Source organism: Parabacteroides hominis, assembly GCF_014287585.1.
In the GTDB taxonomy this organism is placed as follows: domain Bacteria; phylum Bacteroidota; class Bacteroidia; order Bacteroidales; family Tannerellaceae; genus Parabacteroides; species Parabacteroides hominis.
This window is the reverse complement of the sequence record NZ_JACOOJ010000001.1, coordinates 230,686-346,028: the sequence shown is the minus strand read 5'-3', so window position 1 is coordinate 346,028 and position 115,343 is coordinate 230,686. Positions and strand designations below refer to the sequence as shown.

The 115,343-nt window shown below is 47.1% G+C and carries 87 protein-coding genes (1 of these 87 running past the window's edge); 48 read left to right on the top strand and 39 right to left on the bottom strand.

Features of this window, described 5'->3' with window-relative positions:
• Window positions 1-117 precede the first annotated feature (117 nt).
• The 6 genes from H8S65_RS01405 to H8S65_RS01380 all read left to right on the top strand — a co-directional run bounded on the left by H8S65_RS01405 (window position 118) and on the right by H8S65_RS01380 (window position 7,102).
• Window positions 118-1,287: a site-specific integrase gene (locus H8S65_RS01405; protein WP_186928171.1), complete on the top strand. Its 1,170-nt coding sequence runs from the start codon at window positions 118-120 to the stop codon at window positions 1,285-1,287.
• A 257-nt stretch (window positions 1,288-1,544) separates the two neighbouring features.
• Window positions 1,545-2,819, top strand: coding sequence for a replication-associated recombination protein A (locus tag H8S65_RS01400; RefSeq protein WP_186928170.1), 1,275 nt, complete (start codon window positions 1,545-1,547; stop codon window positions 2,817-2,819).
• Between the two features lie 185 nt (window positions 2,820-3,004).
• Window positions 3,005-4,072 carry a 3-phosphoserine/phosphohydroxythreonine transaminase gene (gene serC, locus H8S65_RS01395; protein WP_186928169.1) on the top strand — a complete coding sequence of 356 codons (1,068 nt, stop codon included), beginning with the start codon at window positions 3,005-3,007 and terminating at the stop codon, window positions 4,070-4,072.
• A 2-nt stretch (window positions 4,073-4,074) separates the two neighbouring features.
• A complete protein-coding gene (locus H8S65_RS01390) occupies window positions 4,075-4,998 on the top strand; it encodes an NAD(P)-dependent oxidoreductase (protein WP_186928168.1) in 924 nt (307 codons plus the stop codon).
• Window positions 4,999-5,064: 66 nt separating this feature from the next.
• Window positions 5,065-6,312, top strand: a complete 1,248-nt coding sequence (locus H8S65_RS01385; RefSeq protein ID WP_186928167.1) for a DUF1015 domain-containing protein — start codon at window positions 5,065-5,067, stop codon at window positions 6,310-6,312.
• A 163-nt stretch (window positions 6,313-6,475) separates the two neighbouring features.
• Complete coding sequence (locus H8S65_RS01380) at window positions 6,476-7,102, top strand: HAD family hydrolase (RefSeq protein ID WP_186928166.1); 627 nt, start codon at window positions 6,476-6,478, stop codon at window positions 7,100-7,102.
• A 354-nt stretch (window positions 7,103-7,456) separates the two neighbouring features.
• Here the strand turns inward: H8S65_RS01380 and galE are convergent, their stop codons facing one another.
• The 9 genes from galE to H8S65_RS01335 form a co-directional block, all read right to left on the bottom strand.
• Window positions 7,457-8,497: a UDP-glucose 4-epimerase GalE gene (gene galE / locus H8S65_RS01375; RefSeq protein WP_186928165.1), complete on the bottom strand. Its 1,041-nt coding sequence runs from the start codon at window positions 8,495-8,497 to the stop codon at window positions 7,457-7,459.
• 24 nt (window positions 8,498-8,521) lie between these two features.
• Window positions 8,522-9,094 carry an electron transport complex subunit RsxA gene (gene rsxA, locus H8S65_RS01370; protein WP_186928164.1) on the bottom strand — a complete coding sequence of 191 codons (573 nt, stop codon included), beginning with the start codon at window positions 9,092-9,094 and terminating at the stop codon, window positions 8,522-8,524.
• Between the two features lie 11 nt (window positions 9,095-9,105).
• The gene (locus H8S65_RS01365; RefSeq protein WP_186928163.1) at window positions 9,106-9,690 is read right to left on the bottom strand and encodes an RnfABCDGE type electron transport complex subunit E; all 585 of its coding nucleotides are present in this window, start codon (window positions 9,688-9,690) and stop codon (window positions 9,106-9,108) included.
• On the bottom strand, window positions 9,683-10,327 hold the full coding sequence (locus H8S65_RS01360; RefSeq protein WP_186928162.1) for an RnfABCDGE type electron transport complex subunit G: 645 nt from the start codon (window positions 10,325-10,327) through the stop codon (window positions 9,683-9,685). Before H8S65_RS01360 ends, H8S65_RS01365 begins: the two co-directional genes overlap by 8 nt.
• A gap of 2 nt (window positions 10,328-10,329) precedes the next feature.
• Window positions 10,330-11,289, bottom strand: a complete 960-nt coding sequence (locus H8S65_RS01355; protein WP_186928161.1) for an RnfABCDGE type electron transport complex subunit D — start codon at window positions 11,287-11,289, stop codon at window positions 10,330-10,332.
• 12 nt (window positions 11,290-11,301) lie between these two features.
• Complete coding sequence (gene rsxC / locus H8S65_RS01350) at window positions 11,302-12,633, bottom strand: electron transport complex subunit RsxC (RefSeq protein ID WP_186928160.1); 1,332 nt, start codon at window positions 12,631-12,633, stop codon at window positions 11,302-11,304.
• Between the two features lie 11 nt (window positions 12,634-12,644).
• The gene (locus H8S65_RS01345) at window positions 12,645-13,640 is read right to left on the bottom strand and encodes a Fe-S cluster domain-containing protein (protein WP_186928159.1); all 996 of its coding nucleotides are present in this window, start codon (window positions 13,638-13,640) and stop codon (window positions 12,645-12,647) included.
• Window positions 13,641-13,650: 10 nt separating this feature from the next.
• Window positions 13,651-14,067 (bottom strand): SoxR reducing system RseC family protein, encoded by a 417-nt coding sequence (locus H8S65_RS01340; RefSeq protein WP_186928158.1) that lies wholly within the window; start codon window positions 14,065-14,067, stop codon window positions 13,651-13,653.
• A gap of 100 nt (window positions 14,068-14,167) precedes the next feature.
• Window positions 14,168-15,715, bottom strand: coding sequence for a DUF3078 domain-containing protein (locus tag H8S65_RS01335; protein ID WP_186928157.1), 1,548 nt, complete (start codon window positions 15,713-15,715; stop codon window positions 14,168-14,170).
• Between the two features lie 230 nt (window positions 15,716-15,945).
• On the opposite strand from H8S65_RS01335, the gene H8S65_RS01330 reads away from it, so the two are divergent.
• The 14 genes from H8S65_RS01330 to rny all read left to right on the top strand — a co-directional run bounded on the left by H8S65_RS01330 (window position 15,946) and on the right by rny (window position 29,930).
• Window positions 15,946-18,354: an ABC transporter permease gene (locus tag H8S65_RS01330; RefSeq protein ID WP_186928156.1), complete on the top strand. Its 2,409-nt coding sequence runs from the start codon at window positions 15,946-15,948 to the stop codon at window positions 18,352-18,354.
• 17 nt (window positions 18,355-18,371) lie between these two features.
• Window positions 18,372-20,771, top strand: coding sequence for an ABC transporter permease (locus H8S65_RS01325; RefSeq protein WP_186928155.1), 2,400 nt, complete (start codon window positions 18,372-18,374; stop codon window positions 20,769-20,771).
• A gap of 36 nt (window positions 20,772-20,807) precedes the next feature.
• Entirely contained in the window at window positions 20,808-21,482 is a 675-nt protein-coding gene (locus H8S65_RS01320) for an ABC transporter ATP-binding protein (RefSeq protein ID WP_186928154.1), read from the top strand.
• Between the two features lie 25 nt (window positions 21,483-21,507).
• Window positions 21,508-22,707, top strand: a complete 1,200-nt coding sequence (locus H8S65_RS01315; protein ID WP_186928153.1) for a DUF4934 domain-containing protein — start codon at window positions 21,508-21,510, stop codon at window positions 22,705-22,707.
• Window positions 22,708-22,773: 66 nt separating this feature from the next.
• Entirely contained in the window at window positions 22,774-23,313 is a 540-nt protein-coding gene (gene hpt, locus H8S65_RS01310) for a hypoxanthine phosphoribosyltransferase (RefSeq protein ID WP_186928152.1), read from the top strand.
• 124 nt (window positions 23,314-23,437) lie between these two features.
• Window positions 23,438-24,007, top strand: coding sequence for an adenylate kinase (locus H8S65_RS01305; RefSeq protein WP_186928151.1), 570 nt, complete (start codon window positions 23,438-23,440; stop codon window positions 24,005-24,007).
• Between the two features lie 72 nt (window positions 24,008-24,079).
• Entirely contained in the window at window positions 24,080-25,243 is a 1,164-nt protein-coding gene (gene obgE / locus H8S65_RS01300) for a GTPase ObgE (protein ID WP_186928150.1), read from the top strand.
• Window positions 25,191-26,039, top strand: a complete 849-nt coding sequence (pgeF, locus tag H8S65_RS01295) for a peptidoglycan editing factor PgeF (protein WP_186928149.1) — start codon at window positions 25,191-25,193, stop codon at window positions 26,037-26,039. The genes obgE and pgeF overlap by 53 nt, the downstream gene beginning before the upstream one ends.
• A gap of 139 nt (window positions 26,040-26,178) precedes the next feature.
• Window positions 26,179-26,493, top strand: coding sequence for a nucleotidyltransferase family protein (locus tag H8S65_RS01290; RefSeq protein ID WP_186928148.1), 315 nt, complete (start codon window positions 26,179-26,181; stop codon window positions 26,491-26,493).
• A 16-nt stretch (window positions 26,494-26,509) separates the two neighbouring features.
• Window positions 26,510-27,202: a B3/B4 domain-containing protein gene (locus tag H8S65_RS01285; protein ID WP_186928147.1), complete on the top strand. Its 693-nt coding sequence runs from the start codon at window positions 26,510-26,512 to the stop codon at window positions 27,200-27,202.
• 141 nt (window positions 27,203-27,343) lie between these two features.
• Window positions 27,344-27,544 (top strand): winged helix-turn-helix domain-containing protein, encoded by a 201-nt coding sequence (locus H8S65_RS01280; protein ID WP_186928146.1) that lies wholly within the window; start codon window positions 27,344-27,346, stop codon window positions 27,542-27,544.
• 152 nt (window positions 27,545-27,696) lie between these two features.
• Window positions 27,697-27,990, top strand: coding sequence for a coiled-coil domain-containing protein (locus H8S65_RS01275; protein ID WP_186928145.1), 294 nt, complete (start codon window positions 27,697-27,699; stop codon window positions 27,988-27,990).
• A gap of 5 nt (window positions 27,991-27,995) precedes the next feature.
• Window positions 27,996-28,286: a cell division protein ZapA gene (locus H8S65_RS01270; RefSeq protein ID WP_186928144.1), complete on the top strand. Its 291-nt coding sequence runs from the start codon at window positions 27,996-27,998 to the stop codon at window positions 28,284-28,286.
• A gap of 108 nt (window positions 28,287-28,394) precedes the next feature.
• On the top strand, window positions 28,395-29,930 hold the full coding sequence (rny, locus tag H8S65_RS01265; RefSeq protein ID WP_186928143.1) for a ribonuclease Y: 1,536 nt from the start codon (window positions 28,395-28,397) through the stop codon (window positions 29,928-29,930).
• 1,725 nt (window positions 29,931-31,655) lie between these two features.
• On the opposite strand, the gene H8S65_RS01260 is transcribed toward rny, so the two are convergent.
• The 6 genes from H8S65_RS01260 to H8S65_RS01235 form a co-directional block, all read right to left on the bottom strand.
• Window positions 31,656-35,033 (bottom strand): glycoside hydrolase family 2 TIM barrel-domain containing protein, encoded by a 3,378-nt coding sequence (locus H8S65_RS01260; protein ID WP_186928142.1) that lies wholly within the window; start codon window positions 35,031-35,033, stop codon window positions 31,656-31,658.
• 114 nt (window positions 35,034-35,147) lie between these two features.
• A complete protein-coding gene (locus H8S65_RS01255; protein WP_186928141.1) occupies window positions 35,148-35,702 on the bottom strand; it encodes a DUF3332 domain-containing protein in 555 nt (184 codons plus the stop codon).
• A 19-nt stretch (window positions 35,703-35,721) separates the two neighbouring features.
• Window positions 35,722-37,176, bottom strand: a complete 1,455-nt coding sequence (locus tag H8S65_RS01250; protein ID WP_186928140.1) for a TolB family protein — start codon at window positions 37,174-37,176, stop codon at window positions 35,722-35,724.
• A 6-nt stretch (window positions 37,177-37,182) separates the two neighbouring features.
• Window positions 37,183-38,562 carry a DUF6057 family protein gene (locus H8S65_RS01245; RefSeq protein WP_186928139.1) on the bottom strand — a complete coding sequence of 460 codons (1,380 nt, stop codon included), beginning with the start codon at window positions 38,560-38,562 and terminating at the stop codon, window positions 37,183-37,185.
• A gap of 61 nt (window positions 38,563-38,623) precedes the next feature.
• Window positions 38,624-40,279 carry a RagB/SusD family nutrient uptake outer membrane protein gene (locus H8S65_RS01240; protein ID WP_186928138.1) on the bottom strand — a complete coding sequence of 552 codons (1,656 nt, stop codon included), beginning with the start codon at window positions 40,277-40,279 and terminating at the stop codon, window positions 38,624-38,626.
• Between the two features lie 23 nt (window positions 40,280-40,302).
• On the bottom strand, window positions 40,303-43,365 hold the full coding sequence (locus H8S65_RS01235; RefSeq protein ID WP_186928137.1) for a SusC/RagA family TonB-linked outer membrane protein: 3,063 nt from the start codon (window positions 43,363-43,365) through the stop codon (window positions 40,303-40,305).
• Between the two features lie 997 nt (window positions 43,366-44,362).
• Here H8S65_RS01235 and H8S65_RS01230 point away from each other — a divergent pair.
• The 8 genes from H8S65_RS01230 (at window position 44,363) to H8S65_RS01195 (ending at window position 60,699) form a co-directional block, all read left to right on the top strand.
• Complete coding sequence (locus H8S65_RS01230) at window positions 44,363-47,482, top strand: SusC/RagA family TonB-linked outer membrane protein (protein WP_186928136.1); 3,120 nt, start codon at window positions 44,363-44,365, stop codon at window positions 47,480-47,482.
• Between the two features lie 39 nt (window positions 47,483-47,521).
• Window positions 47,522-49,141 carry a RagB/SusD family nutrient uptake outer membrane protein gene (locus tag H8S65_RS01225; RefSeq protein ID WP_186928135.1) on the top strand — a complete coding sequence of 540 codons (1,620 nt, stop codon included), beginning with the start codon at window positions 47,522-47,524 and terminating at the stop codon, window positions 49,139-49,141.
• Between the two features lie 94 nt (window positions 49,142-49,235).
• The gene (locus tag H8S65_RS01220; RefSeq protein ID WP_186928134.1) at window positions 49,236-52,148 is read left to right on the top strand and encodes a glycoside hydrolase family 2 TIM barrel-domain containing protein; all 2,913 of its coding nucleotides are present in this window, start codon (window positions 49,236-49,238) and stop codon (window positions 52,146-52,148) included.
• A 34-nt stretch (window positions 52,149-52,182) separates the two neighbouring features.
• The gene (locus H8S65_RS01215) at window positions 52,183-53,223 is read left to right on the top strand and encodes a glycoside hydrolase family protein (protein ID WP_186928133.1); all 1,041 of its coding nucleotides are present in this window, start codon (window positions 52,183-52,185) and stop codon (window positions 53,221-53,223) included.
• 41 nt (window positions 53,224-53,264) lie between these two features.
• Window positions 53,265-55,211, top strand: coding sequence for an ABC-F family ATP-binding cassette domain-containing protein (locus H8S65_RS01210; RefSeq protein ID WP_186928132.1), 1,947 nt, complete (start codon window positions 53,265-53,267; stop codon window positions 55,209-55,211).
• A 169-nt stretch (window positions 55,212-55,380) separates the two neighbouring features.
• The gene (gene nagA / locus H8S65_RS01205; RefSeq protein ID WP_186928131.1) at window positions 55,381-56,547 is read left to right on the top strand and encodes an N-acetylglucosamine-6-phosphate deacetylase; all 1,167 of its coding nucleotides are present in this window, start codon (window positions 55,381-55,383) and stop codon (window positions 56,545-56,547) included.
• Window positions 56,548-56,550: 3 nt separating this feature from the next.
• On the top strand, window positions 56,551-57,711 hold the full coding sequence (gene nagA / locus H8S65_RS01200) for an N-acetylglucosamine-6-phosphate deacetylase (protein WP_186928130.1): 1,161 nt from the start codon (window positions 56,551-56,553) through the stop codon (window positions 57,709-57,711).
• A gap of 1,002 nt (window positions 57,712-58,713) precedes the next feature.
• Window positions 58,714-60,699 (top strand): glucosamine-6-phosphate deaminase, encoded by a 1,986-nt coding sequence (locus tag H8S65_RS01195; protein WP_186928129.1) that lies wholly within the window; start codon window positions 58,714-58,716, stop codon window positions 60,697-60,699.
• A gap of 75 nt (window positions 60,700-60,774) precedes the next feature.
• Here H8S65_RS01195 and H8S65_RS01190 read toward each other — a convergent pair whose 3' ends face one another.
• Window positions 60,775-61,368, bottom strand: coding sequence for a DUF4251 domain-containing protein (locus H8S65_RS01190; protein ID WP_186928128.1), 594 nt, complete (start codon window positions 61,366-61,368; stop codon window positions 60,775-60,777).
• A gap of 105 nt (window positions 61,369-61,473) precedes the next feature.
• On the opposite strand from H8S65_RS01190, the gene H8S65_RS01185 reads away from it, so the two are divergent.
• Entirely contained in the window at window positions 61,474-62,187 is a 714-nt protein-coding gene (locus tag H8S65_RS01185; protein WP_186928127.1) for a 2-phosphosulfolactate phosphatase, read from the top strand.
• A gap of 15 nt (window positions 62,188-62,202) precedes the next feature.
• Entirely contained in the window at window positions 62,203-63,234 is a 1,032-nt protein-coding gene (locus tag H8S65_RS01180) for a Gfo/Idh/MocA family protein (protein ID WP_186928126.1), read from the top strand.
• A 59-nt stretch (window positions 63,235-63,293) separates the two neighbouring features.
• Here the strand turns inward: H8S65_RS01180 and H8S65_RS01175 are convergent, their stop codons facing one another.
• Both H8S65_RS01175 and H8S65_RS01170 read right to left on the bottom strand, forming a co-directional pair.
• Window positions 63,294-64,541: a DUF3843 family protein gene (locus tag H8S65_RS01175; RefSeq protein ID WP_186928125.1), complete on the bottom strand. Its 1,248-nt coding sequence runs from the start codon at window positions 64,539-64,541 to the stop codon at window positions 63,294-63,296.
• 57 nt (window positions 64,542-64,598) lie between these two features.
• On the bottom strand, window positions 64,599-66,650 hold the full coding sequence (locus H8S65_RS01170) for a tetratricopeptide repeat-containing sensor histidine kinase (RefSeq protein WP_186928124.1): 2,052 nt from the start codon (window positions 66,648-66,650) through the stop codon (window positions 64,599-64,601).
• Between the two features lie 248 nt (window positions 66,651-66,898).
• On the opposite strand from H8S65_RS01170, the gene H8S65_RS01165 reads away from it, so the two are divergent.
• The gene (locus H8S65_RS01165; RefSeq protein ID WP_186928123.1) at window positions 66,899-68,635 is read left to right on the top strand and encodes a DUF4114 domain-containing protein; all 1,737 of its coding nucleotides are present in this window, start codon (window positions 66,899-66,901) and stop codon (window positions 68,633-68,635) included.
• Between the two features lie 85 nt (window positions 68,636-68,720).
• On the opposite strand, the gene H8S65_RS01160 is transcribed toward H8S65_RS01165, so the two are convergent.
• Window positions 68,721-68,975: a hypothetical protein gene (locus tag H8S65_RS01160; RefSeq protein WP_186928183.1), complete on the bottom strand. Its 255-nt coding sequence runs from the start codon at window positions 68,973-68,975 to the stop codon at window positions 68,721-68,723.
• Between the two features lie 25 nt (window positions 68,976-69,000).
• Entirely contained in the window at window positions 69,001-70,560 is a 1,560-nt protein-coding gene (locus tag H8S65_RS01155) for an ATP-binding protein (RefSeq protein WP_186928182.1), read from the bottom strand.
• A 209-nt stretch (window positions 70,561-70,769) separates the two neighbouring features.
• Between H8S65_RS01155 and H8S65_RS01150 the strand changes: the two genes are divergently transcribed.
• From H8S65_RS01150 to H8S65_RS01140, 3 genes are read left to right on the top strand one after another with little or no spacing between them, the layout of a single operon-like run.
• Entirely contained in the window at window positions 70,770-73,568 is a 2,799-nt protein-coding gene (locus tag H8S65_RS01150) for a TonB-dependent receptor (RefSeq protein WP_186928122.1), read from the top strand.
• A 44-nt stretch (window positions 73,569-73,612) separates the two neighbouring features.
• Complete coding sequence (locus tag H8S65_RS01145; protein WP_186928121.1) at window positions 73,613-75,253, top strand: beta-helix domain-containing protein; 1,641 nt, start codon at window positions 73,613-73,615, stop codon at window positions 75,251-75,253.
• A 5-nt stretch (window positions 75,254-75,258) separates the two neighbouring features.
• Window positions 75,259-75,738 carry a toxin-antitoxin system YwqK family antitoxin gene (locus tag H8S65_RS01140; protein WP_186928120.1) on the top strand — a complete coding sequence of 160 codons (480 nt, stop codon included), beginning with the start codon at window positions 75,259-75,261 and terminating at the stop codon, window positions 75,736-75,738.
• A 61-nt stretch (window positions 75,739-75,799) separates the two neighbouring features.
• Here the strand turns inward: H8S65_RS01140 and H8S65_RS01135 are convergent, their stop codons facing one another.
• From H8S65_RS01135 to H8S65_RS01125, 3 genes are all read right to left on the bottom strand, one after another.
• Window positions 75,800-77,659, bottom strand: coding sequence for an LTA synthase family protein (locus H8S65_RS01135; RefSeq protein ID WP_186928119.1), 1,860 nt, complete (start codon window positions 77,657-77,659; stop codon window positions 75,800-75,802).
• Between the two features lie 83 nt (window positions 77,660-77,742).
• Window positions 77,743-79,356 (bottom strand): ABC-F family ATP-binding cassette domain-containing protein, encoded by a 1,614-nt coding sequence (locus H8S65_RS01130; protein ID WP_186928118.1) that lies wholly within the window; start codon window positions 79,354-79,356, stop codon window positions 77,743-77,745.
• A gap of 82 nt (window positions 79,357-79,438) precedes the next feature.
• Window positions 79,439-80,983, bottom strand: coding sequence for a M28 family metallopeptidase (locus H8S65_RS01125; protein WP_186928117.1), 1,545 nt, complete (start codon window positions 80,981-80,983; stop codon window positions 79,439-79,441).
• A gap of 146 nt (window positions 80,984-81,129) precedes the next feature.
• Between H8S65_RS01125 and H8S65_RS01120 the strand changes: the two genes are divergently transcribed.
• From H8S65_RS01120 to H8S65_RS01090, 7 genes are all read left to right on the top strand, one after another.
• Complete coding sequence (locus H8S65_RS01120; RefSeq protein ID WP_186928116.1) at window positions 81,130-81,480, top strand: DUF8478 family putative metalloprotein; 351 nt, start codon at window positions 81,130-81,132, stop codon at window positions 81,478-81,480.
• 265 nt (window positions 81,481-81,745) lie between these two features.
• Entirely contained in the window at window positions 81,746-82,855 is a 1,110-nt protein-coding gene (locus H8S65_RS01115) for an efflux RND transporter periplasmic adaptor subunit (RefSeq protein WP_186928115.1), read from the top strand.
• Between the two features lie 5 nt (window positions 82,856-82,860).
• Window positions 82,861-85,986 (top strand): efflux RND transporter permease subunit, encoded by a 3,126-nt coding sequence (locus H8S65_RS01110; protein ID WP_186928114.1) that lies wholly within the window; start codon window positions 82,861-82,863, stop codon window positions 85,984-85,986.
• A gap of 29 nt (window positions 85,987-86,015) precedes the next feature.
• Window positions 86,016-87,272 (top strand): TolC family protein, encoded by a 1,257-nt coding sequence (locus tag H8S65_RS01105; RefSeq protein WP_186928113.1) that lies wholly within the window; start codon window positions 86,016-86,018, stop codon window positions 87,270-87,272.
• A 93-nt stretch (window positions 87,273-87,365) separates the two neighbouring features.
• Entirely contained in the window at window positions 87,366-88,139 is a 774-nt protein-coding gene (locus H8S65_RS01100; RefSeq protein ID WP_186928112.1) for an EFR1 family ferrodoxin, read from the top strand.
• 16 nt (window positions 88,140-88,155) lie between these two features.
• Entirely contained in the window at window positions 88,156-89,139 is a 984-nt protein-coding gene (locus H8S65_RS01095) for a TlpA disulfide reductase family protein (RefSeq protein WP_186928111.1), read from the top strand.
• 3 nt (window positions 89,140-89,142) lie between these two features.
• Window positions 89,143-89,757, top strand: coding sequence for a hypothetical protein (locus H8S65_RS01090; RefSeq protein WP_186928110.1), 615 nt, complete (start codon window positions 89,143-89,145; stop codon window positions 89,755-89,757).
• 350 nt (window positions 89,758-90,107) lie between these two features.
• On the opposite strand, the gene H8S65_RS01085 is transcribed toward H8S65_RS01090, so the two are convergent.
• From H8S65_RS01085 to H8S65_RS01030, 12 genes are all read right to left on the bottom strand, one after another.
• The gene (locus tag H8S65_RS01085; RefSeq protein ID WP_186928109.1) at window positions 90,108-90,542 is read right to left on the bottom strand and encodes an RNA-binding S4 domain-containing protein; all 435 of its coding nucleotides are present in this window, start codon (window positions 90,540-90,542) and stop codon (window positions 90,108-90,110) included.
• 19 nt (window positions 90,543-90,561) lie between these two features.
• Window positions 90,562-91,125: an aminoacyl-tRNA hydrolase gene (gene pth / locus H8S65_RS01080; protein ID WP_186928108.1), complete on the bottom strand. Its 564-nt coding sequence runs from the start codon at window positions 91,123-91,125 to the stop codon at window positions 90,562-90,564.
• Window positions 91,126-91,210: 85 nt separating this feature from the next.
• Window positions 91,211-91,795: a 50S ribosomal protein L25/general stress protein Ctc gene (locus tag H8S65_RS01075; RefSeq protein ID WP_186928107.1), complete on the bottom strand. Its 585-nt coding sequence runs from the start codon at window positions 91,793-91,795 to the stop codon at window positions 91,211-91,213.
• Between the two features lie 173 nt (window positions 91,796-91,968).
• Complete coding sequence (locus H8S65_RS01070) at window positions 91,969-92,820, bottom strand: SDR family oxidoreductase (RefSeq protein WP_186928106.1); 852 nt, start codon at window positions 92,818-92,820, stop codon at window positions 91,969-91,971.
• A complete protein-coding gene (locus H8S65_RS01065; protein ID WP_186928105.1) occupies window positions 92,820-94,046 on the bottom strand; it encodes an NADH:flavin oxidoreductase in 1,227 nt (408 codons plus the stop codon). The genes H8S65_RS01070 and H8S65_RS01065 overlap by 1 nt, the downstream gene beginning before the upstream one ends.
• A gap of 20 nt (window positions 94,047-94,066) precedes the next feature.
• The gene (locus tag H8S65_RS01060; RefSeq protein ID WP_186928104.1) at window positions 94,067-94,828 is read right to left on the bottom strand and encodes a DUF1295 domain-containing protein; all 762 of its coding nucleotides are present in this window, start codon (window positions 94,826-94,828) and stop codon (window positions 94,067-94,069) included.
• A complete protein-coding gene (locus tag H8S65_RS01055; RefSeq protein WP_186928103.1) occupies window positions 94,818-95,519 on the bottom strand; it encodes a response regulator transcription factor in 702 nt (233 codons plus the stop codon). Before H8S65_RS01055 ends, H8S65_RS01060 begins: the two co-directional genes overlap by 11 nt.
• A 7-nt stretch (window positions 95,520-95,526) precedes the next feature.
• The gene (locus tag H8S65_RS01050) at window positions 95,527-95,820 is read right to left on the bottom strand and encodes a PG0541 family transporter-associated protein (RefSeq protein ID WP_186928102.1); all 294 of its coding nucleotides are present in this window, start codon (window positions 95,818-95,820) and stop codon (window positions 95,527-95,529) included.
• Window positions 95,821-95,920: 100 nt separating this feature from the next.
• Window positions 95,921-99,034: an efflux RND transporter permease subunit gene (locus H8S65_RS01045; protein WP_186928101.1), complete on the bottom strand. Its 3,114-nt coding sequence runs from the start codon at window positions 99,032-99,034 to the stop codon at window positions 95,921-95,923.
• Window positions 99,035-99,046: 12 nt separating this feature from the next.
• Entirely contained in the window at window positions 99,047-100,072 is a 1,026-nt protein-coding gene (locus tag H8S65_RS01040) for an efflux RND transporter periplasmic adaptor subunit (RefSeq protein WP_186928100.1), read from the bottom strand.
• A 38-nt stretch (window positions 100,073-100,110) separates the two neighbouring features.
• A complete protein-coding gene (locus H8S65_RS01035; RefSeq protein WP_186928099.1) occupies window positions 100,111-101,493 on the bottom strand; it encodes a TolC family protein in 1,383 nt (460 codons plus the stop codon).
• A 40-nt stretch (window positions 101,494-101,533) separates the two neighbouring features.
• The gene (locus tag H8S65_RS01030) at window positions 101,534-102,145 is read right to left on the bottom strand and encodes a TetR/AcrR family transcriptional regulator (RefSeq protein ID WP_186928098.1); all 612 of its coding nucleotides are present in this window, start codon (window positions 102,143-102,145) and stop codon (window positions 101,534-101,536) included.
• A 220-nt stretch (window positions 102,146-102,365) separates the two neighbouring features.
• Here H8S65_RS01030 and H8S65_RS01025 point away from each other — a divergent pair, with 220 nt between their 5' ends.
• A complete protein-coding gene (locus H8S65_RS01025) occupies window positions 102,366-103,274 on the top strand; it encodes a helix-turn-helix domain-containing protein (protein WP_186928097.1) in 909 nt (302 codons plus the stop codon).
• Between the two features lie 23 nt (window positions 103,275-103,297).
• Here H8S65_RS01025 and H8S65_RS01020 read toward each other — a convergent pair whose 3' ends face one another.
• The gene (locus tag H8S65_RS01020) at window positions 103,298-103,816 is read right to left on the bottom strand and encodes an HdeD family acid-resistance protein (protein ID WP_186928096.1); all 519 of its coding nucleotides are present in this window, start codon (window positions 103,814-103,816) and stop codon (window positions 103,298-103,300) included.
• Between the two features lie 393 nt (window positions 103,817-104,209).
• Between H8S65_RS01020 and pyrG the strand changes: the two genes are divergently transcribed.
• The 3 genes from pyrG (at window position 104,210) to H8S65_RS01005 (ending at window position 108,836) form a co-directional block, all read left to right on the top strand.
• The gene (pyrG, locus tag H8S65_RS01015) at window positions 104,210-105,817 is read left to right on the top strand and encodes a CTP synthase (RefSeq protein ID WP_186928095.1); all 1,608 of its coding nucleotides are present in this window, start codon (window positions 104,210-104,212) and stop codon (window positions 105,815-105,817) included.
• A 9-nt stretch (window positions 105,818-105,826) separates the two neighbouring features.
• Entirely contained in the window at window positions 105,827-107,734 is a 1,908-nt protein-coding gene (gene yidC / locus H8S65_RS01010) for a membrane protein insertase YidC (protein WP_186928094.1), read from the top strand.
• Window positions 107,735-108,008: 274 nt separating this feature from the next.
• The gene (locus tag H8S65_RS01005; protein WP_186928093.1) at window positions 108,009-108,836 is read left to right on the top strand and encodes a DUF6057 family protein; all 828 of its coding nucleotides are present in this window, start codon (window positions 108,009-108,011) and stop codon (window positions 108,834-108,836) included.
• Here H8S65_RS01005 and kdsB read toward each other — a convergent pair.
• Together kdsB and H8S65_RS00995 are read right to left on the bottom strand one after the other, a co-directional pair.
• A complete protein-coding gene (kdsB, locus tag H8S65_RS01000) occupies window positions 108,811-109,575 on the bottom strand; it encodes a 3-deoxy-manno-octulosonate cytidylyltransferase (RefSeq protein WP_186928092.1) in 765 nt (254 codons plus the stop codon). The genes H8S65_RS01005 and kdsB overlap by 26 nt on opposite strands.
• 33 nt (window positions 109,576-109,608) lie before the next feature.
• Window positions 109,609-111,876, bottom strand: coding sequence for a monovalent cation:proton antiporter family protein (locus tag H8S65_RS00995; protein WP_186928091.1), 2,268 nt, complete (start codon window positions 111,874-111,876; stop codon window positions 109,609-109,611).
• A 70-nt stretch (window positions 111,877-111,946) separates the two neighbouring features.
• Between H8S65_RS00995 and H8S65_RS00990 the strand changes: the two genes are divergently transcribed.
• Window positions 111,947-112,585: an AlbA family DNA-binding domain-containing protein gene (locus H8S65_RS00990; RefSeq protein ID WP_186928090.1), complete on the top strand. Its 639-nt coding sequence runs from the start codon at window positions 111,947-111,949 to the stop codon at window positions 112,583-112,585.
• 7 nt (window positions 112,586-112,592) lie between these two features.
• Here H8S65_RS00990 and H8S65_RS00985 read toward each other — a convergent pair whose 3' ends face one another.
• Window positions 112,593-113,975 (bottom strand): NfeD family protein, encoded by a 1,383-nt coding sequence (locus H8S65_RS00985; RefSeq protein WP_186928089.1) that lies wholly within the window; start codon window positions 113,973-113,975, stop codon window positions 112,593-112,595.
• A gap of 262 nt (window positions 113,976-114,237) precedes the next feature.
• Here H8S65_RS00985 and H8S65_RS00980 point away from each other — a divergent pair, with 262 nt between their 5' ends.
• Together H8S65_RS00980 and H8S65_RS00975 are read left to right on the top strand one after the other, a co-directional pair.
• Complete coding sequence (locus H8S65_RS00980; RefSeq protein ID WP_186928088.1) at window positions 114,238-114,747, top strand: RNA polymerase sigma factor; 510 nt, start codon at window positions 114,238-114,240, stop codon at window positions 114,745-114,747.
• A 98-nt stretch (window positions 114,748-114,845) separates the two neighbouring features.
• Window positions 114,846-115,343: the 5' portion of a threonine aldolase family protein gene (locus H8S65_RS00975; RefSeq protein WP_186928087.1), read on the top strand. Its footprint extends 525 nt past the window's final position; 498 of the gene's 1,023 nt are visible here — the first part of the coding sequence; its start codon is at window positions 114,846-114,848; the stop codon falls past the right edge of the window.

The window sequence follows — 115,343 nt, the reverse complement described above, 5'->3', positions numbered from 1 at the left end:
TGATAGAAGAAAAAATAGAAGGAATAAGATGTAATAACAAACTTTTAGTTTGTCTCATACGAAACAAAGAACTTATTATTGTTCCTTCGTGTTCTCATTCAGAAAATAATGTATATCATGGAAAAAGTTATTTACAACCTGGTGTTCAATCGAAAAAAGCGGTTGAATGCAGAAGGAAAAGCTTTGATTCAGGTGGAGGCCTACCTGAATAGGCAAAAGAAGTATTTCTCGACGAAAATCTATGTTAAGCCCACGCAGTGGGATAGCAAGAAAAGGGCTGTGAGGAATCATCCCAACATGGATGAACTCAATCGGTACATGGAGGATTATATTTCCTACTTGGAGCGGATCGAGTTGGACATGGTTCAGAGCGGACGTCCGTTTTCCTTGGAATATCTGAGGGAGAGGGGAGATTTTGAGTCTGCCTCTTCATCTTTTGTCTCTTTTATGAAAAGTGAGATCGAACATAGTAATTTGAGGTTGTCCACACTGAAAAACCACATGTCTACTTTGCTGGTTTTATGCCAGTATCAGTCGGAAGTGTCTTTTGAAGATCTTACTTTTAATTTCCTTTGTGATTTTGAACGTTTTCTTCTTGAGCATAAGTATCACCGTAATACGATTGCCAAGCATATGAAGCATCTGAAAAGATATGTCAACTTGGCTATAAATAAAGATCTGTTCGAATTGCAGAAATATCCTTTTCGCAAGTATAAGATTAAATATATGGAGAGTAAGCGTGGTCATCTGACGCCGGAAGAATTGGAGAAGTTGGAGAATGTCGCTCCTAAATTGCAACGTGCACTTAGACGAACGCTCGATATGTTTCTTTTCAGTTGTTACACTGGGCTTCGTTTTTCGGATATAGTGAATATAAGGCCGGATAACTTCCACATGATCGACGATAAATTATGGTTGATCTATTCATCGGTAAAGACAGATGTGAATGTCCGCTTGCCATTGTTTTTGTTGTTTGATGGAAAAGCGCTTTCAATTTACGAACGTTATCGTAGGCGTTATTCCAAGACGCTTTTTGGCGTCTCCGTTTCGGCTAATTCGAATGTGAACAAACAGTTGAAGAGGATTTGCCGGTTGGCGGAAATAGGTAAAAGGTTGTCTTTCCACATGGCACGTCATACAAATGCTACCTTATTATTATATAATGGAGCGAATATCACGACCGTGCAGAAGCTCTTAGGGCATAAAAGTGTGCGGACAACCGAGATCTATAGCGATATTATGGATATGACTGTTATACGTGATCTGAAAAATATCACGCTGAAATAAAAGAAGCTATTGATATGGAAGGACGGGGATGTGTCAAGTTCTTTTTTTGACACGTCCCCGATTTTTTTATGATTTTACGTCAGTCATAGAGAGAACAGGATTGACAAAATGTTATTGTTTTGAGGCTTGTACTGGTGTGTGCGCTTATGTGTGCTTTCTTTTTATTATATTTTCCTGTTGTCAAACATTAAAATGACCTTGAATTTTTGCAGGGATTATGCTTTGAAAAGTAAATAAAATATCCGACTTTTGTCAGCATGATGAGTCAACCGTTAGCAGAGAGATTACGTCCGAAGACGTTGGATGATTATATAGGGCAGAAGCACCTGGTCGGCCAGGGAGCTGTCCTTAGAAAGATGATTGATGCTGGTCGTGTCCCTTCATTTATATTGTGGGGGCCTCCGGGAGTGGGAAAGACGACGTTGGCGCAGATTATTTCAAATAAACTGGAAGCTCCGTTCTATACGTTGAGCGCAATCAGTTCAGGAGTGAAAGATGTGCGGGAGGTAATAGAAAAGGCAAAAAGCAACCGCTTTTTCAATACCGTTTCACCGATCCTGTTTATTGACGAAATACATCGCTTCAGCAAGTCGCAGCAGGATTCCCTGCTCAATGCAGTAGAGACAGGTGTGGTAACCTTGATCGGAGCCACGACGGAGAACCCCTCGTTCGAGGTCATCCGTCCATTGCTTTCACGCTGCCAGGTATATGTTTTGAAGTCGTTGGAGAAAGCTGATCTGTTGACTTTGTTGAATAAGGCGGTTACGGAAGATATCGTATTGAAGGATATGAATATCGTGTTGACCGAGACAGACGCCATGTTGCGTTATTCCGGTGGCGATGCACGGAAGTTGCTGAATATCCTGGAGCTCGTAGTAGCTGCTGAAGAAGGAAATGAAAAGATTGAAATAACAGATGAAAAGGTGGTGGAGCGCTTGCAGGAAAATCCGGCGGCGTACGATAAAGGAGGAGAGATGCATTATGACATTATATCCGCTTTCATCAAATCCATCCGCGGAAGTGATCCGGACGCCGCTATTTACTGGCTGGCACGTATGGTTGCCGGTGGCGAAGACCCGGAATTTATTGCCCGCCGTCTGGTTATTTCAGCTTCGGAAGATATCGGATTAGCGAATCCGAATGCTCTATTGTTGGCAAATGCTTGTTTTGATGCCTTGAAGAAAATCGGCTGGCCTGAAGGACGGATCATTTTGGCGGAAACGACCGTTTATCTGGCATGCAGTCCTAAAAGTAATTCGGCTTATATGGCGATTAATGATGCGTTAGAGCTGGTGAACCGTACAGGTAACTTGCCTGTTCCCCTTCATTTGCGAAATGCACCGACAAAATTGATGGCGGAGTTGAATTACGGAAAAGACTACAAATATGCGCACGATTATGAAAATCATTTTGTCAAGCAAGAGTTTCTTCCAAAGGAGATTTTGAACGAACGGCTGTGGAAAGGACAGGAAAATCCGTCCGAGCACAAACTAATCGAACAAATGAGACGTTTGTGGGGTGACAGATATTAGAAATTGAAAATTGATAATTGAAGATTGAAAATTAAAGAGAAATGTAACGAAAAGAGCGCAAAGGTCGACTATTTGTTAATATTTTCCGGTTTTTCATTTTCGCTTCTCAATTAAATTCGTACATTAGCCGCCTGTTTTGAGAAATTAGTTACTTAAATTATATTTAACATTAAAAAGACATTGGTATGAAGAAGCACAATTTTTATGCAGGTCCCTCTATCTTGAGCGAGTATACAATTAAAAATACGGCTGCTGCGGTAGAGAATTTTGCGGGTATGGGTTTATCTCTTCTTGAAATCTCCCACAGAAGTAAAGAATTCATTGCCGTGAATGATGAAGCGCGTGCGCTGATCAAAGAATTGCTGGATGTTCCTGCTGGTTATGAGGTTGTTTTCATGGGTGGAGGTGCAAGTATGCAGTTCTGTATGGTCCCTTACAACCTTTTGAATAAGAAAGCTTCTTATTTGGATACCGGTACATGGTCGTCCAAAGCCATCAAGGAAGCTAAACTGTTCGGGGAAGTCGAAGTCGTGGCATCTTCCAAAGATAAGAACTATACATATATTCCGAAAGATTATACGATTGCCGACGATGCTGATTATTTCCACATTACGACCAATAATACGATTTACGGAACGGAAACTCGCAAAGATCCGGATGTGAAACAACGTTTGGTTGCCGATATGTCGTCCGATATTTTCTCCCGTCCTGTCGATGTGTCCAAATATGACATTATCTATGCCGGAGCACAGAAGAATTTGGCTCCTGCCGGTGTGACATTGGCCATCGTACGTGTGGATGCTTTGGGACATGTGGACCGTCCGATCCCGACAATGTTGAACTACAAGACTCATATCGACAAGGATTCCATGTTTAACACTCCTCCCGTGCTGCCTATCTACGCTGCTTTGCAGACATTGAAATGGTATAAGGAACAAGGCGGTGTTGCCGCAATGGAAAAGAAGGATATGGAAAATGCCGCTATCCTCTATGATGAAATCGATCGCAACAAGTTGTTTAAAGGAACTGTCGTAGCTGAAGACCGTTCTATCATGAATGTATGTTTCGTGATGAATGACGAATATAAGGAACTGGAAGACGCGTTCGGCAAATTTGCTGCGGCTGCCGGTATGGTCGGTATCAAAGGACACCGTTCTGTCGGTGGTTTCCGTGCCTCTCTGTACAACGCAATGCCTAAGAGCAGTGTTGAAGCTTTGGTTGCATGTATGAAAGATTTTGAAAAACAGCATTGATTATGGCAAAGATATTAGTAGCAACAGATAAACCTTTCGCAGCGATAGCTGTGAAAGGTATCCGCGAAGTAGTGGAAAGTGCAGGCGACGAATTGGTCCTGTTGGAGAAATATGGTGAAAAGGCTAAACTGCTGGATGCTGTCAAGGATGTGGATGCCATCATTATCCGCAGTGACATTATCGATGCAGAAGTGTTGGATGCGGCCAAGCAATTGAAAATAGTCGTACGCGCCGGAGCCGGTTACGATAACGTCGACCTGGCTACTGCGACAGCCCACAATGTATGTGTGATGAACACGCCGGGACAGAACTCCAATGCCGTTGCCGAATTGGCTTTCGGTATGATGGTGATGGCTGTCCGCAACTTCTATAACGGTACTTCCGGCACGGAATTGAAAGGCAAGAAGCTGGGTATCCATGCTTACGGCAATGTAGGCCGTAATGTAGCCCGCATTGCTAAAGGCTTCGGAATGGAAATCTATGCTTTCGACGCTTTCTGTCCGGCCTCTGCCATTGAAGCGGATGGCGTGAAACCGGTCGCTTCACAGGAAGAACTTTATGCTACCTGCGATGTCGTTTCTTTGCATATCCCGGCAACTGCCGAAACAAAGAATTCTATCGATTATGAATTGGTGGGAAAGATGCCGAAAGGCGGCCTCTTGGTTAATACGGCCCGTAAGGAAGTTATTAATGAAGCCGGACTGATCAAGCTGATGGAAGAGCGTGCAGACCTGAAATATGTAACCGACATTATGCCTGCTGCCAACGAAGAGTTTGCTGCCAAGTTTGCCGGCCGCTATTTCTCTACTCCCAAAAAGATGGGCGCACAGACTGCCGAAGCCAATATCAATGCCGGTATTGCCGCCGCTAAGCAGATCGAAGGCTTCCTGAAAGAAGGATGCGAAAAGTTCCGCGTAAATAAGTAATTACTCATAGATTTCGCCCTTGCTTTTGCGAGGGCGTATCTTCTAATATTTAAAACACACCTTATTATGGCTATTATTAAACCTTTCAAAGGCATTCGTCCTCCACAGGCGTTAGTCGAACAAGTCGCTTCCCGTCCGTACGATGTGTTAGACTCCAAAGAAGCGCGTGAAGAAGCAAAAGGCAACGATAAATCCCTTTACCATATTATTAAGCCGGAGATCGACTTTCCGGTCGGGACGGACGAACACGATCCCGCTGTTTATCTGAAAGCTGCCGCTAATTTCCAGATGTTCCAGGAAAAAGGCTGGCTGGTCCAGGATAAGGAAGAATGCTACTATGTGTATGCCCAGACCATGAATGGCAAGACACAGTACGGCCTGGTTGTCGGTGCATACGTGCCCGATTACATGAATGGCGTTATCAAGAAACATGAACTGACGCGCCGTGACAAGGAAGAAGACCGTATGAAACATGTCCGGGTGAACAATGCCAACATCGAACCGGTGTTCTTTGCTTATCCCGATAATGCGGAGTTGGACAGGATAGTTGCCAAATATACATCCCGCGCTCCGGAATATGACTTCGTTGCGAAAGATGATGGTTTCGGCCATACTTTCTGGATTATCGATGAGGCAGCCGATATTGCCCGTATCACGGAGTTGTTCGGTGAAATGCCTTCCTTATATATTGCCGACGGCCATCACCGCTCTGCTGCGGCTGCGCTGGTTGGAGCGGAAAAGGCAAAACAGAACGCCGATCATAAAGGTGACGAAGAATATAACTATTTTATGGCAGTCTGTTTCCCGGCAAACCAGTTGACCATTATCGACTATAACCGTGTGGTGAAAGACCTGAACGGCCTGTCGGAAGAAGAATTTCTGGCTAAGCTGGGGAAGGACTTTATAGTAGAAGAAAAAGGTACTGATATTTATAAACCGGCAGCTTTGCATAACTTCTCCCTCTATCTGGGCGGAAAATGGTATTCGCTGACTGCCAAGCCGGGGACATACGACGATAACGACCCGATCGGTGTCCTGGATGTGACGATCTCTTCCAACCTCATTCTGGATGAAATATTGGGGATAAAAGACCTCCGTTCGGACAAGCGTATCGATTTCGTAGGCGGTATCCGTGGACTGGGGGAATTGAAACGTCGTGTGGACAGTGGCGAGATGAAGGTGGCTCTGGCGCTTTATCCTGTCACCATGAAGCAATTGATGGATATTGCCGATACCGGTAATATTATGCCTCCCAAGACAACCTGGTTCGAACCGAAACTGCGTTCCGGCCTGGTTATCCACAAGCTCGAATAGAATGATTTCACATTCACAAGCCTGCTTGGGGCCTGTATAATAACGATTTACTGTGAAGGCTGTATGTAAAGGTAGTTTCACCTGCCGCATACGGCCTTCACTTTTTTTATTTGGTTGTTCGGACACTTTTATGTAAGTTTGTGAGTATAACATAAAGAAGAATATGGAAAGAATCAGAAATATAGTATTTGACTTGGGAGGTGTGTTGATCGACCTGGATCATCACCAGGCTATAAGCCGTTTTGAAGAGATAGGAGTGAAGGACGCGAAACAATTGCTCGATCCATACGAGCAGAAAGGTTTTTTCCTGGAAGTGGAAAATGGAAAGATCGATGTCGATACCTTCTGCCGGAAATTACGTGAGCATACCGGTAAACAGCTTTCTTATGATGAAATCAAATATGCCTGGATGGGCTTTATAGCCGATGTCCCTCAATATAAGTTGGATTTCCTGTTAGAGCTTCGGAAGAAGTATAAGGTTTATTTGTTGAGCAATACGAACCCGATTGTCCAGTCGTGGGCAAGGAGTGAGGCGTTTACTCCTGCCGGTCGTCCGATATCCGCCTATTTCGATAAAATGTACACTTCTTATGAGGCAGGAGCAACGAAACCTGATGCTGCCATCTTCGATCGGATGATAGAAGACGCCCCTCTTATTCCCGCTGAAACGCTGTTTGTCGACGATGCCAAATCGAATATAGAGGTCGGGCAGGGACTCGGTTTCCATACATACCAGCCCGGAAATGGGGAAGATTGGCGGGAAGCTGTCCTGGATATACTGGAAAAGTAATCTTCCGGCCTGCTCTTTTTAGTTGCCGAGTGCATTCTTATTTATCGGCCCACAGCTGTGAGCCGTACTTTCCACGTTTGTGAGCCGTACATTCCACCCGTGTGAGCCGATCGGCTCACACGGGTGGAACGATTAGTTTCTCTTTGATGGTTACTTACTTTGTGCTTGGTTTCGGAAAAGTTTTTGTTATTCTCTTTCCTTCTTTATTTGATTTCATTCTTGGTCATAGGGAGTGATGAGGGTTCACAAGAAGATTTTGATTGATAGGGGTTTAGGAGGTGTGTGAATGTGAAATGTAAAAAGGGAAACATCGGCTGATGCTTCCCTTTTTATCAATAATGAGGATGTTTCCGATTACATGATACCGCGTTCGCGTAGCTTTTCCTGCCATTTCCAGGCGGAAGCCAATGTGTCGGCGAGCGTTTCTGTTGCTTTCCAGCCTAAGACTTTATTGGCACGTTCGGGATTGGCCCAAACCTTTTCGATATCGCCTTCACGACGGCCTACAATCTTGTGCGGGACTTTAACGCCTGTAGCTGCTTCGAATGTGTTGATCAGTTCGAGTACCGATACACCGTTTCCGGTTCCGAGGTTGAAGATTTCCACATTTTCCAGAGACTTGCCGCCCAACATACGGTCCATAGCGATCACGTGAGCCTTGGCCAGATCGACTACGTTGATATAGTCGCGGATGCAAGAACCGTCAACCGTGTCGTAGTCGTCACCAAACACGCTCAACTCCTTGCGTATGCCCATAGCCGTCTGAGTCAGGTAAGGGATCAGGTTCTGAGGAACGCCGTTAGGCAATTCGCCGATCTCTGCTGTCGGATGTGCTCCGATCGGGTTGAAGTATCGCAGGATGATGCTCTTGAAAGGAGCGCCGGCGTGGATCGTGTCGCGGATGATCTCTTCGTTGATCTGTTTTGTGTTTCCGTAAGGAGAGGTTGCCGGTTTGATCGGTGCGTCCTCGGTTACAGGCAAGTTTTCAGGATCTGGCTGTCCGTAAACGGTACAGGAAGATGAGAATACGATACCTTCGATACCGGCTTCCGGCATCAGTTCCAACAGGTTTACCAGTGTCACAACGTTGTTACGGTAGTATTTCAATGGCTGCTGTACGGATTCGCCAACTGCTTTGCTGGCGGCAAACAGGATGATCCCTTTGATTCCCGGATGAGCTTTCAGTGCTTCGCGGGTTGCTTCCTTATCTTTCAAGTCCAGTTGGATGAATTCAGGACGGATGCCTGTGATGCGTTCGATGCCGTCCAATACTTCTATATTGGAGTTAGACAGGTCGTCGATGATGACTACTTCATAACCTGCGTTCTGCAGTTCTACTGTGGTGTGTGATCCGATGTAACCAGTTCCACCTGCTACTAAAATCTTTTGTTTCATCTTAGTGTTTATTTAGATTAGTAATTACACAATCCCTGAAAAACCCATGAAAGCCATAGCCAACAGACCAGCTGTGATAAGGGCGATCGGGGTTCCTTTCATGCCATCGGGAACTTTCGTCATTGCTAATTGTTCTCTGACACCTGCAAAGATAATCAAAGCTAACGCAAATCCAATAGCAGTTGAGATTGCATATACAACGGATTCCAATAAATTATACTCTTTTTGTATTACGAGGATGGCCACACCCAAGATACAACAGTTTGTCGTGATCAGAGGAAGGAACACGCCAAGCGCCTGATAAAGGGCCGGAGAGACTTTCTTCAGGATGATTTCCACCATCTGTACCAATGCGGCAATGATCAGGATGAAGCTGATGGTCTGCATAAAGCCCAAGCCAAAAGCATCCAGAATATATTTTTGTACGAGGAACGTTACGACTGTAGCGATCGTCAATACGAAAGTCACGGCGGCGCCCATGCCGGCTGCCGTTTCCACCTTCTTGGATACGCCCAGGAACGGACAGATACCTAAGAACTGTGCCAGTACAACGTTGTTTACGAATACGGCGGCAATAAAGATCAGTATATATTCCATATCGTTCGTTTTTAAGCTTTACGCAGTTTGTTTACAATAGCGACCAGATATCCTAATGCGATGAAAGCACCCGGAGCCAGTACGAAAATCAGTGAACCGTATTGTTCGGGCATCAATGTCAGGTTGAACAACTTGCCGGTTCCCAGCAACTCGCGGACAGCCCCCAGCAACGTCAATGCCATCGTGAAGCCCAGTCCCATACCCAGTCCGTCGATGGCGGAAGGGATGATGCCGTTCTTGGCTGCGAACGCTTCGGCACGTCCCAGCACGATACAGTTTACAACGATCAACGGGATGAACAACCCTAAGCTGGCATACAAAGCCGGCACGAAAGCCTCCATGCACATCTGGACAACCGTCACGAAGGTTGCGATCACGACGATGAAAGCCGGAATACGCACCATGTCGGGGATCAGGTTCTTCAAGGCGGAAATCACGATGTTGGAACAGATCAGCACGAACATCGTGGCAAGTCCCATACTCATGCCATTCAGAGCGGAAGAGGTCGTACCCAATGTCGGGCACATACCTAACAGCAATACGAATGTCGGGTTCTCTTTGATGATACCATTCATCAATATTTTCAGATTACTCATTGTCGTTTCCTCCCTCTTTAGTTGTGTTATCGGATGATGCGGTTGCGCCGGTCAATCCGTCAGTGCCTGCGAATGCGCTGTAAGCACGGTTCACCGCGTTCAGGAATGCGCGGCTGGTGATGGTTGCCGCTGTGATTGCGTCTACATCGCCGCCGTCTTTAGATACTTTCAGTTCGCCGTCGGCCAGGTTGCGTCCCAGCACGCTCTGTTTGTTCTTGTCCGCGCGGAACCATTCCTGCATCTTGGCGCCCAGGCCCGGAGTCTCGGCATGTTGCAGCACGGAGTAGTTCAGGAGTTTGCCTTCGGCGTCGAAGCCTACGATTACTTTGATTTCGCCGCTGAAACCTTTCTTCGTGTTACTTTCTACGGCTGCGCCAACGAACTTGCCGTCTTTGGTAGCCGGATAGATCTTCAGCGAATCGCCGTCTGCCGTAACAGCCATATAAGCCTGCTCGGTCGGCTTGTTATCGAAATCCGGCGTCACCGCTTTGATCGCTGCTTCCAGTGCAGCGGCTTTGGTGGCGGCAATCGGGCCGGTGGTGTACATGTTCACACCTGCTAATATCGCTCCTGCCACTACACAGATGATCGTGAGTGAAAGGAACATATTGGGTAATGTTGATTTTAGTTTTGCCATGCTTATTTTCCTCCGAAATGTTTAGGTTTCATATAACTGTTGATTAGCGGAGTAACTCCATTCATGATGAAGATGGCAAATGACATACCTTCGGGATAAGAACCGAACAGACGGATCACCGTTGTCAGGATACCAATGCCGACACCGTAGACAATCATGCCGCTCTTGCTCATCGGCGAAGTCACATAGTCGGTCGCCATGAAGATGGCTCCGAGCATCAGGCCTCCGGACAGCAGATGAACGAACGGGCTTGCATATTGGACCGGATTTACTAAGTGCATGATACCGGTAAATATAAATACGGTAACGAAGATGGACACCGGAACATGCCAGGTGATGATCTTCTTCCATAACATATAGAACATACCTAACAGCAGTGCCAACGCACTGACTTCACCAAGGCTACCTCCCATATTACCGACCAGCATGTCGCTGAGCGTCGGCATCTTGTCGAGTGCGCCCTCGTTCATCAGGGACAGAACGGTTGCTCCTGTCGTCGCATCTGCATAAGATGTCATCTGTCCGACAACGGGCCAGGTGGTCATCTGTGCCGGGAAAGAGATCAGCAGGAAGATACGGCCCGTCAGTGCCGGGTTGAAGATATTGTTACCCAGGCCGCCGAACGACATCTTGCCGATGCCGATAGCTGCCAGCGCACCGATGGCAATGATCCAGACCGGCAGGTTCGACGGCAGGTTGAACGCCAGCAAAACACCGGTCAGGATGGCCGAACCGTCGTAAATGGTCGTTTCCTTTTTCATCAGGAACTTCTGAATCAGATATTCGAACAGGACGCAGAAGAAAACCGAAGCTACGGTTACGATCAGCGCACCTAATCCAAAAAAGTAGAGTGATACCAGGAAAGCCGGAACAAGGGCAATCAGTACACCGTACATATTTTTGCTTATGCTGTCGCCGCCATGAATGTGGGGCGAGGGAGACACGTATAATTTGTTTTCCATATTGCTCTTGTTTTATGACTTTCTTGCACGAATAATACCCATTACTTTGCCTTTGCCCAACCGGATCTGATCCAATAGCGGGCGGTTGGCAGGACAAGTGTAGCTACAGGAACCGCATTCGATGCAATCCTGAATGTAGTTGGCCTCAGCTTTTTCCCAGTCTTTATAGACAGTGAACTTCATCAGGAAGGCGGGGTTCAGACCCATCGGGCAGACGTTCACGCACTTGGCGCAACGGATACAGTCCTGCATAGGCTTGCGGACGGATTCTTCCTTAGTCAGGAGCAATACGCCTGAACTGCCTTTGGTCACCGGGATTTCGGCGCTTACCAACGCTTTACCCATCATCGGGCCGCCACCGATAATCTTACCTGTGTTTTCGGGAATGCCGCCGGCTGCTTCGATCAGCGTGCTGATAGACGTACCCATGCGAACCAGGAAGTTCGACGGATTGGCTACAGCCTTTCCGGTTACGGTCACGACCCGTTCGAACAGCGGTTTGTTCTTCTGGACAGCTTCGTAGACGGCGTATGCGGTTCCCACGTTCTGCACGACGGCTCCGGCAGAGATAGGCAGGGCGCCGCTCTTTACCTGGCGACGGATCACGGCGTCGATCAGCTGCTTTTCACCTCCCTGCGGATATTGCACTTTCAGCGGCATGATCTCGATTCCGGGATAACCGGCCGCCAGCTTCGTCAGGTGGGCGATTGCGTCGGGTTTATTGTTTTCAATGCCGATAACAGCTTTGTTTACGTTTACGGCTTTCATCAGCAACGTGACGCCAACTAAGATCTGTTCGCCTTTTTCCATCATCAGGGAATGGTCGGAGGTCAGATAGGGTTCACATTCGACAGCATTGATAATGATGATCTCGGCCTTGTTTCCGGGAGGCGGCATCAGCTTCACCTGTGTCGGGAAAGTCGCGCCACCCAGACCAACGATGCCGGCTGCTGCAATCTTGTCGACGATCTCTTTGGATGACAGCGCGCAGTCTTTTACCAGTGCATCGCTGCGGTCGATCGTTTCTTCCCATTCGTCTCCTTCCACGTCGATGTAGATGGCAGGACGTTTGTAGCCGCTCGAGTCGAGAGCGTTATCTATTTTGTTTACTTTACCGGATACCGACGAGTGGATGTTGGCGGAAACGAAACCGCCAGCCTTGGCGACAAGTGTTCCTACTTTAACCAGATCACCCTTCTTGACCACTGCCTGGGCGGGAGCCCCGATGTGCTGACTGAGCGGTATGATTACCTGCTTAGGAGCAGCTAACGCGGTAATCTTCTTACCGGCAGACAATTTATTTTCGGGCGGATGTATACCTCCGATTCGAAATGTCCTTAGCATACTATTAGATTTTATTTTTGATTTGTTTCTTCTTTTGTTTCAACTTTAGGAGTTTCTGCTTTTGGCGTAGCGTTTGTTACCGGAACTTCTACCTTCGGAGCCTCTGTCTTCGAGGCTTCAGCCTTCGGTGCAGCGGGTTTCGGAGCTGTTGCCGGTTTTACTTTGTCGGCGTCCACAGTTGGAGCCGCCTCTTTACGTGGCGGGAAGTTCAATTCGTGGATGGCGCCGGTCGGACATACGGCTACACATTTGCGGCATAAGCGGCATTTCGTGTAATCGATGTAGGCCACGTTGTTTTCCACCGTGATTGCTTCGAACGGGCATTCCTTTGCACATTTGCCGCAACCGATACAAGCATTGGCACATGCTTTCTTGGCTACTCCGCCTTTGTCTTTGTTTACACAGCTGACGAAGATACGGCGTGATTTGGGGCCTTTCTTACGCAGTTCGATGATGTTTTTCGGGCAAGCTTTTACACAAGCTCCGCATGAAGTACATTTGTCTTCGTCTACTTCCGGAAGCCCTGTCTCGATGTTGATGTGGATGGCGTCGAAGTTACATGCAGCCACACAGTCGCCATAGCCCAGGCAACCGAACGAACAGCCGGTTTCTCCGCCATAGAGGGTGGAAGCAATCGCACAACTCTTTACCCCGTCGTATTGGTTGATACGCGGACGGGCGGCGCAGGTTCCGTTGCAGCGAACAACGGCTACCATCGGTTCTGCACTGGCTGCTTCCTTTCCGAGGATCGTGGCGACTTGTCCCATTACCGGCGCTCCGCCTACGGGACATAACAGCCCGTCCAGCGTGTCGGCCTTTACACAGGCCGCAGCAAAACCACCGCATCCGGGATATCCACAACCACCGCAATTGGCTCCGGGCAATACCTCCTGGACTTGTGCGATACGAGGATCTTCGTATACTTCAAACTTCTTGGAGGCGGCGTATAGAAAAACTGCGCCGATGGCTCCAATCGCTCCTAATGAAATAACGGCAATTAAAATCATGATATGTTTGTCAATTAAGTTTTTTCAAAGTAAAAATGAATCGCCTTTTTAGTTTGTCGCGTAAAAAGTATAATATGCAATAATAAGGAACTAAGAGCAGTAATCCGGTTAACCCGCTTGTGGTTTCTTCCCATTGCATACTTGTACCTGTTACAATAGCCGCAAGAACTATTATAAGCGGAAATATAAATGCAAGAAGCACGGCCTGCAGGCCCAGTGAACTCTGTCCGCATAACTGGACTTCTTCATTTACATGGAAATTTCCAGAGTTGTCCGGAACCTCGATAATCTTTACTTTACTCTCGGATGCCGCGCACATGCTTCGCGCATGGCATCCGGAACAAGCCGATTGCTGGATGATCCGGACGTAGACCGTACCGCCGTCGATCTTCTCTATAATCCCATTGTGATTGATACTTTCGCTCATATTTGTAATCTCGACATTGCAAAACCGAGGCAAAAGTACGTATTATTTGGAAATTATGTCACGATTAACAAAGTTTATTATGGAAATAATAGACTTTGTCTTACCATTTGTAATTAAACCCGAAGCTCAACAGCTCGTTGATCTGAAGATAACTGTCGAAATCTTCTTTCTTGGTGACTGCGTCATCGTAACGTAAGTTCAACGATATGGTGGTCGAGAAGAAACGGCTGATAGCCATTGTCAGGCGGTTTTCGAATTCACCCAACATGCGGTCGTAACTGGTAAAATAGTAGAAACGCGAATACCAACTTACATTCCGGTTGAACTGGAATGTCATGGTCGCGTTTATCGTGGAACCGAATTGGCTTAATTTGCGTTCGTATTTGCCTGTGGCTTCATCCTTTTTGAAACCGTGACGTCCCAAATCGATGTCCTTGTTCGTGCTATACATAAATGTATAAGAGATCGGAGCCAGGTTGGCAGATAATGTCAATTTCTTATGCCGGCTGTTGGGAAATGTCTTGTTCAGGTCATATTTCATACCGACACCGAGGTTGATGTTGAACGGCGAAAGGAAGCCGGCCAGTTTGTTGTCGGTATTTTCGGCATAGTTGCTGAAAAGCTGCGTCTGGAAAGTGGCATCGAATGTATAGAACCACTTATTGAAGGCTTTATAACCGATGTTACTGTGGAGCCGCAACACATCGTCACCGATCTTGTAATCGCGCAACGTGTCTTTTGGAGCCGTATAGACATTCGTTTTCCATTCCAGTTCGTTTGTGAACTGCACTTTGTCCTTATTATAATTGTACACGAAATATTGGCGGTTGGTCAGGTTCAAAGTGCTCACGCCTCCCTTATGCCAGTTCGGGGAAATATAATTCTGTGCAAACTGGACAGCGCTTTCGAAGTGTGAAGTCCAGTAGCGGCGTTCCGGAATGAACTTGACCGGGGCATCCACGTCGCTGAAAGCATTCGGGTCGCTTTCTATCTTGATAAGTTCCGGTTCGTATGTCGCTTTCTTGATAACATGTGTTTTAACGACATCTGTCGGCAGGTCGCGTTCCGAATAGCGGAAATATTCCGGGTAGTTTACACGTACATAATTATATGCTGTATTCTGTAATTTGTTCTTCAGTGTTTCATCTTGGAACAAAGTTGTATCCGGTTTGAACAATGGAAAACTGGGACGCTGTTTTGCAATAAAGTCCTTATCGTACAATTGAAGGTCTTCCGGGATAAGCCCTCCTTTGAACAGAATCGGAGTAAACAGCGGATTGACGATTGTCGTATCCCGTAAGGTTGCCCACGGGCTGATAATGGTAGACGGGTCGCGTACCCAATTTACCCAGTATTGTGCTTCCGGTGATAACTCTATCTCGTCTTTCTTTAAAAAGCGGAGCAAGTTTTCACTCGGTGCAGCGGGAGCGGAGTAGCTGCTATTGAGTTTTTCGAACTGTGTCCTGAGATCAGGGATTTTATCCAGTTCCGTCTCTTCCAAGTCTAATAAGGGGAATGTATCGGGAACAGCAGTCTGAACAGGTCTGTTCAACTGATTCCCGCTAATTATATCAACATCCTGTGCTCCTATCCGATTACTACTGAATAACAATACAATAAATAACGCTAAAACAGACCTCTTTACCATCGTCGTATCTTTTTTACATTCATTTAAAATATTGGTGCGAAATTAATGAAAAGTTCTGAGATAGGCTAATTTTATGTGTAATGTTTGACTTCCGTGCGTTTTTGCACGTGCGGCGTACGGAAACGGACAATGCACTTAAACAGTTCTATTTGTATAAGGTTGTAAATAAGGAAATTCCGGGAATGGCATGATCTTTGTCTTGTATTGGGTAATTCGTAAAATAAAGATATATGTTTAAACACTATGTAAAAGTCGCACTCCGGCTGATTAAGCGGAGCTTTCTGTTTTCGTCCATCAATATGCTGGGTTTCGTGTTGGGGATGATGGCTGCTTTCCTGATTTATCTCTGGATTGTGGATGAGTTGACGTTTGAGGATTTTCAGAAGAACCGGGATTTTGTTTACCGGGTGGTTGCCGTAGATCGGGATGCAGGTGGAGAAGTGAAGGAGTCTGCCTATACGGTCGCGCCGTTGAGTGAGGCTTTCCGGAATGAGTTTCCGCAGGTAGAGAATGCTACTTTTGCGCTGAACTTCGGTGTTTTGAACCTTCATTCAGGGGAAAACCTGATTGAAGCCAAGTATACATATGTAGATACTACCTTTTTCGATGTTTTCAGTTTTCCGGTTATTGCCGGCGATCCCAATCTGATAAAGAAAGATCCGCAACAAATCGTGCTGGCGGAGTCGGCAGCAAAGAAACTGTTTGGTGGGGTTTCGGCTATCGGGAGAGAAGTTACCTGTCAGTTTTTCGGACAGACTTTTCGTTATAAAGTGGCGGCAGTCCTGAAAGTCCCGCGTAAAAGCCATATAAAGTTTGAGGTCCTGTTGAGCGAACAGGCCTATTACGAGCCGATGAATTGGGATTTTGTCGAGGGGACAAGCGTCTATATCCAGTTAAGAAAAGGTACGGTTTTATCAGAAGCAGACTGGCTGAACATGAGCCGTGTCTGGTTAAACCATAAGGAAAAGGGAATGCTTTTGGAATTCCAGCCGCTAAAAGATATTCATCTGCATACGCCATTTAAAGATCCGGAAGTCGGCAATCACGGGAATATGTCGCAGATTTATCTGTTTACGGCTTTGGCCATCCTGATCGTTTTTATGGGGGCATTCAATTTCACAACCTTGTCTACGGCACGCGCCTCCCAACGTTTTAAGGAAATCGGTGTCCGGAAAGTGACAGGAGCCAAGCGGAAGGTCCTGGTGATGCAATTTCTGTCGGAGAGTCTGGTACAGGCGTTCCTGTCGCTGATACTGGCATTGGCGCTGACGGAATTGCTGTTACCGCTTTTCAATCGGTTTGTGGAAAAGGATATTGTGCTGACGGCCAGTTGGCAGACCGTATTGTTTGTCCTGTTTGGAATTATCGGAGTCGGCTGCCTGGCAGGAGCATTTCCCGCTTTTTATATGTCACGGTTTAATCCGCTGCAATCTTTTAGAGGAGGACGTTCCACCGGGAAAAAAGGCACGTTGGTCAAAGGGCTGGTGTGTGTGCAGTTTGTCATCGCTATCGTAATGGTCTTTTGTACTTCTGTTGTATTCAAACAGCTTCATTATCTGCAAAATGCGGATTTAGGTCTGGATAAGGAAGACATGGTGGTTGCCGATTGCGGCCTTTTCGACTTTATGTCCTACATGGGCGGTTATGGAATTGATGATTATAAGCAGGAAGTGTTGAAGAACCCGAATGTCAGGTCTGTGACCGGAGGTGTGGAGCTTTCGAATTATCTTCAGGGACATCGAACGGAGGAGAACTCGTTCAGCTGGATGAACGAGGCCGGACAGGTCGATTCGCTGAAAATGGTCGGAGTGGCCGGTGATAGTGATTTTATGGAGACGTTGGGCTTGACCCTGTTGAAAGGAATGCCGTTTGGAGCGGATAAAAAGGCTTATATGGATGGCGCTTATGAGAAAGAGTTGCCGATTGTAATTAATGAAACCGCCTGGAAACTGATGAATGTGGAAGATCCGGTCGGTATGCTTTTACAGAATAAAGGGTGGTACGGAGAGGCATCGCGGATCGTTGGTATCGTGAAGGATTTTAACTTCCAACCGTTGCGTGAGAAAGTTAAGCCGGCTTATCTGTATTATTCCCGCCGGCTGTTGAATACGTTATATATAAAGATATCTCCTGAGAATAAGGCTGAGACATTGAAGTTCCTGAAAGATGAGTATGAAAAGATGCGTCCGGATAACGTCTTTACATATCGTTTTTTCTCGGACGCCTTGAATCTGAATTATGCTCATGAGCAGCAACTCGGCCGGATGTTCCTGGTCTTTACGGTGCTGGCTATCATTGTCGCCATGATGGGAGTGTTCGGCCTGGTCGCTTTGTCGACGGTGCAACGTACGAAAGAGATCGGCGTCAGGAAGGTGAACGGAGCACATTCCCGCCGGATTGTGTGGATGTTCTGCCGGGAATATATGGTTTGGGTCGGGATTGCGTTTTTAATCGCCTGCCCGTTGAGCTATCTGTTAATGCTTCGCTGGATAAGCAACTTTGCTTATCAGACGGCAATCAGTTGGTGGCTGTTTCCGCTGGCCGGCTGTATCATCTTGCTGATAACGATGTTGACGGTTGTTGTCCAAACTTGGCGTGCCGCCTCCCGTAATCCGGTGACATCTTTACGTTACGAATAAAATAATAGAGAAAAGATATGCTGAAACATTATGTAAAAGTCGCACTCCGGCTAATCAAGCGGAGTTTCCTGTTTTCGTCCATCAACATGCTGGGCTTTGTGGTCGGGATGACGGCCGCATTCTTGATCTATCTTTGGATTGTAGATGAGTTGACGTTTGAGGATTTTAATAAGAACCGGAATGAGATTTACCGGGTGATCCGGGAAATCGAGCATGCTGACGGGCAAGTCCCGTCTACGGTTACACAGTTAAGCGGGATATTCAGAAAAGATTTTCCGAAAGTAGAGAATGCTACATTTGTTAAATATAGTAGTACCGATGATTTTCATTATGGGGATGATTTTATTGTAGCAAAACTGGCGTATGTGGACACGACGTTCTTTGATGTATTCGATTTCCCGGTCATAGCCGGTGATCCCAAGTTGATGAAGAAAGACCCGCAACAGATTGTAATTTCGGAGGAGACGGCAAAGAGAATGTTTGGTAATGCTTCGGCTGTAGGGAAAGAAATTATCCATAATTTCTGGAGAGAACAACGACCTTATAAAATTGCCGCCGTATTGAAAGTCCCTCGTAAAAGTCATATTCAGTTTGACGTATTGATCGGTTGGAACTCTTTTCTATCCTATAATAAAGAGGATGAGAATAATTGGGGGTGGTCGGAGCGGATGCACGTTTATGTCCAGCTGAAGAAAGGTCTGAAGTTGACCGATACGGATAGGCAGATGATGCGTAATCTGTGGGTCGACCGCTCGCAATGGGGAAAGCCGTTGGATCTTCAACCTTTGGCAGACATTCATTTGCATACGACTTTTAAAGAGCCGGATGATGTCTGCAATCATGGCAATATGCAGCAAGTTTATTTATTTGCAGTATTGGCTTCTTTGATAATCTTTATGGGAGCATTCAATTTTACTACATTGTCGACAGCGCGTGCTTCCCAACGATTCAAGGAGATCGGCATACGGAAGGTGACGGGTGCAAAGCGGAAGATGCTGATTAGTCAATTCCTCTCGGAAAGTCTCGTGCAGGCTTTCCTGGCATTGTTGTTGGCACTTGCCTTGACGGAATTGCTGTTGCCTCTTTTCAATCGGTTTGTCGGGAAGGATATCGGGTTGATGTTCAGTTGGGAAACTTTGTTGTTTGTCCTGTTCGGCATTTTGGGTGTCGGTTGTTTGGCAGGAGCTTTTCCGGCCTTTTATATGTCCTCGGTTAATCCACTATTGGCATTAAAAGGGGGTAAAACGACAGGAAAGAAAGGAGCGTTGATCAAAGGGTTGGTCTGTGTTCAATTTGTGATTGCGATCACGATGATTATCGGTACGATGATAACATTCAAACAATTACATTATTTACAAAATGCAGATGTAGGGGTGAACACTGAAAATCTGGTTGTCGTGGACGTTGATGACTGGCGTGAAGAATCAATTCCGTATAAACAGGAAGTGTTGAAAAATCCGTATGTGGAAAGTATAGCTATAGGAGTCGACCTTTCTGATTTTTTACAGGGATATCGTTGGGAAACTTCAAAATTCAGTTGGCAGGATGGAGCCGGGAAGGTCGATTCGTTGGAGATGGTCGGATTGGTGGGAGATAAGGATTTCTTCCAAACATTGGGACTGGAGTTGTTGAAAGGAGAAGTGCTTGAAGCTGATCCTGATAAATTCTGGAGCGGAGCATATGGTGTGACGCCGATTGTCATTAATGAAACAGCCTGGAGAATGTTGAAGGTGGAAAATCCTGTAGGCATGATCTTGAATGGAGGTCCTTTTTTATCCGGTCGCGGAACCTCACGTATCATCGGTATCGTAAAAGATTTTAATTACCAACCGTTACGGGAAAAGATCCGGCCTGTATTCATGTACTATACCAATCAGTTGCTTGATAAGATGTACGTCAAAATCTCTCCGGGAAAACAGGCGGAAACGCTGAAGTTCTTGAAAGAAAAATATGAAGAGATGCGTCCAAATCATCTCTTTGTTCCTCAATTATTCAAGAATGTCCTTAAAAACAATTATGCCCGTGAACAGCAACTGAGCCAAATGTTTCTGATATTTACCGTTTTGGCTATTATCGTCGCCATGATGGGCGTTTTTGGGCTGGTAGCCCTTTCGACGGCACAGCGGACGAAGGAAATCGGAATTCGTAAGGTGAATGGTGCACATTCGGACCGGATTGTCAGGATGTTCTGCCTCGAATATATGCGTTGGGTCGGGATTGCGTTTGTGATCGCCTGTCCGGTCGGATATCTTTTTATGGATCGCTGGTTGAGCAACTTCGCTTACCGGGTGGCAATCGGCTGGTGGCTGTTCCCGTTGGCAGGGCTGATTATATTGTCGGTTACGATCCTGACGGTTGTTGTCCAGGTTTGGCGTGCCGCCTCCCGTAATCCGGTTACATCACTACGTTATGAGTAAATGAAATGATAAGTATGAAATAAAAAACAGATAATTATGATACGAGCAATTAACCTGACGAAAGTATTCCGCACGGAAAGTGTGGAGACGACAGCCTTGAATGGCATTAATCTGGAAATAAACGAAGGAGAATTCCTGGCAATCATGGGACCTTCCGGTTGTGGCAAATCGACATTGCTGAATCTCTTGGGGCTGTTGGATAACCCGACGGACGGCGAACTGTGGTTTCTCGGCCAGGAAGTTTCCAAACATACGGAAAATAGCCGTACGGACCTGCGGAACGGAAATATCGGTTTTGTCTTTCAGAGTTTTAACCTGATAGACGAATTGACGGTCTTTGAGAATGTGGAACTTCCCTTGCTGTATGCAGGTGTTTCAATGAAGGAACGGGTTGAAAGGGTGAATGCAGCCCTCGACCGGATGCAGATCGCCCACCGTTCGGAACATTTCCCGCAACAATTGTCCGGTGGTCAGCAACAGCGCGTGGCGATTGCCCGTGCCATCGTTACGAATCCGCACATCGTCTTGGCGGACGAGCCGACCGGAAACCTGGATTCCGTCAACGGCAATGAAGTGATGAACCTGTTGACGGAACTGAATCGTGAAGGAACGACCGTCGTGATGGTTACCCACTCCGAGGAAAATGCCCGGATGGCCGGTCGGCTGATCCGTATGATAGATGGTAATATTTTGACAGAGAGTAGAAAATGAATGGAAATATTAATAAAATAAGATAATGAAGAAACAAAGTTTAAGTTGGGTACTTTTTTTGCTGATAGCTTGTAGTTCACCGAAATCCGATCCTTCGAATTGTCCGGTGGCGGACATAAGGGCAGGGATCGAAAGTCCGAAGAGTTTGAAATTGAGTGATGAAATAGAAAGCGTTGATTATGTCCCGTTAGAAGTTACTTCCGATGATGCCTCTTTAATAGATGGGGTTGCAAATTACGCCGTTACGGATAAATACATTTATGTCCTTCCGGTAAAAGAGCAACGGATTGTATTGTTCGACAGACAGGGGCATTTTGTAAAGACCTTGATTCCGTTCGGGCAAGGGCCGGGAGAGTTCAGCGGTTTCGTTGCCAGTATGCAGGCGGATGAAAAGAACAACCGTCTCTATTTGTTCAGTACGGATCGCGTCGAAGTCTATACGCTGGAAGGGGAACCTGTCGAACATTTTATTCATGATTATCAGGTTGTCTTTCAGTATCAGCTCGGTCAGGGACGTTTGGCTGCCATATCCATGCCTTACGTACCTTTCAGGGACGGAAGTTTCGGTATCGGCCTTTTTACGGAAAAGGGAGATACGATTACGATGAAGAATGATTTTTCTTCTCCTTTGGTTTCAAGTGAAAAGTCTGGTTTGACGATCCGGATCGCGGCAGGCTATTCCGGCCGACAGCAGTCCGTGCTGTTCAAAACCGGTAGCAACGATACTGTGTTCAGGCTGTCGGACGATAAGATATCACCCGCTTGTGTCCTGAGTTTGCGTAACTCGGATGAGGAAATGATCAATTCGCTTGATGTGACGAATTTTAATAGCCTGAAAAACTTGGGAGATGGCAAAGATTACTTTGTTTCCGATCTCTATGAAACACCCCGGCGATATTATTTTCGCCTGAGAAATAACGACGGACACTATGTTGCTTCGGTAGATAAAAAAAACGGTGAAACATTGGTGGAAAAATGCGAACAGCCCGCTCCGCTCAGGGAATTGGCAGCTACGACTTTGCAACACGGTCTTTTGGGAACAAGAAGTTATCAGGGATTCCCGGTCTGGGGGAACATGGCTGGAAATGATCTGGTACAGGTCATAACATCGGCAGAGCTTGATTATTATAAAAATATGCATTCAATTTCAATTCCTGAACAATTGGAAAACTTAGGAGAAGAAAGTAATCCTGTCTTTATATTTTACAAATTAAAGAATTCCTGATAGACTACATTGTTTGTGCTTACCCGAAAAAGTTGTACATTTGTCCCCTCGAAAATCGAACGGAATATGGATAGAATCCGATTAAAAGACAAAGAATTTGAACTCTTTATCCCGGAAGAGGAGATAAAAGAAGCGATTGCAAAAGTGGCGGAACGTATTCGCGCCGATGTGAAAGGCACGCATCCGTTGTTCGTGGGAATTCTGAACGGGGCTTTTATGTTTACGGCGGAGCTGATGCGCCAGTTGAACGAACCGTATGAAATCACTTTTGCTCGCTATTCATCCTATAAGGGGACCAGTACGACCGGTGTAGTTCGTGAGATTATGCCGGTACAGGCCGACGTGAAAGGGAGGACTTTGATTTTGATCGAGGATATTATCGATACCGGCTTTACGATGCAGTATGTTATGGATAAGCTTCGCAAGGACGGGGCAGCCGATGTTAAACTGGCGACTATGTTGTTCAAGCCCGATTCGTTGAAGTGCGATCTGAAACCTGACTATATCGGCATCCGGATTCCGGGTGACTTTATTGTCGGTTACGGATTGGATTATGATGAGATGGGACGGGCTTACAGAAACATCTATAAAATAGTCGAGAGCTGATAAATGGTCGCAGGCCGGTTAAAGAGGGGGAATTTATTAGATTAATGTATAATAAGCGATGATCGGTGATTGGGCGTTGATGTGATTGTCTATTGCCAATTGTCAATTAAAAGGTAAACTTTTTATGTTGAACATTGTTATTTTTGGTGCTCCCGGTTCAGGAAAGGGAACACAGAGCGAATTGATTATTAAAGAATATGGTTTGGACCATATCTCTACAGGTGATGTTTTGCGTTCTGAAATGAAGAACGAGACGGAGCTGGGCAAGATTGCTAAAGATTACATCGAAAAAGGGCAGTTGGTCCCGGATGAACTGATCGTCGACATGCTGGCTAAGGTTTTAGACAGCAAGGTGAACTCCAAAGGTGTCATCTTCGACGGTTTCCCCCGTACGATCCCGCAGGCAAAAGCGCTGAAAGAAATGTTGAACAAACGTGGAACCGATGTTTCCGTTATGCTGAACCTCCAGGTAGAAGAAGAAGAACTGATCAACCGCCTGCTGGAACGTGGCAAGGTTTCAGGCCGTTCGGATGACAATCTGGAAACGATCAAGTCAAGACTGGATGTTTATCACAAACAGACTGCTCCTTTGGCTGATTACTATATCGGTGAAAGCAAACATGTTGCTATCAAAGGTATGGGCACGATCGAAGAAATTTTCGGTCGTATCAAGGATGCGGTAAATAATTTGTAAATTAATCAATATGCCAATGATGAAACTTGGATTGGCACATTGGCATATTATCACATTAAATAAATATTCTTTATGGCTGAATCAAACTTTGTAGATTATGTAAAGATCTATTGCCGCTCTGGTAAGGGCGGGAGAGGGTCTTCTCACTTTCGCCGCGAGAAATATATTCCGAAAGGAGGTCCCGACGGAGGCGATGGAGGGCGAGGAGGCCATGTGTATCTTCGTGGAAACCGGAATTACTGGACGCTTCTCCACCTGAAGTATGAACGTCATATCATGGCGACGAACGGTGAAGGCGGCGGTGCTAAACGTAGTTTCGGAAAAGACGGCGAAGATCGTGTGATAGAGGTTCCTTGCGGGACAGTCGTGTACGATGCCGATACGGGCGAGTTTATCTGTGACGTGACCGAAGACGGCCAGCAGGTAATGCTGTTGAAAGGCGGACGCGGAGGATTGGGCAACTGCCACTTCAAGACGTCGACCAATCAGGCTCCCCGTTATGCGCAACCCGGCGAACCGGCACAGGAACGAATGGTGATCCTGCAATTGAAACTGTTGGCCGATGTAGGTCTGGTCGGTTTCCCGAATGCCGGAAAGTCGACGTTGCTGTCGGTTGTTTCGGCTGCCAAACCGAAGATCGCCAATTATCCGTTTACGACGCTCGAACCGAACTTAGGTATTGTGAGCTATCGTGACAACCGTTCGTTCGTTATGGCCGATATCCCCGGTATTATCGAGGGCGCCAGCGAAGGTAAAGGTTTGGGATTGCGGTTCTTGCGCCATATCGAACGCAATTCGTTGCTTCTGTTTATGGTTCCTGCCGATGCGGATGATATCAAGAAAGAATACGAAATCCTTTTGGGCGAACTGGTCAAGTATAACCCGGATTTGCAGGATAAAAGCCGTGTCCTGGCTATCACCAAGAGCGATATGCTGGATGAAGAATTGATCGAGGCGTTGTCCGAAGACCTGCCCGAAGGCGTTCCGCATGTCTTTATCTCTTCCGTTACCGGAATGGGGATCACCGAACTGAAAGACCTGTTGTGGAAGGAACTGAATAAGGAAACGTTCCACGAGGTAGAGCGTATTGTACATAAGAACATCGACGTGAGCACACTTTCGCTTGACGATGACGATTTTGTCATTCCTCTTGAGGAAGATGATCCCGACGACGATGAAGAGTATGAAGAATATGAAGATTGGGACGACGAAGAAGATGAAGATACTTCCAAATGATAAAGTAAAGATGTTGCAATTTCCCGTATTAAGCGAGGATTGCAACATCTCTCATTTTGTGACGACCCGTCAGGGAGGTGTGAGCAAAGGTGCGTATGCCTCCTTTAATCCCGGTGAATACAGCGGAGATGATCCGGAAGCCGTCCGGGCGAACCGGAAACTTCTTTCGGATGCAATCGGAATTCCTACCGAACGTATCTTTACGCCTTTCCAGGTCCACGGGGCGGAGATCCGTTCGATCGAATCTTTTTTCCTATCCCTTCCTTTGGATGAACAGCGGGTTTATCTGCACGGTGTAGATGCGTTGGTGACGAATGTGCCGGGCGTTTGCATCGCAGTCTCGACAGCCGATTGTGTTCCTGTCCTGCTGTATGCTCCCGATGTAAAGGCGGTAGCCGCCGTTCATGCCGGTTGGCGGGGAACCGTACAGCGGATCGCCGCGAAAACCGTTCGTTTCCTTATTGATGAATATGGAGCCGATCCCTGTCTCATAAAAGCCGGTATCGCTCCTTCCATCGGCCCCGATGCCTTCGAGGTCGGAGAAGAAGTTGTCGACGCCTTTCGGGAGGCTGGTTTTGAAATGCAGCCTATCCTGAAGCGTAATGCCGATACCGGAAAAGCCCATATAGATTTATGGGAGGCTAACCGCCTGCAACTATTAACCGAAGGCCTTTCTGCCGGAAATATCGAACTTGCCGGAATCTGCACCTACACCCATCCCGACGAGTTCTTCTCCGCTCGCCGCTTAGGAATCAAGAGCGGGCGTATCTTGTCCGGTATCTTCTTGTGTGTTTGATACAAACATTGATGTTTCGGGGAAATAAACAAATGGAAATGTTGTTTCTGTGGAATTTTATGTTATCTTTGTGATAGTTTGTGAGATGGTATTTGTGTGATGGTTGTTATAGTCCTTTTGCTTATTAAATAAAAAAGTTATGAGACGAACAGATGTTGTGGAACAAATCAGGAAGGTCGTGCAAGAGGTTGCTCCTACGGCTAAAGCTATTCTGTTTGGTTCGGAAGCACGTGGTGATGCTCGTCAGGATAGTGATATTGACTTGTTAATTTTAATGGATGGAGATAAGCTCTCGTTGGAATGTGAAGAGGTCGTTACATTGCCTCTTTATGAATTGGAGTTGAAAACAGGAGTGACTATCAATCCGATTGTTATGCTAAAAAAGCTGTGGGATAATCGCCCGTTCAAAACACCTTTTTATATTAATATTGTAAATGAAGGAGTTGTGTTATGAAAGAAAGTGAAATTCTATGATAAGCGTTTCAATTTCAGAAGAAGTAGCTACTGCCTGTCCGGACTTGCATGTTTTGGTCATATCTTGTGATGTTTGCAATTCGGAACCGGACGGACGGCTTTGGCAGGAGATAGCGGACGAAGAAAAGGCGGTCCGGGAAACAGTTAAACTGGAACAAATCAATAAATGGCTACCTATCAAGGCCACCCGCCAGGCTTATAAGCGTTTGGGAAAAGATCCGAATCGCTATCGTCCTTCTTCTGAAGCGCTGCGGAGGCGTATTCTTCGTGAATTGCCCCTTTATAAGGTCGATACGCTGGTCGATCTCATCAATTTGGTTTCTATCCGTAGCGGATATTCCATCGGCGGCTTCGATGCGGATAAGATTGCCGGTGGCAGCCTGGTGCTGGGAGTCGGCAGGGAAGGTGAAATTTATCATGGAATCGGGCGTGGCGAACTGAATATTGCAGGTTTGCCTGTCTACCGGGATGCGGTCGGTGGAGTCGGAACTCCGACCAGCGACGAGGAACGGACAAAAATAGGACCGGATACCACCCGCCTGTTAATGATTATAAATGCTTATTCCGGATTGGACGGTTTGGAGTCGGCGGGAAAGTATGCGGCAGGCTTATTAAGCAAATATGTTTCAGCTACAAACATCAAGGCGGAACTTGTCACGGCTAAGGATCGGGCGGAAATAGTGCTATAATTGTGTTATAATAGTGTTAATTATGCTTAGAAACCATAAAAAGCGCCCGTTTTTATGCTAAAAAACATCTATTTCCTTTTGTTTTAATCGATTAATCTATAAATTTGCCCTCGTTAACGAATTAACAAAACAAAAAGAAACATGATCGAATTGATTGGAACAAACGCCGGCCTTGTTTGGAACGTATTGAATGAAGGCGGTAAAATGAGTGTTAAGGCAGTAAAGAAAGCAACTAAAATTAAAGCAGAAAAAGATATGTATGCTGCTTTTGGTTGGTTAGCGAAAGAAGGCAAATTGGCTTTCGAAGACGTTGAGGGTGAATTGTACGTTGCGTTAGTATAAATATAGCGTAGCTGAATCTATTAGAAGGAGGGCTGTTCGGATTTTAGTTTGAACGGCCTTTTGTGTATCCGGACGTTTTCTGTCAAAAAAACAAACCGATTCGTTGTTTTATTCAATTCTATAGTTTACTTTTGTGTAGAATTTGGTGTGAAATGACCGAAGATCATAAAAGATTGTTGGCTGTATTTGATGTTAGGGTTCGTGATTTGATGGAGCTTTGCGATAGGCAAAAGCAGAAAATCAACGAGCTTGAAGGTTTTTTGGTACAGAAAGAAGGAGAACTTCAACAAGCGGTAAAGACGATCGAAGAGTTGAATGCCAAATGTGATAACATGCTGACTGCACGGGTTGTTTCTGTCAACGAGGGAGAAATGAAAAGTGCCAGGATGAGGTTATCAAAGTTAGTGCGGGAAGTAGACAAGTGCATTGCACTATTAAACGAATAGAGGCGATGGACGATAAATTTCTTATACATGTGGAGATAGCCGGTAAAAGTTATGGTATCAGGATCGACCGGAGCGAGGAGCAGGTAGCCCGTGAGGCTGTCCGGCAAATCAGGAAGAAAATGGACCAGTACCGGAAGAAATATTCCGAAGTGGATGTAAAAGATTTGTTAGCCATGGTGACCTTTCAACTATCGGTGGAAAACTTGAAGTTGGAGGATAAGAATGACACAAGTCCCTTTACTGAAAAGATACAGGAACTGACCGATAAACTGGAAAGCTACCTGAAGGATAAATAGTTGTAAGAATAAAGAAGATGCGTTTCCGCACTACTTTGCATGGGTGTATCCATGTAAGGCAGTGCTTTTTTTGTATAATAATATAATTGAATTTAAACTATAAGTAAAATGGGTATGACTATAATCATAGCACTTGTAACCTTCATCGTCGGAGGTTTGCTCGTGTGGTTTGTGATGAGAGTCCTTATGAAGTCAAGGTATGACGCCGTGATACGCGAGGCCGAAAAGGAGTCGGAGGTAATGAAGCAGAAGAAACTGCTCGAAGTAAAAGAGAAGTTCCTTCATTTGAAAGCGGATCTGGAGAAACAGGTGTCCGCCCGTAATTCGAAGATACAGTCTGTAGAGGCTAAGTTGAAACAACGCGAGTTGGGTTTGAACCAACGTCAGGAAGACCTGCAACGCAAGAATAGCGAAGTGGATGCCGTAAAGGAGAACCTGGCTGCCCAACTGGAACTGGTAGATAAGAAGAAGCAGGATCTGGATAAACTTCACCAGCGTGAAATCGAACATCTGGAAACCCTTTCCGGACTTTCTGCCGAAGAAGCGAAGGAACGTCTGATCGAATCCCTGAAAGACGAAGCTAAGTCAGAAGCAACTTCCTACATCAATGAGATCATGGAAGAGGCTAAGATGACGGCCAATAAGGAAGCGAAGAAAATCGTTATCCAGTCTATCCAGCGTGTGGCTACCGAAACGGCAATCGAGAATTCGATTACTGTCTTCCATATCGAATCGGACGAGATCAAAGGTCGTATCATCGGTCGTGAAGGCCGTAACATCCGGGCGTTGGAAGCCGCAACCGGTATCGAGATCGTGGTAGACGATACGCCTGAAGCAATCGTGTTGTCCGGCTTTGATCCGGTCCGTCGTGAAATAGCCCGTTTAGCTTTGCACCAGTTGGTACAGGACGGACGTATTCACCCGGCACGTATCGAGGAGGTGGTGACGAAAGTGAGGAAGCAGGTTGAAGACGAAGTGGTGGAAACAGGTAAGCGTACCGTTATCGACCTCGGTGTTCATGGCTTGCATCCCGAACTGATCCGTATGATCGGTAAGATGAAATATCGTTCTTCTTATGGTCAGAACCTGTTGCAGCACGCACGCGAAACGGCAAACTTGTGTGCAGTGATGGCATCTGAACTGGGGTTGAACCCGAAAAAAGCAAAACGCGCCGGACTGTTGCACGATATAGGTAAAGTGCCTGATGACGAGCCGGAATTGCCGCACGCAATCTTAGGCATGAAGCTTTGCGAGAAATATAAAGAGAAACCGGATATCTGCAACGCCGTAGGCGCTCACCACGACGAAGTGGAAATGCAGACGTTGCTTGCTCCGATCGTACAGGTTTGTGATGCCATTTCGGGTGCACGTCCGGGAGCCCGTCGCGAGATTGTTGAGGCTTATATCAAGCGTCTGAATGATCTGGAACAGTTGGCTCTTTCTTATCCGGGTGTAGTGAAGACATATGCTATCCAGGCTGGTCGTGAACTCCGCGTAATTGTCGGGGCCGACAAGATCGACGATAAGGATACCGAAAAGCTGTCAGACGAAATTGCAAAGAAGATCCAGGATGAAATGACTTATCCGGGTCAGGTGAAGATCACGGTAATTCGTGAAACCCGTGCGGTAAGTTACGCTAAGTAAAAGGGGGCGATCGTTACTGGACAAGATTGTTATATAGAAGGCCGGGCTGAATAAAGTCCGGCTTTTTTGTTGTTCGCCATTGTTCGCGAATAGCCTTCATCAGTATATGCTATAATTCGATTATGAGGCTGTTGTTGGATGAAGGCGAGTGGTAAAAGTGGCTTCACCGCTTATGTTTGCCTTCACCCTTGTATGCTATGATAATCAAATGGTTCCAAGGAGGGGTGAAGCCGAATCGGTAGTTTGCAAAAGAGAGCCTGTGGCATGAGGAAAGCCTCGTCTTAGAGCTGCCCGACAGGACATAGCCCAGAGCACAGCCTTAAGACATCGACACTATAATCACAAGTACGGATAAAATAATTTAAATCCGCTTTAATCTGTTTCATCCGTGTAATCCGCGAAATCCGCGTCAAGAAATCCTGTTTATTTATTTTAATCAGCGTCTATCAGACTCAAACCTCGTATGTGAAGTTGTTCCTATAGATGCCTGTCGCTTCCCGAAAAGGTCGGCATCGGTTGCCGGATAGATGCCTACCTTTTTCCTGCTACCCTATAGGCTTTTCCCGGACAGGCTAAAGGCTGTATTTTTTAGCCTATAACCTGTATTTTATGGGACAGGAACCAATCAGATCCCTTATATGACAAAACTAAAAAACAGGGTTCACGGCGGTAAAAGGCTAATGGCCAGCGATTTGTTGTGAAGGCTGTGAAGGCTGTGAAACCGGTTTACGATCAGTCAATCCTATCGATCGATCCCGCCTTTTTTTATCTTGCATTCACAGGGTTCACAGCAACATGCTGATCTATAGAGTCTTCCGAACAGTGTGAACCCTAATTAAATAAAATAAACAGAGGGTATTTAGAGGATAATCTAAGAATATTTGAACATTTATCTGTTACTTTTGGCTTGATCCAAAAGTAACCAAAAGATCAAGGCTTAACCGTCCGGCCTACTCCGGTCAAAGACTCCGCTGTCGCCTGCGAAACTCGCTTCGCTCAGACAGCGCAGGCTCCTGCCGCTTCGTCTTCGCCCTCCGCTTGACGCCCGTCCGCTTAGGCCTTTCTTAGAAAGCTCCGCTTTCTCTTGGGATTGCCGATACCGCCTGTTATATAAGTATAGCTATCAGTATCGGCATCCCCAAAGCACCATCCGCCTCTCTTTTGGGAGGTGTGTCAAAATATACTTGGCCCCGCGCTTGACGCGGGGCCGCAAAAGAACAGGCCTTATCAATCAGATATTTATACGGTCAGTTTTCATGCGATCCCGCGTCAAGCGCGGGAACAAGGTAGTTTTGACACACCTCCTTTAAAAGGTCTGGAGGCTAAGCCTCTTCCTCTGTGGACTTCAGTCCCTTTCCTCTATTGTATTTAAAGGGGTTAAAAACCCACAGAGGAACCGGCAAAGCCGGAACAATCATCTATCCGACTGCTGAAGCAGATGGCAAAAGAGAGCCTGCGGTATGAGGAAAGCCTCGTCTTAGGGCTGCCCGACAGGACATAGCCCAGAGCACAGCCCTAAGACATCGACACTATAATCACAAGCACGGATAAAATAATTTAAATCCGCTTTAATCTGTTTCATCCGGTCATCCGCGAACCTGGTTCTTTAGTGGTACATTTAGTTTCAAAACTACCCAATAATGAGTTTGTTTATTCCCTATGTAAAAAAAGCGGCTGCCCGGAATGGGGCAACCGCTTTTAGGTTATGATGTGAAACCGGATTACTTATTTGTAGCTGTAACCCGCTTTCTTCTGTGCACTGTTGGCATTAGCTCCGGGGATCAAAGTGAAGCCCCACTTGTATTCCTGGTCTGCCGGTAAAGTGTATTCCGGCTCCGGACGTGAATACCAACTATCGTAGCCGGCCAATCCCTGCTGTTTCAGGTCTACGCATACTTCAACGAAGTTACGCGGTGCGATGTCGTTGATGTGCGTCTGGCGAGGTTTGTCGTACGGTCCGATTTCCGGGCGGTTGGCAATGTCTTCAGGAGTGAAATTGTTCCACTGGTACGGACGGTCGGTTGCCTTGCCGGCATCGAAATCTTCGACGGAGTTACGCATTGCGTTGAATTCCATCTCGTCGTCTGCAACGATCAACAGGTTCTTGCCTTTACCGCCTAATGAGATCCAGCGGGTATCGCAATGGTGGCCGTTTTCCTGCGGACGGACATAGGGGAAATACTGCTCTTCAGCCGTGCTTTTATACTGTCCGATCATGTAACCGGCCTTGCGGTCCCAATAGTTTTCCAGCGGACCGCGACCGAAGTATTCCAGTTGATCCATCGTTGCCGGCAGACGGAAACGTACGCCGATACGCGGAACGACTATCTTGTCGCGTTCGCTGACATTGGCGCGGCCCGGTGAGAAGGTCGCGGTGGCAGTCGCTTCGGAAATACCGATCTTCACACCATCCAGGTGAGCAGGCGTGAAGTGGGTAGCCACGTTCATCACACCGTCAGGATAGATCTTGTAGGTTACCAGGAACTGATTGCCGGCCGGCAGTTTATAGTCTACCTTTACGATCGCATTGCCATCGACGATTTCGCCTGTAGCACTTGTCACATTGAAATTGCGGCTTGAGAGTTCCCAGATTTCGAGACGTTTCGGGTTGCCGCTTCCGTAGTCGTTATCGTTCGGGGCACGCCAGAAGTTCGGCTGGATGCCGAAACCTTCGTTGAAGTATTCCGTTCCGCCTACTTTATAAGAAGCCACGACGCCTGCTTTCTTGTCGAATACGAAGTTTACTTTGGAAGAAGTCACCTTCAGGTCGTTTCCTTCTTCAGACACGGTCAGCTTGGGGCCACCTGCCTTGTAAGCGATCTTGTCTGCTGTAAACGGCAATACGAATTGATCTTGTGCGATGTCATATCCGGCAGGGATTACTCCATCCTGTTTAGTCGTCGTTACGACAAAGTCCACCAGATAATCGACGCCAGCTTGCGGTTTAAGTCCTTCGACCGGAATCGTAATTTCCTGTGAGGCCTGTGGAGCCAGGTCGAGAGACATCTTGTTGCCTTTGATGATTTTGTTGTTAGCCTTAACCGTGTAGCTGATCATATAATCTTTCAGGTTGGAGAAGTAGAAACGGTTTGTCACCTTGAATACACCATTGGCTGCGTCTACTGCTTCAAAACCGATATTCTGGTGAGCATATTTCACTTCTTCCATAGCCGGATGCGGAGTGCGGTCCGGGTTCACGATGCCGTTGCAAAGGAAGTTACCGTCGCTCGGCATGTCTTTGCCGAAGTCGCCGCCATAAGCATAATATTCTTTTCCGTTTGCATCCTTGACAAGAAGACCCTGGTCAACCCAGTCCCAGATATAACCGCCCTGGAGGTTCGGGTATTTGTAGATCGCTTTCCACTGGTCCCAAAGGTTACCGGTCGAGTTACCCATCGCATGGGCATATTCGGACGGTGCAACCGGACGGTCGCTGCCTTCCTTGCCTATCTCTTCCAGCCATTTTGCGCTCGGATATTGCGGGACATACATGTCGGAGTTCCATTCCCACTGTGCACGTTCGTAGTTGACCGGACGACCCATCATGGTCTTTTCCTTATCTTTTACATACAGGTAAGTCTGGTAGAAGTTATAACCGTTTCCGGCTTCGTTGCCCAAAGACCAGATGGTTACGGACGGATGGTTCTTGTTGCGTTCGTACATGTTCATCGTACGGTCCATGTGCGGTTTCAGCCATTCCGGGTTGTTGCCTAACGTACCGCCTTTGCGCAGGTTGTAGTACATGCCGTGCGATTCGATATTGGCTTCGTCGTAAACGTAGAGTCCGTATTCGTCGCAAAGCTCATAGAACTTGCGGTCCTGCGGATAGTGGCACAGACGAACGGAGTTCAGATTGTGCAACTTCATCAGTTCGAAATCCTTGCGCATCAGTTCTTCTGTCACGTAATGTCCGGTCAGCGGATTGTGCTCGTGGATGTTTACACCCTTGAACTTGATCGGCTGGCCGTTGAACAGCAGGACGGTGTACGGTTTGCCGTTGCCGGCGATCTGGTCGATCTCTTTGATTTCGATGCGGCGGAAACCGACGTTCTGCGGGATTACTTCCGTCACCTTGCCGTCTTCCTTGATCGTCATCAACAGCTTGTAAAGGTTCGGATGGTCTGCGTTCCAAGTCTCTACATTCTCCAATGTCTTTTCGAATGAAGTGGTTGAGATGGTGTTCGGGCTTACCCACAGCTTGTTTTCAGCCGTTGCAGCCACATTGCCTTTTGCGTCTAATAATTCGTATGTGACATCGATATTCTTAACCTTGTCGGAATGGTTCTTGATGTCCATTGCCAGGCTGAAGATACCGTTTTTATACGTGTCGTCGAGTGTAGAAACAACGCGGTAATCGTTAACCGCAATCTTAGGCTGTGACCACAGATAGACGTCGCGTTCGATACCGCTCAGACGCCAGAAGTCCTGGCATTCCAGATAGGAACCTGTGCTCCAGCGGAAGATTTTCAGCGTCAGCACGTTTTTGCCCGGTTGCAGGTATTTGTTGATCAGGAATTCAGCCGGATTCTTGGAATCTTCGCTATAGCCGACTTCCTTGCCGTTTACATAAACATACAAGCCTGATTTGGCTCCGGCGATATGCAGATATACGTCACGTCCGTCCCAACCGGCAGGAATCTCGAAGTCGCGGCGGTAAACACCTACCGGATTCGCTTCCGGCAACAGCGGAGGTTGCGGGTTACGCGGCTTGAACTCATATCCGTGATTCGTATAGATGGCAGTGCCATGTCCCTGAACCTCCCAGTTTCCCGGAACGGTGATATCGTTCCAATCGGAGGTGCTGACAGAAGGATCTGTGATGTTAGCAGGAAGGTCTTTGTACGAATCTACAAAATAGAATTTCCATGTGCCGTTCAGCAACGAATAGAAAGGACTTTTTTCATACCGGGAAGAGAGAGCTGTGGCACGGTCTCCATAACTCATAAAAGAGGAGCGGGGCGCCTCCTTGTTAACGGCAACGACTTGGATGTCCTGCCAGTAAGGCTTCGCTGGCTGGGTGGTCGCATTGTCAGCCAATGCGGTTCCCAGAAGGAAGCAACTCAATGCTCCTGTGAGCATCGTTTTCTTAAACATGTGTCTCATATGCATTTTTAATTTAGATTAGACTTTGTCAGTTGAAAGGTGAAAGTTGAAAGTTGAAAGTGAAAAAGAGTACTTCTTTAACTTTCAACTTTCAACTTTCAACTCTCAACTTTTTTATCTTGCTGCGTAGAACGAATAACCTTCGGCAACTTGTTTGAAAGCAAGCACGCCGGCCTGGTTCAGTTCAACGTTCATTTCTTTGCCGTCGGGAAGATACATGACAACTTCGTCGTCGCCTTTAAACTTCAACAGTTTTGTTGATTCACCGTCTGCTTCGACGTTCCAGCTCTGGTCTGCTTCATTGAAAACGAGATCGACCGCTTTCTCTTCTCCTTCTTTCTGGATGTGGTAGCCGTCTTTCTTGGTTTCGATAGCATACGTGCCGTCTTTAGTTTCGATCGTTTTTACCGTACCGGCATCTGCAACAGGGTTGCTTCCGCTCCAGAATTCAATCGAGTTCAACACCAATATGTCGGCTAATGCTGAGATTTCATAAACCGGAACAATCCAGAATGCGATGAATACCAATTCGTTTACAAACTTGCTGTCAATGTTTCTGTTCCAATCCAACAGCTTATTGGACAACCCAAATGATCCAATACACGATGAGAATAATACACTGCTGGCAAGCGTGGCTGCCACCAATAATGTTACACTTTTTTTCTTCATGAATGTTTAGTATTTGTAGTTAATTTGGGGACGAAGATAACAATTTATTTCGGATTTGCTTAAGGCTCTGTTTGTTTTCTGTAACCGGAATGGCTATGAGTTCCGGCAAATTAAATGTTTGGGTAAAGGTTTTATAGAATCCGGGAGCTTTCTGAGGAACCATAAACGGCTTGCCGGCAAGCCCTGTTTCCGGATCAAAAGAGGCAATGAACGGATGCGCCCAAAGCCCGTCTACACGTTTACTGCTGAAGACAAACCATTTTCCGGAAGAGGACCAAGTGTGAAAACTCTCTACATTATTGCTGTTTACTTCCTGCATATTTCGGATATTTCCATTTTGCAGGTTTAATAGATAAAGTTCGCTCTCAGGATGCCATATAGAGAAGTTCCCGTAATCCGAGCAAGTAAACATCAGGTAGTTACCGTCCGGAGAGATTCTCGGAAAGGAAATGCTTTTATGTATAACCGATGCTTCGTATACGCATTCGGGTTTACCGAATGTTTGTTTTTGGGCATCGAAAGGTATTTTGTACAAGTCATAATAAATGCTGTCCAAAGATGTTTGGGTAGTGATAGCCTTGCTTCGGCAGAAATACAACGTTTTCCCGTCCGGGCTCCAGGCCGGAAATGTCTCCATCCACTCCGGCCCATAAATAAGCGAGTCGGTGATAAGCCGGTTCGTTTCGCAATCCCATAAGACCAGGTCGGATTCCCGGTCCGATACCTCTATCGGTTTTTTCCCTGTGGAATGGAAAAACTGCTGTATCTCATTGACGGAATAAGCAATATATCTGCCGCCCGGATGCCAGGCTGCGTATGTCCCTCCGTTGTTCATTCCCGGTTTTTTAACGTCGACTTTCCCTACATTCCCGTTACGGGATATAATGGTTCCCCCGTTATTTCCCCGTATATGGATCATCATGGTCTCCGGATTGTTTTGGCAGAAGGTATGGCAATTCATGCAGGTCGATTTGTCCGATCTGTTTTCGATAATGGGGATTTCCTCGTAGGAGGTAAGATCCCGCTGGTAAATACCCATTTGGTTCCATAACTCGTAGCCCGGATATAAAAGGCGGTACACTAAATATGGATCTATCGGCTCTATGGAAATGGAGTTCCTGATTTCTTTGTATTGCATCCATCTTTCCTTTTGCCGGATGGAAATACGGATATAAAATTCATTTCCGGCTGCTGCCGAGACCAGTTTGTGCCATTGTTTCAAAGGGATCATAATTTCACCCCCTTTATTTTTCCGGGTAAAGAAAACCTTGTCTTCGAATCCTATTTCTGCATAAAATTCCTCTCCATCCTCTGCGATCTGAAAGTTGGGAGGGGCGATGTTGACCGGAAATGTGACATCCGTGTAGTCTGGAAACAGGGTGGGAGGTTTGTCCATATAAGCATCCGGTACAATCTTTCCCTGGCTACAGGCAGTTATCAACATTATATATAGAAGAATAATAGAAAGTTTCATAAGCCATTATTGTTGTGTCTGTTTATAGTTGTCGAGTATACTTTGGTAAAGAGGTGGCATTTCCGGATAAGGAAATTGTTTTATTCGCGGCAGGTACTCCACGAATTGCTTGGTTCTGTTGCTAAGTATCAGGTAACTCATCAGGTATTCGAATGCCATGCGGTTGGTAGAATCCTGCTCACAGATAAAAATAAGCTCAGGACCTAAATTCTGAATATTGGCAAAGCGCGCTTTCTTCCCTTTTTGTTGGGGAACAGGTGTCAAACCTGGAACTTCACCGGTAGGAGCCAGCCTTTCATATTTTTCTGCTTGCTTGCTGTAGAACAAGGATTGCTTTAATATCCTGATAAAACGCATGGCTACTTCCTGACGCCCGTTTGCAATGTTATAACGAATCAGGTTCAGGATAGTAGGAGCCGTTTCGCCATAAACCACCAGCGCTTCGGACGCCCAGCGTTGAGCTTCGTTGATATAGCCCAATTGTTCATACAGATAATGTCCATACCTGCTTTGTCGTGGGTCACTGACCCAAGGCAGGAAAAGGGAGTTGATGCCATAGTTCTGCGGATATTTCAACAGGTCGTAGGGCATACGTCCGGTATGGTAAAGAGCCATATTGCAGAAATACTCCATCAGTTGGCTTTCTCCTCTATATTTTTTTGCACAGGTAAGAACTTGTTCCCATTCCTGTTTCTTTACATGGATCTCCGTTTCGATCAGTAACCGTTCACGCATATTATAAGTGTGGACAAATGAATAGAATGTGTATGAAGCATACGCAATCAGGCACAGGATTGTGCAACTCATATATATTTTCGGGCTGGTTATGAGACGGGGCAGCATACAAGCTGAAAGTACGGTTAGCAAAAGGATCACAAAAACAACTACAGGATAGATCCAGCCCAGTGCGAATCCTGTCAGCAGGAAACAGGGAATCGAGGTATAACAAAATGCTTTCCTGGGAAGCAAAGACAATAAATATGTAATAAGGAAAGAGCTGAAAAGGCTTGTGATCCGGCTGATCTCAAAATCCGGCGATTCAAATTGTATGAATAAATAAAGGGATGGAAGTAATGCTATCTGTAACGGATCGTTTTTCCCGGTTAGCCTCCGGATGGTTAACACCGGCAATAGATATAGGCATGATAAGATCAATGCCAATACTATTTTTCCCGTATAAGGCAGATAGAAGAATTGGATGACAAAGTTTGCAAAATATTCACCTAACTTTCCCGGCTCTGATAAATAAATCTCCAGATAGGAATTGGTAAACAGGAAAAGTTGCTGCTGTTCGTGATAAGGGAAAAGATAAGCCAGGCTGTCCATAAACATGAACAGGAGCAAACCGCAGAGAACAGTAAAAAGTAACCAGTGAATATGCTTCATAAAATAATGAAACACGAGAGAACATCTGTCCTCCCGTGTTTGCTGTAAATATTAATGTCACTTATTTTGTCGGATATCCCGGATTCTGTGTCAATGCCGGATTCAGGTCGATTTCTTCCTGTGGTATTGGGAACAGGTAGTTATGATCTTCATATTTGCTACCTGTCAGTTTGATGTTTTCGCCCTGATACAGGATGCATTTCTTTCCATTGTCTCCTTCCGGAGCGTTAGGATCATCAACCATCATATATTTCATTCCCAGGAACGGAGCGTTCAACACATCTTTAGCAATACCCCAACGGCGGATATCCCATTTGCGCTTGCTGCCTTCCATTGCAAATTCTACTCGCCATTCGTTGCGGATACGTTGACGAAGAGCGTCTTGCGTGCCGCAATAGGTCGGTTTGCTTGCATCCGTATTTTGCAAGTCCGGCATGCCGACACGGCGACGTACCTGATTTACGGCTTCAAAGGCAGAAGCATCTAACCCTGTAAGTTCATTTTTAGCCTCTGCATAAGTCAATAAAACTTCAGCATAGCGGATTACATGCCAGTCTTTTCCCATATCCCAACCAGTTGATTGTGGGTCGATTGACGGATCCAACCATTTTTGATCGTAATAACCTGTTGCTGTAGCATCGTTATGTTGGGCAACACCGGTATTACCGCTTGATTTCAGTGGAGCAGTTTTGATTGTCACGCCATACATTTCTTCTCCGTCATGCAATACACAAACTTCCAAACGGGGGTCGCGATCTTTAAATGGATTTGTCGGATCGTATGTCGTTGATTTATCAATCGGAGATCCGTCAATGCACTCAAAAGCATCGACTAAGCTCTGAGTCGGGTTGATACCGCCCCAGCCTTTTGTTGGGAAACATCCCCAGCCGATGATGTAGTTTGTCAATTCCGGGGCATTGAACTGTCTTACTAAAATAGCCTCTTTGCAAGCTTCCTGTTCTTCCCAGAATAAATGTGCATACTTTCCTGTATTGTCTGCATCGTACAATTCATACATACCTGAATCCATAACAGCTTTTGCTGCATCAGCTGCTGTATCATAATGCTTGAAATATAATGCGGCACGTGCTTTCATGGCGTTGGCTGCTCCTTTTGTGGCGCGGCCATAATCGCTACTTCCCCATTCGGCAGGCAGGTGAGCTATTGCATAATCGAAATCTTCCATCACTTTAGCGTAAACTTCTTCGACCGGCGTACGAGTAATATTTCCCATCTCTTTCAAGTCTACCGGTTGATCTACGTAAGGAACGCCACCAAATGTCTGGATAAGTCCGAAATAGATATAACCGCGTAAGAAACGAGCTTCTCCCATAACAGCTTCTTTATCAGCTTGGTCATAATCAGGGATATTATCTATTTTAGACAGTAAGATGTTACAAGCGCGGATTGCTTTATAGTCTCCACTCCAGCCCATAGCTGCGGGATCGTAGATGCCTCTGGATACATCTCCGGCAGCCCATTTGATGCCATGTACGGCATTATCCGATTCAATATCGCCGTCGATATCTCCGGCATCACCTCCGGGTAGTGCCTGACGATATACGTCTGCAATAAACATTTTTGCGTCATTAGGCGTTTTCCAGAAGCTACCGTCTGATAGCTCGTCATCCGGTATACGATCCAAGAAATCGCTGCATGAACTGAAACCGAATAGTGTGATAGCCAGAAGAGCTACATATATAAAATTCTTTTTCATATTTCTAAATTATAATTTGTTGTTTAAAAACCTACTTTAAGACCGATTGATATTTTTCTTACGTTCGAGTATAAACCTCCACGCGCATTGGATGGTGCTGATTCCGGGTCAAGTGAATCCATTCCGGTAATCGTAAACAGGTTTTCGCCAGTCAGGAATACTTTTACGCGATCCAAATTGATTTTACTTAGCAATGCTTTCGGAATGTTATAACCGATCGTCAGGTTTTTCAATCGGACATAAGAAGCGTCTTGCAACCAATAAGATGAGAACTGATAGTTGATTTGGTCAGCCATTGTGATACGCGGATAGGATGCATCATGGTTGGTAGGTGTCCAGCGGTCCAGATGACGTTCCAGAACTTTACCTCCGTTGAAGAATGCATAGGCTGCTTCACCATTAACATAAGCATCTACATCAAATGCACCCTGGAAGAAGAATGACAAATCAAAATCCTTGTAATATAAATTAGCTCCTAAACCGGCAGTCCAACTCGGAAACTCTTTTCCGATTACTTTACGATCGTTGGCAGCATCGATTTTTCCATCACCATTCAAGTCTTTGTAGCGGATATCACCCGGTTGTTCCGTGCCGGTACGCGTCGGGCCTTTTGCTACTTCTTCTGCAGAATTAAACAAGCCGTCTGCTTCATATCCGTAATATGAACCGATAGGATAGCCTTCCAGGAACCAGAAATTGCCACGTCCGTCTCCGGGTTCTGTCCCTTCGGTTCCCTGCAAGTCCGTCAATTCATTGTGAACATAAGCGATATTGAAGTTGATGTCGTAACGGAAATCTTTGCTTATAGAATTATTATGGAAAATGCTCAAATCGAATCCGGTGTTCTGTACCTGGCCTGCATTTTGTCTGGGTGCATCCATGCCGAATATACCCTGTACAGGAAGAAGCAACAACATGTCGTTGGTTGTTTTCTTATATCCAGCTAATTCAAATCCTACTTTATTGTTGAGGAAAGAGGCTTCGATTGCCCCTTCGATGCTTGTTACTGTAGCCCATTTGAGTTCCTGGTTTGCGTAACGGCTTTCTTTGATGGTTGAATAAAGCGTGTTTCCGAACATATAATTATCGTACGCGTATGAAGGAACCGTCAAATATGCTTCTTCGTCTTTCAACTCTTCGTTACCTGTTTGTCCCCAACCGGCACGTAGTTTCAAATTACTAAGCCAATCGATACTTGCATTTTTCATGAATTCTTCTTCGGAGATTCTCCAACCGGCTGAGAATGCAGGGAAAGTACCCCAACGGTTGCCGGATGCAAAACGGGAAGAACCATCTATACGAACATTAGCTTCGAACAGGTATTTGTCAGCAAAGTTATATTGGGCGCGTCCGAAATATGAACGATGGGCTACTTCGTATCTTGACTCTTTGTTAGTCTGTGAAGAGGCGTCCAATGTACTCAAAGATTCTTGCAGTTCATTATTACCTCCACCTTTACGAGTCGCTTCTAAATGTTTGTAGCGGTAATCGATCTGTTCGAAGCCGGCCAACAAGCCTAAATCGTGCTTGCCCCAAGTTTCGTTATAATTGATTAGTACCTGTGTCGTATACCAGTTCCACCAAGTCTGTTTTTCATACCCTTCGCGAAGTCCGGTTGTCGCTTCGTCTTTAGCGCCGTAATTAATCTGTGTTTTGAAACCATCTTCGCTTCTTTCATCGTTACGTACGGAGAATAATGCTTTGGCACTCAAATTAGGCAAAATATTTACTTGTCCATATAATGTACCATTAACCTGTTGGTCCATTGTTCTCCTGAAGCCGTCACGTCCTAATAAAGCAACAGGATTATCTTTACCGTTATAAAGGAATTTTCCTTCTTCATTACGTACACCTTCGACTGGAGTTGCACGGTTCGTAAATTGGGTCATGCCGGCAACACTATTCCATCCATCCATTAAGGTTCCTCTGTAACCGGAAACGTTCAAACCTGCAGAGAACCATTTGTTGATCTGAGAATCAACGCTGGTACGTGCGTTAAAACGTTTGTAGTTGTTGGCATCGATCAAACCGTTTTGTTGTGTATAACCGACAGATGCGCTATAACTTGTTTTTTCAGAACCACCGCTAATGGAAAGGTGATGCATAGTTTCAATCGCATTTTGTTTCATGGTTTCTTTATACCAATCGGTATTGGGATGGCCATAAGGGTCTGTTCCATTGCGATATAATTCAATGTCTTCGTCTGTGAAGCGGAGCGGATTGTTCGGATTGTCATTAAGGGTTGCTTCATTATATAATGTAGCATAATCCGCAGAACCTAAGAATTTAGGACGCATAGTCGGAGTTGACCAACCTACATTCCCTGAATAGTTAACACGTGCACGATCTCCTTTTTTACCTTTTTTGGTCGTGATCAAGATAACTCCATTTGCAGCCTGAACACCGTAAATGGCAGCAGAGGATGCATCTTTCAATACAGTAAGGCTTTCAATATCGGCCGGGTCAATCGTGTTCATACTACCAGGAACACCGTCAACGATAACCAATGGGCTTGCTGCATTCACGGAGTTTTTACCACGGACTGTAATTGAACCTGTTTGGCTACCTGGACGTCCGGAACTCTGGATCGCTGTAACACCCGGCATTTGTCCTGCTAATGCGGCTGATACACTTGATACCGGTCTTGATTCCAATGTCTCAGCTTTGATAGAAGATACAGAACCTGTTAAGTTGACTTTTTTCTGTACACCATAACCGACCACAACAACTTCATCCAGTTTTTGTGTGTCTTCCTTAAGATTTACATGGATGGATTGTTCTCCATTGTACTTGATTTCCTGGGTTAAATAACCGATAAAGGATATCACGATTACATCCCCTTTTTTTACCTCCAGAACGAAATTACCGTCCATGTCGGTAACAGTACCGTTTGTCGTACCTTTTACAACGACTGACGCTCCGGCTACCGGGCCGAATTCGTCTTCAACGACACCTCTCAAACTCGTTTGTTGCTGAGAAATACCAACTTTGGGAGTAGCAGTTTCGTTGGCAGCAAACATCACCCCTGATGAACAAAGGGTAACAGACAACAGCAAAAAGCTGACTGGTCTTGCGATTTTCAACATACTAATTGTTTTTTGTTTAATAATAGTTAGATATAATAGGCTTTAAGAGGAGCTGTTGCTTTTGCAGCTCACACTTACTTGCTTATTTTTTAGTAATTAGGGCCAAAGTTTATGCTTTCACATGCGTAGTTCTTGTAGGACTAAGGCTTATTGTGAAAAAATATAAAGTTAAATGTAAGGAAAAGGGGAGGAGGATTTGATATGTAGTTCTTGTAGAACTATGATTAAGTTTTACGGATTTGTGCCGGGATATCTGATATTACCTGCCTACCTATAGATAAGTTTTCTGCTTTCTCTGCAATTATTCTGTAATCGCCGGCGGTGATTATATAATTGACGCCGCTGATTATGTAATCACCGCCGGCGATTACATAATCACAACCGGAAATTAAAGAATAATATGGCAATGAACATGTTTTTATATGCAATAAGGGGATATTTTTGTAGAAGCATGGAAGCGAATAAGAAAAAAGCAAAATAATCTGATAGGTTTAGAAAATAACACTCGAATACACTTAATTGTTAATTAACATTTCAAGATGTGTACTTGGTCAAAATGCTTTAGACGTAAAGTTAGTGTATAAAACAAAATACAGATTCATCAATCTTGAGTAATGACCTCATATTGTCGAATTTTCAAAAGACTCTGAGCCTTTAACAGTCTGTATAAGAAAAAATAACAATTAAATTTGATTGTGTTAGTAAAATATTTTAATATATTTGTCTCGATGTATAAATGTAGCATTAAAAGACAAAGAACAACACTCGTGCTAATTTTTTCTAAAAAAACATGCGTGATAATAAATAAATGTATTACATTTGTCGCGTCAAAGAACGTAGTCCTACAAGAACTATGTTCTTATATGTGTCACAGATTTACGAGATATGTTAGAAATTATACCATGAATGTATTAAGACTATAAGTCAGGTGTTTACCGCCTCCTTGGATCTTATTCATATATTAATGACTATTATTATTAAACAAAAAACAATTAGTATGTTGAAAATCGCAAGACCAGTCAGCTTTTTGCTGTTGTCCGCCGCATTATGTTCCTCAGGAACAGTGTTCGCAGCTAATGAGACAGCAACTCCTAAAGTTGGTATTTCTCAGCAACAGAAAAGTTTGAAAGGAACAGTTAATGATGTACTGGGGCCTGTAGCCGGAGCCTCGGTAGTCGTAAAAGGTACGACAAACGGTACAGTTACCGACATGGACGGTAATTTTGTGTTGGAAGTGAATAACGGCGATGTTATTCAAATCTCTTTTATCGGTTATATCACACAGGAAATCAAGTACGCAGGACAAGCTACTTTGGCTGTAAACTTAGTGGAAGACACGCAGAAGCTGGAAGAAGTCGTTGTCGTAGGTTACGGTACGCAGAAGAAGGTGAATATGACCGGTGCTGTTGCTATGGTAGACAGTAAAGTGTTGGAAAACCGTCCTGTACAGAACGTTTCTACCGCTTTGCAGGGTACTATGCCGGGTGTTCAGGTTACTTCCGGCGGTGGCCGTCCCGGGCAGGATGGCGGTACGATCCGCGTGCGTGGTGTCGGTACGTTGAACACGGCTGACCCGTATATCTTGGTGGATGGTATCGAAACCGGTACGATGAACTCTGTCGACCCGAACGATATCGAAAGTATTTCCGTATTGAAAGATGCCGCTTCTGCCGCTATCTACGGTTCGAAGGCGTCCAATGGCGTTGTCTTGATTACTACGAAACGAGGTAAGACCGGCAAACCGCGTATCTCTTATAATGGATATGTCGGTTTCCAGAAACCGACGGAAATGATCGACCGTATCAGCTCTTACGACTATGCTCGTTTGTATAGCCAGTCTATGATCGATGAAGGTTTGAACCCGCGTTTCAGCGAAACGGATATTGAAAATTTCAGAAACGGGACTTCTCCTAACACGGATTGGTATGACGAAGCCTACCGGACAGGTGTGCAGCATTCTCACAATGTAAGTGTGAGCGGTGGTACGGAAAATGCTAAGTATATGGGTTCTGTCGGTTATTTAGGACAAACCGGTATCCTGCCGAACGCGGACAGACAGCAATTCAATGCCCGTACAAACCTGGACCTGAAGTTGAACTCCAGATTGACGGTTCGTTTAAACCTGGCTTATATCAAGAATGACTATTCCGACCCAATTTCTTCTTATGCATCCGGTATAAGTGAAAGCGGTGATATAAACAGTGCTGCCAGCTCCGACCAGATTATCCGTCAGTTGAACCGTATCGCTCCGTGGATCGTTGGTCGTGCCGATGACGGTACTTACGGAACTATTGGGGATGGTAACCCGCTTGCGTGGCTGGATGCTGACCAGACAGTCGACCGTAAGAACCAGAACTTCTCAGGTACATTGTCTGCCGATTATAAGATTATCGACGGCTTGGTAGCTACAGTGACCGGTTCTTATGTGAACAACCAGCAGCATTACCGTGCTTTCCAGAAATACATCAAGTACAATCCGAATAAGGAAACAGAACCCAATCGTTTGGAAGAACGTTTTACCGGTTGGCATCGTGCAAACTTCGATGCTTTGTTGAACTTCGACAAACAATTCGGAGAACACGGTTTGAAGGCAATGGCAGGTTGGCATACTGAAAAGTATGACTATACTTATAACCAGCAGTTCCGTAAGAATTTCCCGACCAACGATTTGACCGATATTGCAGCGGGAGATGCGGCAACCCAGAAAAACACGGGTTATACACGTGAGTTGGCGATGATTTCCTGGTTCGGACGTATCAACTATGATTATGCAGGCAAATACCTGTTGGAAGGTAATATCCGTTCGGATGCTTCTTCCCGTTTTGCCGATGGTAACCGTTGGGGATATTTCCCTTCTTTCTCTGCTGCATGGCGTATCAGTGAAGAAGGATTCATGGAAAATACGAGAGATTGGTTGAACAACCTGAAGATACGTGGATCATGGGGTTTGCTGGGTAACCAGGATGCGTTGAGCGATTACTATCCCTGGATGAACACCTATAATCTGGATGCAAAATATCCGTTAGGCGGCTCTTTGCAGTCCGGTTACTACCAGAAAGCGTATAAGCTGTCTTCTATTTCATGGGAAAAATCCCGTACATGGGGACTTGGTTTCGATGCAACGGTCAATAACAAGATCAATGTGACATTCGACTACTACGATCGCAGAACGACCGGTATCATCATGGACGTTCCGGTTCCGGCAGAATTCGGTCTGGATGCTTATAAGGACAATGTGGGCGAAATGTCTAACCGGGGTGTCGAAGTGATCCTGAGCTATAACAACAAATGGGGCGACTGGTCGTTCGGTGCAACCGGAAACTTCGCTTACAACAAGAACAAACTGTTGGATTTAGGTTTGAGCCCGGAAGCCGATGGCGTAACGGCAGACCCGAACAATGGAAACAAGGTTCGCCAGATCGGTGAAGCGTTGAACACGTACCGTGTTTATAAAGCAGACGGTTTCTTCGAATCGGACGAAGCTGCCCAGGCTTGGATGGACAAATATTCCACACAGGAAGGTTATCCGTTCGGTACAAGAAAGTTCAAAGGTGGTGACTTGATTTATCAGGATGCGAATGGGGATGGCAAAATGACATCTGACGACCGTATTTTGGCAGGTTCTTCTGATCCTAAGTTTACATTCGGTTTGAATCTGAACGCAGCCTATAAAGGTTTCGACTTGTCTATGTTGTTTACGGGTGCAGCAGGTGTACACCGTTTGATCAACCAGGAAGTAACAGGCTATTTTGGTGGTGACGACTCTCATCCGGCAACTGTTTGGTTGGATGCCTGGACACCGGAAAACAAGGATGCATCGATGCCGCGTATAGCGTATGATGTAACATCTCCGAGTATATCGCAGAATGTTATTTCTACTTTCTGGTTGCAGAATGCCAGCTATCTGCGTATGAAGAACCTGCAGTTCGGTTATACGCTTCCGAAGAATGTGATCAAATCGGTTGGAATTGAAAATGTACGTTTCTACTACTCTGTAGAAAATCTGTTTACTATCCATAATATGCTTGTTAATGTGGATCCGGAAATCGGAAGTGAACGTGCTTCCAGCTTCCCGTTGACTCAGACACATGCTTTTGGTGTGAATGTGACATTCTGATAAGAACAATTGTTTAAGATTAAAATTAAAGAATAAAATATGAAACGTGTATTAGTATATATGCTGGCAGGGATGGCATTGGTCGGAACTTCCTGCTCGGACTTTTTGGATACGATTCCTCATGACGCACTGTCTCCCAGTACTACCTGGCAGACGGAAGCGGATGCTGAAAAGTTTTTGATCGGCTGTTATGACGGTTGGATTGACGAAACCGGAATCCTGTATTGGGATTGTGCATCTGACTTCGGTTTTAACTTTCACATCCATGAAGGTTTCCGAAATATCGGAGATGGTGGCATGACTGCCAACAATTCGGTTGTGAATTATTACTCTTTCGGCATGATCCGCCGGTGTAATGATTTCCTGAAAAATATCGAAAGTATCGAATTTGCCAATACTGCCGATAAAAACAATATGATCGGACAGGTAAAGACGATCCGCGCATATAAGTATTTCAATATGAACTGGTGGTATGGCGGTGTGCCTATCATCGAGTCTTATGAAACGGCTGAAGAAGCACAAGTCCCTCGTAAAACGGAAGAAGAAGTGAAACAGTTTGTCTTTGACGAACTGGATGCTGCTATTCCTCTGTTGAATGATGTTCCTGCTGCAAAAGGTTATATCGCTAAAGGTACGGCACTGGCTCTTAAGATGCGCTCTGCTTTGTATTATGGCGATTATCAGCGTGCGAAAGAGGCTGCAAAGGCTATTATGGATTTGGGACAGTATGAACTGGATCCGGACTATGCAAATGTGTTTACGGTTCCCGGCCAGAGTTCTAAGGAAATCATAGCATCTGTTCAGCACGATGAAAACTTGTATTCTAACTGGATGATCGCTTCGATGTATAACAATGGTGACGGTGGTTGGTCTTCAATGGTTCCGACTCAGAATCTGATTGATACGTATGAAATGAGCAATGGTTTGACGAAAGAAGAAGCCGGTAGCGGTTATGATGCAGCTCATCCGTTTGCAAATCGTGATCCGCGTATGGCGATGACTGTTCTCTATCCGGGTAGAGATTGGGTTGGTATCGGTGGAAAAACGATCATCAATACGTTAGATAAGGAATTGGACGGCAAATCTAATCCGAATCATCCGGGTACAGCCAACAACTCCTCTAAAACAGGCTTGACTTGGGCTAAATATTTGGATCCGATGTCACAGTATGGAGATATATGGTCGAATAATTCCAGCGCAATCCTTTTCCGCTATGCAGAAGTTCTGTTGAGTTATGCGGAGGCTGAAAATGAATTGAACGGTCCGTCTGCTGAAGTTTACGGCCTGTTGAATCAGATCCGTAACCGTGCTGGTATGCCGAATGTAGATCAGAACAAATACGGTTCGAAAGAAACATTGCGTGAACTGATCCGTCGCGAACGCTCTATCGAGTTGGCTGGTGAAGGTCTTCGTCGTGCAGACATCCTCCGTTGGAAAGATGCAAGTGGCAAGATGGTGGCTGAAACCGTGTTGAACGGTCCGTTGAATTGTGTAACAGGAACGATCGACTATGCTGAAACCGACCCGTATAAACGTGCGGTCATTAGCGGTGTGGAACTGGTTGAAAACCGTTCGTTTGCTCCTCACAACCGCTATTTGCCGATCAATCAGGATGCACTTGACAAAAACAAGCAGTTGAAACAGAATGACGGCTATTAATAGGTATTGATTCTTTATAGTATTTTAAGGAGGGATATATTGGATCATTTCCAATATATCCCTTTCCTTTGTATTGAAAAACACTTAAAATGGCATGAAGCATAAAACAATCTCTTATTTCTTGTTTTTTATTTGCGTTGCGTTGGGATATGGTTGCTGCACTCCCTCTTCTTCCAGCCGGGAAGTCCTGGATATGAATACCGATTGGGCTTTTTACCGGGGAGATGTGACGGAAGGGAGCCGGACGGATTTGGATGATTCCGGATGGATGCCTGTCGCCCTGCCTCATATTATGCAACTGGAAACGAAACATTGCGGTGGAAACTCCATTTATGACGGAGTCGGTTGGTATCGCCGTTATTTCAAACTACCTGCAAAATATAAGGATAAACGGATAGTCGTCTCTTTCGAAGGTGTGATGACGAATTGCGACGTTTATCTGAACGGCCAAAAGATCACGGATCATCACGGCGGTTATATGGGATTTGTCGCAGATCTTACGGACCGTATCGATTGGGACGGGAATAATGTGCTGGCTGTCCGTGTGTCTGCAGAGCATGACCCGCTGACACCTCCGGGAAAGCCGCAGGATAAAATGGATTTCTACTATTACAGTGGTATCTACCGGGATGTCCGGATGGAGATTACAGACAAGATTTATATAACAGACCCTTTCCAGGAAGACAAAGTTGCCGGCGGTGGCCAGTTCGTGACTTTCCCCGAAGTGACAAAGGAGAAAGCAAGAACGCATATTGCCACACACGTCCGGAATTTGACCGACAGAGATGAAACGCTTTCCGTTTTCTCGCAACTGGTCGATCCGGCAGGCCATGTCGTTGCTGAGGCTGAAACGCCGGTCACCTTGCAAAAGCAATCGGACGGGACGGTGGAGCAGGACCTCATTGTCAATCAACCGTCGTTATGGCATCCTTATACGCCTGATCTCTACACCTTGCGTACACAATTGCTGTCGGAAGATAAAGTGCTCGACGAAACTACCCGGAAGATCGGTATTCGTACGATCCGTTACACGGCCGAGGATGGATTCTTTATCAATGGGGAAAAGCTGTATATGCGCGGAGCCAACCGCCATCAGGCTTTTGCCAATGTCGGGGATGCGGCTTCCAACTCGATGCAGGTACGGGATGTGATCGACCTGAAACGGGGTGGTTATAATGCGGTTCGCGCCGCCCATTATCCGAATGATCCGGCTTTCTTGGAAGCGTGCGACCGGTATGGGCTGTTAGTGGTGGAGTGTATTCCCGGTTGGCAGTTCTATAATCCGGATTCCACCTTTATTAAACGTTTGTATGAAATCGGTCGCCAGATGATCCGCCGTGACCGGAACCATCCTTCTGTCGTTCTTTGGGAAACGGCTTTGAACGAATCCCGTTATCCGGTCTCTTTGGCAAAGGAGATTTTCGAATTGTCTCATGCCGAATATCCGGGCGACCAGATGTACACGGCAGGCGATTATTTCGGGCATGCGGAGATGGAGCCTTATTATGATGTCTTTTATAAACAGGTTTCCAAGTTCCCGAAAGACGGGGATGTGATGAGTAATTATCCGGAAGATTTTATAGTGGTCAAGCCATTGTTTACCCGTGAGTGGGGAGATGGCGTGGGCGAAAAGCCGCGTGTCAGCCTGAAAGAAAACGAAGAGGAACAGATGCGCCAGTGCCGTAGCCGTATCGAGCAGTTGAACGGCAAAGGTTATTTTGACTGGTGTATGTTGGATGCCAATCCGCATATGGGCGGGCATTTCGTTTGGAGCTACAATGACTATGCGCGAGGTAGCCAGGATGAAACGATGTATAGCGGTGTGGTGGATATCAACCGGTATCCGAAATTCAGCTACTTCATGCTACAGAGTATGCGGGATAAAGCGGTTTCGCAACCGGGCCTGTATGAAGGGCCGATGGTCTTTATCGCTTCTTATAATGCTTCGGGGGATTTTACCTCGTCAACAACGGATATAACGGTTTTCTCCAATTGCGATGAAGTCCGTCTGTACCGTAATGGAAAGCTGATCGGAACTCAGACGCGGGAAGAACGGACACCGCTGTATCGTTCGGTTGTCGAGAAGGGAGGCAGTCCGGTATTTGTCTTTAATGCCGGGGGATATGAGGCTGGGACATTAAAGGCGGAAGCGCTGGTTGGCGGAAAGGTTGTGGCGACCCACAGTGTGAGCACTCCGGAAAAAGCCGATCATCTGGTAGTGGAGATAAAGACGGATGGCATTGTCCCTGTTGCCGACGGCTCGGATATGATCCCTGTCTACTTTAAGGTCTGTGACAAGAATGGTTCTTTGGTCTACAACTCCGGACAGGAAATCCGGATTCAGGTATCCGGTGAAGGGACGTTGGTCGGAGACACGATCAGCCGTATCGGTATCAATCCGCAGAAGGTGGAAGGAGGCGTTGGTTTCGCATTTGTCCGCACGACGAAGAAAGCCGGTAAGATTACGGTGAAAGCGACAGCAGAGGGCTTGTCCTCCGGTGAAGCGGAAATCAGCACGAAGCCGTTTGAAGGAAGGTATCTGCCGGACGGAAAACATGCCCCCTTTACTGGAAAGGAAGAAGATAATGTCGTGGTAAAACCTTCTTCCTGGCAGAAGCGCATTTTGGAGAAACCTCGCCTGAAAATAGCGTCGGTCCAGGTTGGAAACAGCCAGAACGGGTATCCTGCCTCCAATATAATCGACAATGACGATCATACTTGGTGGATTGCCGGAGAAGACCGGTTGCCGCAGGTGGTCACTTTGGCGCTGGACCGTCCGACATACGTAGCTGCCAGCCGCATCCTTTTCCAGAAAGATAGCTCTTCTTATAAACATAAGGTGGAGACTTCTGAGGATGGCGAACGGTGGGAACTCCTGTATGAACGCGAATGTACGGGTTGGGAATTTAAACCGATGACGGTTGACCGGAAAGTGAAATATGTCCGTTTGACAATCGAGCATGTTTCCGAAGGGCGTGCCGGCCTGGGAGAAATCTCGCTCTATTAATATATAATGTATAGATATGTCTAATCTGAATAGCATGAAAAGAATATTATTTGTGTTGGCAGCCCTGTTTTGCGGGACAAGCCTTTTTGCACAGGACAAGCCTTTCGACATCGAACATGCGCCGGCTCCTTTGTTCCGTTGCCCGATCCATGACGGCCCCACCGATCCGACGCTCGAATGGAATGCGGAGCGGCAGGAATGGTGGATGTTCTACACCCAACGTCGTGCCAATGTACCTAATTTGCAGGAAGTGGCATGCGTCTATGGCAGTAAGGTCGGGATCGCGGCTACCAAGAACAACGGTAAAAGCTGGTATTATGTCGGGACGGCGAACTTGCCGGAGCCTATGCAGGGACAGAGCACTTTCTGGGCTCCCGATGTGTTCAAGCATAAGGACACTTATTACATGATCGTTACCTTTATCCCCGGCATTCATCCTTTTTGGGGAGGCGATGCCCGGCTTGTCTTTTACAAAAGCAAGGATCTGATGAATTGGGACTTGGTGGAGGAGATAGAGGGTACGCATGGCTGTATCGATGCTTCGGCATTCCAGATGCCGGATGGCAGTTGGAAGATGTGGTATAAAACTCCCGACTCCAAAACGAATACGGGTGTGAGCAAGGACCTGACGACCTGGAAGGTGACCGGCAAATGCGAGATTGACGATGTCCCGCATGAAGGACCGGTTGTCTTTTATTGGAAGAATAAATACTGGAACATCATCGATGAATGCAATTTAGGATATGTCGGCTTGCATTGTTATGAATCGGACGATGCGGCTAACTGGACCTATAATTCGACAATCCTGAACAAGCCGGGTCTCCGTCCGGACGATTTCGACCAGGGGAGACATTGCGATGTCGTCGTGATCGGTGACCGTGCCTTTATCTTCTATTTTACTCATCCGGGACGAACGTACAAAATGGACGGTATCGAAGTGGAAGAAAACACTTGGAACTATCATCGTGCCTCTATCCAGATTGCCGAGTTGGAATATGTGGATGGGAAGATCGTCTGTGACCGGGATAAGTATGCAAAGAAAGTCCCGTCACCTGTTGAGAGGAAGAAAAAGTAAACAAAATATATATACCTTTGCAGCCATAAAAGAGAAAAAATATGATTTCGGTTGAAGGACTTACAGTTGAGTTTGGCGGGTTTACGCTTTTTGATGATGTTTCGTTTGTGGTAAATAAGAAGGATCGCATCGCATTGGTGGGAAAGAACGGTGCGGGAAAATCGACGATGCTGAAAATATTTGCCGGATTGCAGTCGCCTACCTCCGGGACGGTCAGCGTTCCGAAGGAAACGACGATCGGTTATCTTCCCCAGCAGATGAAGCTGGCGGATACACAGACGGTGCGCGAAGAGGCGGAACATGCCTTCGAACATATCCATGAGATAGAAAAAGAGATAGAACGGCTGAATCTGCAACTGGCCGAGCGGACCGATTATGAAACGGAATCGTATCAGAATCTCATAGACCGTGTTGCGCATCTGACGGAACATTTCCAGATGATGGGCGGGAATAACTATCATGCCGAGTTGGAACGGACGTTGATCGGCTTGGGATTTAGCCGTGAGGATTTCGACCGGCCGACCTCCGAGTTCAGCGGGGGATGGCGTATGCGTATCGAGCTTGCCAAGCTCCTGCTCCGCAAGCCGGATGTCCTGTTGCTGGACGAGCCGACCAACCATTTGGACATCGAGTCTATCCAATGGCTTGAAAACTTTATCGCGACACGTGCCAATGCGGTTATCCTGGTTTCACATGACCGGGCGTTTATCGATAATACGACTTTCCGTACGGTAGAGATAGAACTTGGGAAGATTTATGATTATAAGGTAAAGTATTCCGAATATGTGGAATTGCGTAAAGATCGCCGCGAACAACAACTCCGTGCTTTTGAAAACCAGCAGAAGAAATTGGCCGATACGGAGGCTTTCATCGAGCGTTTCCGTTATAAAGCGACCAAATCCGTGCAGGTGCAATCCCGTATCAAACAATTGGAAAAGGTTGAACGCATCGAGGTGGACGAAGTGGATACGGCTATGTTGAGCCTGAAATTTCCTCCGGCTCCCCGATCCGGTTCCTATCCGGTGATTGCGGAAGATGTGGCCAAACGCTATGGCGACCATCTGATTTTCGAGCATGCCACGTTTACCATTAACCGCGGAGACAAAGTCGCTTTTGTCGGCAAGAATGGCGAAGGTAAGTCCACATTGGTTAAATGCATAATGGGAGAGATCACCGACTTTACCGGAAAGCTCCAGTTGGGGCATAATGTGAAGATCGGCTATTTTGCACAGAACCAGGCACAGCTGTTGGACGAGAATATGACCGTTTTCGATACGATCGATTACGTTGCACAGGGTGATATCCGCCTGAAGATACGGGATATACTGGGGGCTTTCATGTTCGGTGGAGAAGCGTCGGATAAGAAGGTGAAGGTGCTGTCCGGTGGAGAAAAGACCCGTCTGGCCATGATCCGTCTGTTGTTGGAACCGGTGAACCTGTTGATTCTCGATGAGCCGACCAACCATTTGGACATGCGCTCGAAAGATGTGCTGAAAGATGCTTTGAAAGAGTTCGACGGTACGGTTATCGTCGTTTCGCATGACCGTGAGTTCCTGGATGGACTGGTGGACAAAGTCTATGAATTCGGAAACAAGCGGGTTATCGAGCATTTAGGAGGTATTTATGATTTCCTGGAACATAAAAAGATGGATAGCTTGCGCGAATTGGAACGTTCCACCCAAGCTACAGCCTCTATGGAAGGAACCGCTTCGGAACCGACTCAAAACAAGCTCTCTTATGAAGCCCGCAAGGAGCAAAGCAAGGCAATTAAGAAAGTTGAAAAAGCGATAGCCGAATCCGAAAGGAAAATAACTGAACTCGAAAACTCCATTTCTGCTGTCGAGGCCAGGCTGGCCACTCCCGAAGGGGCGGCAGATGTTTCCTTATACACCGAATATTCCGAATTGAAGAAAAATCTTTCCGACACGATGGATCTCTGGACGGAACAGACACTTGAACTGGAAGAACTGAATGCGGCCAATAGTTAGCAGTCAGTTCTTGTGAACCGTAAATCAGCATTTACGGTTCAAATATTGCCAAATGTGCACTATGGTTTTGAAAAAGTAAATATTAACGCTTGAATTTTAACCCTCTTTAGAATTTCTTCCTACCTTTGCCTACTTAAAACTAAAAAAACACAAACTTAATTCTTGCGCTATGTTAACTCAGATTATAAATGGCAAGATCCTTACCCCACAGGGCTGGTTGAAAGACGGTTCTGTTCTGATAAGCGATAACAAGATTTTAGAAGTGACTAACTGCGATCTGGCAGTGGTAGGAGCCACTTTGATAGACGCTAAAGGCATGTATATCGTGCCGGGCGGAGTAGAAATCCATGTCCACGGCGGTGGAGGCCGTGACTTTATGGAAGGTACAGAAGATGCATTCCGGGCAGCAGTAGCCGCTCACATGCAGCATGGTACGACCAGTATTTTCCCCACATTATCTTCTTCGACCATCCCGATGATCCGTGAAGCGGCTGCAACGACTGAAAAGTTGATGGCAGAAAAAGACAGCCCTGTCCTGGGGCTTCATCTGGAAGGACATTACTTCAATATGAAGATGGCTGGCGGGCAGTTGCCGGAAAATATCAAGAATCCGGATCCGGAAGAATACATTCCCCTGTTGGAAGAAACACATTGCATCAAACGTTGGGATGCCGCTCCTGAATTGCCGGGTGCCATGCAGTTCGGTAAATACATCACATCGAAAGGCGTATTGGCATCTGTCGGCCATACGCAAGCCGAATACGAAGATATCCAGACTGCCTACGAAGCCGGATATACACATGCCACACACTTCTACAACGCAATGCCCGGTTTCCACAAACGTCGTGAATATAAATATGAAGGTACGGTCGAAAGTATCTACCTGATCGACGATATGACGGTCGAGGTAGTGGCCGACGGTATCCATGTGCCTCCGACGATCCTCCGTTTGGTTTATAAGATCAAAGGTGTGGAACGTACTTGCCTGATCACCGATGCGCTGGCTTGTGCCGCAAGTGACAGCCAGACGGCGTTCGACCCGCGTGTGATCATCGAAGACGGCGTTTGCAAGCTGGCTGACCGTTCTGCTCTTGCCGGCAGCGTTGCGACTATGGATCGCCTGATCCGTACGGTCGTCCAGAAAGCCGAGATCCCGTTGGAAGATGCCGTTCGCATGGCTTCCGAAACTCCGGCACGCATCATGGGCGTTTACGACCGTAAAGGCTCTTTGCAACGAGGGAAGGATGCGGACATCCAGATATTGGACAAGGACTTGAACGTCCGTGCTGTTTGGGCGATGGGTAAATTAGTGGAAGGAACGAATAAACTGTTTTGATTTATGCTGACACAAATAATAAATGGCCAGATCCTCACCCCGCAGGGATGGTTGAAGGATGGCTCCGTATTGATTAGCGACGGGAAGATTTTGGAAGTAACAAACAGCGACCTGGCTGTTATCGGTGCTAAAGTGGTTGACGCTAAGGGAATGTATATTATTCCCGGTTTCGTAGCCATGAACGTGCACGGCGGCGGGGGACACGATTTTAAGGAATGTACGGAAGAAGCCTTCCATAGCGCGATTGCCGCTCATATGAAACATGGTGCGACAACTATTTTTCCCACTTTGTCGTCTTCTCCTAAAGAATTGATATGTAAAGCTGTCTCTATCTGTGAGAAGCTTATGGCAGAAAAAGATGGCCCTGTGTTGGGACTTCATGTGGAGGGGCCGTACCTGAATGCAAAAATGGCCGGCAGCTTATACGATGTGAAAGATCCGGATAAGGAAGAATATATGTCTATCCTGGAAAGCACGAACTGCATTAAGCGTTGGGATGCCAGTCCTGAATTGCCGGGTGCGCATGATTTCGCCCGTTATCTCAGGTCGAAAGGTATTCTGGCTGCCATTACGCATACGGAAGCTGAATTCGGGGACATCAAAGAGGCTTATGCAGCGGGTTTTACCCATGCGGCCCAGTTCTACAATGCAATGCCCGGTTTCCACAAGCGTCGTGAATATAAGTACGAAGGAACGGTGGAAAGCGTTTTCCTGATGGACGATATGACGGTGGAAGTGATTGCCGACGGTAAGCATTTGCCTTCTACGATCCTTCGCCTGGTGTATAAGCTGAAAGGGGTGGAACGTACCTGTCTGGTAACCGATGCGTTGTCCTATGCCGCGAGCGATGTGAAACCGGCCGAAGATTCACGTATTATTATTGAAGACGGCGTTTGCAAATTGGCTGACCATTCTTCGCTTGCCGGAAGTATCGCTACGATGGATGTACTGGTTCGTACGATGGTTCAGAAAGCCAATATCCCGTTGGCCGATGCCGTTCGCATGGCTTCCGAAACTCCGGCACGCTTGATGGGGGTATCCGACCGCACGGGTACGTTGCAGCGCGGAAAAGATGCCGATATCATCATCATGGACCGTAATCTGGCTGTCCGTGCCGTTTGGTCAATGGGAAACCTGGTTCCGGCTGCCAACACGTTGTTTTAAGAATATTTGTCCCACAAATAATGATTTATCAGTGAGCTAACAGACAAAGCTGCGCTTTATGCCGGAGGCTCTCTTTTGCCGTCTGCTTCAGCAGACGGATTAAAAGGCCTGGAGGCAAAGCCTCTTCCTCTGTGGACTTCAGTCCCTTTCATCTATTGTATTAAAAGGGGTTAAAACCCACAGAGGAACCGGCAAAGCCGGAACAATCATCCATCCGTCTGCTGAAGCAGACGGCAAAAGAGCAATAGCGGTTTGAGGAAAGCCTTGCCTTAGGGTTGCCCGACAGGATATAGCCCAGAGCACAGCCCTAAGACATCGACACTATAATCACAAGCACGGATAAAATAATTTAAATCCGCTTTAATCTGTTTCATCCGCGTCATCCGCGAACCTGGTTCTTTAGTGGGACATTTAGTTTCAAGCCTGCCAAAAGGTGAAGTTGTTCCTACCCATCAAAACATAGGTATTTTGAAATCGAATCACCAGTGTTTTGCAAATAGATGCCTGTCGCTTCCCGAAAAGGTCGGCATCGGTTGCCGGATAGATGCCTATCTTTTTCCTGCTACCCTATAGGCTTTTTCCGGACAGGCTAAAGGCTGTATTTTTTAGCCTATAACCTATATTTTACGGGACAGGAACCAATCCGATCCCTTATATGACAAAAACTGAAAACAGGGTTCACGGCGGTAAAAGGCTAATGGCCAGCAATTTGTTGTGAAGGCTGTGAAACCGGTTTGCGATCAGCCAATCCTATCGATCGATCCCGCCTTTTTTATCTTGCATTCACAGGGTTCACAGCAACATGCTGATCTACAGAGTCTCCCGGATAGTGTGAACCCTGATTAAATAAAACAACCAGGGGGTATTTAGTTTAAAAATCCGTATTATCTATGTTTCCTATGACTGTATTGATTTTTTAAATGGTCTGTAAAGCTAAAATCGTTTATTAATTGTTATATTTGTGATTCAAGTTATGATAAAATGCTAAATCAAGAATTAAACATGAAAACAGACCTTAGTTCGCAGATTACCCTGACGCGAATACCGCAGCGGTATTATCGCCCGGAAAATGCTTTCGAGCATTCAGTTTTAACCCGTCTGGAAAAGATTCCGACGAACATCTACAAATCGGCCGATGAAGGTTCGTTTGCTATCGCCAAGGAGATAGCGGACCAGATTCGTAAGAAACAGGAAATCGGTGAAAACTTTGTGATGGCTATTCCTGGAGGCCGTTCTCCACTGAGTGTATATAAAGAATTGATCCGTATGCATAAGGAAGAGCAACTGAGCTTCCGCAACGTGGTTATCTTTGTCGAATATGAATTCTTCCCGCTTGTCTCTCCTTCAGCCGGCAACGTGGCACAGTTGAGAGAAGCGCTGCTGGATCATATCGATATCGCTCCTGAGAATATTTATGCTCCTGACGGATGTATGCCGAAAGATGCCATCATCGACTTCTGCCGGATGTACGAAGAAAACATCCAGAAGGCAGGCGGTTTGGATTATATCCTGTTAGGCGTGGGACATGCGAGCAACATTATGTTCAATGGCATAGGGGCGACTTTGAGTTCGCGTACCCGTCTGGTTCTGCTGGAAGGAGCAGCCCGTAAAGAAGCATCCCGTACGTTCCCGTCACTGGACAATGTGCCCGCGGGAGTTATCACGATGGGTATCGCTACCATGATGAAAGCACGCAATGTGATCCTGATGGCGTGGGGTGAAGATAAAGCGAAGATCATTGCAAAAACGGTGGAAGGAAAAGTGAGCGATGCCGTTCCTTCTTCTTACCTGCAGAACCATACGAATGCGAAAGTCGTAGTCGATTTGTCTGCCGCTTACGATCTGACACGTATCAGCCATCCCTGGTTGGTTACCAATTGCGAGTGGGACAACAAACTGATCCGCCGCGCAATCGTTTGGTTGTGCCAACTGACGGGCAAACCGATCCTGAAACTGACAAACAAGGATTATAGCGAAAACGGCCTGGGTGAACTGCTTGCCCTGTACGGTTCGGCCTATAATGTGAATATCAGGGTATTCAACGATATCCAGCACACGATTACCGGATGGCCGGGCGGCAAGCCGAATGCCGACGATTCAAACCGTCCCGAACGTGCAACTCCCTATCCGAAGAAAGTGATTATCTTCAGTCCGCATCCGGACGACGATGTAATCTCGATGGGCGGTACATTCCATCGTTTGTGTGAACAGCATCACGATGTGCATGTCGCTTACGAAACTTCCGGCAATATTGCCGTAGGGGATGAAGAAGTAATCCGTTACTGCGAATATCTGCGCGATGTTTGCGATAAGTACACAAAAGACGAAACGGTTAAGAAGAAAGCCGAAGAAATCATCCATTTCCTCCGTTATGAAAAGGTGGAAGGTGAAGCTGAAAAACGCGATGTCCTCTTTATGAAAGGTACGATCCGCCGTGAAGAAGCCCGTGCCGGAGCCCGCTACAGCGGAATCAAGAATGACGATCATATCCACTTCCTCGACCTGCCTTTCTACGAAACAGGTTTGGTGAAGAAGAATGACCTGAGCGAAGCGGATATTGCTATCGTGAAGAAGTTGTTGACGGATGTGAAACCCGATGAGATGTTCGTTGCCGGCGACCTTGCCGACCCGCATGGAACTCATCGTGTATGTCTGAATGCGGTTTTGGCCGCTCTCGACGAATTGAAGGATGAAGAATGGTTGAAGAACTGCCGCATCTGGATGTACCGCGGAGCTTGGGCCGAATGGGAAATGGACCATGTGGAAATGGCCGTTCCTATCTCTCCCGAAGAATTGCGCCATAAGAGAAATGCGATCCTGAAACACCAGTCGCAGGCTGAAAGCGCACCGTTCCTCGGCGACGACGAACGTTTGTTCTGGCAGCGTGCCGAAGACCGTAACCGTGCTACTGCCGAACTGTATCACCAGTTAGGTCTTGCTTCTTATGAAGCGATGGAAGCATTCGTACAATATGTCCCGGTTCGATAAGCAAACCGGACTGTCATAAAAAAGTGAGGGCGGCTCGATAATCGGGCCGCCCTTCCTTGTTGTTTAATATATGAATTAGTAAGTGGTTCCCTGGAAAACGTTAGAGTCTGAATAAGGAAGCAATGTTCCGTTCATCGTCAGGTCGTTTCCTGAGAAGTTCGGGTCTACAGTAACCATCGCATTGTTGGTTCCGCTGTATAGTACCAGGTTTACGGTTGCAGAGATAAAGATACCCTGTACGCTCATGGACAGATATACGTTTCCGTTGTTTTCCTGTTTAACCTGTACATTGGATGCTGAACCTTGTACGGTGATGCCGCCTAATCCGTTAGGACCGGGGTAAGGAGAGTTGGATGCGATCTGAACCATAGCCTGCCCGTCGTTCAACGAAACGAAGTTTGTGTTTGAGTTTACATAGTAAACACGCCCGTTCAACGGTTGTACGGAGTTGGCTTCGAGCACGAACGACTGGTTTGTGATAGCCTGCATAGCATTGTTGAATGCTTCTTCGCCCATAACGGCGTCCTTAGCTAACCTTTCTTCTTTTTTCTCTTTTCTTTCCTGCTTTTTTTCAGCTTTTTCTGCGGCTTTACTTGTTTGAGCCTGCACATGTGTCATACCACCCAACATAAGGGTGAAGATCACCATCATAGATACAATTCTTTTCATACGACTTAGTTTAAAACGTTTATTCAAAAATGTAATAAAAGAACAAGCAGATAGAGGAAATGTTTAAAATCCCTCGTATTTTTGTGCGGATAATAATCGTTTGATATGAAAATAGATGTTTGTTTCTCGCCGGCATTATATCCGGTCTATCATAATCCGGAAGCTATCGTGGTGGTCGTGGATGTGTTCCGTGCAACGACGACGATGGCCGCCGCTTTTAGTAATGGAGTTCGTAGCATCCGCCCGGTCGCTACCGTCGAAGAGGCCGAGGCATATAAGGCAGAAGGCTGGCTGGTCGGAGCGGAACGGAATGTGAAGCGATGTGAGTTCGCCGATTTCGGAAATTCCCCGTTCGACTATACGCCGGAAAAGGTTTCCGGGAAAGACCTTGTGTTCACCACGACCAACGGTACGCGTGCGATCACGATCGCCAAATCCGCTTTCCGGGTGATAACGGGAGCTTTCATCAATCTGCAGGCGGTGGCCGGTTACTGTGTCCGCCATAAGCGGGATGTGGTCGTGCTCTGTTCCGGCTGGCAGGATAAGGTGAATATAGAAGATACGCTTTTTGGCGGAGCCTTGACGGATGTGTTGCTGAGTACCAGCTTGTATGAAGCGGGCAGCGATGCAGCCGTGATTGCCCGTGATATGTGGACGAACAATAAGGAGGACCTGCTTGCTTATCTGGACACGACGGACCATATGGGACGCCTGAAAGCAAACCGTCTCGAAGATGCCGTTCCCTATTGCCTGACTTTGAGTATTACGGACAAGGTTCCCGAACTTTCGATAGAGGGAGATACATTAATATTACGCTAACAAGAAATAGAATATATGGAAAAACATACCGGAAAAGTACGTTTTGGAGTAGTCGGAACCAACTTTATAACCGACTGGGTAATTGCCGGGGCGCGGCAGGACGACCGTTTTGAAGGGGTCGCCGTTTATTCCCGCAAGCAGGAGACGGCGGATGCCTTTGCCGCCAAACATCAGATACCTTATACTTTCACCTCTCTGGAAGAGATGGCGAAAAGTCCGTTGATCGATGCCGTGTATATCGCATCGCCTAATTTCCTCCATGCGGAGCAGAGTATCTTGTGCATGAAGCATGGAAAGCACGTGCTCTGTGAGAAACCTTTCGCTTCGAATGCACGGGAGGTGAGGGAGATGATCGCCGCCTCTGCAAAATATGATGTTACGCTGATGGAGGCTATGAAACCGACTCTTACCCCGAATTTCCGGTCTGTGCGGGATAACTTAGGACGTTTAGGAACGATACGGCGTTATTTCTCCTGTTACTGCCAATATTCTTCCCGCTATGATAAGTTCAAGGAAGGAGTCGTGCTGAACGCATTCAAGCCGGAACTGTCGAACGGGGCGATGATGGATATCGGGATTTATACCGTTTATCCGATGGTCGTTTTGTTCGGACGCCCGAAAAAGATAGATGCTTCCGGTATCATCCTTTCATCAGGAGCGGACGGGCAGGGCGCTGTCAATTTTGAATACGAAGGGATGAATGCGACTGTCCTTTATTCCAAGATAGCCAATTCTTCCCTGCCTACGGAGATACAGGGGGAAGATGGAAACATAACGCTCGACCGGATCAATATAATAGGAGAGGTGAAATATACACCCCGTCTGGGAGCCGCTTCCGGTAAAGGTTCCTCTGCCGAACCACAGGATATAAGTGCGGTGACGGATAAGGATGAATATTATTATGAGGTGGCAGAGTTTATCGATCTGGTTTTGTCGGGTAAACGGCAATCCGTGATCAACAGCCACGAGCACTCCCTGATCACGTTGGAAATCATCGATGAGGTGCGCAGGCAGTTAGGGATTCGGTATCCGGCGGATAAATGCTAATAAAACAAAAAGAGAAAAATCAATCTTTTGCCGGGGGATTAATCCCCCGGCAAAAGAAATCAATATTCCCGAAGGAAATATCTCATCAGGAACTCCCAGTTCTCGTGGACGATCGCCTTGCTGCGTTCCTCACCGATCAGGCTTTTCGCCTGCGCATCGGATAGCATGCCTTTTTCTTCCAATATTCTCAGCAGATACGGGCTGCATTGCCGGAGCATGAAGAAGGACAAACCTTGGTTTTCTGCTTTTTTCTGATCGTAGAAAGGATTGTTTTCGTCTTTGATATACTCAACACCGGTGCTCAGGACTTGCAGTCCTTCTGTTGGAGTAGCATAAACGGCAAATTTCCGGGGGACAGTATCGCCTATCGCTCCTTCCGTTTCGATACCGATCTTTGTCAGGAAATCCAGGAATTCCTGCTTGTTTTGGAAATAAAGGAGTGTTTTACCTTCTGCCGCAGCCGTGAATTTCTCGAAATGCTCGGCCAGCTTTTTCTCGCTCTCTTCGGACATCGGTTCTTTGAATGCCTGTGACTTTTCTCCTTCTTCAACGAACAGACTATGATCCGGATGGTCTGCCGGAAGGATCAGCGAAAGCCATTTGGGAGCCGTGTAGGCCAGGAATGCACTTTTAGAAATATGTGCCAGTGAGTCGTGGATAACCATGATAAACTGGTTGTTCTTGTCTTCCGCCTGTTCCCAATATTCCTTGACTGTATCCGTCAGTTCCTGTTTTGAATCGGTAAACAGGTAACATTGGTAATGGAACCAGTGGAGTAACTCGTTGTATTTGTTGGCATCCTCATAGCGGGTTTCCGGAGCAAAGAGCTGTTGCAACCGTTCGTTTTCCGGCGCAGTCGTCCATTCGTCGCATAACATCCGGTAGATCAGGCTGGCAGTATCGCCATTCGCTGCATTGTCGGGACTGACGAATGTACTCTTGCGAAACCCGTGATACTGCTGTGTGTAATGCCAGAGCAGGAACCGGATGTCTTCATAGTTGACCTCGTCATCGTAATAATGATCGTCGGGCGTATAGAACGGCAAGAATTTGCCGTACAGAGCTTTGTGCTCCGTGATAAACGAGCGCCAGATATTCAGGCCGGAAATAACATCCTCGAAATAAGCCGCCATACGTATGCTGATCTGCTTCACCTCGTCCTTCTCAAAAGAATAGGCGAGATGTGTTTCTTCCAGCATGTCATAAATACGGTTTGCTATATTGGTATAATAGAGGTCTGTAGAATCTGATTGTTTATATGGGTGCAATTGCAACCAATCTTTCGGATAAATTCTAATGTTCTTCATATAAAAAGATAATTTGTACTCAACTAATGATTAGAAGCTACAAATGTAACAAATATTTTAAAGGTTGAGAGAATGGGTGAAAATAAAGCGGGCGCCATCCGAATATTTCTTGTCCAGCAGCACTTCGCCATTGAACCGTTCGGCAATAATGCGGCAGATGGACAGTCCCAAGCCTGTTCCCTGTACACACTCGTTCAACTTTTCGAACCGTTCGAAGATCGCATCCTGCTTTTCGGCCGGTATTCCGCATCCCGTGTCGGTGATGGTAAATTGCACGAACCCATTTGCCCTGTCTACCTTATAAGCCAGTTCGATAAAACCTTTCTCTGTAAATTTGGTCGCATTCCCGACCAGGTTGATGATGACTTGCTGCAAGCGTAGCTTGTCTGTATTGAACATGAAGTTTTCGTCTTCAGGGGAGAATCTTAATTCCACTCCCGGCTTCACGCGATGTTCGACGCTTGTCAATGCGCTCCGGCAACATTCGGCCAGGTTCTGTTCGGCAAAGGTGAAACGGTATCTTTCCGATTCCAGGCGGGAGATGTCCAGGATGTCGTTGACGAGGTTAAGCAGGAGGGCCGAATTGTCCATGATGATATGTGTGTACTCTTTCCGTTCGTCCCCTTCTTCCATCTCGGAATCCAGAATCTGGGCGAATCCGACGATCGCGTTCAGAGGAGTACGGATCTCGTGGCTCATATTCGAGAGGAACAGGCTTTTCAGCCGGTCCGATTCTTCCGCATGGTCGCGGGCGATACGTAGTGCATTCTCCGATTCCAGCAAAGCCTGTTTGTCTTTTTGCAATTCGTTCTTCAGCTTATGGGTATGCATATAGATGATAGTACCTAATATCAAGATGATTAGCAGGAGGGAGGCGAGAGCAAGCGACCATTTCAACTGTTGCTGTTTCGCGCCGAGTTCAAGCTCTGTCACCCTGAGTTCCTTCACCTGCAATTCGAGGTTGTTCATGTCGTGCAGGGCATGCAACTGGCTTAGCTGGCGGACAAAAGCTGCGCTGTTGATCTCTTCGTTTTGCTTCAAGGCTTCCTTGTATTGCAAGGCGGCTTCCCGCGTATTTCCCATGTCCATCAGGATTTCCGCCCTGAGTGTCTTTACTTCCGGGCCGTTGTCCAGTTTCACCACGTCGTTGATCGTGTTCAGTGCCTGTGTGTATTGTCCGGTCAACTTGTAGTAGCTGGCAACGCTGAACATATAGAAGATGTGGACATACGTGTCATCGAGTTTGTCAAGGTAAGGAACTGCTTTGTCGATATGTTTTTTAGCTTCCTGGATATTTTTCTCGCGGACGTATAGGCTAATGTAAAAGGCTTCTGTCAGAAGGGCGCAACGGTCGTATGGAAAAGAAGGGTCAAGTCCGTATTCCCCGTTTTTGATGTTGGTGATTAGGGTCTGCAATTGGTTGATATGTCCGGTTGCGCTTTCAAACCGGTTTAGTTTCAGTTCGGATTCGATCACGTTATTGAGGTATTGGACGATGTACCGGTAATCCTTTCCTGTTTTTTGTAGCAAGTCGAGGCCTTCCTGGAAAAAGTCGACAGCGACACTGTCACGGCCGATGCGCTGGTTGATCAATCCCTGGGTTTCGCAGCTACAGATAATTCCGTTCTCGTTCTTTTCTTCTTTCGCCAGGTTATAGAGGCGGATGGCGGCGTCCGCAGCTTTTTCGAATTGTTCGTCCCACAGGTAAAGCTGGCAGAGGAAGGTGTGGGCATCGAAATAATAGTCGTTGTAATTCTCGGTTTGCTTGGCAAGGGAGTCGATCTGGGATACATAGAGTTTGACATTTTCGACATCTCCCATATTGTAGTAAAAACGGGCCAATGTCCGGATCGCCCAGCCCTCTTTGTCGATCTGCCGTGCTTCCTGTGCCTCCTTTTTCAATTGTTTGAGCCAGAAGTTTCCTGTCGAGTCGTCCATAGAGAGATAGGAAATTTTTTCTAACAGATCCAAACGCTTGTCTGCGGCGGAAGTAATCATCAGCAACTTTTTGATGCTGTCTATCTCTTGTTCCAGCTCGGAACCGCGTATGACAGTCGTGATATTGCCAAAGCAAAGTATTAGTAACAGAATGATATTGTATCTCCTCATTTGGTATAGAATTTGTCTTAATGTAAAGTGCTTTTCTACATGAAGTGCTTACAAAGATATGTATAATGTTTGATAATACCAATTCAATCGGTTATAGTAGTCATTGCATTTAAATGCAAATGCCGGTACATTGCGGAAAACAACAATAAACCATAAATATTGAAATTAAACAAGGATTATCTGCTTATTTGTTAATTATTATTGTTTTCTTTGTGTTTCTGTAAGGAGATATTTTTACTACTATGGATATGAACACAAGAAGTTTATTTCAAAAGTCTTTATGGGGCTTCATCCTTTTGCTGCTTGTTTCCTGTTCGGATGCGGACTTGAATGAGGCGGGGGCAGGAGATTCCCATAATCAGCAATGTGCTATTTCTGAAATTGGAGCACAGACTGTAACGTTTAACCTCAAATATGACGTACCGGACGGTTACCGGGTTGCGTTCGAGGTCTATGCCGAGAATCCGCTAAAGTCACAAGACGGATTACAGATCAAAAAAACAGACGTATTACCTATTTTGACTGGGATCACGAATGGGCGTGGCGAATATGCCTTGTCCCGCACTCTCCCGGAGCAAGTTGGGGAATTGTATGTTTATTCTGCTAATATCGGTGTCCCGTCTTTGTTGCAGGGCCGGATAGCCAATGGATCGGTAACATTTGAAGAACTGGACCGGAACGAGGAAAAGCCTGAGACGAAAGCGTTGTTCGGCTGGTCCGACAGTTTCCCGTATCTGACGCTTGGCGGCTGGAACTCGTTGGGCAAGCCGGATTATGTAACGAAGCAGGAAGAGATTGGCAGTTCCGTCCTGCGTGCCATCAACCGGGCTTTCCCAGAATGGAGGAAGGCAGATCCGGAATACTATAAACGGACGGATATCTATGTGAAAGAAGATGCACAGATTTGGGTGAGCATGCTTCATTCAGGCAGCCTGTTCGACAATGTGCTGGGATATTTCTCTTATCAGGGGGATATAAAGAATGTGGATCCGGCTTCGATCAAAGAGATTATCGCATTTCCGCGTGCAAGCATTGTCCGCCTGTTCCGTGCGGGATTGAAAGCCGGCGATGCTGTCCAGTTAAAGTATTACGACCCGGCGACAGGCCGGTTGGAAAATACCTTCCCGAAGGGTACTTCTATCGGTTGGGTGCTTCGTTCCGACGGATATAATTTGCTGAACCGTACGGTGGGCGATGGCATGTTCCGCTTTTACTCTTACCCGGAATGGAATCCTGAATCGGGAAATAAAAACCATACGGTCCTGTTCAAGAAAGATAACTTTGTGGTGGTCGGGTTTGAAGACCTGCCGAACGAGCGTATCAACTTGTTGAAAGGGGATGGGGATTGCAACGACATGATGTTCCATGTCTCCTCTTATCCTGCGGAAGCTATCACATACGATATCCCGGAAATACCAGATGGCGGTGATACCGGTGAGACGGAGGAGGTGGATGCCATACAGCAACTATCGGAAGTGATGGATCTTCCTGCCGATGATCCGGACTTCTGGAACGATCTTTGGGTTGCCTCCAAATCGACCTTGCATTGGGATATCTCCGATCAGGAAAATCTGGACAGCTATGGCAATGTCACAGGCCTGAAGGAAGAGCTGATTGTCGCGAACAGCCGCACGATGAACAGCCTGATTGTCGACCAGCCGGCAACTTATGCTAACCGGATCTTTGTCAAAACAACAATTCGCAAGACGAAATCGGACGGGAAAAAGCGCATCTTTGTCAAAACGACTGTCCGTGGCATGACGGTAGAAATAGAAATGGATGTAGATGCCAAAGCTGTCAACCTGATGGCCGTGAAGAGCGAGGCTGCCGAACAGATCATCCGTACGATCAACTCGGTGAAAGGCCGGATTATGGATAATGAACCTGTCCGCATCCTGGTAGAAATGGAGTTCGATCCGGTTCCTGGACACGCATTCGAGGAATTATCCCCAGGTCCTTACTCTCCCCATATCATTTCCGAATAGTCCGTGATAAACGACTATAATAAAGAATCCCTCTCTCCAACGTGATAGCGGAGAGGGGGATTTTTGTTGGGGCTGTGTCAAAAATCTATTTGATCTTGCGGTCGGCATTTTCGGGCAGGAACATCAGGTCTATGGAATGCTGGAGGCGGGACTCGTAATCCTGGAACGTCAGCCCGATGGCTACGAGGAAGGAAGCGAGGGCGAGGATGCGCCATGCCTTCAGGTAGGTCGGGTTTATCTCGACGTTGCCGTGGTTCAGGAACAGCAGGATGGCGCAACTGCCCAGGCTGGATGTGATACTGGTGGCATAGGCAATGATATATAAAAGGTATATGTCCATTCCGTAATAGTCAGGATGATTCGTGTTATTCGCATAGCCATCTTGCTATATTCCGTTCTTCGGCGCTAAATTCCACACCTACTTTTACGACTTCGCGTCCGTCGCTCTGGTAGGGGATGAGGTAGCCTTTTTCGTCTATTTGCTTCAAGGCTTCTTCGGCTGTATCTCCCAGTTTGAACTCGAAGACATAGATGTATTTGGGAGTCTTTACCACCGCATCGGCACGTCCACGGGCACTGCGGACTTCTGCTCCGGTGTACTGCCCCATGAGTTTGAATACGAGATAAAAGACCACCTGGTAGTGGCGTTCTGTCTTTGTGTTCAGCTCGTACGGGAAATCAGCAAAGAAGGCTTGCAGGCGGGTGAGGAAGGCATCGACATCGCCATGTTCTAATTCGGAAACGAACTTACCGATGTAGAAGTTCTGGTCGTTATTCGTTACAGATGTGTAAAAAGGGATGAGGAAGTTAATGAAGCCATACTTCACCTCCTCATTTGGAAATGCCAGAAAATAATTGGTGAAACGTGAGTCGTATTCCTTAATCGTCAAGTACCCGCTCTGATAAATCAATGGGATTGGATTGTTGGAGTCGACCCGGTATTCGGTGAATGAGGAGGCTGGCGCCTCGATGCCGTCCAAGAGCAGGCGCAGGTCGTAGTTCGTCTTTTGCAACATCTCGACTAAGAAGGTTGGTGTGCCGGTCTGGAACCAGTAACTTCCTAATTCCCGGTTAAAGAAAGCACTTAAAACACTGAATGGGTTGAATATGCCGGGGCTGTTCGGATGGAAATGGTAGCCATCATAATTGGCTTCCATGATATCCAGCACTTCCCCGGGTGTTTGGTTGTTGTTCTGCCCGAATACCTTAATCTCCGGCTGGAAATTGGCTTCCAACTCCTGGCGGGTGATACCGCAGATTTCGGCAAAAGATCTATTCATACTAATATCATTCAGTTGGTTCAGGTCGCTGAACACACTGACCTGGGAGAACTTCGTTACCCCTGTCAGGAAGACAAAGCGCAGGTAACGGTCTGCGCTTTTCAGCACGCCGTAGAAGGCTTTCAATGTCTTGCGGTATTCTTCCAGCAGTTCGTTATTACCTAATGCCTGAAGAAGAGGTTTGTCGTATTCGTCGACCAGGACAACGACCCTCATTCCGGTGGCTTCCGAGGCACGGCGGATGATGCCGCTGAAACGTGTGGAGATCGTTTCGTCACGTATATCCTTCCCATATTTATCTTCCCACATATTCAAGTGGCTGTCTAAAATCTGAAGCAACCGGTCCGGACTATCGTATTTCTCCGCGTTTAAATCCAGGTGGAAGACCGGATAAACCCTCCAGTCCGTCTCCATCCGGTCGATGGCGAGCCCTTTGAAAAGATCTTTCTGCCCTTTGAAATAGGCCTCAAAGGTAGAGAGCAACAGGCTTTTACCGAACCGGCGGGGGCGGGCGAGGAAGTAGGGTTTGCCTTGATTGGCTAATTGCCACACAAAGGCAGTCTTATCCACATACAGATAATTGTCTCTTCGTATATCTTCAAAGGTTTGTATCCCGATCGGGAGTTTGCGCATGATCTCGTTCATCGGATTATTTAGATTAATTGTCTTCAAAGATACTATAAATAGCTTTCCGGTAGAAGAGTTTGTCTTAAAATCTGCCATAAGGCAGGTTTAGCCGGTCCATGCCTGCAAACAAATCGTAATAATTGTTTTTGCATTGTAATGCTGTTTACATCCCATTGCAATACCCCCCCTGTACTTTTGCCGCAAATAAATGAAACAAGTAATAAGGAATGAGAAGCAAGTGTGAAATAAAGAATGCAAAGATATTTCTCCTGTTATTGTTAGGAAGCATTTTCTCGCTGTCGGCAGAGGCACAAACAGGTGTCATCTGCGGGACGGTTTCGGATGCCAAGTTCAAGGATACCCTGATCGGCGCTTCAGTGGTGATCGAAGGGACCACGGTGGGGGCGATTGCAGATGTAGATGGTAACTTTCGTATCGAGAACGTGAAACCGGGAACCTATACGTTAGTCGCTTCTTATGTGTCTTATAAGTCGGAAACGATCCGGGATGTGGTAGTGAAGGCACATCAGGAGTCGGTGCTGAGGATCGAACTGTCCGATGCCGACCTGCAACTTCAGAACGTGGTGGTCGTAGCACAGCGGAAGTTAGGAACGGAAACCGCCATTATCAATACGGTGCGGAAAAGCCTGCCGGTCGTAAGCGGTATTTCAGCCCAGCAGATCGGCAAGACACAGGACAGTGATGCCGCCGAGGTGTTGCGCCGTATTCCGGGGCTTACGATCGTGGATGACCGCTTTGTGGTGGTCCGGGGGCTGGCGCAACGATATAATAATGTCTGGCTGAACAATGCAACCACTCCTTCGAGCGAGACGGACAGCCGGGCCTTCTCGTTCGATGTGCTCCCTTCTTCTCTGATCGACAATATGATGGTCTATAAAAGTCCGTCTGCCGAACTACCGGCCGATTTCTCCGGCGGTTTCGTGCAAGTGATGACCAAGAATATACCGGACGGGAATACCTTAAACGTCTCTTACCAGATGGGATTCAATACGAATGCCACTTTCCGCAGTTTCCAGCTGACGAACGGGAGCTGGAAAGACTACCTCGGATTCGGAGCCGGGATGCGGAGTCTGCCATCCTCTTCTCCTTCTCATTTAGGGGATTATTCGACAGAAGAAGCCGCTGCCTTTACACGCCGGATCAACCAGCGTTGGGGGATCAATCGGTTCACGGCTATCCCGGACCAGAAGATATCGCTCACCTCGCACCGTTCGTATGATGCAGGCGACTGGAAGATCGGGAATATCACGAATGTGAACTGGAGTACCGGCTACGATTATTCGGAGACGGTGAATAACAACTATATCACCTATGATGTGGCGAACGATGTCTCACGTCCACGCTTTGAGTACAACGATGTCCGATATAAGAATACCTCCAAGTTAGGAGCCCTGTTCAACTGGTCGTTTATGAAAGGCGATCATAAGTACGAGTTCCGTAACTTTTTCAGCCAACGCGGTGTTTCCGCTCTGACACAACGGGAAGGAATGAACTACTATTCCGACAAGGATATCCGCAAGTGGGAATCCCTTTATACCGGACGTACGACCTACTCAGGGCAACTCGGCGGCACGCATACGTTGCAGGAGAATATCAACAAAGTAGACTGGACTGCGGGCTATGCCTTTGCATCCTACCGGGAGCCGGACCGCAAGATCGTGAATTCCATCCTCGACGAGACGAAGACGGACTTACCGGACTATTACGTCTCCGATCCGATGCGCTATTATCAGGACTTGAAGGATCACAGTGCTTCGCTCGCCGCCAATTATGAACATAAGTTCGCTGTCTCCGACAAGTTCGCCCCTTTACTTAACGGTGGTGTCTATGGAGAATACAAGAGCCGTACGTTCGATGCCCGCCGGTTCGGTTACAACCTGTTAGGCAAAGGGTATGACCGGTATGCCGACTGGGATTATACGGGGTTGTTCAGTGACGAAAACATTTCGGCAGACCGGATATGGATGCGTGAGACGACGACGAACAGCGACTCCTATACTTCCGAAAATATCCTGGGAGCCGCTTATGTCTCTGCCAAGTTGAACTACGGGGAGGCGCTGAATGCCAATATCGGTGTCCGCATGGAATATTATAACCTGAAAATGGATGGTTACAGTTCGGACGGTACGACTCCTGTTCACCTGGATAACCGGACGGCCGATTTCTTCCCTTCCGTCAATATCTCTTACAACCTGTCTGCGAAACACCTTGTGCGTGCCGCTTACGGTCGTTCGGTCAACCGGCCGGAGTTCCGCGAGGTAGTGCCATATGTGTATTTCAATTTCGAGCGGGATGCGAATATCGTCGGTAACACCGGATTGAAGAACGCTTATGCAGACAACCTGGAGGTGCGTTATGAATTCTATCCGGCTTCCGGCGAGATGATAACGGCCGGGGCCTTCTACAAACGGTTCAAGGACCCGATCGAGGAAACCTATAACGAGGCGGGTTCCGGTCTGCAATATACCTACCACAATGCGAAGAATGCCGAGACGTTCGGCATTGAGTTGGATGTGAAGAAAAGCCTCGACTTTATCGGATTGAGAGGGTTGAGCCTGGTTTGCAATGCCGCCTATATCCATAGCCGTGTCCGCTTTGAGGAAGGAGCGCCTGAACGTGACCGGCCGTTGGCGGGGCAATCTCCTTATCTGGTGAATGCCGGCCTGTTTTATCAGCATGACGACAATGGAATCTCCGCCTCGCTACTTTACAATCGTATCGGGAAGCGTATCGAGTCGGTCGGTGTCCCGATGCAGAACCAGAATGAAGATATTCCCGACATATACGAGATGCCTCGTAACTCTCTGGATCTGACCTTCTCGAAGAAGATCGGCAAGGTCGTCGAGATCAAGGCGGGAATCCAGGATATGCTGAACTCCAAAATCGAATACAAGCAGTTCGTGAAGCTGACGGACGAGAACGGAGGTAAGCGTGAACGGGAACAGCTGGTGCGCAGCTACCGTCCGGGAGTGGATATTAATGTAGGTGTTTCCCTCAAGTTTTAAAGTGAATAAGAATATATTTCTATTACAAACAAAATGTTTTTATTATGAACAGATTTCTATTGAAAGGTTTGGCCTCTGTATGTGCACTGGCCGTTATGTTTGGAACTGTATCTTGTAGTGAAGATGACAAGCCCGATGGCTCCATAGCCGTGTCGGCTGTTGCCGTAAGTCCGACGACTGCAACTGTCAAGGTGGGCGAGTCTGTGACATTGTCCGCCACGATTACTCCGGACGATGCAACGGATAAAACGATAACATGGAGTTCCTCCGATGAAAAGGTGGCAACGGTAGATGCCGGTAAGGTGACAGGGGTTGCCGAGGGTACTGCCACGATCACCGCTACGACAAAGGATGGCAATAAGACGGCAACTTGCTCCGTGACTGTTTCTAATGATGCACCGTCTTCCAAAGAGGTGACTCTGGAGGGAGAGATTACTTCCGATCTTACGCTGAATGCTGCTGATAAAAACTATCTGAAAGGCTTTGTTTATGTAAAGTCGGGTGCTACGTTGACAATTGAAGCAGGAACGGTTATCAAGGGTGTATCTGTTTCTTCCGGTGAAAAGGCAGCCTCTTTGATTATCGAACCGGGTGCGAAGATCATGGCTGAGGGTACGGTTGACAAACCGATCGTCTTTACTTCCGATAAAGAACCGGGCAAACGTGTGACGGGAGACTGGGGTGGTTTGATTATCTGCGGGAATGCTCGTGTAAACCAGACAAAAAGACCGGTTATCGAGGGTGGACCCGGAACGGAATATGGCAATACGACCTCTGATGAATTTAACGGTGAGAGTTCCGGTAAGCTGAAATATGTCCGCATTGAATTTGCCGGCTATCCTTTGGAACCGGACAAGGAGATCAACGGTCTGACATTCGGTGGTGTCGGTAGCGGTACGGAAGTGGAATTCGTACAGGTGTCTTATTCCAATGACGATTCGTATGAATGGTTCGGTGGAACGGTCAATGCCAAGCATCTGGTGGCTTACAAGGGTTGGGACGATGATTTCGATACCGATTACGGCTATACGGGTAATTTGCAGTTCCTGTTGAGCGTACGTGACAAGGATATTGCTGATACTTCCGACTCTAACGGCTTCGAATCCGATAATGACGCAAGCGGTTCTTCTAACACCCCGCTTACGAAGCCGGTCTTCTCCAACGTGACCTTGATCGGCCCGTTCTATGGAAAAGTATCTGATATGACGCAAGCCGAGGTTGAGGCAAAGACAGCCGATGCCGCCAACGGAGCCAAAGGAGGTAAATTTCAGGCAGCCATGCACCTGCGCCGTAATTCGAGCTTGAATGTCTACAACTCCGTATTCACGGGATGGCCTTACGGACTTCGTGCAACGGATAAGAAAGGTACGGCAAACGACGGTATCGCCGTCAAGAACGTAATCTTCGCCGGTATGTGGAAGAACTTCTACGATGATGAAAAGGTAAGCGAGAACTTCTTCAACCGGGCAGGTAACAATACGACTTTGGCAACCACCAACGAGATTGTATCGAAAGACGGTGACTATTCTTCTGTCGTTGCTTCTGCCGTACAAGGAGCCGAATTTGTCGACGAAGTCTTGAACAACAGCTTCTTCGAAAAAGTAACCTACAAAGGAGCTTTTGACGGAACGAACGATTGGACAGCCGGTTGGACAAACTGGGACCCGCAGAACACTGAATATTAAAAAAGATGATAAAGAGATTATTATTGACATCAACATTATTGGCAAGTTCTGCCCTGGTGATCCAGGCGCAGGACTTGTTCCTTAGCGAAGGCCAGTATTATACGGACGAGTCTCAAACGACTCCTTACACTGGCCGTTATACCGAGTTTTACGACGACGGTATGTTGAAGATGGAACTTTTCCTCAAAGACGGCCGCCCCGAAGGGACTTATGTGATTTACTATCCCGATGGCAAGATTGCGGAAGTCCGTTCTTACTATCACGGCATTTTTCATGGAGAATGGCGTACTTATAACGAAGCCGGACAACTGACCGGTATCGCTTCCTATAAAGAGGGGCAGAAAGACGGACCTTGGCGGGTGTGGAACGATAAAGGCGTTCTCCGCTTCGAGATGTTCTATACCAGAGGAAAGAAAAGCGGCATTTGGCGTACCTGGAACGATGATGGGCGATTGATCTCCGAAGAGAAGCAGGAAGGAACGTAAATCAAGAATTAATAATTAATAATTAAGAATGATGGATTTTTTAATTCTTAATTATTAATTATTACCGGTTTCCTAAATCGTCATACAGTGTTTGCAGCAATGCTTTTCCCTTGCGAAGTCTCAGGTCACTGCCTTCGCGGGGTGTTTCGATCAGCGGTTTGTTTCCTTCGTTGTCATAGACGGAAATTCCGGTACTGTCGATAAACCCGAACCCGTTGGAATAAGTATAGAAAGCATATTCCAGATAATCGGAGCTTAGGATATTCCGGCTGAAAGTGAAAGCGTCGTGATCGATCCCTAACTGGTTCAACAAGGTGGCGGCAAGATCTGTCTGATTGGCATATTTGTCGATCACGACAGGTTCTTTCACCGCACCGCCGATCCAGAGCATCGGGATATGGTAGCGGCGGGGCTCATAGCCCGTCACATCTTTCGGATAAGGATATCCGTGGTCGGAAACGAAAATAACCAGCGTATTCTTCCACGCCGGCAGTTCTTTCAATTTATCTATGAAATTGCCGATACAACTGTCCGTGAAAGCAACCGAGTTTGGATACAGTCCCATTCCGTCCAACCGGTGATAGGGTACTTCAAACGGCTCATGGCTGCTTAACGTCAGGAAGGTACTGAGCCAGGGGACCTGGCTGTCCCGGTTTTTGATGTCTTCGTACAGGTGGCGAAACGTCACATCGTCGTTCGCTCCCCATTTACTCAGGCGGCTGGTGAGTGGGAAATCACGGTCTGCCGTGATCCGGCTGTAACCGGAACTGAAGAAATAACTCTGCATATTGGTGAAGTTGATGTCTCCGCCATACAGCATGTCGGCGACATATCCTTCGTTTGTCAGGCTCTTGGCAATGGAAGGTAGCGTTTGGCTCTTTGCCGGATACTTCATGATGGAAGTGGTCGGCTGTGCTAAATATCCGTTCAATACCGAAACGATTCCTCTGTCTGTTCGGAACGAATTGGCATACATATTCGTGAAAAGCACTCCTTCCCGGCTCAGCCGGTTCAGGTTAGGCGTAATGGCGGAATCTCCGCCGACCGCTCCGATCGCATTTGCCGAGAAACTTTCCATCAGGATAATCAATATATTCGGCCGCGAGGTATTGAGAAGGGCTTGCGGTATCGTGTCGCCTTCCTCATTCCCGCACTCCATGCGGGAGTGCGTGGACAAGGTTCCCATTATCTCCTCCCTTTCCTCCTCCGGGAAGAAATTGAACTGTGCCGCAAAATCCTGCTGCTTGCTAAGCGAAGCGATCAGGCTGAAACAAGGATTGATTGCTGAATGGTTGAGGAACTGGTTCTTACTGAAATATACCATCCCCACATTCGCCGTCGAAGTCGTGACGCCTCCCCGTATCGGAATGAAAAGTATTCCTCCCAATAGGATAAAGATAAGGCTTCCGCCTAATCGTTTTCGCACCTGTGTTTCAGGGAAGAGCGGAACGATAAACCTCTTCAACACCCAATATATCCCGAAAGCATATACGGCGAACATCAGCAATTGGGCAAAGAATTGCCCCAGCGGTACACTTGCCATCGCATCGCCGGGTGATTGAAGATAGAAGAAAAGCGTTGCATCCAGCCTGAATCCCCAGTAGCCGTATAAAGCCACATCCACGGAAAAGATCGCTGCGATCGATACCGCCATGATTCCGAAATATCCTTTCAGCAGTTTCCTGTAAAAAGATCCCGGCAACCATACCGAAACTAACGTCATCAGCAAAGGTAACGCCGTCAGATAGCCGGCTATCGTACAGTCCAACAGTAACCCATGTGTAATTACCTTAAGGTAATCGATTAGCGAACATCCGCTCGCTAAGGCATGGTGGTACAACATGAACACAGGCTTCTGGATTGCCAGTAGCGGTAACCACATGAAATATAGGGCAAGGAGGAAGAGGATTCTTTTTTTCATATACAGGGAAGGTATCGGAGAAAGAACCAGATATGCGTCATCCGCATATCTGGTTCTTCTTCTGGAAAGTTATCAATGCTTGTTTATTTATAAAGCTTTTCTCTCAGCTCGGCGACCATCGGATCGGTAATATAATCGTCGTATTCCATCATACGGTCGATAATGCCGTTCGGAGTCAGCTCGATGATGCGGTTGGCAACCGTCTGGATGAACTCGTGGTCATGGCTGGAGAACAGGATGTTTCCTTTGAATGACTGCAATGTGTTATTGAATGCCTGGATGGATTCCAGGTCCAGATGGTTGGTCGGCGTGTCGAGGATGATACAGTTGGCATCCGTCAACATCATGCGGGAGATCATACAACGCATCTTTTCACCTCCGGAAAGTACGCTCACTTTCTTCAACAGCTCTTCACCGGAAAACAGCATACGTCCGAGGAAGCCTTTCAGGAAGACTTCGTTCGTGTCGGGCGAGAACTGGCTCAGCCAGTCGATCAGGTTGTAATCCGAGTTGAAATACTTGGAGTTGTCGAGCGGCAGATAGGTCGTCGTGATGGTTTGTCCCCACTGATACGTTCCGGCATCGGCCTTTTCTTCTCCGTTGATGATCTGGAAAAGGGCGGTCATCGCACGCGGGTCGTGGCTGATGAATACGATCTTGTCGTCTTTCTCTACGTTGAAGTTCAGATCCCGGAACAGGACTTTCCCGTCGATGGATTTTGTCAGCCCCTTTACTTCCAATATCTGGTTGCCCGGTTCGCGGTTCGGTGTGAACAGGATACCCGGATAGCGTCGTGAAGACGGCTTGATCTCTTCGATGTTCAGTTTCTCCAACATCTTCTTGCGGCTGGTCGTCTGTTTGGACTTCGCTACATTGGCACTGAAGCGGCGGATGAACTCTTCCAATTCTTTCTTCTTTTCTTCCGCTTTCTTATTCTGGTTCTGCTGCTGGCGGAGTGCTAACTGGCTGGATTCGTACCAGAAGCTATAGTTTCCGGCGAACATCTGCAGTTTACCGAAGTCGATATCTACCGTATGCGTACAGACAGAGTCGAGGAAGTGACGGTCGTGGCTGACAACCAACACAGTGTGTTCGAAGTTTGCCAGATAGTTTTCAAGCCACATAACGGTTTCAAGGTCGAGGTCGTTGGTCGGCTCGTCCAGCAACAGGTTATCGGGCTGTCCGAAGAGGGCGCGTGCCAGCAGGACACGTACTTTCTGCTTACCGCTCATATCCTTCATCTGCGTGTAATGGAATTCTTCCGAGATACCCAAGCCGCTCAACAGGGCGGCAGCATCGCTTTCGGCATTCCAGCCTTCCATTTCGGCGAACTTCTCTTCCAGTTCCGATACGCGGATGCCGTCGGCATCGCTGAAATCAGGCTTTGCATACAGAGCGTTTTTCTCGCTCATCACCTCCCAAAGGGTGGTATGCCCCATCAACACCGTGTCCATTACGGTATATTCGTCGAATGCGAAGTGATCCTGGCTCAATACGGAAAGACGTTCACCCGGTCCTAACGACACTGTTCCGCGTGTCGGGTCCAGCTGCTTGCTGATAACACGGAGGAATGTTGATTTACCGGCGCCGTTAGCTCCGATGATGCCGTAGCAGTTGCCCGGCGTGAACTTCATATTGACATCCTGAAACAGGATACGTTTTCCGAACTGTACGTCCAGATTGTTAACCGTTATCATATCTTGTATACCTAATTAATTTGCTTTTGAGTGTGCAAAGGTACGAAAAATATCTGTTACTTTCGGCTTGGTCTGAAAGTAACTACTTATACAAACCTTCTCTCGACAGCAAATGATCCAAGTTCGCCACTCCTAACGTCACGATCGCCATCACCGTGGCGGCATGTTCCTGATATTCCGGGATGCTTTTGCTGTACGTGTCGCGTTCGGTGTGCCAGATTTCGCCGTAGCTGAAGTTGTAGCCTTTGATGTCCTTTTCGTTGAAGTCGATAGTCGGGACAGCTTCAACAGCAAAGACCGAAGCATCCGTGCCGCCCGGTTGCGACGGTTTGGTGAACGGGCCGGCTTCTTTCACTTCGAAGGGGTAGTCGGGGCGGATCTTCCTGATCGGTTCGCATATCTTCACGAAATCCCGGTACATCGCTTTCGGTACATCGAGTCCGACGGGAGGTGTCGGGCCGCCGTCGCGGTTGAACAGGTTGGAGATTTTATCTAACTTATCCTTATTGGCTTTTACCCAGGCTGTAGAACCTAACAATCCGAATTCTTCGCCTGCGAAAGCACAGAACAACATCGTCCGTTTAGGCTTTGCGCCGGATTTCATGATCATTCGGGCCGCTTCCATCACCGGAGTGACGCCGGAACCGCAGTCCACGCCACCTGTCGCCACGTCGAACGCATCCAAATGACCGCTCGCCATCACATACTCGTTCGGGTATTTGGTCCCTTTGATCTTACCGATCACATTATAGTATTTCACCGGTCCCATACGGAAATGGTTGCGGATATCGAATTCAAGGAAAAAGGTACGGCGTTCCTTTACCATCTGCTTGATGGTCGCATATTGGTGTTCGTCCAACTTGATGTCGCAAACGTCCGGCAGGTTGTCGAAGGTGAAAGTCGGATCGTGCATAACAGCCTTGTCATAGAGAGCGCGCAAAGGGACGGTAGCCGATTGGATAAAGCCCAATGCGCCGGCCTCGCACATCTGTTTGTAGAACAGAGCCGGGACATCCTCTTTCAACGGCAACAGCGGGTTGTCGGTATTGTTGCGCCAGTTATCCTCCATGATCTGGCGGTTTTTCTTGGCTGTTTCATTGTTTTCGGCAATGATGGCGGCACGGATGGAGTCGCCTTTAGCGGAACGGTCGACCGGCCAGCCGACATTCTTTCCGTTAATCAGCACCCAAGCCCCTTTCAATTGCCCTTTTATACGGTCGAATTCGCTTTGGGTGAGCGGTTCCTGTAAGACATGTCCACGTTGCACTCCCTTTGTCCCGGCAGTGTAAGAGGGAGTGACGAAATGCAGTTCCATCCCGTTCTCACCTAACAGTTTGCCGAACCACGGTCCGCGGTTGAAGCCGACCGGCAACGTACCGGCTTCCTGCAGTTCGACTTCCAGTCCCCATTCCTTAAACTTGGAGGACACCCAGTCGACCGCATTGTCATAAGCATTCGAGCCGATCACGCGGCCGCCGATGCGGTTGGTGAGTACATCCAAATGATCCATCACCTGATTGTCCGTTTGACCGATTTCGATGATTTTGTTTACAGCAGCATCTTGTGCCGGAACCGAATGGACAGCCATGCAAGCCATCGCCGCCCAGATAAGTAAAGCTCTTTTCATATCGTGTGTTTTTTATGGTGATGCAAATTAAGATATAAAAAGTTCGTGTTCCAAATGAATTTCAAGTAAATGTCTGATAAACGTAACAGATTCGTATCCCGATAACGGAAATAAATAAATATCTTTGCAGGCAAAAATCAGGGCAAGTGGGCGTGTTTCGCAATTCCATATTAAAGTATCTGTTGGTAGTGCTCTTTATCAGCTACTACGCAGGAGGTGTCGCCTTCACCCACGTCCACCATTTCCCGACCTATACGATTATCCATTCGCATCCCTATCTGCCCGGACAGGACGGGCAACCCCAGCACACCCATAATACCGAGGCTTTCGAGACCATCCATCTGCTGAACGATCTGGTCTTGGAAGAGACTCCGGGTTTTGTCGTGGGGATCGCTTGGGTGCTGCTTGCTACTTTCCTGTTGCAACTTGAGCCTGTTTCTGTCCTTCGGGTCATCCGCAGCAGGAGTCAACGTGCGCCTCCCGTATTCATAGGATAAAAATATACGGACGTGTTTCTTGACGTCCCTCCTCGTGCCTGAATGTTCTACCGGTGGAACTCGATGTTTCATAGTAGTGGAACTTTTGTTCCATGCCGATGAAACTTTTGTTCCATGCCGATGAAACTTTTGTTCCATGCCGATGAAACTTTTGTTTCATACCGATGAAACTATTTAGGAGATGCGGGGAATATAACAAGCGCTCCCTGTCCCTTTCCCGAAAGTAGCAGGGAGAAATTTCCAAACGCAATAAATTTCTTATTATATGAAACGAATATTGTTACTGTTGCTTCCTGCAATAGTATTTAGTGCCTGCCATTCCAACAAGCAGGACGATGAGGCGTCTGTCACTGTTACTTTAAAAGGAGATACCATACAAATCGGCGCGAACTCGCCGATCCTGTCCCGTCTGAAAACGGAGAAAGTCGTACGTGAACCCTATTGCATGGAGTTCAGTACATCCGGCGTTGTAAAGGCGATTCCGGCCAACTATGCGGAGATCGCTTCTCCGTTTGCCGGACGTATCAGCAAGTCGTTCGTCCGCCTCGGACAGAAAGTGGTGCCGGGCAGCCCGGTTTTCGAGATCAGTTCCCCTTCGTTTTTCGAGACGGGAAAGGCTTACTACCAGGCTAAACAGGAGATGGAACTGGCTTTGAAGAGCCTGAAGCGCGAGAAAGACTTGATCCGGAACAAGGTCGGCGTTCAGAAGGAACTGGAAGAGGCCGAGGTGAATTATGAATTGAAGAAGAAAGACTATGAGAATGCCGAGGCGGCCTTGAAGGTGTTTCAGATCAACCCGGACGATCTGGTACTGGGACAGCCGCTTGTCGTCCGTTCCCCGATAGCGGGCGAGGTCGTAAAGGATAATATTGTGATCGGCCAGTATATGAAGGAAGATGCCGATCCGGTTGCGGTGATTGCCGACCTGAACAAAGTCTGGGTTGTGGCTCATGTGAAAGAGAAGGATATGAACCTGGTGCAGGCACTCAACGACGTGGAGATACGTCTGGTCGCCCTGCCGGAACAGCCGTTTACGGGAAAGATTTACCATATCAGCGAAATGCTGGACGAAGATACGCGCTCGGTAGAGGTGCTGATCGAATGCGATAACAGTGCGCGTCTGATGAAACCTGCCATGTACGGCACGGTAAAGTTGAGCGATAAGGCTGCCGAGGTGATCCGTATCCCGACATCCGCGATCCTGCAGGAAGAAGACGACAGCTATGTGCTCGTTGCATTGGGCGATAATAATTACCGGAAACAGAAGGTCTCGACAGGTGTCGGCGATGGGAAGAAAACCGTTGTGCTGTCGGGCTTGGTCCCCGGAGAGGAGATTGTCGTCACCGGAGCTTTTTACTTAATTGATGTACGGTAAGCGCTATGAAAAGGATTATTTACCTGGCGATACATCGGCGAGGACTGATGTTCGTCCTGTTCCTGTTTCTGGCGGTTGTCGGTTATTATTCGTGGACAAAGCTGGCGATCGACGCTTATCCTGACATTGCCGACACGACCGTCCAGATCGTTACCCAGGTGCCGGGACTGGCAGCCGAAGAGATCGAACAACAGATCAGTATCCCGATTGAAAGGGCGATGAACGGGATGCCGGGACTGAACGTGATGCGTAGTAAGAACACGTTCGGGCTTTCCACCGTCGTACTCGTTTTCGATGATGGCATAGAGGATTACTGGGCGCGCCAGCGTGTGCAGGAACGGCTTGTCGATGTGGAGCTGCCTTATGATGCGGTTCCGGGGCTGAACCCGTTGACTTCCCCGACCGGGGAAATCTTCCGCTATGTGCTGGAAAGCGACCGTTTGGATCGCCGCGAACTGACAGACCTGCATAAATGGGTGATTATTCCGCGCCTGAAACAGGTGACCGGTGTTGCCGACGTCAGTAACTATGGCGGGATCACGACCCAGTATCAGATCGAGGTGGACCCGCATAAGTTAGACCAATATGATGTGACGCTGGGCGATATCACCGAGAAGATCGAAAAGAATAATGTGAACGCCGGAGGTAGCATGTTGAGTCGGGGAGACCTGAGCTATGTGATCCGCGGGATCGGGCTGGTGAAGGATTTGGAAGACCTGGGACGGATCGTGATCAAGACGGAGAACGGCGTTCCGATCTATCTGAACGATATAGGCCGTTTGAAATACGGAAACCTGGAACGTAAAGGCGTGTTGGGCTTTACGGACGGTGTTCGCGATATATCCGACGGTGTGGAAGGAATCGTGCAGATGTTGCGGGGAGAGAACCCTTCGCAGGTCCTGGAGGGTGTGCATGCAGCCGTTGAGGAACTGAACAACGAAACCTTGCCGGAAGGAACCCGCATCCATGTGTTTATGGACCGTACCGATCTGGTGAACACGACCTTGCATACGGTGTCGCACACGCTTTTCGAAGGGATGGTGCTGGTCGTGCTGGTGCTGATCCTGTTCCTGGGAAGTTGGCGGGGCGCGTTGCTGGTGGCTTTGACGATTCCGTTATCCTTGTTGATCGCTTTTATCCTGATGCATATTACCGATATTCCGGCCAACCTGCTGTCGTTGGGGGCGATCGACTTCGGTATTTTGGTAGACGGGGCGATCGTGATGATGGAAACGGTGTTGAAGAAGCGTGAACGGCATTCGGACGAGATCTTGACGGAAGAGTCCATACTGCGCCGTACGACCGAAGTGGCGCGGCCTATCTTCTTTTCCACCTTGATTATTATTACGGCTTATCTTCCGCTTTTCGCTTTCGAGCATATTGAGAAGAAATTGTTTACACCGATGGCCTATACGGTGGGATATGCTTTGGTCGGAGCCCTGTGTGTGGCGTTGTTGCTGATTCCGGGACTGGCTTTCTTTGCTTACCGTAAGCCGCGTAAACTCTATCATAACCGTTGGCTCGAAAAACTTTCGGAAGGCTATAACAGGCAGATAACGAATCTGCTGGAAAAGCCGAAGCGGGTTCTGATGCCGTTAGCCCTTATCCTGGTCGGTGCGGGTGTGCTGAGTTATACCGTCGGCAAGGATTTCCTGCCGCCTTTGGATGAAGGGGCGATCTGGATACAGGTGCAACTACCTCCGGGGATTTCCATCGAGAAGTCGAAAGAAATGGGAGCCGAGTTGCGCGAGACGTTGAAGCAGTTCGATGAAGTGTCGTATGTCATGACGCAGGTAGGCCGTGACGACGAGGGAGCGGAGGCGTTTTCTCTGTCTCATATCGAATGCGGTGTCGGCCTTAAGCCCTATAGCACCTGGAAATATGGGAAGACGAAGGCCGATCTGATCGAGGAAATGTCGGAGAAGCTTTCTACCATGCCGGGCTACTCCGTCGGTTTCTCCCAGCCGATCATCGACATGGTGATGGACCAGATTGCCGGTGCACACAGCGACCTGGCTTTGAAAATCTATGGAGACGATATTACCGAAACACGCCATATCGCCGAGAAGGTGGCCAATGTCCTGAAGACGATTCCGGGAGCGGCCGATGTCGCCGTTGACCAGGAGCCGCCTCTTCCCCAGCTTCAGATTATTGCCAACCGCGACCGTATCGCACAATATGGTTTGAATGTATCGGATGTGGCGGACCTGATCGAGTTGGCAATCGGGGGAAAGGCTATCTCCCAGATTTTTGTCGGCAGCAAGAGCTATGATGTGATCTGCCGTTTCGACGATGCCAGCCGTAACTCGCCCGAACGGATCGGGAATCTGTTACTGACGACGGATGCAGGTACGAAGATACCGCTTTCGCAGGTTGCGGATATCAGGATGACGACCGGCGCCAGCACTATTACCCGCGAGATGAACAAGCGCCATCTGACGGTTCGTGTGAACTTGCGTGGAGTCGACTTGACTGCCTTTCTGAATAAGGCGAATAAGATTATCGACCGGGAGGTGAAGTACGATCACGACCAGGTGCATCTCAAATGGGCCGGACAGTTCGAAAACCAGCATCGTGCCTACAGCCGTTTGGCGGCTGTCGTGCCGTTGGCATTGGGGATTATGCTGTTGCTTTTGTTCGCCGCTTGCGGTAAGTTCCGGCAGGCGGCCCTGATGATGTGTGTCGTTCCGCTGGCCCTGTTCGGTGGTATGTTGGCGTTGAATGTGCGGGGGATGACGTTGAACGTGTCGTCTGCGGTCGGTTTTATCGCCCTTATCGGTGTCGCCATCCAGAATGGTGTCATTATGATTTCGCATATCAACAACCTCCGTACGCGTGGACGTGATTTCAAGGAATCGGTTATTACCGGGACCAAGCACCGTTTCCGTCCGATCCTCATGACTGCTACGGTTGCCGTTCTCGGTTTGCTGCCGGCATCCCTTAGTACCGGTATCGGGTCGGATGTGCAGCGCCCGCTGGCAACCGTGATTGTATATGGCTTGCTGTTCGCAACCGTTATCACCTTGTATGTGCTCCCTGCCCTATATTATATGGTGGAGAAGCATTACCTCGACAAAGAACCGCTCCGGGAAGTGGATAAAAGTATCGGGAGCGGGGAGTCGTTGTTATAAATTGAATAATCAAATAAGATAGAATCGTAATGAAATTATATTTGTCTATAATCGGTTTATGTGGCGCCTTGTCGCTTTCCGCCCAGCAAATCGTTCCTCTTTCTTATCGTCAATATATGGAAAAGGTTGTTGAAGGTAACCTTGAGTATGCCGCAGAGCGTCTGAATGTGAATGTATCGGAGGCTGAAGTGACGGCAGCCAAAGTTTTCAATGATCCGAACTTGTCCGTTTCTTATTTTAATAATGAGAATAACAGCCTCCGGATGGGTGAGGGAGTGGAAGTCGAGCTAAGCAAGACGTTTACTTTTGGTAAGCGTAGTGCCGGCATAGCACTTGCTCGCAGCGAAAACGAGCTGACGAAAGCATTGCTTGCCGATTATTTCCGTAATCTGCGTTCGGAAGCGACTGTCTCTTATCTGGAAGCATTAAAACAATACGAGCTGTATAAGGTAAAGGAGAATGCATACGAAAACATCCGGCAGTTGGCGGAAAGCGACAGTGTCCGCCATTCTTTAGGTAAAATCATGGAGATCGATGCTACGCAGAGTCGTCTGGAAGCCGGAATACTGCATAACGAACTGTTGCAGGCCGATGCCGAGCTGCAGAATGCTTTCTCCAACCTGAACTTGCTGACCGGTACGCTTGCGCATGACTCTCTTTTTCAGCCGCAAGCCGGCTTGCGCATATCGTCCCGCGATTTCGTAGTGGCGGATCTGCTCTCTAATGCCGTGGAGAATCGTGCCGACCTGGTGGCCGCCCTCAAGAATAAGGAAGTCGCTTCCCGTGCCTTGAAGGTTGCCCGGCGCGAACGGAATACGGATGTGGATCTGTCTATTGCGGTCAGCCGTAATGCCCGCGTGCATAACGAAGAAGCACCCGCCCCTCCTTTCACAGGGGTAACAGCCGGCATTGCCGTCCCTTTGAAGTTCTCCAACTTCAACAAAGGGGCTGTCCGTGCCGCCCGTTTCCGTGAACAGCAGGCCGAGACACAATATCAGCAGGCTTTGCTACAGGTTCAGACAGAAGTCATGCAGGCATACCGCAGTTATCAATCTTTCTCCAAGCAGGTGGAACATTATGAAAACGGTATGCTCAGCCAGGCGCGTGAAGTGATAGATGGCAAGATATACAGCTACAACCGGGGGGAAGTCTCTTTGTTGGAAGTTCTCGACGCGCAGCGAACTTATGATGAAGTGCAAGCCCAGTACATCGAAACCTTGTTTAATTACAGCACGGCTTTGGTGGAATTGGAAAAGAGCGCCGGAATCTGGGATGTGGAGTTGTAGCCACAACGTTGTCATTTAGGTTTCTTAATAAGGTAAATGTGAGATATATTCTTGAATTATACCTATTTTTGTATTTGAAACAAAAATAGGAATATGATATTTTACTTTACCGGAACAGGAAACTCTCTTTGGGTGGCAAAGGCTCTGAGTGAGGCGTTTGGAGAACCGTTGATTTCAATTGCGGATGAGCTGCGTAAAGAAGAGAAAGACTTAGCTTATCCGGTTCACCCGGATGAAAGGATTTTGTTCGTTTATCCCGTGCATTCCTGGGGACCGGCGATACCTGTTACCCGCTTTATCTCCCGTCTGACTTTAGGCGGATATGCCGGACAGCCGGTCTATTCCGTTTCTACCTGTGGAGATGAATGCGGATATACGGATCGGCTGATCGGGAAAGCATTAGGGAAAAGGACGATATCGCTTACGGCTGCATACTCTGTCATTATGCCGAATAATTATATCTTGCTGCCCGGTTTCAATGTAGACAGCAAAGAGGTGGAGGAACGGAAATTGCAGGATGCCCCGGCGCGTGTGGCCGGGATTATCGAAGCGATCCGGGAGCATCGGCAGGACGCTTTGTATCAGACAGGAAGTATGCCCGGTTTGAAAAGCTACTGGATTTATCCTCTTTTTGCGCATCTGGCCATCGGAAGTAATTCTTTCCGGGTGACGGATGCTTGCATTTCCTGTGGGTTATGTGAACGGATTTGTCCGACCGGAACGATCAGCATGCGGGAAGGGAAACCTGTCTGGTCGAATACTTGCGTCCAGTGTGTCGCCTGCATTCATCGTTGTCCGGTTCGTGCAATCGAATATGGAAAAGGAACGCTGGTAAAAGGAAGGTATCATCATCCTGAAATTAAATAATAAACACAAAATAGAAATGAAACGATTAGTAGTGACAGCCTTAGTGGCCCTGACGTTGGCAAGTTGCCAGGAAGCACCGAAAGGTTATGTGATAAATGGAGAAGTGACCGGCAGGACGGATGGCAAAGTCTATCTCAAGTCCTTCCGGAATAAGATGTTTTTTGATGTCGATACGGCAGAAATAAAAGAGGGTAAGTTCACTTTTAAAGGAGAAGTGGATCAGCCTCTATTGTTCGGTCTGGCAACAGAAGATATGAATTATCCTGTTCAGCTCTTTGTCGAAAACACAAATATGGATGTACAGATAAGTAATGACGGTGAAACGATTACGGTCCGGAACTCTCCTGTCAATGCGATCTTTCAGGAGAATGCCGAAAAGGTTTTCGAAGAAGGGTATGACATAGACAGTCTGATCACCAAGCATCCGTCTTCGCCTGCCGCCGCTTTTTATCTGTATCGTTACTTCACTTATCAGTTGCCGCTGGATGAACTGAAAGCGACCCGTGCCAAGATTTCCCCCGAACTGGCCGATTGCCCCTATGTGAAAGATTTGGACGGAATTATCAAGCAGTTGGAAAATGTACAGGTAGGCAAAGTTGCACCTGAATTTGCATTGCCTGATACGGCAGGTGTATCTGTGTCGCTTTCGGATTTCAGAGGCAAATACGTGCTGCTGGACTTCTGGGCTTCCTGGTGTCCTCCCTGCCGCCGCGAGAATCCGAATGTGGTGAAGGCTTTCAATGACTATAAGGATAAAAACTTTACTATTGTAGGTATTTCCCTGGACAATAATAAAAGCAAATGGCTGAAGGCGATTGCCGACGATAATCTGACCTGGACACATCTTTCCGATTTGAAATACTGGGATTCGGAGATACCGGCCCTTTACGGTGTTCGTGGTATTCCGGCCAATGTCCTGTTGGGACCGGACGGGGTGATTATTGCCAAGAATATAACGGGTGAAGACTTGCACAAAACATTGGGAGAAGTAATTAAGTAAACAATGCGGAAATATAGTTTTCTGACTTTATTCTTTCTTTTCTGCCTTTGCCTTTCTGCGACAGAGAAGAGAGATTTCGAAGAAGCCGTACGTGTTGCTGTTTCCCGGCAGATGCAGAAGTACCCCAAATCGACATTGAAGGATCTCTATAAGAATTTCTTTCAGGATAAATTCGGTCCGGGGCATATCATCGGCGATACGGCATCGGCCGGTAATTATCTGCGTCGTGAACTTGCTTCCTATACAGAATGTACCGGCGATATAGCCGAGCCGACCGGTTGGGAAGGCAATTTCCTACGGGTAAATCTATCGGTTATCAAGAACGGACAGATTCCGTATGCCACTTTTTTCGATGCTTTTGTCCGCAGTGTAAACGGTATCCGGCCTGTTACGGTTGACCAATGGCAAAAAGAGTGGCTTCGAATCGAGGCGATCGTCCGTTCAATGGATTTGGCTTTACCTGGTTATGAGGCTGACCGTAAAGAGATAGAAGAGCGGTTGGGTAGGGGAGAGTTTGTCGGGCATCACAGCAAAGTGTTTGAAGATTCCTATTCGCCTCATTATCGTATTGTCAGCAAAGATATATTTGAGAAGGAATTGAAGCCTTTGCTGAAGTAGCCGGATTTCATCAAAAAAGAAACAGGCATCTTTCTTAAAAGCGGTCGGCATCTTTTTGTATAGGGATGCCGACCGCTTTCAGTAAAAGCTATAACTTTTTTGAAGCTACCCTATATCCTGTAGCTGGATAGCCTAAAGGCTATTTTTTTTATCCTTTAGGCTATATTTTATAGTTCCCGTCCCATTAAAAATAAGTTTATGCAAATAGCATTCACCTTCACATTGCCTGTAATCGACTGAAAGACTTGTATTTGCTGTGAACCCTGTGAAGGCACAGGGTTCACAGCAAATGTTTGATTACAAAGATCTTATAGCACTTGTGAAGGTGAATCCTGAAACTGTAAAACCCATTATTCCTCGTCGTCCGGGCCTTCGAAGTCAAATTCGAAATCGAAACCGTCGTCTGATATGCCCGGATCGGTGAACTGTTCCAGCTCGCGACGATCTTTCTTAGTCGGACGGCCCAATCCGCGCGCCCGGTCTACAAAGCCGGAAATGCGGTTCATTTCGAGGATTTCGTACTGGTCGGGTGTCGTTACGTTTTCCAGATAGCCAGGGACCAGCTTGGCTCCCATACGCCGCTCTGTCAAATCCAGCACCTTAAAGGAAAAAGTGATAGGCGGTTTGCGTACCTGGATCACTTCTCCGACTTTGATCATACGGGAAGGCTTTATCGTAACGCCGTTTATCATGATCCTGCCCTTCTTGCAAGCCTCGGCCGCTATCGTACGTGTTTTGAATATGCGGGTAGCCCACATCCATTTGTCTATACGGACTTCGTTCATGCTAATTGAATGTTGAAACTTATTTATTATTGTATTGGTTCATTGTATTCTGTATGCCGGCCAGGCAGAAACTTTTGATGATTTCTACCGCCCGTTTCATCTTTTCCGGCATCTCCTGGAGCTCTTCCGGCGGAAACTTGCCAAGCACATAGTTGATCTGTCCGCCACGCGGGAAATCGCTGCCGATGCCGAAACGAAGGCGGCTGTATTCTTGTGTGCCTAACAACTGTTGGATATTCTTCAATCCGTTGTGTCCGGCATCGCTGCCTTTCGGCTTCAGGCGGAGTGTTCCGAACGGGAGCGCCAGATCGTCCACGACGACTAACAGATTCTCTACCGGAATGTTTTCTTTCTGCAACCAGTAGCGGACAGCATTGCCGCTCAGGTTCATGAATGTGTTAGGCTTCAGTATGATCAGCTCACAGTTCTTGACACGCATCCGTGCGATTGCACCATAACGTTCTTCCGTGAAAGGGACGCCGGCATCTTCTGCCAATGCATTTACAACACGGAATCCGATGTTATGACGGGTCCCTAAATATTCGGAGCCGATATTTCCAAGTCCTGTTATCAGATATTTCATTGTTATGTTGTTTTTAGTATATAACAAAGGGAAGAATACTCTGCTGAATATTCTCCCCTTACATTATTTAGGAATAATAATTTTATTATGCCTTAGCCTGAGCACCACGAGCGGCACGAGTCAACTGAACGGCGCAAACAACAGCGTTCTTAGCGTTCATCAGTTCAAGGCCTTCGAAGTGTAATGCACCAACCTGCATAGTCTTACCTAATCCCAGGTGATCGACATTGATATGTAATTTCTCAGGAATTGCTGTGTAAAGGGCTTTTACTTTCAGCTTTCTCATCTGCAAGTTCAACTTACCACCGGCTTTAACACCTTCTGCGTGACCTTCCAGAACAACCGGAACTTCCATTACTACCGGTTTGCTGGCGAATACTTCCATGAAGTCCATGTGCAGGATAGCGTCGGTTACAGGCTGGAACTGGATATCCTTAACGATAGCCATTGTCTTCTTGCCGTCGATAGCCAGTTCTACAACAAAGATTTCAGGAGTGTAGACCAGGTTACGAACGCTGTCTTTTGTAATAGTGAAATGAACTACTTTTTCGCCGCCGTACAGTACAGCAGGGATTTCGTTGTTTTTACGCATAGCCTTCAAAGCTCTCTTCTGGTCTGCAGAAGTAGCGGCTACTTCTCTTGACTTTCCTTCTAATTGAAATGTCTTCATTTTGTTTTAATTTTTGTGTTACTCAAAATTAGATGTTCATGCTTTCTAATTTCCCATCACACGTACGGGGGTTAAAAGCGGTGCAAAGGTACTATTTATATTTGTATCTGCAAAATCTGGCCAGCATGAATTTTTAGTTTCATCGGGCATGGAACTAAAAAGGGCGTGCCGGTTCAGAACCGGATTCCTTTTTGCCGGAGCAAGGCTTCCGTATCGTCCCAGAGTGGTTTTTGCTGGGCATGATGCCGGATGCGTTCAGACACATTCCTCTTTTTGCAATTGGCGTAGCAACAACCGTTTTTATCTTTCGCCTCGTCCGAAAGAGCTAAATGGATGGCGGTTGCCGCACCCTGGGCCGGAGTTTTGATAAAGGGGCGGAACAGGATGTCGGTGAGCGGGTCGAACCAAGCCTGCATCGTGATCATGTTCGTGCTGACAATTCCTGGGTCCGATGCATTTATGGTGATGTCCTTATCTTGGATCCGCTTGGCAAGTTCCTGGGTGAACAGAAGCAAGGCCAACTTGGTATTCCCATAGACCGGAATGCGGAAAAAGCGTCCGTTCTTTCCTTTTTCAAAGAAATCCGGTTCGATCCGGCCGATAGCATACGTGCAGGACACTGTGTTTACAATGCGGCATCCCGGTTGCATCAGGGGCAATAACTGGCGGGTGAGCATGTAGGGAGCTACATAATTGACACTTACGATTGTTTCCAGCCCGTCTTCGGTTTTGCGTACCGGAGTCGTCAGGATTCCGGCATTGTTCATCAGGCGGCTGACGGGACGTCCTTCTTTTAGTAATTGACCGGTGAAATTGTTTACGGATGAGAGGGAGGCGAGATTGATTGCCCGCACTTCAATCTGCGTGTTACCGGTTTCTTGTTGGATCCGGGTGCATACGGAGGCGGCTTTTACCGGATCGAGGCAAGCCATAATCACCGGATAGCCCTCTTTTGCGAGGGCTGTCGTGATTACTTGTCCCATGCCTCCATCGGCGCCGGTTATGATGGCTAATCCTTTTTCCATTACTTATATTCTAATTTCTCTATTTCTTTGACAATGCTTTTGGGTAAGTTCTGAACATGTTTGTGGCATGCCATTTCGATGGAATACATGCGGGCGATACAATAGTTGCTATGTCCGCAGTCGCAACGGGCATGTTCGTCTTCCTTCATCTTGTTTACGAATGACGGGTCGTTCAGCAAGGCGCGTGCCATGCTCACGAATTCAAAACCGTCGTTCAAGACCTCGTCTATCTTCTCGCGCGAGATCAGTCCGCCTACATAGACAAGCGGCATTTTCAATGCCGCCCTGAACTTCAGGGCATCTTCCAGGAAGTAAGCCTCTTTGAACGGTTCGGACGGGATCATGAATCGTCCGGCCATTTTGACTCCGAGCGGTAACCAGCCGAAAGGCATATAATGCGTCATCGTATGGATCGGCATGGAACCCCGCATCACGTACATCGGGGCGCGGCTGACGAAGCCACCGCTAAGTATCAATGCCTGTGCTCCGCATTCGTCCTGCAAGGTACGGGCCACTTCAAGCGTCTCATCAAGCTCCATTCCGCCTTTGAAGCCGTCGCGCATATTCATCTTTACCAACACTGCCATATCCTGTCCGGCAGCTTTCATCACTTCGTCCATGCACATTTTCATAAAGCGCATCCGGTTTTGCAGGCTACCGCCATATTCGTCTTTCCGGTGGTTGGTATAAGGTGAAAGGAACTGGCTGATCAGATAACCGTGGCCGGCATGTATTTCCACAGCATCCATCCCGGCTTCGCGTGCCAGATGGACCGCTTGTCCGAATGCTTTTGCCATAGCCGTGATTTCGGAAGGTTTCATTCCCCGTACAAGAGTGGGGGAATAGATGTTGAAACCGCCGGATGCGGAGATAGGCCTGCATCCGCAGATGTTTTTGTGGGACATGTTTCCGCAATGTCCGAGTTGTACGGAGGCGGCCGCCCCTTCTTTATGGATGGCGTCGGTGATACGTTTTAATCCGGGGATGATATCCGGGCGCATCCAGAGCTGACGTTCGAAAGAAAGCCCGCTTTGTGTAACAGCCGCATAGGCCAAAGTCGTCATACCGATCCCGCCGGCTGCAACCGATTTATGGTAGTCGTACAACATGTCGGAAGGCGCGTTTCCTGGGCACATGCTTTCAAATGCAGCTGCCCGTATCGTCCGGTTTCTCAGGGTCAACGGCCCGATTTTACCGGGAGTGAACAGTATAGATTCTTTTTCCATATCTATTATGAGTTAGTCATTCAATATATAAAAGGTATAACCCGTTTCCGGTTTCCCAGCTCGTTGCCAAACATCGCTTTGTATTTATGGTAGATGGTGTTTGCGCGAGGTACGAGGTTTGCAAATGTCCACCAGGCGAAAACAGCCCCGCTTGCGCTCCAGGTCAGGATTGCAAATCCGCACCATTCCACGATCTCCCCGAAGTAGTTGGCCGATGTTACATATTTGAACAGGCCTTTTTTAGGCAGATAATGGTTCGTGTCGCCAGGCTTTCTCAGGTGGCGGACAATATGGTCCGACTGGATATTGATTGCCATGCCGGTAAAAAACAAGATTGTCCCGATGATAAATTGAGGGCTGTACAACCAGCTTTCCGTATACATATCCTGCGGAGCCAGGTGGAAAATCCATTCTCCCTGCATATAACCGTTCAGTAGGTTAAAGGTGATTCCCATAAGCATGATACCTGCCGGCATTTTACTTTTGCCTTTTATCAGCAAAGGAAAAATGAAAGAGCGTTGGAAATAATGCAGTTCGAAGAATAAGAATATCAGGAGCGGCACTGTCTCGAACTGCCGTTCCGATCCGTTCCATAATAAAAACATGACGATAAAAACCGGCGCTTCCATACAGATCCAAGCGATCTTGTTCGGTATCGGAAATCCCCATTTTTTATCGAACAACATTCCATAACCGGCTTCAACGAAGTAAAGGGCTATGAAGACAATGGCGGCGATAGCTGCCATTATGATTAGAAATAAGGTGAAATGTTCAATAGTCATCTCCGTGTGTTGATAATTTATAACCTTTCCCGTGAATGTTTATAATTTTGATGGTAGGATCGTCTTGCAATAATTTGCGTAATTTGGTGATATAGACATCCATGCTTCGGGCACTGAAATAGTTATCGCTTTTCCATATGACTTTCAATGTATACATCCTGTCTAAGATATTGTTTGCATGCTGGCACAACAGCGCAAGCAAATCGGTCTCTTTGGTCGTCAGCTTGGTCGTTTTGTCTTCTATGGACAAGATCTGTTTTTGCAAGTCGAGTTTGAATTTTCCGAAAAGATAAATCTTGACCTCTTTCTTGTTTTGAGGCCGGTAACGGCTTTGTATCGCCTTCATACGGGCCAGCAAGATATCAGCGTCAAGAGGTTTGCGTATCACATCGTCCGCATGGAATGAAAACAGCAATGCTATTTCTTCTCTCGTCGGATGTTCACACAGGAAGATGACAGGGATGTTGTTATCCGAAGTTTTGATCATGGCTGCCAATGCCCGTGTTTCTTTACTGTCCGTATCGTGGTCGATAATACAGCATGTGAAATCTCTGGAAAGGAAACCCTTATACGCTGCCTCTTCCTGGTTGAATACTTGTGAGTTGTATCCGGCAACTTTTATATAGTCCTGGATGATAGCTCCCTGATTAGAATCCTTGCTGAAAATGAGAATGTTAAAAAGATCGTTCATTATGTTTTTAAATTGTTTTTTCGATGTTCCAGACAAAGGCTCGTAATCCTTGAGCCTCTGTCTGCTGATCCATCTGATGAAGTATCTCCAGGAAATGGTCGACTTTTTCGTCATCAACCATCGCCAGGATTGCCGAGTTCAGTGTCGGCCAGGCATGACTTCCGTAATGCGGCTCGCCGGTTTTACTTCCACGTCCCTGTACTTCGTCCCAGTATGTGAAGCCCCGGATGTTGTTCCGGTCCATCGCACTCAGGATCATTTCGTAATATGCTTGATTAAAAGATACAAATATAGCTTTCATATATCGTTTTCCTATAGATTATTTATATTTATTTACAAAAAACTTTCTCCTGCATGACAAAAACAGGGCTTTGACACGCTCCGCTTATGGAGAGATTGTTCTATTTCCTGCTTTTAGCCATCTTCCGGCGTCTGCGGCGAACTCCGTTTCCGGCAAATACGCTGTACACGACCGGCACGATTACCAGGGTGATCAGCGTGGAGACCGAAAGCCCCCATGCAACCGTCATACCCATCGAACGCCACATTTCCGAGCCTTCGCCTGTTCCGACCGCCATCGGGATCATACCCAATACGGTGGTCAGGGTGGTCATCAGTACCGGGCGGAGACGGGATTTCCCGGCAGTTACCACTGCGGTCAGGATTCCCATGCCTCTTTCGCGGCAGAGGATCGTGTAGTCGATCAGCACGATACCGTTCTTAACAACGATACCCATCAACATGATCAGACCGATCAATGCCATGACGCCCAACGGAGTCTGCGTGACTGCCAGTCCTAAGATAATACCGGTGAAGGCGAAAGGAATGGAGAACATGATTACGAACGGGTCTGTCAAGGATTCGAACTGAGCTGCCATTACGATAAACACCAGGATGATAATCAGTATCATCAGGATTGTCAGGTCGAAGAAGGTGTCCATCTGGTCTTCGTATGAGCCGCCTAACTGCCAGCTGACATCCGAAGGAATGTCCATTTGCTTCAATTGTTCGCGTGCGGCTGTTACGATATCGCTCAGTGCGGCGCCTTTCCCGACTACGGCCGATACGGTAATGACACGTTCACGGTCTTTACGTTCGATGGTCGGAGGAGTCATGCGTTCAACGACCTTGCCCAGGTCGCGGATGCGGATTCCCTGGCCGGCACTGTTATAGACCAGGATATTTTCGATATCTTCAACAGACTGGCGGAATTCAGGGGCATAACGTACCTTTATATCATACTCGTCACCGTCTTCACGATATTTGGAAGCGGTCGATCCGTTGATGCGGTTACGCAATGCCAGGGCGGCCGTCGTGATGTTCAGTCCGTTGATTGCCAGTTTTTCCCGGTCGAAGTCGACCTGGTATTCGGGGATGTAGTCCTCACGGCTGATGTTCACCTGCGAACAACCTTTCACCTTGCGCATCCGTTCGGCAAGTTCGGCTGCAACAGCGTCTGTCCGTCCGAAGTCGAAACCGTAGATTTCGATTTCGACGGCGTTTTGTCCGCCCATGCCGGATTCCTGTCCGCCTTCGATAACTTTGAAGGTCTTGATCTCCGGATATTTGGCCAGGTCCTTACGCATCTCTTCGCAGATTTCAACCATGCCGCGTTCACGATCGCCAACGCTCAGCATATTGATGTAATAGTCGATAATATGTGTCCCGTTGTTGCTGAGTTGAGCCCAGGTATTGTCGGAGTCGGCTTGCCCTTCCGTGAAGTTGCTGGTCTTTATTTCCGGATATTTCTGGCGGAACAATTCGTCGATTTCCAGTGCCAGCTTACGGGTGATATCCTGGCGGGTTCCGACCGGCAACTCGATGTGGACGCTGATCTGCGCATTGTCCTGAGTCGGGAAGAACTCCGTTTTGATGGTCGGAACCAGCAGCATGCTGCCGGCAAAGATCAAAGTAGCGCCGAATATAACCGTTTTCCGGTGGCGCACCGCCCAGTAAAGGAAACGGGAATAGCCGTGGTCCAGAGCGTCCAGCGCCTTTTCGATCGGGGTGAAGAACAAGGTGTACAGACGTCCTTTTTTAGGGTTCAGTTTAAGCAACTGAGAGCTTAACATCGGAGTCAGCGTCAAAGCTCCGACCGTCGAAACGATCATGATGATACTCACGATCCAGCCTAACTGCTTGAACAGAATACCCGCCATGCCCGTCACCATTGTCAATGGCAGGAATACCGCCAACATGGTCAGGGTGGAAGCGATTACGGAGATCGCCACCTCGTTTGTCGCGTGTACAGCCGCCTGTTTCGGGGCACTGCCTCTTTCGATATGGGTCGTGATGTTTTCCAGCACCACGATCGCATCGTCCACCACCATGCCGATAGCGATAGACAGTGAACTCAACGAGATAATATTCAAAGTATTGCCGGATGCCAGCAAGTAGGCGAACGAGGCAATCAACGAGATCGGAATGGTCAGGATAATGATAAACGTCGCTCTCCATCGTCCGAGGAACACGAATACCACCAGCATAACGATGATGAAGGTGATGAAGATCGTCTCCTTCAAGCTGTCGATCGTGTTCAGGATGTTGGTGGAAGTATCCAGGATAACCCCTAACTTGACATCCGAAGGAAGGCTTTCCTGGATTTCCGGCAGTCTCTGGTGAACCTTTTTGGCGATATTCACCGAGTTGGCTCCCGACTGCTTCTGGATAACGATCATACCGCCTTTCTTGCCGTTATTGTAAGTCTCCTGGGCACGCTCTTCGATGCTGTCCTCGATGCGGGCAACGTCGCGGAGGTAAATGGTCTTGTTATCCTTATGGCCGATCACAAGATCGTCCATCTGGTGCGCATCCGTAAACTCACCCTGTACGCGGAGCGCATAGGCATTCGAACCGATATCCACGCTACCGCCCGGCGTGTTCCGGTTTTCCTGTGCGATGACGGACGAGATTCCTTCGATTGAAACCCCGTAGGCTTCCAGTTTGTGAGGATCGCAATAGACCTGAATTTCACGTGTCGGCGTACCGGAAATAGATACCGCACCTACGCCGCTGATACGTGCCAGCGGGTTGGACACCTTGTCGTCCAGATTCTTATACAGGGCGTTCGTACTCTCTTCCGCCGTAACCGACAGGATGATGATCGGGATGTCGTTCGTTCCGAACTTGAAGATGATGGGATTGTCCACATCATCCGGCAGCATCGGCTCGGCGACGTCCAGTTTGTCGCGCACGTCGTTTGTCGCCACGTCGATATCCGTGCCATAGTCGAATTCGAGCGTGATGATCGAGATGTTTTCACGTGATTGTGACGTGATGTGCTTCAGGTCGCTGACACTGTTCAGCACGTTCTCCAACGGTTTGGAGACGTTCATTTCGATATCCGCAGCACTGGCGCCGGCATAGGAGGTCATGACCATGATCGTGTTTGTCTCGATCTCCGGCAGCAAGTCCACAGATAATCTGGTTAATGAAAAAAGACCGAAAATCACGATCGCCACAAAGACAAGGGCTGTCGTCACCGGCTTTTTTACCGCTGTTGCATATAAACTCATAGTGTTTGTCTCTTACTTTTCGATTTCTACTTCCATTCCGTTGTTCAGGCGGCTCTGGCCGGATACGACTACCTGGTCGCCACTGTTCACACCCGAAATGACTTCATATTTGTTTCCCATACGACGTCCCAGTTCCACTTTTTCGTAGGAAACCTTTCCGTCTTTATATACATATATATAACGATCGCCTGCACCGGACTGTTTTACGATGGCGAGGTCCGGAGCAACCACATGGTTCTGTGTGCCGAAACCGATCGTCACGCGGGCAAACATTCCCGGACGGACACGCTCGTCGCTGTTGTCGATCTTGATCTCGACCGGGAATGTGCGCGTATTCGGGTCGATGGTCGGGTAGACCAGGCTGACTTTCCCTTTGAACACTTCGTCTCCGTACACATCCAGCCGGACATCGACATCTTTTCCCTTTTTTACTTTCGTGAAAAGGCTTTCGGACACGTTGACCAATAGTTTGACCGGACGGATCTGTTCTACGGTGAAGATCGGCGAGCCTCCGCTATACATATCGCCGCTGTCATAATTACGGGCGGTTACGACGCCGGTGACAGGGCTTAGCAACTGCGTGTTTTCCTGCAGGTTCTTATAGGCGGCACGGCTTACGTCCAACTGTGTTTTCTGTGCATCCCAGGCCGATTTGGAGGCTCCTCCGACTTTGTATAATTCGTCGATACGCTTGAATTCCAGTTCCTGGTTATCCAATTGTATTTTGGTCTGCTTGAGATTGGTTTCATCCATTTTGACAAGCAGTTGGCCCGCTTTCACATGGTCACCTACTTCCGCAAACAGTTTATCGATACGCACCGGAGTCTGCGGGGCGATGTTATTGGAAATGTTGGCCTCGACCGTTGCTGTAAACTCGTTGATCTGTTCTACATCCTGTGCAGAAACGGTTTCTACTCTCACGATAGCCTTATTGCTGATTGTTTCTGTCTGAGCAGTCTCTTTCTTTTCTCCTGAGCAGGACAGCAGCAAAGGTAAAATGAAGAGTGATATGAAGTGTTGTTTTTTATTCGTTTCCATCTTGTGATATTTTTATTCTATGTCTGTTTTTCTGTTCTTTAAAACTCTTGCCGGCCTAACACTTTTTCCAGGTCTGCCTTGGCTACCATATAATCGTAAATGGCCTGGTTGAAATTCAGTTTCGCCTGTGTCAGCGCCAATTCCGAATCGTTCATTTCGAGCAGGGTCCCGGCTCCTGTGTCATAACGTTTCTGTGAGATCATATAACCCCGTTCAGCCTGTTCCACGCCTTTCTGTGAAGCGTCGAACCGTTTGACGCAGGTATTCATGTTATCGATGTATTGCTTGATCGCCAGTTGCAGGTTACGCTGCGTATCCTCTCTTTGCAGGCTCAGCTGTTCGAGCGAATTCCGGGTCTGCTTGATTTTGTAGAACTTGCTGCCGCCGGAAAAGATCGGAATGGACAGGGTGACGCCGACCATAGAGTAGGGGTTCCACATATAGTCCTTGAACTTGAAGTCGTTGTTCATGGCTGTCCACTGATACAGGCCGGTAAGCGACAGTGTCGGCAGGTAGTCGAACTTCTGCATGGTCAGCGTCTTATCCAGTTGCTTTGCCTGCAAATCCATCTGTTTCAAGTCCGTATTATTAGCCAGAGTCGTGTCGGTCGAGAGGAAATCCCCGAACAAATCCTTTTCGAAGTCGGTCAGTTGCCCTTCGCATTCGATGTTGATGTCCAGGTCCATGCCCAGCAATGCCTTTAGTTGCCATTTGGCAAGAACCAGTGCGTTTTCAGCCTGTAGCATATTGGGTTCGCTGTTCTTCACCGTGACGTTGGCACGTATCAGGTCATATTCGGCAACGGTTCCCTGTTCGAACTTACGCTTGATATCCAGGTAATTTTCCATCGCATTGTCATAGCTTTCCTTGAATACACGATATGAATCGTTGGCAAGGAGTACGCCGTAGTAGCCTTTCTTTACCTGGTTGACCATCGCGATTTTGGAGGAACGCGCCTGTTCGATAGCCAGTTCCACGTCGACAGCCGAGATGCTCAGGCTCTTCCAGAGGGCGGCATTGACGATCGGCATCGAAGCGTTGAAGCCGAGGTTCCAGTTGTTGTCGCGTCCCACTTCGATCCCTTCATCCATATTCGGCATGTCTTCCATGCCGGGTATTTCGGTGCTTCCCATGTCGAAACCGTCCATATACATCACCTGCTTTTTCAGGGTCCGGTTGTAGTCGGCTGCAAAACTGACTTGGGGGAATAGGGCGGCATAGGAACCTTTCTGCGCATATTTTTTCTTCTGGATTTCCTTATTGGCCACTTTAACAGTGGGGTTTTCACTCAACGCGATCTCCAGGGCTTTCCCGATGTCGAGGACCAGCGTGTCCTGGGCTTTAGCGGAGGTGAAGACCAGAGAGGGCAGTAACATCATCACCACCCACATCATCTTTTTAGTAATTAAGATTTGTCTCATTATAAAATAAGTAAATTTGATTTTTTATAAGATCATTCGTTCAATCTAATTGCTTCTGTGTATATTTCAATAAATAGCGGTCTAAAATGGCAATACCTTTTTCTGTAGAGATTCCCCGAAGGAAGGTATAAAGAATCGTATTGAACACTTCAGCCACGGAATGATTGGAAAGGGCTTTGGGCGGACGGATCATCTTCGCCTGCTCTTTCGCCAGCAAAGCTACAATCTCGAAGTTGATATTCGGTTGAAAAACACCTTCTTTTGCTCCTTGTGACAGTAGTTTTATACATTTTTTCAAAAACCGGGACTTTTCTTCTTCTGTTTTTTGTAATGCTTTCGGATAACGTTTCAGGTCATCATAGAATTTCCGGTTGAACCAACGGGGACGCTTCATAAGCTCTTCATAGAAAAGCAATGCAACTTCAAGAGCTGTTATCGGCTCGGATTCGAGTTGCTTTATGGATTGCCTCATTTGGGCATAATTCAGGCTTATGCATTCTGTCAGCAACGTTTCCTTGTCTTCGAAAAGCTCGTAAAGAGTCCGTTTGGATACACTCATATTATGAGCGATGTCATCCATACTGACATTCTTTATCCCGTGTTCGGAAAACAGATCGAATGCCGTTAACATTATTTGTTCTTTTATGATCATCGATTTTAATGATTACTTTTTATACGATCAGATGCTGCAAAGGTCTGTCTAATTTGAAAAACTAAAAAGGTTTATTCTGTTACGGAATTGGTCGAAAACGAATGATAATGGCCTTTTTTATTCCTAAAAAACCGTTATTCATTGGTAAAAAATGAAACATCTTACTGCCTGTTAAAAAAATGTTTACCTTTGCAAGTGCACGATTAGTAAATATGTAGAGATGGAAAAACTTCCTATTATAGAATTGGCGGAGCTTAACAAAGGTATTGTTTTCCGCGATAGTTTTCAAGGCATTTTTTCGATTGCAGATCTGGACGGAAGTGTGGATATCGGAGATCCTGATGCGCCTGAGCGTTTTGCCCCGATGCGATTGGATGCGCTTTTAATGGTGCTGACTTTTGAGGGTACGCTTGAACTCTGTTTGGATTATGTGCCTTATACGGTCAATCCGAATAGTTTTATAACGATTATGCCTACGCATGCGGTTCAGCTTGACAAGATCAGTAAAGATTTCAAAGGCCGCTTGCTGATTGCGGCTAAAGAATTTCTGGACGATTGTAAACCGAACGGAGGCAACCGGTCCCAGGCGATTGCGAACTATATGGAATTTCGCAAGAATCCTTGTACGGAGCTCGAACCGGAAGAAACGGCAACACTGGCCGGCAGCATACAGGTAATACGTGAAAAAATGAGGGAACGTACTCATTTCTATCAAAAAGAGCTGGTGCAGAACGCTTTCATCGGCTTCCTGTTGGAATTGGGAAATATAATGTTAGGAAAGAAAGACCGCTTGATCCGGCCGAGCCTTTCCCGTAAAGAAGAATTGTTCGAGCAATTCCTGCAATTGTTGTTCGAGCATTGCAAGGAGCAGCATGTGGTCACTTTTTATGCTGAAAAGTTATTTATCACGCCGCAATATTTGTCGTTGATCCTGAAAGAGTTGACAGGCAAGTCCGCTAACAAGTGGATAGACGATGCCCTGATCGTCGAGGCAAAGATCCTTTTGAAAGCCCCGCAGGCTACTGTCCAGCAGGTTGCAGATATCCTTCATTTTTCCGACCAGTCGACTTTCGGGAAATTCTTTAAGAAACATATGGGGATTTCACCGATGGAGTACCGTAAGTCCTGAAACAGGCGGTACTCCGGTTTTTCTTACCTTTTACTGAACTTATACCAGTTGATCAATTCGGATATGCCGTAGACCAGGCAAGCGACCCCGAAGATCACAAATGTGTTGGCCGCTGCTCCGAACGGGTAGGCGAGGATCATAACCCCTGTTATCAGGATCAGGGACGGTAGGATATAAAATCCATAAGGGACTCTGCTCCATTTACGGGCGGAAACCAGTGATATCAACTGCTGTGCACCCGCAATAACCAGTAAAGCCCCTAAAATATACATTAATATACTAACGAAAAATTGCGGCATGAGCACTAACCATGCCCCGAACAGGATACTGCCCGCTCCGTCGATCGGAAACATCGGACTCGGCTCGCCTTCCACTTTTTCACGGGTGAAGTAATTTAAGAGCGAGAATAATCCGGGTATGATAAAACAGATCCCGATCGTTATCACCAGATAAGTAACGGCCGCCTCCGGCCAAAGAACCAATACAAGTCCCAATACGATCGCAAATATGCAACGCAGGACTGAACCATTTAAACCTTTCATGCTTTCTTCTATTTTAGAATATCATTTCTTATGTAACAACGAAGATACGCTATTTTCTATTGAAAAAGAAAGAAAAAAGGGACGCGATGCCTTCTTAACCTATTTTCTTTCCCTGTTATTCTATCTGGGTTGCCCTACTATTCTGTAATCGGCGGCGCTGATTTTATAATCAGTGCCGCCGATTATAAAGTTGGCGCCGGTGATTTTATAATCAGCGGCGGTGATTACAGAAAAGTAGCCGAGGCAACAAGAAACATTAGGCGTATAAACAATCTTTTGATGCGGTCGCCCCGTCAAATATATTCTTACCCCTTGCCATGTGGATGAAAATATGTAACTTTGCAGTTTTGAAATGCGAGTGTGCAATTAAAAGATAATTAAAATATTACTATCGTGGCAGATACAAAGTACATCTTCGTTACGGGCGGCGTGGTCTCTTCATTAGGTAAGGGAATTATTGCCGCATCATTGGGTAAACTACTTCAGGCAAGAGGTTACAAGGTTACCATTCAGAAATTTGACCCCTATATTAATATCGATCCGGGTACGTTGAACCCGTACGAACATGGGGAATGTTATGTTACCGTAGACGGACATGAAGCGGATTTGGACCTCGGACACTATGAACGTTTCCTGAACGTCCAGACAACCCGCGCAAATAACATCACTACAGGGCGCATTTATCAGAGCGTTATTAACAAAGAACGTAAAGGGGATTACCTGGGAAAGACCGTTCAGGTGGTCCCTCATATCACGGACGAGATCAAGCGCAATGTGAAATTGCTGGGAAATAAATACAAATTTGATTTTGTGATCACTGAGATCGGCGGTACGGTTGGCGATATCGAATCTCTTCCGTTTATCGAAAGCGTACGCCAGTTGAAGTGGGAACTGGGTAAGAATTGCATATGCGTACATCTTACTTATGTGCCTTATATCGCTGCGGCAAAGGAATATAAGACAAAACCGACACAGCATTCCGTAAAACAACTCCAGGAGTTAGGCATTCAGCCGGATGTCCTGGTGCTGCGTACCGAACATGAATTGAGTTCTAATATCTTAAGTAAGGTAGCCCTGTTCTGTAACGTCGCACAGGATGCCGTTATACAGTCGATCGACGTTCCGACGATCTACGAAGTGCCGTTGGTATTGCAGCGTCAGAAGATGGACGAAGTGATCCTGCGCAAAGTCGGGCTGGAAGTCGGACCGACGCCGGAGATGAAACCCTGGCATCAGTTCTTGCAACGCAAGGTAGACGCTACCGAAACTGTAAAGATCGGCTTGGTCGGCAAATATGTCGAATTGCAGGATGCTTATAAGTCGATCGACGAATCTCTGTTGCAGGCTGCTATTTATAATGACCGTAAGTTGGATTTGCATTTGTTCCATTCCGAAAAGCTGAATGACGGCAATGCAGCCGAACTATTGAAAGATATGGACGGAATCCTGATTGCTCCGGGATTCGGACAACGTGGTATTGAAGGAAAATTTGCCGCATTGAAATACGCTCGTGAAAACGATGTCCCTTGCTTGGGTATCTGTTTGGGGATGCAGTGCATGGTGATCGAATTTGCCCGCGACGTGATGGGACTGACGGAAGCCAACTCGACCGAAATGGAACCGAACACTCCGTATAAAGTGATCGACCTGATGGAAGAGCAGAAGAACGTAACCAATATGGGAGGCTCGATGCGTCTGGGTGCATACGATTGCACATTGAAGAAAGGTTCCAAGGCTTATGAAGCGTATGGACAGGCACATATCCAGGAACGCCATCGTCACCGTTTTGAATTTAACAGCGAATATCGCGATCAGTTCGAAGCCGCCGGCATGATGTGCGTAGGCGAAAACCCGGAATCGAACTTGGTTGAAGTAGTTGAGATCCCAGCCTTGAAATGGTTTGTAGGTGTTCAGTTCCATCCGGAATATAACAGTACGGTCGTTAATCCTAACCCTCTTTTCGTTAGCTTTGTAAAAGCGGCAGTTGAAAATAAAAAATAAGAATTATAGATGGATAAAAACACGATAATAGGTTTCCTGCTTATTGGACTTGTCTTGATCGTATTCACCTGGTTGAACAAACCTACTCCGGAGCAGATGGAAGCGCAGCGCCGGATGCAGGATTCGATCGCCCGGATAGAATATGCAAAGCAACTGGAACAGCAGAAAGAATTGAATAGTGAAGCAAAGGCAGAGAATGAACTGGCTGGTTTGCCTGACTCTGTGCGGATCGCCCGTTTACAGAATAGTTTCGGAGTGTTTGCCGATGCGATGGTAGGAGAGGATGGTTCCACTGTTTTGGAAAACGAGCTGATCGAAGTCCGTTTGGACAATAAGGGAGGACGTGTCGGATATGTCCGCCTGAAAAAGTACGATAATTATAAAGGTGAACCTTTAGTGCTTTTTGATGAAAAGGATTCGAAGTTCGATTTTACATTGGTAACGGCTGATAACCGCGTGGTCAATACCGGCGATTTGTATTTCACCCCTGTAAAAGGGAGCGATCCCAATAGCATTACCATGCGCTTGAACACTGGCGAAGGCAGCCATCTGGACTTCATGTACACCTTGAAACCGGACGATTATATGTTGCAGTTCTCTATCAAGGGAACCGGTTTGAACGGTGTCCTGTCGCCGGGTACGACTGCTTTGGACCTGCTGTGGCAGCAGAAGATAACGCAACAGGAAAAAGGTCGTAAGTTTGAAGACCGTTATGCGACGGTGTACTACAAATTTATGGCAGACAATGTGGAATACCTGAGCGAGACGAAAGACGACAGCAAGCAATTGTCCGGCCGTTTGAAATGGCTCGCTTATAAGGACATGTATTTCTCCTCTATCCTGATTGCCGGGAACAACGGTTTCGAGTCGACGACCATCGATTCGAAGATGCTTCCCGAAAACGGCCCTTTCCTGAAAGAATACAAAACAACGACATCCGTTCCCTTCGACCTGAAAGGAAATGAAACGACGGATTTGCGTTTCTATTTCGGCCCTAACCAATTCTCGCTGTTGAAGTCCTTTGACGACAACGTGGAAAAGGCCGACCGGCTGGATCTGGAAAAGATTGTTCCGCTGGGCTGGGGCATTTTCCGCTGGGTGAACCAGTATTTTGTCATTCCGTTGTTTAATTTCCTCGGACAGTTTATCCATAGCTACGGCTTGCTGATCTTCCTGTTGACGGTTATTGTGAAACTGATCTTGTTCCCGTTGACCTATAAGTCTTATATGTCATCAGCCAAAATGCGCGTATTGCGTCCGCAGGTGGAAGAGATCAATGCAAAATATCCGGGACAGGATAAAGCGGTGGAACGCCAGCGTGCGACGATGGAACTGTATAGCCGTGCCGGTGCAAGTCCGATGTCGGGATGTATTCCGATGTTGTTGCAGATGCCGATCCTGGTTGCCCTGTTCATGTTCTTCCCGTCGGCTATCGAATTGCGTCACCAGAGTTTCCTTTGGGCGCATGACTTGTCTACTTATGATGCGATAGTGAGCTGGAATACATACATCCCTATTATTACGCCGTATTTCGGCAACCATATCAGTTTGTTCTGTTTGCTGATGACCGTGACGAACATCATTTATACGAAATTCAACATGGATCAGACGAACACCGGGCAGCAACAGATGCCGGGCATGAAAGCAATGATGTATATGATGCCGTTGATGATGTTGGTATTCTTCAACCAGTATGCATCCGGTCTGACTTACTATTACTTCATCTCTACCTTGATCACGATCCTGCAGACCGTCATCTTCCGTTATACGATTAACGAAGACAAACTGTTGGCCAAGCTGGAAGCAAACAAGAAGAAGCCGATGAAGAAATCCGGTTTTATGAAGCGTCTGGAAGAAGCTCAGAAAGCACAACAGGCAACTCTTGAAAAACAGAAACAGCAGAGAAAGAACAGATAAGATTGCTTTTCGGAGCAGTTTGCCATAGAGATAACAGGCAAGGAACGGATTCGAGTTCTTTGCCTGTTTTTTTGTTGTTTGTGTAAAGCTTGATTTTCGACGCTTGGAATTAAAAAAAAATCGGATTACGGGATTGTTTATTACAGAATGTTTGTACATTTGTGACCATCTATCGGTAAGCAGCGAGTTGACGAACCTATTGATGACAGGAACTTACATAGATCGCTTCATTGTGGAGTGTTTAGGATTGTTATAGGGTATAAATTTATCACGGATGGCAAAAAGAGAAGTTCTTTTGCAAAGCGTCGCTGCTGTTATATTCGGCTTGATGTGCTTTGCTTTTTTCAGGTTTGTGTATCCTTCTGGCTTTTTTCAGAAAGAACAAGCTGAAGGATTGTTCACGTTAGGGTCTTTTGTTTCTTATCTGACTAAGCCGGCATGGCTGGTTTGTTACAGTGGAAATGTACTGATGGCTTTTGGCGGGCCGTCCGGCGCACCTTTCCTGATCACTTTGATTTTACTTTTCGAATGGTGGCTTCTGACTTTGGTTCTGAAGCGTTTCAATGTCGGCGGGATGGCGTCGTTGTATGCTTTTCTTCCGGTTATGCTGGAATGGGGAGGGTATTGCTATCCGACTTACCTGTTGCGTTCTATTCTGGCGACGATAATCGCTCTTTCCCTCTTTTTGGGATATACTTGCATTAAGAATAAATGGTTGAGCGTGCTGACCGGGTTGTTGGCATTGCCGCTTATCTATTTTCTCGCAGGCAACCGGCTTAATTTCTTTGTGCTGTTGATCCTTTTTTATGAGACGGGCAAAGAACCTAAGCGTTGGTTGTATTGGGGCCTGCTCTTGGTGACAGGTGTTTTTATGCCGGTTTGGATGATGCATTTTTATTCACTGACACAAGAGCAGGCTTATTTATATCCGCATAACGGATTGCCGTCTTTCTTTCCACCGCTTCTGTTTTGCTTCAGTCTTCTGTTTTTGCAGATAAGGAAGTTCCGGGATATGCCGATCCGCGTCTTGCCCGTTATTGTCACGGTTTGTATATTGTTGGCACTGCTGGGAATTTTTATTTTCCTGATTGCTGATTTCTAAGGAAGACTAAGGCTTTTTCCATATCTTCCGGCGTATCGATGCCGATCGTTTCTTGTCGGGTGATCCCGACTTTGATCTTGTAGCCGTTCTCCAGCCAGCGAAGTTGTTCCAGGCTTTCGGCCAGTTCCAGAGGAGACTGGGGCAGCTGCGTGATCTCTTTTAAGATGGCGGCGCGGTAAGCGTATAGTCCGATATGCTTGTAATACGTGTGGTTCGGAAGCCATTCGGTGTATTGTTTGCCTCTCAGATAAGGAATGATCGAACGGCTGAAGTACATGGCTTCGTTATTTTTGTTCAGAACCACTTTCGGAGAATTGGCATTAAACAAAGTCGTTTCAAAGTCATCATCCGGGCGGAATGGTTTGACCAGGGTGGCGATTTGTATGCTGTCATCAATGAAACAGGACTTTAATATTTCGATCTGTTCCGGCTGGATGAAAGGTTCGTCACCTTGTATGTTGACAACTGTGTCGTATCCGTTTCCTATTTTACAGTACGCTTCATAACAACGGTCTGTGCCGCTTTTGTGTTGGTCGGAGGTCATGACGACATTCCCGCCGAAAGCCCGGACAGCCGCTTCTATGCGGCTGTCGTCTGTCGCTACGCAAACTGCGTCGAGCACATCCTGCACTTGTTCGTACACTCGTTGGATCATCGGTTTCCCGGCCATGTCGGCAAGCGGTTTCCCTGGGAAGCGGGTAGAGGCGTAGCGTGCCGGAATTATTCCTATAAACTTCATGATTTATGAATTATAATTTATGATTTCTGATTGTCAGTTATTGACTGTTTTCCCTTCGCTCAACCGGAGAACCTTCTCGTGCTCTCCGACAATCCATACAATATCCCCTTCCTGGAAAACGGTTGATGGAGCCGGGTTTTTAATGGAAGTTTCACCTCGTTCGATACCGATGACCAGGCAGGCCGACTTGTCCCGTATGCCGGATTCCAGGATTGTACGCCCGATCAGGTGCGAGCCTTCGGCAATGGTAAATTGTTCCATATTGACTTCATGAGTCGTCTGTTCCTTCTTGCTCTGGGCTTTTTTATACCGTTCTACCAGATATTGGCGGAAATGTTCGAGATCGTCATCTGCACCGACCACTACCAATTTGTCAAATGGATAGAGGCGTTCTTCTCCTCCCGGTATATTAATCCGCTGTTCTCCCCGGATAATTGTCACGATGTTGACATTGCACTTCTGGCGGAAGTTGAGTTCTTTCAAGGTTTTCCCCATGCTGGGAGAGTTCTGCTTCACTTCGAAGTCTGCCAAGTGAAGATCGCGTTCCAACAGGTGATTGGCAAACCGTTGCTTGATCGGGGCTTTCCGTTCGTTTTCCAGTTCGCGGGCGGACAGGTTGCTGAAGAAATGCCGTTCCATCAGGATCGATTGCCTTTTCAGGCGTTTAGATAAAATGACAATAACTATGACGGTCGCAGCGATTGCCAGCACGATGCCGACTGCGGCATTCAGCAAACGGGCGACGGGCAACATGACCAGCCCTATACATAATATAATACGTAAAATAATCAATGAAACCAACGGTCCCCGGTTGTATTTGCTATCCAGCCATAATTGCTGGAATTCTGCCGAATGATTCTTCTTCATCATGATCGCGCGCAACATCGGAGCGATCAATAGCAGGATCAGGAAGAGGGAGATAATCGCTCCCCGTATGCCGGTGATCTCTTTCATGATGAAAGGAGCGACAAACTGAAGCCAGATGAAAATCAGGACCAGCGTGACGGCTGTGTAAGTGCCGACAATGCGGGTCAATGCCTTCAGCAGTTTGTTCCAGGCGCTTTTCTGATGAATCGTATTTGAACCCGAAGAATATCGCTCCAGAAACTTCATCCATGATTTCGGTATGAGCTTGTCTATTACCCGGTAAGCCGGTTCTGCGACGCGGATCATGTAAGGCGTGAAGAAAGTCGTAATTACTGAGACCGCCACAACAATCGGATAGAGGAAATTATCGGTTACGCCTAAAGACAGCCCTAAGGCGGCGATGATAAAAGCGAATTCACCGATCTGCGCAAGTGAGAAACCCGATTGTATCGCTATTTTAAGCGGCTGGCCGGATAGAAGCACTCCGAAACCGGCAAAAAGTATTTGCCCGATCATAACGACTAATGTCAGGATCAGGATCGGAGTTTTGTATTGCCACAGCAAGGCCGGATCGATCAGCATTCCGACAGAAACAAAGAAGATCGCTCCGAAAAGGTCTTTTACCGGCTTTATGAGGTGCTCGATATGTTCTGCGTCGATGGTTTCGGCGAGGATTGAACCCATGACGAAGGCTCCCAGTGCAGAAGAAAATCCGGCTTTCGTCGCAATCATAACCATTCCCAAGCATAGTCCCAGGCTGACGATCAGCAAGGTCTCGTCGTTGAGGAAGGTCTTCGCTTTCTTCAGGAAAGACGGAATCAGGTAGATGCCGATAACGAAACAAAATAGCAGGAATACGCCTAACTTGACCACGCTGTTGAGCAGTTCCATCCCTTCCACATGCTTGCTGACAGCCAGCGTGGAAAGCAAAACCATCAGTAAAACGGCAAACAGGTCTTCGACAACAAGGATTCCGAAAACCACTCCCGCAAACCGCTGGTTGCGCAGTCCCATATCGTCGAACGCTTTGAAAATAATGGTTGTAGACGACATGGAAAGCATTCCTCCGAGGAAAAGGCTGTTCATATGTCCCCAGCCTAAAGACAATCCGGTGGTATAGCCGAGCGTCATCATGCCTATCACGATGGTGATAGCTCCGATCACAGCAGTTCCGCCGACTTTCATCAGCTTTTTGAAACTAAAGTCGAGCCCTAAAGCGAACAGGAGGAAGATCACGCCTATATCCGCCCAGATACGGATGCTTTCTATGTCCGTGACTGTCGGTATTTGCGTGATGGACGGACCGGCAAGAATTCCGGCTACGATATATCCGAGTACGACCGGTTGCTTTAACCTTTTGAAAAGCAAGGTAACCAATCCCGCTGAAATCAGTATGACAGCAAGATCCGATATAAGAGATGGTATTTGAGACATGCTTTCGTTGTTTTTCCGTTGGCAAAGTTATGTATTTATTTTAATTTTGTCCGTCTAAAAAATTGCCAAAATGAAGAAGATACATCCGATAGAAGCGTTGATAGAGCAAGGGGAACACCAACAACTCGATTTTAAGTTCGAAGTGAGCGACAGCAAGAAGATTGCGCGTACGCTGAGTGCTTTTGCCAATACTGACGGCGGACGCCTCTTGATCGGTGTGAAAGATAACGGGAATATCTCCGGTGTCCGTAGCGAAGAAGAATATTATATGATTGAAGCAGCCTCCATGATGTACACCCGCCCCGAAGTCCCCTTTGAGGCGACGCGTTGGGAGGTGAACGGCAAGACGGTTCTCGAGGTGTATATCGCTCCCAGCCCGGATAAACCGCATACCGCTCCCGATAAGGATGATAAGTTTAAAGCCTATATAAGGGTCGCCGATGAAAATATATTGGCAAATGAAGTGCTGGTGCTTGCCTGGCAGAAAAAACATAAACCGGACGGGACTTTATTGAAGATAAGCAAACCCGTAGAACGTTTGTTTGCTTATCTGGATGATCATCCTTATATCAATATCAGTCAGTTTTGCCGGATCGGGCGGATCAATTATTATACCGCGAAGAACATCCTAAGTGACCTCCTGGCCATGAACGCCCTGCAATATATCGTAATCGACAAGCACATCTTATATCAACGCGTCCCTGCGTAGCGGTGTGTCAAAGGTTTTCTACATACACTTGTGCATTCTCGAAGCGGACCACCTTGACCCTGCCCCCCTTCTCTATAAAGCCCGATTCGGAAACCCCGTCATAATATTCTCCGTCGACCGATACTTTACCGGAAGGACGCAATACGGTGGCGGCTACTCCCTCTTTCCCGATCAGCGAAGATAAGTCAGGGGATGATATCGCGTCTTTCAAATCCGTATTCAGCGCGACTTTCCGGAACATTCCCCGGTGTCCGATCTTATTGGACAGCCAGATCATCAAGCCGAAGCCGGCCACTAATCCGATCAGGACCGTCAATGTCGCTTCCCCGATCTCTTTTCCGCTGACTCCTTCGAAATCGAAATTATCATTATTCAGCAAGCCCATGACCAGGCCGCCGATAACCAATACGATGCCGCTTATTCCGGCAACCCCGAATCCCGGAATGATAAAGATTTCCACCGCGAGCAAAAGAATGCCGATGATGAAGATCAGGATTTCCCAGTTTGCCGCCAGCCCGTCTATATAGAGCGGCGCAAAGTAGAGGATTGCCGCCAATAGTGCGGCCGCAGAAGGAAAGCCCAATCCTGGCGTTTGCATTTCAAAGTAAATGCCGCCGATGATAATAATGATCAGGATAGACTGAAAAATAGGGTTCATCAAAAATCCTTTTAAATCATCCTGCCAACTGGGTGTATAACTTTTCATTTCGTAATCTTTATATCCCAAATATTGTGTGATTACTTCATCCGGATTTTCCGCTATACCGTCGCAATACCCCCACTTTTGCGCCTCCTGTGCTGTGAAGGTAAGGACTTTTCCGGTATCTGTCAGGTTCGGAATGACAACCCGCTCGTCTACCATCGCTTCGGCAATCAACGGATCTCGTTTCCATTTGTACAAGGTGTCGTTTTTTTGTACGATTGTGTCCTGCCCGTGTGCCTCGGCTGTCGAACGCATCATGGAGCGCATATAAGACTGGTATTTGTCCGGCATTGACGCCCCTGTTTGGTTCACGACGGTGGCAGCCCCTATGTTAGCGCCTTTCCGCATATAAATTTTCTTGCATGCGATGGAAATGAGTGCACCGGCAGAAGCAGCATTGTTGTCGATAAAGACATAGACGGGGATGGGGCTGTACAAGATAGCCGTACGCATCGAGTCAGCCGCATCCACCTGGCCGCCGTATGTGTTCATGTGGATCAGGACGGCATCTGCGCCCAAAGCGTTGGCTTCCGCCAAACCGTTGCTAAGATACAGGCGTGTGGTGTTGCTGATCTCTTTTTTTATGTCGATTTTATATACTAACGGGTGCGAGGCATCTGCCGCCGATATAAATGGGGCTATCTGGACCAATATGACAGCTAAAAAAAGTCCTAATTTTTTCTTCATTTTATATTATTCTCCATCTCTTTTGCATGTTGTACGAATTTGTAACATACATGTTGTAAATTTTGCATTTTAGTTGCTCGAAAACTTGTAAATACTGCTCATTTTCAATGCGGTTTGTTATAAATGTATTAAGTTACGATTTTTAATATTAATAATCATCAAACCGTATTGTAATTAAAATATTATTCCTACATTTGTAATGTCCTTCAATGCTGAAGGATAATACTAAACCGGTATTAAACCTTATAAAAAAGTTAGTAATATGAATGCGTTGCAATTTCAAAAAAAATTATTGAGTATGCAAGAAAACATGATGAATTTTGCATTAATGCTCACTGCCAATCGTGATGACGCCCAGGATTTGATGCAGGACACAACGCTGAAGGTTTTAGACAATCAGGAAAAGTTTGTAGATAATATCAATTTCAAAGGATGGGTCTTGACCGTGATGCGTAATATCTTCATAAATAATTACCATAAAATTGTTCGTACCCAGACCGTCGTTGATCAGGGTGTCGACTTATATAATTTAGATGTTGTGAATGACTCAGGTTTTGATTCTCCGGATGGCGCTTTTCAAATCAAAGAAATTACGAAAGCGATAAACGGCCTGAATGATGAGCTGAAAGTTCCGTTCTCCATGTTTTTGAGTGGTTACAAGTACAATGAGATTGCTGAAAAGCTTTGTGTCCCTTTGGGGACGGTTAAGAGTCGTATCTTCTTCGCTCGTCAGGAATTGCAGAAGGTCTTGAAAGATTTTCATCGGAGTTGAGGTGAAGTTTAAAATAAATATGTAAAAAAATAAACGGGGGCATCCAAGAGGTGCTCCCGTTTATTTTTATTACTTTTGGCGCAAAATTTTAAACGGAAATGAGAAGTTTTGCAAGTGATAACAATTCGGGTGTTCATCCTTTGGTGATGGATGCCGTGCTAAAGGCGAACGATAATCATGCAGTAGGATATGGCGACGATCCCTGGACAGCGGCAGCTACTGCGAAAATAAAAGAAGTGTTTGGCGAAATGGCATCGCCTTTTTTTGTTTTTAACGGAACGGGTGCGAACTCTGTGGCTTTGCAGGCTGTGACACGTCCGTTCAATAGTATTTTATGTGCTGAAACGGCTCATATCAATGTGGACGAATGTGGTGCTCCTGCCCGTATGACCGGCTGCGCTGTCGTGACGATCCCGACTCCGGACGGGAAACTGACGCCGGAATTGATCAAACCTCGTCTGCATAATTTCGGTGTCTGCCATCATTCGCAACCGAAAGCTGTTTATATTTCACAAGTTTCCGAGTTGGGGACGATTTATACGATCGAAGAGGTCAAGGCGATTGCCGATCTGTTGCATTCCTATAATATGTATTTG

Coding starts and splice junctions, on each gene's coding strand:
- yidC (WP_186928094.1), top strand. CDS start 105,827: ATGGATAAAAACACGATAATAGGTTTCCTGCTTATTGGACTTGTCTTG.
- H8S65_RS01090 (WP_186928110.1), top strand. CDS start 89,143: ATGCGGAAATATAGTTTTCTGACTTTATTCTTTCTTTTCTGCCTTTGC.
- H8S65_RS00995 (WP_186928091.1), bottom strand. CDS start 111,876: ATGTCTCAAATACCATCTCTTATATCGGATCTTGCTGTCATACTGATT.
- H8S65_RS01145 (WP_186928121.1), top strand. CDS start 73,613: ATGAACAGATTTCTATTGAAAGGTTTGGCCTCTGTATGTGCACTGGCC.
- H8S65_RS01100 (WP_186928112.1), top strand. CDS start 87,366: ATGATATTTTACTTTACCGGAACAGGAAACTCTCTTTGGGTGGCAAAG.
- H8S65_RS01270 (WP_186928144.1), top strand. CDS start 27,996: ATGGACGATAAATTTCTTATACATGTGGAGATAGCCGGTAAAAGTTAT.
- H8S65_RS01095 (WP_186928111.1), top strand. CDS start 88,156: ATGAAACGATTAGTAGTGACAGCCTTAGTGGCCCTGACGTTGGCAAGT.
- H8S65_RS01055 (WP_186928103.1), bottom strand. CDS start 95,519: ATGAACGATCTTTTTAACATTCTCATTTTCAGCAAGGATTCTAATCAG.
- H8S65_RS01130 (WP_186928118.1), bottom strand. CDS start 79,356: ATGATAACGGTTAACAATCTGGACGTACAGTTCGGAAAACGTATCCTG.
- H8S65_RS01195 (WP_186928129.1), top strand. CDS start 58,714: ATGAAAACAGACCTTAGTTCGCAGATTACCCTGACGCGAATACCGCAG.
- H8S65_RS01320 (WP_186928154.1), top strand. CDS start 20,808: ATGATACGAGCAATTAACCTGACGAAAGTATTCCGCACGGAAAGTGTG.
- H8S65_RS01185 (WP_186928127.1), top strand. CDS start 61,474: ATGAAAATAGATGTTTGTTTCTCGCCGGCATTATATCCGGTCTATCAT.
- H8S65_RS00980 (WP_186928088.1), top strand. CDS start 114,238: ATGAATGCGTTGCAATTTCAAAAAAAATTATTGAGTATGCAAGAAAAC.
- H8S65_RS01305 (WP_186928151.1), top strand. CDS start 23,438: ATGTTGAACATTGTTATTTTTGGTGCTCCCGGTTCAGGAAAGGGAACA.
- rny (WP_186928143.1), top strand. CDS start 28,395: ATGGGTATGACTATAATCATAGCACTTGTAACCTTCATCGTCGGAGGT.
- H8S65_RS01005 (WP_186928093.1), top strand. CDS start 108,009: ATGGCAAAAAGAGAAGTTCTTTTGCAAAGCGTCGCTGCTGTTATATTC.
- H8S65_RS01220 (WP_186928134.1), top strand. CDS start 49,236: ATGAAGCATAAAACAATCTCTTATTTCTTGTTTTTTATTTGCGTTGCG.
- H8S65_RS01170 (WP_186928124.1), bottom strand. CDS start 66,650: ATGAGGAGATACAATATCATTCTGTTACTAATACTTTGCTTTGGCAAT.
- pgeF (WP_186928149.1), top strand. CDS start 25,191: ATGAAGAATATGAAGATTGGGACGACGAAGAAGATGAAGATACTTCCA.
- H8S65_RS01045 (WP_186928101.1), bottom strand. CDS start 99,034: ATGAGTTTATATGCAACAGCGGTAAAAAAGCCGGTGACGACAGCCCTT.
- H8S65_RS01255 (WP_186928141.1), bottom strand. CDS start 35,702: ATGAAGAAAAAAAGTGTAACATTATTGGTGGCAGCCACGCTTGCCAGC.
- H8S65_RS01280 (WP_186928146.1), top strand. CDS start 27,344: ATGATCGAATTGATTGGAACAAACGCCGGCCTTGTTTGGAACGTATTG.
- nagA (WP_186928130.1), top strand. CDS start 56,551: ATGCTGACACAAATAATAAATGGCCAGATCCTCACCCCGCAGGGATGG.
- H8S65_RS01180 (WP_186928126.1), top strand. CDS start 62,203: ATGGAAAAACATACCGGAAAAGTACGTTTTGGAGTAGTCGGAACCAAC.
- H8S65_RS01325 (WP_186928155.1), top strand. CDS start 18,372: ATGCTGAAACATTATGTAAAAGTCGCACTCCGGCTAATCAAGCGGAGT.
- H8S65_RS01050 (WP_186928102.1), bottom strand. CDS start 95,820: ATGAAAGCTATATTTGTATCTTTTAATCAAGCATATTACGAAATGATC.
- H8S65_RS01260 (WP_186928142.1), bottom strand. CDS start 35,033: ATGAGACACATGTTTAAGAAAACGATGCTCACAGGAGCATTGAGTTGC.
- H8S65_RS01245 (WP_186928139.1), bottom strand. CDS start 38,562: ATGAAGCATATTCACTGGTTACTTTTTACTGTTCTCTGCGGTTTGCTC.
- H8S65_RS01070 (WP_186928106.1), bottom strand. CDS start 92,820: ATGGAAAAAGGATTAGCCATCATAACCGGCGCCGATGGAGGCATGGGA.
- H8S65_RS01155 (WP_186928182.1), bottom strand. CDS start 70,560: ATGAACGAGATCATGCGCAAACTCCCGATCGGGATACAAACCTTTGAA.
- H8S65_RS01175 (WP_186928125.1), bottom strand. CDS start 64,541: ATGAAGAACATTAGAATTTATCCGAAAGATTGGTTGCAATTGCACCCA.
- H8S65_RS01385 (WP_186928167.1), top strand. CDS start 5,065: ATGGCTATTATTAAACCTTTCAAAGGCATTCGTCCTCCACAGGCGTTA.
- H8S65_RS01365 (WP_186928163.1), bottom strand. CDS start 9,690: ATGAGTAATCTGAAAATATTGATGAATGGTATCATCAAAGAGAACCCG.
- H8S65_RS01290 (WP_186928148.1), top strand. CDS start 26,179: ATGAGACGAACAGATGTTGTGGAACAAATCAGGAAGGTCGTGCAAGAG.
- H8S65_RS01035 (WP_186928099.1), bottom strand. CDS start 101,493: ATGAGACAAATCTTAATTACTAAAAAGATGATGTGGGTGGTGATGATG.
- H8S65_RS01225 (WP_186928135.1), top strand. CDS start 47,522: ATGAAACGTGTATTAGTATATATGCTGGCAGGGATGGCATTGGTCGGA.
- H8S65_RS01390 (WP_186928168.1), top strand. CDS start 4,075: ATGGCAAAGATATTAGTAGCAACAGATAAACCTTTCGCAGCGATAGCT.
- H8S65_RS01315 (WP_186928153.1), top strand. CDS start 21,508: ATGAAGAAACAAAGTTTAAGTTGGGTACTTTTTTTGCTGATAGCTTGT.
- serC (WP_186928169.1), top strand. CDS start 3,005: ATGAAGAAGCACAATTTTTATGCAGGTCCCTCTATCTTGAGCGAGTAT.
- H8S65_RS01285 (WP_186928147.1), top strand. CDS start 26,510: ATGATAAGCGTTTCAATTTCAGAAGAAGTAGCTACTGCCTGTCCGGAC.
- H8S65_RS01230 (WP_186928136.1), top strand. CDS start 44,363: ATGTTGAAAATCGCAAGACCAGTCAGCTTTTTGCTGTTGTCCGCCGCA.
- obgE (WP_186928150.1), top strand. CDS start 24,080: ATGGCTGAATCAAACTTTGTAGATTATGTAAAGATCTATTGCCGCTCT.
- H8S65_RS01355 (WP_186928161.1), bottom strand. CDS start 11,289: ATGGAAAACAAATTATACGTGTCTCCCTCGCCCCACATTCATGGCGGC.
- H8S65_RS01380 (WP_186928166.1), top strand. CDS start 6,476: ATGGAAAGAATCAGAAATATAGTATTTGACTTGGGAGGTGTGTTGATC.
- H8S65_RS01275 (WP_186928145.1), top strand. CDS start 27,697: ATGACCGAAGATCATAAAAGATTGTTGGCTGTATTTGATGTTAGGGTT.
- H8S65_RS01060 (WP_186928104.1), bottom strand. CDS start 94,828: ATGACTATTGAACATTTCACCTTATTTCTAATCATAATGGCAGCTATC.
- rsxA (WP_186928164.1), bottom strand. CDS start 9,094: ATGGAATATATACTGATCTTTATTGCCGCCGTATTCGTAAACAACGTT.
- H8S65_RS01235 (WP_186928137.1), bottom strand. CDS start 43,365: ATGTTGAAAATCGCAAGACCAGTCAGCTTTTTGCTGTTGTCTGTTACC.
- H8S65_RS01250 (WP_186928140.1), bottom strand. CDS start 37,176: ATGAAACTTTCTATTATTCTTCTATATATAATGTTGATAACTGCCTGT.
- H8S65_RS01020 (WP_186928096.1), bottom strand. CDS start 103,816: ATGAAAGGTTTAAATGGTTCAGTCCTGCGTTGCATATTTGCGATCGTA.
- H8S65_RS01215 (WP_186928133.1), top strand. CDS start 52,183: ATGAAAAGAATATTATTTGTGTTGGCAGCCCTGTTTTGCGGGACAAGC.
- H8S65_RS01405 (WP_186928171.1), top strand. CDS start 118: ATGGAAAAAGTTATTTACAACCTGGTGTTCAATCGAAAAAAGCGGTTG.
- H8S65_RS01075 (WP_186928107.1), bottom strand. CDS start 91,795: ATGAAGACATTTCAATTAGAAGGAAAGTCAAGAGAAGTAGCCGCTACT.
- kdsB (WP_186928092.1), bottom strand. CDS start 109,575: ATGAAGTTTATAGGAATAATTCCGGCACGCTACGCCTCTACCCGCTTC.
- H8S65_RS01040 (WP_186928100.1), bottom strand. CDS start 100,072: ATGGAAACGAATAAAAAACAACACTTCATATCACTCTTCATTTTACCT.
- H8S65_RS01330 (WP_186928156.1), top strand. CDS start 15,946: ATGTTTAAACACTATGTAAAAGTCGCACTCCGGCTGATTAAGCGGAGC.
- H8S65_RS01165 (WP_186928123.1), top strand. CDS start 66,899: ATGAACACAAGAAGTTTATTTCAAAAGTCTTTATGGGGCTTCATCCTT.
- H8S65_RS01190 (WP_186928128.1), bottom strand. CDS start 61,368: ATGAAAAGAATTGTATCTATGATGGTGATCTTCACCCTTATGTTGGGT.
- rsxC (WP_186928160.1), bottom strand. CDS start 12,633: ATGCTAAGGACATTTCGAATCGGAGGTATACATCCGCCCGAAAATAAA.
- H8S65_RS01105 (WP_186928113.1), top strand. CDS start 86,016: ATGAAATTATATTTGTCTATAATCGGTTTATGTGGCGCCTTGTCGCTT.
- H8S65_RS00990 (WP_186928090.1), top strand. CDS start 111,947: ATGAAGAAGATACATCCGATAGAAGCGTTGATAGAGCAAGGGGAACAC.
- H8S65_RS01160 (WP_186928183.1), bottom strand. CDS start 68,975: ATGGACATATACCTTTTATATATCATTGCCTATGCCACCAGTATCACA.
- H8S65_RS00985 (WP_186928089.1), bottom strand. CDS start 113,975: ATGAAGAAAAAATTAGGACTTTTTTTAGCTGTCATATTGGTCCAGATA.
- hpt (WP_186928152.1), top strand. CDS start 22,774: ATGGATAGAATCCGATTAAAAGACAAAGAATTTGAACTCTTTATCCCG.
- H8S65_RS01030 (WP_186928098.1), bottom strand. CDS start 102,145: ATGATCATAAAAGAACAAATAATGTTAACGGCATTCGATCTGTTTTCC.
- H8S65_RS01110 (WP_186928114.1), top strand. CDS start 82,861: ATGAAAAGGATTATTTACCTGGCGATACATCGGCGAGGACTGATGTTC.
- H8S65_RS01340 (WP_186928158.1), bottom strand. CDS start 14,067: ATGAGCGAAAGTATCAATCACAATGGGATTATAGAGAAGATCGACGGC.
- H8S65_RS01360 (WP_186928162.1), bottom strand. CDS start 10,327: ATGGCAAAACTAAAATCAACATTACCCAATATGTTCCTTTCACTCACG.
- H8S65_RS01335 (WP_186928157.1), bottom strand. CDS start 15,715: ATGGTAAAGAGGTCTGTTTTAGCGTTATTTATTGTATTGTTATTCAGT.
- H8S65_RS01150 (WP_186928122.1), top strand. CDS start 70,770: ATGAGAAGCAAGTGTGAAATAAAGAATGCAAAGATATTTCTCCTGTTA.
- H8S65_RS01400 (WP_186928170.1), top strand. CDS start 1,545: ATGATGAGTCAACCGTTAGCAGAGAGATTACGTCCGAAGACGTTGGAT.
- H8S65_RS01210 (WP_186928132.1), top strand. CDS start 53,265: ATGATTTCGGTTGAAGGACTTACAGTTGAGTTTGGCGGGTTTACGCTT.
- H8S65_RS01085 (WP_186928109.1), bottom strand. CDS start 90,542: ATGAACGAAGTCCGTATAGACAAATGGATGTGGGCTACCCGCATATTC.
- H8S65_RS01125 (WP_186928117.1), bottom strand. CDS start 80,983: ATGAAAAGAGCTTTACTTATCTGGGCGGCGATGGCTTGCATGGCTGTC.
- H8S65_RS01240 (WP_186928138.1), bottom strand. CDS start 40,279: ATGAAAAAGAATTTTATATATGTAGCTCTTCTGGCTATCACACTATTC.
- H8S65_RS01065 (WP_186928105.1), bottom strand. CDS start 94,046: ATGGAAAAAGAATCTATACTGTTCACTCCCGGTAAAATCGGGCCGTTG.
- H8S65_RS01140 (WP_186928120.1), top strand. CDS start 75,259: ATGATAAAGAGATTATTATTGACATCAACATTATTGGCAAGTTCTGCC.
- H8S65_RS01135 (WP_186928119.1), bottom strand. CDS start 77,659: ATGAAAAAAAGAATCCTCTTCCTCCTTGCCCTATATTTCATGTGGTTA.
- H8S65_RS01025 (WP_186928097.1), top strand. CDS start 102,366: ATGGAAAAACTTCCTATTATAGAATTGGCGGAGCTTAACAAAGGTATT.
- pth (WP_186928108.1), bottom strand. CDS start 91,125: ATGAAATATCTGATAACAGGACTTGGAAATATCGGCTCCGAATATTTA.
- galE (WP_186928165.1), bottom strand. CDS start 8,497: ATGAAACAAAAGATTTTAGTAGCAGGTGGAACTGGTTACATCGGATCA.
- H8S65_RS01115 (WP_186928115.1), top strand. CDS start 81,746: ATGAAACGAATATTGTTACTGTTGCTTCCTGCAATAGTATTTAGTGCC.
- nagA (WP_186928131.1), top strand. CDS start 55,381: ATGTTAACTCAGATTATAAATGGCAAGATCCTTACCCCACAGGGCTGG.
- H8S65_RS01345 (WP_186928159.1), bottom strand. CDS start 13,640: ATGATTTTAATTGCCGTTATTTCATTAGGAGCGATTGGAGCCATCGGC.